The sequence below is a fragment of the Deinococcus koreensis genome (genome assembly GCF_002901445.1).
GTDB lineage: Bacteria > Deinococcota > Deinococci > Deinococcales > Deinococcaceae > Deinococcus > Deinococcus koreensis.
In genome coordinates this window covers 1-114,708 of sequence record NZ_PPPD01000003.1, presented here as the reverse complement: position 1 = coordinate 114,708, position 114,708 = coordinate 1, and the positions used below count along the sequence as shown (strand labels likewise).

Annotated in this window: 96 protein-coding genes and 1 pseudogene; 57 read left to right on the top strand and 40 right to left on the bottom strand. The window is 70.7% G+C overall.

Translation table 11 applies throughout. The features are described from left to right. Positions 1-112: 112 nt before the first annotated feature. The 14 genes from CVO96_RS18915 to CVO96_RS18850 all read left to right on the top strand — a co-directional run bounded on the left by CVO96_RS18915 (position 113) and on the right by CVO96_RS18850 (position 17,203). A complete protein-coding gene (locus CVO96_RS18915) occupies positions 113-769 on the top strand; it encodes a methyltransferase domain-containing protein (protein ID WP_103314018.1) in 657 nt (218 codons plus the stop codon). 506 nt (positions 770-1,275) lie between these two features. Then, complete coding sequence (locus tag CVO96_RS18910) at positions 1,276-3,087, top strand: endo-1,4-beta-xylanase (RefSeq protein ID WP_103314017.1); 1,812 nt, start codon at positions 1,276-1,278, stop codon at positions 3,085-3,087. A 132-nt stretch (positions 3,088-3,219) separates the two neighbouring features. Continuing rightward, positions 3,220-3,423 (top strand): hypothetical protein, encoded by a 204-nt coding sequence (locus tag CVO96_RS18905; protein WP_103314016.1) that lies wholly within the window; start codon positions 3,220-3,222, stop codon positions 3,421-3,423. A 387-nt stretch (positions 3,424-3,810) separates the two neighbouring features. After that, complete coding sequence (locus tag CVO96_RS18900) at positions 3,811-4,809, top strand: LacI family DNA-binding transcriptional regulator (protein ID WP_165795442.1); 999 nt, start codon at positions 3,811-3,813, stop codon at positions 4,807-4,809. A 128-nt stretch (positions 4,810-4,937) separates the two neighbouring features. After that, positions 4,938-6,572 (top strand): ABC transporter substrate-binding protein, encoded by a 1,635-nt coding sequence (locus tag CVO96_RS18895; RefSeq protein WP_103314014.1) that lies wholly within the window; start codon positions 4,938-4,940, stop codon positions 6,570-6,572. A 92-nt stretch (positions 6,573-6,664) separates the two neighbouring features. Next, entirely contained in the window at positions 6,665-7,651 is a 987-nt protein-coding gene (locus CVO96_RS18890; RefSeq protein ID WP_103314013.1) for an ABC transporter permease, read from the top strand. After that, positions 7,648-9,615 carry a dipeptide/oligopeptide/nickel ABC transporter permease/ATP-binding protein gene (locus CVO96_RS18885; protein ID WP_243398513.1) on the top strand — a complete coding sequence of 656 codons (1,968 nt, stop codon included), beginning with the start codon at positions 7,648-7,650 and terminating at the stop codon, positions 9,613-9,615. The genes CVO96_RS18890 and CVO96_RS18885 overlap by 4 nt, the downstream gene beginning before the upstream one ends. After that, complete coding sequence (locus tag CVO96_RS18880; RefSeq protein WP_103314011.1) at positions 9,593-10,624, top strand: ABC transporter ATP-binding protein; 1,032 nt, start codon at positions 9,593-9,595, stop codon at positions 10,622-10,624. The genes CVO96_RS18885 and CVO96_RS18880 overlap by 23 nt, the downstream gene beginning before the upstream one ends. A gap of 53 nt (positions 10,625-10,677) precedes the next feature. Continuing rightward, positions 10,678-11,961, top strand: coding sequence for a family 4 glycosyl hydrolase (locus CVO96_RS18875; RefSeq protein ID WP_103314010.1), 1,284 nt, complete (start codon positions 10,678-10,680; stop codon positions 11,959-11,961). Then, positions 11,955-12,653 carry a glucosamine-6-phosphate deaminase gene (locus tag CVO96_RS18870; RefSeq protein WP_103314009.1) on the top strand — a complete coding sequence of 233 codons (699 nt, stop codon included), beginning with the start codon at positions 11,955-11,957 and terminating at the stop codon, positions 12,651-12,653. The genes CVO96_RS18875 and CVO96_RS18870 overlap by 7 nt, the downstream gene beginning before the upstream one ends. Further along, positions 12,650-13,672 carry an N-acetylglucosamine kinase gene (locus CVO96_RS18865; protein ID WP_103314008.1) on the top strand — a complete coding sequence of 341 codons (1,023 nt, stop codon included), beginning with the start codon at positions 12,650-12,652 and terminating at the stop codon, positions 13,670-13,672. The genes CVO96_RS18870 and CVO96_RS18865 overlap by 4 nt, the downstream gene beginning before the upstream one ends. A 25-nt stretch (positions 13,673-13,697) precedes the next feature. Beyond that, complete coding sequence (locus tag CVO96_RS18860) at positions 13,698-14,534, top strand: MOSC domain-containing protein (protein ID WP_103314007.1); 837 nt, start codon at positions 13,698-13,700, stop codon at positions 14,532-14,534. Between the two features lie 28 nt (positions 14,535-14,562). Next, positions 14,563-16,050, top strand: coding sequence for a beta-N-acetylhexosaminidase (locus CVO96_RS18855; RefSeq protein WP_165795441.1), 1,488 nt, complete (start codon positions 14,563-14,565; stop codon positions 16,048-16,050). Between the two features lie 139 nt (positions 16,051-16,189). Beyond that, the gene (locus CVO96_RS18850) at positions 16,190-17,203 is read left to right on the top strand and encodes a PDDEXK nuclease domain-containing protein (protein WP_103314005.1); all 1,014 of its coding nucleotides are present in this window, start codon (positions 16,190-16,192) and stop codon (positions 17,201-17,203) included. Between the two features lie 106 nt (positions 17,204-17,309). On the opposite strand, the gene CVO96_RS18845 is transcribed toward CVO96_RS18850, so the two are convergent. The 5 genes from CVO96_RS18845 to dhaK all read right to left on the bottom strand — a co-directional run bounded on the left by CVO96_RS18845 (position 17,310) and on the right by dhaK (position 21,271). Next, positions 17,310-17,723 (bottom strand): DUF5367 family protein, encoded by a 414-nt coding sequence (locus tag CVO96_RS18845; protein WP_103314004.1) that lies wholly within the window; start codon positions 17,721-17,723, stop codon positions 17,310-17,312. Further along, a complete protein-coding gene (locus tag CVO96_RS18840; protein ID WP_103314003.1) occupies positions 17,720-18,277 on the bottom strand; it encodes a TetR/AcrR family transcriptional regulator in 558 nt (185 codons plus the stop codon). Before CVO96_RS18840 ends, CVO96_RS18845 begins: the two co-directional genes overlap by 4 nt. 176 nt (positions 18,278-18,453) lie before the next feature. After that, positions 18,454-19,536 carry an aldo/keto reductase gene (locus tag CVO96_RS18835; RefSeq protein WP_103314002.1) on the bottom strand — a complete coding sequence of 361 codons (1,083 nt, stop codon included), beginning with the start codon at positions 19,534-19,536 and terminating at the stop codon, positions 18,454-18,456. Positions 19,537-19,592: 56 nt separating this feature from the next. After that, positions 19,593-20,267, bottom strand: a complete 675-nt coding sequence (locus CVO96_RS18830) for a DAK2 domain-containing protein (RefSeq protein WP_165795440.1) — start codon at positions 20,265-20,267, stop codon at positions 19,593-19,595. Next, a complete protein-coding gene (gene dhaK, locus CVO96_RS18825) occupies positions 20,264-21,271 on the bottom strand; it encodes a dihydroxyacetone kinase subunit DhaK (protein WP_103314000.1) in 1,008 nt (335 codons plus the stop codon). Before dhaK ends, CVO96_RS18830 begins: the two co-directional genes overlap by 4 nt. A gap of 267 nt (positions 21,272-21,538) precedes the next feature. Here dhaK and CVO96_RS18820 point away from each other — a divergent pair, with 267 nt between their 5' ends. The 6 genes from CVO96_RS18820 to CVO96_RS18795 all read left to right on the top strand — a co-directional run bounded on the left by CVO96_RS18820 (position 21,539) and on the right by CVO96_RS18795 (position 29,093). Further along, complete coding sequence (locus CVO96_RS18820; RefSeq protein WP_103313999.1) at positions 21,539-22,564, top strand: ABC transporter permease; 1,026 nt, start codon at positions 21,539-21,541, stop codon at positions 22,562-22,564. Beyond that, positions 22,561-23,559, top strand: coding sequence for an autoinducer 2 ABC transporter substrate-binding protein (locus CVO96_RS18815; protein WP_103313998.1), 999 nt, complete (start codon positions 22,561-22,563; stop codon positions 23,557-23,559). The genes CVO96_RS18820 and CVO96_RS18815 overlap by 4 nt, the downstream gene beginning before the upstream one ends. A gap of 79 nt (positions 23,560-23,638) precedes the next feature. Then, positions 23,639-25,207: a sugar ABC transporter ATP-binding protein gene (locus CVO96_RS18810; protein WP_103313997.1), complete on the top strand. Its 1,569-nt coding sequence runs from the start codon at positions 23,639-23,641 to the stop codon at positions 25,205-25,207. After that, positions 25,204-26,217, top strand: coding sequence for an ABC transporter permease (locus tag CVO96_RS18805; RefSeq protein WP_103313996.1), 1,014 nt, complete (start codon positions 25,204-25,206; stop codon positions 26,215-26,217). Before CVO96_RS18810 ends, CVO96_RS18805 begins: the two co-directional genes overlap by 4 nt. Positions 26,218-26,241: 24 nt before the next feature. Further along, entirely contained in the window at positions 26,242-27,090 is an 849-nt protein-coding gene (locus CVO96_RS18800; RefSeq protein WP_103313995.1) for a sugar phosphate isomerase/epimerase family protein, read from the top strand. A gap of 173 nt (positions 27,091-27,263) precedes the next feature. Continuing rightward, positions 27,264-29,093 (top strand): flavin-containing monooxygenase, encoded by a 1,830-nt coding sequence (locus tag CVO96_RS18795; protein WP_103313994.1) that lies wholly within the window; start codon positions 27,264-27,266, stop codon positions 29,091-29,093. Positions 29,094-29,363: 270 nt separating this feature from the next. On the opposite strand, the gene CVO96_RS18790 is transcribed toward CVO96_RS18795, so the two are convergent. Together CVO96_RS18790 and CVO96_RS18785 are read right to left on the bottom strand one after the other, a co-directional pair. After that, the gene (locus tag CVO96_RS18790) at positions 29,364-30,377 is read right to left on the bottom strand and encodes an SDR family oxidoreductase (protein ID WP_243398512.1); all 1,014 of its coding nucleotides are present in this window, start codon (positions 30,375-30,377) and stop codon (positions 29,364-29,366) included. Further along, complete coding sequence (locus CVO96_RS18785) at positions 30,374-30,733, bottom strand: SPW repeat domain-containing protein (RefSeq protein ID WP_103313993.1); 360 nt, start codon at positions 30,731-30,733, stop codon at positions 30,374-30,376. The genes CVO96_RS18790 and CVO96_RS18785 overlap by 4 nt, the downstream gene beginning before the upstream one ends. A gap of 613 nt (positions 30,734-31,346) precedes the next feature. Here CVO96_RS18785 and CVO96_RS18780 point away from each other — a divergent pair. The 6 genes from CVO96_RS18780 to CVO96_RS18755 all read left to right on the top strand — a co-directional run bounded on the left by CVO96_RS18780 (position 31,347) and on the right by CVO96_RS18755 (position 39,845). Beyond that, positions 31,347-31,958: a biliverdin-producing heme oxygenase gene (locus CVO96_RS18780; protein WP_103313992.1), complete on the top strand. Its 612-nt coding sequence runs from the start codon at positions 31,347-31,349 to the stop codon at positions 31,956-31,958. Next, a complete protein-coding gene (locus CVO96_RS18775; RefSeq protein WP_207795385.1) occupies positions 31,955-34,327 on the top strand; it encodes an ATP-binding protein in 2,373 nt (790 codons plus the stop codon). The genes CVO96_RS18780 and CVO96_RS18775 overlap by 4 nt, the downstream gene beginning before the upstream one ends. After that, the gene (locus CVO96_RS18770) at positions 34,328-34,840 is read left to right on the top strand and encodes a response regulator (protein ID WP_103313991.1); all 513 of its coding nucleotides are present in this window, start codon (positions 34,328-34,330) and stop codon (positions 34,838-34,840) included. Further along, positions 34,837-36,945, top strand: a complete 2,109-nt coding sequence (locus CVO96_RS18765; protein ID WP_165795439.1) for an ATP-binding protein — start codon at positions 34,837-34,839, stop codon at positions 36,943-36,945. The genes CVO96_RS18770 and CVO96_RS18765 overlap by 4 nt, the downstream gene beginning before the upstream one ends. Next, complete coding sequence (locus CVO96_RS18760; RefSeq protein WP_103313989.1) at positions 36,938-37,357, top strand: response regulator; 420 nt, start codon at positions 36,938-36,940, stop codon at positions 37,355-37,357. Before CVO96_RS18765 ends, CVO96_RS18760 begins: the two co-directional genes overlap by 8 nt. A gap of 61 nt (positions 37,358-37,418) precedes the next feature. Further along, positions 37,419-39,845, top strand: a complete 2,427-nt coding sequence (locus CVO96_RS18755; protein ID WP_207795384.1) for an ATP-binding protein — start codon at positions 37,419-37,421, stop codon at positions 39,843-39,845. 176 nt (positions 39,846-40,021) lie between these two features. Here CVO96_RS18755 and CVO96_RS18750 read toward each other — a convergent pair whose 3' ends face one another. From CVO96_RS18750 to CVO96_RS18735, 4 genes are all read right to left on the bottom strand, one after another. Beyond that, positions 40,022-40,885, bottom strand: a complete 864-nt coding sequence (locus CVO96_RS18750) for a hypothetical protein (protein ID WP_103313988.1) — start codon at positions 40,883-40,885, stop codon at positions 40,022-40,024. A 140-nt stretch (positions 40,886-41,025) separates the two neighbouring features. Beyond that, positions 41,026-41,478 carry a hypothetical protein gene (locus tag CVO96_RS18745; protein ID WP_133161858.1) on the bottom strand — a complete coding sequence of 151 codons (453 nt, stop codon included), beginning with the start codon at positions 41,476-41,478 and terminating at the stop codon, positions 41,026-41,028. Next, positions 41,475-42,710 (bottom strand): hypothetical protein, encoded by a 1,236-nt coding sequence (locus CVO96_RS18740; RefSeq protein WP_103313986.1) that lies wholly within the window; start codon positions 42,708-42,710, stop codon positions 41,475-41,477. Before CVO96_RS18740 ends, CVO96_RS18745 begins: the two co-directional genes overlap by 4 nt. Before the next feature lie 39 nt (positions 42,711-42,749). Beyond that, positions 42,750-43,211, bottom strand: a complete 462-nt coding sequence (locus CVO96_RS18735) for a YbjN domain-containing protein (RefSeq protein ID WP_103313985.1) — start codon at positions 43,209-43,211, stop codon at positions 42,750-42,752. Positions 43,212-43,659: 448 nt separating this feature from the next. On the opposite strand from CVO96_RS18735, the pseudogene CVO96_RS18730 reads away from it, so the two are divergent. Next, positions 43,660-43,827: pseudogene (locus tag CVO96_RS18730) on the top strand (LuxR C-terminal-related transcriptional regulator); the annotation flags it as partial. Positions 43,828-44,305: 478 nt separating this feature from the next. After that, positions 44,306-45,142: a carboxypeptidase-like regulatory domain-containing protein gene (locus CVO96_RS18725; protein WP_103313984.1), complete on the top strand. Its 837-nt coding sequence runs from the start codon at positions 44,306-44,308 to the stop codon at positions 45,140-45,142. 123 nt (positions 45,143-45,265) lie between these two features. Here CVO96_RS18725 and CVO96_RS18720 read toward each other — a convergent pair whose 3' ends face one another. Beyond that, a complete protein-coding gene (locus CVO96_RS18720) occupies positions 45,266-45,760 on the bottom strand; it encodes a hypothetical protein (RefSeq protein ID WP_103313983.1) in 495 nt (164 codons plus the stop codon). 283 nt (positions 45,761-46,043) lie between these two features. Between CVO96_RS18720 and CVO96_RS18715 the strand changes: the two genes are divergently transcribed. Next, entirely contained in the window at positions 46,044-46,682 is a 639-nt protein-coding gene (locus tag CVO96_RS18715; RefSeq protein WP_103313982.1) for a hypothetical protein, read from the top strand. Positions 46,683-46,766: 84 nt separating this feature from the next. On the opposite strand, the gene CVO96_RS18710 is transcribed toward CVO96_RS18715, so the two are convergent. Then, positions 46,767-47,315: a GNAT family N-acetyltransferase gene (locus CVO96_RS18710; protein ID WP_103313981.1), complete on the bottom strand. Its 549-nt coding sequence runs from the start codon at positions 47,313-47,315 to the stop codon at positions 46,767-46,769. Positions 47,316-47,567: 252 nt separating this feature from the next. On the opposite strand from CVO96_RS18710, the gene CVO96_RS18705 reads away from it, so the two are divergent. The 5 genes from CVO96_RS18705 to CVO96_RS18685 all read left to right on the top strand — a co-directional run bounded on the left by CVO96_RS18705 (position 47,568) and on the right by CVO96_RS18685 (position 54,067). Next, positions 47,568-48,962 (top strand): multicopper oxidase family protein, encoded by a 1,395-nt coding sequence (locus CVO96_RS18705; RefSeq protein ID WP_103313980.1) that lies wholly within the window; start codon positions 47,568-47,570, stop codon positions 48,960-48,962. Positions 48,963-49,030: 68 nt separating this feature from the next. Further along, a complete protein-coding gene (locus CVO96_RS18700; protein ID WP_103313979.1) occupies positions 49,031-50,455 on the top strand; it encodes an FAD-binding oxidoreductase in 1,425 nt (474 codons plus the stop codon). A gap of 275 nt (positions 50,456-50,730) precedes the next feature. Next, positions 50,731-51,705 (top strand): alpha/beta fold hydrolase, encoded by a 975-nt coding sequence (locus CVO96_RS18695; protein WP_207795382.1) that lies wholly within the window; start codon positions 50,731-50,733, stop codon positions 51,703-51,705. After that, positions 51,702-53,231: a flavin-containing monooxygenase gene (locus tag CVO96_RS18690; protein WP_243398511.1), complete on the top strand. Its 1,530-nt coding sequence runs from the start codon at positions 51,702-51,704 to the stop codon at positions 53,229-53,231. Before CVO96_RS18695 ends, CVO96_RS18690 begins: the two co-directional genes overlap by 4 nt. Continuing rightward, positions 53,228-54,067 carry an SDR family NAD(P)-dependent oxidoreductase gene (locus tag CVO96_RS18685; RefSeq protein ID WP_103313978.1) on the top strand — a complete coding sequence of 280 codons (840 nt, stop codon included), beginning with the start codon at positions 53,228-53,230 and terminating at the stop codon, positions 54,065-54,067. The genes CVO96_RS18690 and CVO96_RS18685 overlap by 4 nt, the downstream gene beginning before the upstream one ends. A 40-nt stretch (positions 54,068-54,107) precedes the next feature. Here CVO96_RS18685 and CVO96_RS18680 read toward each other — a convergent pair whose 3' ends face one another. Both CVO96_RS18680 and CVO96_RS18675 read right to left on the bottom strand, forming a co-directional pair. Beyond that, complete coding sequence (locus CVO96_RS18680) at positions 54,108-54,335, bottom strand: hypothetical protein (RefSeq protein ID WP_103313977.1); 228 nt, start codon at positions 54,333-54,335, stop codon at positions 54,108-54,110. Positions 54,336-54,542: 207 nt separating this feature from the next. Next, positions 54,543-55,004 carry a peroxiredoxin gene (locus tag CVO96_RS18675; protein ID WP_103313976.1) on the bottom strand — a complete coding sequence of 154 codons (462 nt, stop codon included), beginning with the start codon at positions 55,002-55,004 and terminating at the stop codon, positions 54,543-54,545. Between the two features lie 229 nt (positions 55,005-55,233). On the opposite strand from CVO96_RS18675, the gene CVO96_RS18670 reads away from it, so the two are divergent. Next, complete coding sequence (locus CVO96_RS18670) at positions 55,234-55,446, top strand: hypothetical protein (protein ID WP_103314095.1); 213 nt, start codon at positions 55,234-55,236, stop codon at positions 55,444-55,446. 492 nt (positions 55,447-55,938) lie between these two features. Further along, positions 55,939-56,358 carry a helix-turn-helix transcriptional regulator gene (locus CVO96_RS21625; protein ID WP_103313975.1) on the top strand — a complete coding sequence of 140 codons (420 nt, stop codon included), beginning with the start codon at positions 55,939-55,941 and terminating at the stop codon, positions 56,356-56,358. A 57-nt stretch (positions 56,359-56,415) separates the two neighbouring features. Here CVO96_RS21625 and CVO96_RS21170 read toward each other — a convergent pair whose 3' ends face one another. Further along, positions 56,416-58,248: an N-acetylmuramoyl-L-alanine amidase family protein gene (locus CVO96_RS21170; protein ID WP_165795438.1), complete on the bottom strand. Its 1,833-nt coding sequence runs from the start codon at positions 58,246-58,248 to the stop codon at positions 56,416-56,418. A gap of 146 nt (positions 58,249-58,394) precedes the next feature. On the opposite strand from CVO96_RS21170, the gene CVO96_RS18655 reads away from it, so the two are divergent. Both CVO96_RS18655 and CVO96_RS21620 read left to right on the top strand, forming a co-directional pair. After that, the gene (locus CVO96_RS18655; RefSeq protein ID WP_103313974.1) at positions 58,395-58,649 is read left to right on the top strand and encodes a hypothetical protein; all 255 of its coding nucleotides are present in this window, start codon (positions 58,395-58,397) and stop codon (positions 58,647-58,649) included. A 93-nt stretch (positions 58,650-58,742) separates the two neighbouring features. Continuing rightward, complete coding sequence (locus CVO96_RS21620) at positions 58,743-58,871, top strand: hypothetical protein (protein ID WP_279327024.1); 129 nt, start codon at positions 58,743-58,745, stop codon at positions 58,869-58,871. Positions 58,872-59,033: 162 nt separating this feature from the next. Here the strand turns inward: CVO96_RS21620 and CVO96_RS18650 are convergent, their stop codons facing one another. Then, complete coding sequence (locus CVO96_RS18650; protein ID WP_133161857.1) at positions 59,034-59,438, bottom strand: hypothetical protein; 405 nt, start codon at positions 59,436-59,438, stop codon at positions 59,034-59,036. A 1,247-nt stretch (positions 59,439-60,685) separates the two neighbouring features. After that, positions 60,686-63,613: a sensor domain-containing protein gene (locus CVO96_RS18640; RefSeq protein ID WP_103313971.1), complete on the bottom strand. Its 2,928-nt coding sequence runs from the start codon at positions 63,611-63,613 to the stop codon at positions 60,686-60,688. 416 nt (positions 63,614-64,029) lie between these two features. On the opposite strand from CVO96_RS18640, the gene CVO96_RS18635 reads away from it, so the two are divergent. From CVO96_RS18635 to CVO96_RS18625, 3 genes are all read left to right on the top strand, one after another. After that, positions 64,030-67,179, top strand: a complete 3,150-nt coding sequence (locus tag CVO96_RS18635; protein ID WP_103313970.1) for a GAF domain-containing protein — start codon at positions 64,030-64,032, stop codon at positions 67,177-67,179. Positions 67,180-67,321: 142 nt separating this feature from the next. After that, positions 67,322-67,717, top strand: coding sequence for a hypothetical protein (locus tag CVO96_RS18630; protein WP_103313969.1), 396 nt, complete (start codon positions 67,322-67,324; stop codon positions 67,715-67,717). After that, complete coding sequence (locus CVO96_RS18625) at positions 67,714-68,508, top strand: SDR family oxidoreductase (RefSeq protein ID WP_103313968.1); 795 nt, start codon at positions 67,714-67,716, stop codon at positions 68,506-68,508. The genes CVO96_RS18630 and CVO96_RS18625 overlap by 4 nt, the downstream gene beginning before the upstream one ends. A 200-nt stretch (positions 68,509-68,708) precedes the next feature. Here CVO96_RS18625 and CVO96_RS18620 read toward each other — a convergent pair whose 3' ends face one another. Then, entirely contained in the window at positions 68,709-69,674 is a 966-nt protein-coding gene (locus CVO96_RS18620) for an ArsR/SmtB family transcription factor (protein ID WP_103313967.1), read from the bottom strand. A 516-nt stretch (positions 69,675-70,190) separates the two neighbouring features. Between CVO96_RS18620 and CVO96_RS18615 the strand changes: the two genes are divergently transcribed. The 5 genes from CVO96_RS18615 (at position 70,191) to CVO96_RS18595 (ending at position 75,462) form a co-directional block, all read left to right on the top strand. Beyond that, the gene (locus CVO96_RS18615; RefSeq protein ID WP_103313966.1) at positions 70,191-71,486 is read left to right on the top strand and encodes an ABC transporter substrate-binding protein; all 1,296 of its coding nucleotides are present in this window, start codon (positions 70,191-70,193) and stop codon (positions 71,484-71,486) included. Positions 71,487-71,645: 159 nt separating this feature from the next. Next, entirely contained in the window at positions 71,646-72,605 is a 960-nt protein-coding gene (locus CVO96_RS18610; RefSeq protein WP_103313965.1) for a carbohydrate ABC transporter permease, read from the top strand. Beyond that, a complete protein-coding gene (locus CVO96_RS18605; protein ID WP_103313964.1) occupies positions 72,602-73,474 on the top strand; it encodes a carbohydrate ABC transporter permease in 873 nt (290 codons plus the stop codon). Before CVO96_RS18610 ends, CVO96_RS18605 begins: the two co-directional genes overlap by 4 nt. A 63-nt stretch (positions 73,475-73,537) precedes the next feature. Further along, a complete protein-coding gene (locus CVO96_RS18600) occupies positions 73,538-74,545 on the top strand; it encodes a glycoside hydrolase family 43 protein (RefSeq protein WP_243398510.1) in 1,008 nt (335 codons plus the stop codon). Continuing rightward, on the top strand, positions 74,545-75,462 hold the full coding sequence (locus tag CVO96_RS18595; protein ID WP_103313962.1) for a glycoside hydrolase family 43 protein: 918 nt from the start codon (positions 74,545-74,547) through the stop codon (positions 75,460-75,462). The genes CVO96_RS18600 and CVO96_RS18595 overlap by 1 nt, the downstream gene beginning before the upstream one ends. Before the next feature lie 81 nt (positions 75,463-75,543). Here the strand turns inward: CVO96_RS18595 and CVO96_RS18590 are convergent, their stop codons facing one another. The 4 genes from CVO96_RS18590 to CVO96_RS18575 all read right to left on the bottom strand — a co-directional run bounded on the left by CVO96_RS18590 (position 75,544) and on the right by CVO96_RS18575 (position 79,353). Further along, positions 75,544-75,963, bottom strand: coding sequence for a DUF1801 domain-containing protein (locus CVO96_RS18590; protein WP_103313961.1), 420 nt, complete (start codon positions 75,961-75,963; stop codon positions 75,544-75,546). A gap of 174 nt (positions 75,964-76,137) precedes the next feature. Continuing rightward, positions 76,138-77,070 carry a hypothetical protein gene (locus CVO96_RS18585; protein WP_103313960.1) on the bottom strand — a complete coding sequence of 311 codons (933 nt, stop codon included), beginning with the start codon at positions 77,068-77,070 and terminating at the stop codon, positions 76,138-76,140. A 130-nt stretch (positions 77,071-77,200) separates the two neighbouring features. Next, a complete protein-coding gene (locus tag CVO96_RS18580) occupies positions 77,201-77,833 on the bottom strand; it encodes a response regulator (RefSeq protein ID WP_103313959.1) in 633 nt (210 codons plus the stop codon). After that, entirely contained in the window at positions 77,830-79,353 is a 1,524-nt protein-coding gene (locus CVO96_RS18575) for a sensor histidine kinase (RefSeq protein WP_165795437.1), read from the bottom strand. Before CVO96_RS18575 ends, CVO96_RS18580 begins: the two co-directional genes overlap by 4 nt. A 149-nt stretch (positions 79,354-79,502) precedes the next feature. Here CVO96_RS18575 and kdpF point away from each other — a divergent pair, with 149 nt between their 5' ends. From kdpF to CVO96_RS18550, 5 genes are all read left to right on the top strand, one after another. Beyond that, on the top strand, positions 79,503-79,592 hold the full coding sequence (gene kdpF / locus CVO96_RS18570) for a K(+)-transporting ATPase subunit F (RefSeq protein ID WP_103313958.1): 90 nt from the start codon (positions 79,503-79,505) through the stop codon (positions 79,590-79,592). A gap of 90 nt (positions 79,593-79,682) precedes the next feature. After that, positions 79,683-81,449, top strand: a complete 1,767-nt coding sequence (gene kdpA, locus CVO96_RS18565; protein WP_103313957.1) for a potassium-transporting ATPase subunit KdpA — start codon at positions 79,683-79,685, stop codon at positions 81,447-81,449. Beyond that, positions 81,446-83,497, top strand: coding sequence for a potassium-transporting ATPase subunit KdpB (gene kdpB / locus CVO96_RS18560; protein WP_279327023.1), 2,052 nt, complete (start codon positions 81,446-81,448; stop codon positions 83,495-83,497). Before kdpA ends, kdpB begins: the two co-directional genes overlap by 4 nt. Positions 83,498-83,510: 13 nt before the next feature. Next, the gene (gene kdpC / locus CVO96_RS18555) at positions 83,511-84,137 is read left to right on the top strand and encodes a potassium-transporting ATPase subunit KdpC (protein ID WP_103313956.1); all 627 of its coding nucleotides are present in this window, start codon (positions 83,511-83,513) and stop codon (positions 84,135-84,137) included. 4 nt (positions 84,138-84,141) lie between these two features. Next, the gene (locus tag CVO96_RS18550; RefSeq protein ID WP_103313955.1) at positions 84,142-85,245 is read left to right on the top strand and encodes a universal stress protein; all 1,104 of its coding nucleotides are present in this window, start codon (positions 84,142-84,144) and stop codon (positions 85,243-85,245) included. 251 nt (positions 85,246-85,496) lie between these two features. Here CVO96_RS18550 and CVO96_RS18545 read toward each other — a convergent pair whose 3' ends face one another. The 9 genes from CVO96_RS18545 to CVO96_RS18505 form a co-directional block, all read right to left on the bottom strand. Further along, a complete protein-coding gene (locus tag CVO96_RS18545; RefSeq protein ID WP_103313954.1) occupies positions 85,497-86,180 on the bottom strand; it encodes an amino acid ABC transporter permease in 684 nt (227 codons plus the stop codon). Between the two features lie 210 nt (positions 86,181-86,390). Beyond that, on the bottom strand, positions 86,391-87,173 hold the full coding sequence (locus CVO96_RS18540; RefSeq protein WP_103313953.1) for a transporter substrate-binding domain-containing protein: 783 nt from the start codon (positions 87,171-87,173) through the stop codon (positions 86,391-86,393). A gap of 138 nt (positions 87,174-87,311) precedes the next feature. After that, complete coding sequence (locus tag CVO96_RS18535) at positions 87,312-89,114, bottom strand: M20/M25/M40 family metallo-hydrolase (RefSeq protein ID WP_165795436.1); 1,803 nt, start codon at positions 89,112-89,114, stop codon at positions 87,312-87,314. A 93-nt stretch (positions 89,115-89,207) separates the two neighbouring features. Next, positions 89,208-90,158: a VWA domain-containing protein gene (locus tag CVO96_RS18530; RefSeq protein WP_103314091.1), complete on the bottom strand. Its 951-nt coding sequence runs from the start codon at positions 90,156-90,158 to the stop codon at positions 89,208-89,210. Positions 90,159-90,180: 22 nt separating this feature from the next. Continuing rightward, complete coding sequence (locus CVO96_RS18525) at positions 90,181-91,185, bottom strand: VWA domain-containing protein (protein ID WP_103313951.1); 1,005 nt, start codon at positions 91,183-91,185, stop codon at positions 90,181-90,183. Next, a complete protein-coding gene (locus tag CVO96_RS18520) occupies positions 91,182-92,108 on the bottom strand; it encodes a DUF58 domain-containing protein (RefSeq protein ID WP_243398509.1) in 927 nt (308 codons plus the stop codon). Before CVO96_RS18520 ends, CVO96_RS18525 begins: the two co-directional genes overlap by 4 nt. A gap of 79 nt (positions 92,109-92,187) precedes the next feature. Next, complete coding sequence (locus CVO96_RS18515) at positions 92,188-93,246, bottom strand: AAA family ATPase (RefSeq protein ID WP_103313949.1); 1,059 nt, start codon at positions 93,244-93,246, stop codon at positions 92,188-92,190. Then, entirely contained in the window at positions 93,246-93,716 is a 471-nt protein-coding gene (locus tag CVO96_RS18510; RefSeq protein WP_103313948.1) for a hypothetical protein, read from the bottom strand. Before CVO96_RS18510 ends, CVO96_RS18515 begins: the two co-directional genes overlap by 1 nt. 716 nt (positions 93,717-94,432) lie before the next feature. Beyond that, entirely contained in the window at positions 94,433-96,178 is a 1,746-nt protein-coding gene (locus CVO96_RS18505; RefSeq protein WP_103313947.1) for a sensor histidine kinase, read from the bottom strand. A 408-nt stretch (positions 96,179-96,586) separates the two neighbouring features. Here CVO96_RS18505 and CVO96_RS18500 point away from each other — a divergent pair, with 408 nt between their 5' ends. Further along, positions 96,587-98,068: a sensor histidine kinase gene (locus CVO96_RS18500; protein WP_103313946.1), complete on the top strand. Its 1,482-nt coding sequence runs from the start codon at positions 96,587-96,589 to the stop codon at positions 98,066-98,068. A gap of 99 nt (positions 98,069-98,167) precedes the next feature. On the opposite strand, the gene CVO96_RS18495 is transcribed toward CVO96_RS18500, so the two are convergent. Together CVO96_RS18495 and CVO96_RS18490 are read right to left on the bottom strand one after the other, a co-directional pair. Then, on the bottom strand, positions 98,168-98,929 hold the full coding sequence (locus CVO96_RS18495) for an alpha/beta fold hydrolase (protein WP_103313945.1): 762 nt from the start codon (positions 98,927-98,929) through the stop codon (positions 98,168-98,170). A gap of 163 nt (positions 98,930-99,092) precedes the next feature. After that, positions 99,093-99,758, bottom strand: a complete 666-nt coding sequence (locus tag CVO96_RS18490) for a hypothetical protein (protein WP_103313944.1) — start codon at positions 99,756-99,758, stop codon at positions 99,093-99,095. A 302-nt stretch (positions 99,759-100,060) separates the two neighbouring features. On the opposite strand from CVO96_RS18490, the gene CVO96_RS18485 reads away from it, so the two are divergent. Next, entirely contained in the window at positions 100,061-101,050 is a 990-nt protein-coding gene (locus CVO96_RS18485; RefSeq protein WP_165795435.1) for a DUF4388 domain-containing protein, read from the top strand. 317 nt (positions 101,051-101,367) lie between these two features. On the opposite strand, the gene CVO96_RS18480 is transcribed toward CVO96_RS18485, so the two are convergent. After that, positions 101,368-103,275: an acyltransferase family protein gene (locus tag CVO96_RS18480; RefSeq protein ID WP_165795434.1), complete on the bottom strand. Its 1,908-nt coding sequence runs from the start codon at positions 103,273-103,275 to the stop codon at positions 101,368-101,370. 373 nt (positions 103,276-103,648) lie between these two features. On the opposite strand from CVO96_RS18480, the gene CVO96_RS18475 reads away from it, so the two are divergent. Beyond that, positions 103,649-104,875, top strand: coding sequence for a sensor domain-containing diguanylate cyclase (locus CVO96_RS18475; protein WP_103313941.1), 1,227 nt, complete (start codon positions 103,649-103,651; stop codon positions 104,873-104,875). A 137-nt stretch (positions 104,876-105,012) separates the two neighbouring features. Here the strand turns inward: CVO96_RS18475 and CVO96_RS18470 are convergent, their stop codons facing one another. Continuing rightward, positions 105,013-105,726, bottom strand: a complete 714-nt coding sequence (locus CVO96_RS18470) for a TetR/AcrR family transcriptional regulator (RefSeq protein WP_103313940.1) — start codon at positions 105,724-105,726, stop codon at positions 105,013-105,015. A 118-nt stretch (positions 105,727-105,844) separates the two neighbouring features. Here CVO96_RS18470 and CVO96_RS18465 point away from each other — a divergent pair, with 118 nt between their 5' ends. After that, positions 105,845-106,888, top strand: coding sequence for an NAD(P)-dependent alcohol dehydrogenase (locus tag CVO96_RS18465; protein WP_243398508.1), 1,044 nt, complete (start codon positions 105,845-105,847; stop codon positions 106,886-106,888). An 85-nt stretch (positions 106,889-106,973) separates the two neighbouring features. Here the strand turns inward: CVO96_RS18465 and CVO96_RS18460 are convergent, their stop codons facing one another. Next, complete coding sequence (locus CVO96_RS18460; protein WP_165795433.1) at positions 106,974-108,914, bottom strand: Kelch repeat-containing protein; 1,941 nt, start codon at positions 108,912-108,914, stop codon at positions 106,974-106,976. A gap of 463 nt (positions 108,915-109,377) precedes the next feature. Between CVO96_RS18460 and CVO96_RS18455 the strand changes: the two genes are divergently transcribed. Both CVO96_RS18455 and CVO96_RS18450 read left to right on the top strand, forming a co-directional pair. Continuing rightward, on the top strand, positions 109,378-110,499 hold the full coding sequence (locus CVO96_RS18455) for a glycosyltransferase family 61 protein (RefSeq protein WP_103313938.1): 1,122 nt from the start codon (positions 109,378-109,380) through the stop codon (positions 110,497-110,499). 505 nt (positions 110,500-111,004) lie between these two features. After that, entirely contained in the window at positions 111,005-111,202 is a 198-nt protein-coding gene (locus tag CVO96_RS18450; RefSeq protein WP_133161855.1) for a hypothetical protein, read from the top strand. A 164-nt stretch (positions 111,203-111,366) separates the two neighbouring features. On the opposite strand, the gene CVO96_RS18445 is transcribed toward CVO96_RS18450, so the two are convergent. From CVO96_RS18445 to CVO96_RS21165, 3 genes are all read right to left on the bottom strand, one after another. Beyond that, positions 111,367-112,122, bottom strand: a complete 756-nt coding sequence (locus CVO96_RS18445; protein WP_103313936.1) for an endo alpha-1,4 polygalactosaminidase — start codon at positions 112,120-112,122, stop codon at positions 111,367-111,369. Between the two features lie 132 nt (positions 112,123-112,254). Then, positions 112,255-114,384, bottom strand: coding sequence for an Agd3-related carbohydrate-binding protein (locus tag CVO96_RS18440; RefSeq protein ID WP_103313935.1), 2,130 nt, complete (start codon positions 114,382-114,384; stop codon positions 112,255-112,257). A 134-nt stretch (positions 114,385-114,518) separates the two neighbouring features. Beyond that, positions 114,519-114,708, bottom strand: a 190-nt coding sequence (locus CVO96_RS21165) for a hypothetical protein (RefSeq protein WP_207795381.1), incomplete at its 5' end; no start/stop codon positions are given.

Below are 114,708 nucleotides of genomic sequence, written 5' to 3'. Positions count from 1 at the left end.
GAGAAGGGTATGAATGGGGGAACGGAGGGGGAGGGCGGCTCCCGCTGCCCCGGAGCCCGTCCGACCGTGGAATTCCCACCGTGCCGCGCCCGAGCCTCCGCCAGACTGCGGTATGGACGACCTGCCGCCCGCCGCCTTCCGCCGCCAGGACGAGAGCCCCGATGAACTCTTCTACCGCCAGCCCCGCTTCGTGACCCATATCGACGAGGGCGCGATCGGGGCGGTGACGGCCCTGTACCGCGAGTATTTTCCGGCGAGGGGCCGCGTCCTCGACCTGATGAGCAGCTGGATCAGCCACCTGCCCCCGGAGGTCGCGTACCGCGAGGTGGTCGGTCTGGGCCTCAACCGGGACGAACTCGCCGGCAACCCCCGCCTGAGCCGCTTCGTGGTGCAGAACCTGAATGCCGCGCCGCACCTCCCCTTCGCCGACGCCTCCTTCGACGCGGCCGGGCTGGCGGTGTCCATCGACTACCTCACGGATCCGGTCTCCGTGCTGCGCGACCTGGGCCGGGTGCTGGTGCCGGGCGGGCCGCTGGTGATCACCTTCTCCAACCGCTGCTTCCCGAGCAAGGCGGTGATGGTCTGGCACGCGCTGGAAGACGCCGGGCGGGTGCAGCTGGTTCGGCGCTATCTGGAGGCGGCCGGAAACTGGACGGCCATCGAGACCCTCGACCGGAGTCCGCAGCCCCGCGGCCGCTTCGGCGGCGATCCCCTCTACGCGGTGGTCGGCCGCTCGCTCGGGCCGGGGCCGGACACCACGTCCAGCTAACGTGTCGGCCGGACCGGGCAGGATCGTCTGGTCGGATCCGCCTGTCCGAAACCGTCCACAGTGCCGCAGCCTCCGGTGTCCCGCCCTGTATCTTCCCTTACAACCTGAATCAGATGAGCCGGGCGCAGGTGGATGAAACCTGGGATGGAGTTCGAACTCTGCACTGAAATCGTCGCCGTGTCCACCGATGGAATGGCTGCTGCGTGAGACTGAGCGGCGTCTCCCATCTCGAACCTCGACCCGGCGAGGCGCAGACTCCCTCTCAATCAACTCTCGGACAACTCAAATGTGACGCTGGGATGATTGTGCGTACGTCCACCGCGGGTGGACTTCAGAGCCGTCCAGCCGTGCGGCGACGGGCACGGGCCACCGCACGCACACCGCGCCCGGGGCGGGAGGGGGCGGCCTGCCGCTCTTGCCGGCCGCCTCCGGCCCGCCCGCCACAGAGGAGCGCCATGTCACGCACCGTTCTCCACCGCTGGCCGCACCGTTGGCCCCATCGTTGGATGGTCACCCTCAGCCTGCTCGCTCCAGGGTCGCTGGCCGCCTGTTCCGGCCCGGCCGCCGACGCCCCGACCGCCCAGTCCGGCGCCATCGGGGCGGAGGCCGCCGCGTCCATCCCCGCCGGAGGCACCGACGTGCTGGGTGCCGACCCTGCGGCGGCCTTCGCGCGGGACTCGGGCCCGTCGCTGAAGATCGAGACGGTGACCGTACAGGGGCCCGGGTTCACCCAGGCGCGGCGCATCACGGGCACCGGGCCCTTCGCGACGCCCTACGACGAGCAGCTCTCGGCCACCAGCCGCACGCCGATCGCCCAGGACGACGTGCTGCTGGTGCAGTTCTGGGCCCGCAGCACCTCCAGCGCCCCGGCCCGCACGGAGTTCGTGTTCGAGCAGGCGGGCGAGGGCTACCAGAAGTCCGTGAGCGTGGCGCTCAGCCTGACGTCCCAGTGGACGCTGTACAGCGTGCCCTTCAAGGCCGCGCTGGCCTATCCGGCGGGGGGCGGGGCCGCCCGCTTCCGCCTGGGCTACCCGAACCAGAGCTTCGAGGTGGGCGGCATCGTCCTGAAGAACTACGCGAAGGGCCAGACCGTGGGCGCCCTGCCCTTCGCGGGCTTCAGCTACGCCGGGCGCGAGCCGGACGCCCCCTGGCGCGCCGCCGCCGCCGCCCGGATCGAGAAGCTCCGCAAGGCCGACCTGCAGGTCAGGGTGCAGGACGCCACTGGAGCGCCCATCGCGGGCGCCACGGTGAAGCTGGAGATGCGGCGGCACGCCTTCCCCTTCGGCAGCGAGGTGGCCGTCGAACGCCTCTTCGAGAACAGCCCCGACGGGCAGAAGTACCAGCAGCTCATTCCCACGCTGTTCAACCGCGTGGTGCTGGGCAACGCGCTGAAATGGCCCGTGTGGGAGGGCGGCTGGCCCGGCAGCCAGCGCCCGGACGCCCTGAAGGCCCTGCAGTTCTTCAAGGCCAAAGGCATTCCGGTTCGCGGGCACAACCTGCTGTGGCCCTGCGCGGAGGACTACTGCCTGCCCACCGACGTGCCCCCGCTGTTCAGCAATCCGGCCGCCCTGAGGGCGCGGATCGACCAGCACTTCATCGACATCCTGGGGGCCACGAAGGGCCAGATCGTCGAGTGGGACGTGATCAACGAGCCCAGCGCCAACAAGCGGCTCTCGCAGGTGCTGGGCGAGGACGAGATGGCGGCGCAGCTCCGGCGCGCCAAACAGCTCGACCCTGCCGCCCGGATGTTCATCAACGACTACGGCAACCTGGGCGAGGGCGATCTGGACGTGGAATTCACCCGTATCCTGAAACGGATGCAGGCGCTGGGCGCGCCGCTGGAGGGGATCGGGCTGCAGGGCCACTTCGGCTACCAGCTCACCCCGCCCGACGAGCTGTACCGCCGGCTGGGAGAGTTCGGGGCCCTGGGCCTGCCGCTCGCCATCACCGAATTCGATGTGAACGTGCCGGGCGAGGCCCTGCAGGCCGACTACCTGCGCGATTTCCTGACCGTGGCCTTCTCCACCCCACAGGTCAGCAGCTTCATGATGTGGGGCTTCTGGGAAGGCCAGCACTGGTTGCCCCAGGCCGCCCTGTACCGTCAGGACTGGAGCATCAAACCCAGCGGACAGGCCTTCAAGGATCTGGTCTTCAAGCGGTGGTGGACGAACGCCAGCGGCACCAGCGACGCGGCCGGGCAGTACCGCACGCGCGGCTTCCTGGGCGACTACCGGCTCACGGTCACGGCCAGGGGCAGGACGACGACCCAGGCCATCTCCCTGAAAAAGGGCATGGCTCCGGTGATCGTCCGCCGCTGAGAACGCACTGGGGATACTCTGACTTCCCGCTGGCTCGGCCTCCCGGGCCCGGCGGCCCTGGAAAACGCGACACAGGGGGAAACGCAACACAGGTCAGCGGGGCCGGCGCGTGGAGGCGTATACTGACGGGCTATGTTGAGATTCCCTAAAATTGACCCCATCGGCGCCTCGCTCAACGGCGACCTGATCCAGCACATTCATATCCGCAAGAGCGACGCCCGGCCGGCGGAGTTCTGCGAGGTCGAGCTGACCGGATACCCCGGTACCTACCGGATCGGCAAGACCTACTTCGATCACCAGGGCCACCGCTGCGTGGGCGTGACCCGGCTGAGGTAACGCCCCGCCCCCGCCTGAGGAGTTCTGACCGAGCCGACCAGTCGGGGAGACTGCATCCGGCGGACTCACCAATCCCGCTCCGTGGCCGCTCATCTGAGCGGTTGGCCTAAGCCGGAGCCCAACGCCCCTGGAGAATTCCTCTTCGGGGGCGTTGGTCATGTGTCCCTGTCCACAGCACATCGATAGGCAACGCATAGCCGCCTTCCCAGGGAGCGGGCCAGTTCGGCGGGGCTCCTGGGCCGGTCGTGACCCGGCCGCTTGACAGCGCTACGGCTGCTCGGCTACCCTCGACTCACACACAGATGTAACGTTTTCATCCCTCCCGACCCTCGGGAGGCGCCGTGCAGCGTCCACCGGCCCGCTCTGCCCACTCTCCCGAGGTGCTCCGTGCTGCCCGCGACCGCTCCCGCCGAACCCCAGGCACGCTCCGCCGGAATCCGCGAGGTCGCGCGGCAGAGCGGCGTGTCGATCGCCACGGTGTCGCGGGTGTTCAACAACGAGGCCTCGGTGAGTCCGGAGACCCGTCAGCGGGTGCTGGAGTGCGCCGCCGCGCTGGGTTACGAACCCAGCCCGCTGGGACGCAATCTGGTCACCGGGCGCAGCTACCTGATGGGCCTGATCATGCCGAACATCAGCTTTCCGCTCTACGGCCTGATGCTGAACGGCGCAGAGGACTTCCTGGCCGGCCACGGGATGCGCGTGCTGCTGGCCTCCAGCCACGACGACCTGCAGACCGAACTGGGTGCCGCCGGGCACCTGCTGCGCTACGCCGTGGACGGCGGCATCGTGATCAACTCGCTGGCGGGCGAGGCGCTTCCCAGGCAGCGGCAGGCGCCCTGGGTGCATATCGCGCCGGAACAGGCCGGCCTGCCCTGGCGGGTCGAACTGGACAACGAGGCGGGCGGGCGGCTGGCAGCCGAGGAACTGCTGCGCGGCGGGGGGCGTGAACTGTCGTTCGTGGCCGGGTATGGCCGCGAATCGGCTGACCGGGAACGCGGCTTCGCGGGGGCGCTGCGCGCGCGTGGCCTGGAGTACCGCCGCGTGGCGGGCGACTATTCGGTCGAGTCTGGCGAGGCGGCGGCCCATACCCTGCTGGCCGGCCCGCTGGACGGTGTGTTCGCGGCCGGCGACCTGATGGCCGCTGGCGTGCTGCGGGCGCTGCGCGCGGCGGGGCGCCGGGTGCCGGACGACGTGGCCGTGATCGGTTTCGACGACACCCCGCTGGCCGCGCTGCTGTATCCGCCCCTGTCGAGCATCCGGCAGCCGGCCTACGAGATGGGCGCGGCGGCGGCCGCTCTGGCCGTGCACCTGCTGTCGGGCGCCACCGGCGAACCCGTGGCCCTGCAGCCGCAGCTGATCCGACGCGATTCGACCGCTCCACCCTGACCCCTGCCCCCTGCTCCGGGGTGAGGCCGACCAGCGCCCGCCCCGTGCCCCCGACCCGGCGACCCCCCACCTTCCCCCTGCGCCCAAGGCGCGCCCCCGGCCTCGCCGCCGGGCACAAGGAGCACCGCATGAAGAGGAACCTGCTCAGCCCGCTGGCCCTGCTGACCCTCGCCCTCGCCGCCATCAGCCCCGCCGCGCAGGCGCAGGGCAGTACGTTCACCGTCGTGCGCCCGACCCAGTGGGGCTCGCACAACCTCAACCCCTTCCTGCCGGGCGACCAGCACCTGCTGCCCACCAACTCGGCCATCTACGAAACGCTGTTCTACGTCAATTCCATCGACGGCAAGGTCACGCCCGTGCTGGGCACTGCCTCCAAGTGGAGCGCCGACAACAAGACCCTGACCGTGACCACCCGCGGGGGCGTGAAGTGGAACGACGGACAGGCCTTCAGCGCCGCCGACGCGGCCTTCACCTTCAACTACCTCAAGCAGTTCCCGGCGCTGGACACCACGGGCATCTGGAAGAGCGGCCTGACGAGCGTCAAGGCCAGCGGGAACACCCTGACCTTCAGCTTCAGCGCGCCCAACACGCCGGTCTTCGCCTACCTGGCGAATACGCCCATCGTGCCGCAGCACATCTGGAAGGACGTGAAAGACCCGCTGACCTTCACCAACCAGAAGCCGGTGGCGACCGGGCCCTTCGTGTTCGACTCCTACAGCCAGCAGGCGCTGCGGGTACTCAAGAACAAGTCCTACTGGATGCCCGACAAGCCCGCCGTGGACGCGGTGGTCTGGCTGGCGACGAGTTCCAACGACGCCGCGCTGCTCAAGCTGCTCAGCGGCGAGGTGGATTTCGGCTACGTGGGCATCTCCGATCCCAAGGGTTTCGCGGCCAAGGGCAAGGACAACGTGTACTGGTGGCCCACCAACAACATCAACTTCCTGTACTTCAACACGGTCAAGGCGCCCATGAACGACCCGGCCTTCCGCCGCGCGGTCGCCGGGGCCATCAACACCCAGAACGTGGCCCAGAAGGCCTATGCGGGGGCCGTGCCCGCCGCCAGCGCCTCGGCCATCATGCCCGGCCAGCAGGCCCAGTGGCTGCCCGACAGCGCCAGGGCCCTGCTGCCCAAATACGACACGGCCGCCGCCGACGCCGCATTAACCGCTGCCGGGTACAAGAAAGACGCCCAGGGCCGCCGGCTCGGCAAGGACGGCAAGCCCCTGCCCGCCTTCAAGATCCTGGTGGGCGCGGGCTGGACGGATTTCATCACCATGGCGCAGGTCGTGGGCGACGACCTGAAGAAGGTGGGCATCGCCACGACCATCGACCAGCAGGCCTGGGGCAGCTACTCGGGCGGCCTGCAGACCGGCACCTACGACATGGGGGTCAGCTGGGGCTGGGGCAACGGCGCGACGCCGTACTACACCTTCAACGCCGCCTTCAACCCCGATTTCAGCGCGCCGGTGGGCAAGACGGCGCCCAGCAACCTCTCGCGCTACACCAACCCGGCGATCACCAAGGCGCTGGCTTCCTTCCGCTCGACCAGCGACACGGCCGCCCAGAAAAAGGCCATGAGCACCATCATCACCACCGTCCTCAAGGACATGCCCTGGGTGCCGCTGACCGACCGCACGCAGTTCGGGCTGTACCACACCAGCCGCTTCACCGGCTTTCCCAGCCCCCAGAACCCGTATAACGACGCCTCGCCCGACGACGCGCCCGGCGCCCGGCTGCTGTACCTGAACGTCAAACCCAAGTAGTCCAGGTGGTGGGAGGCGGCCCGCGCTGGACGGCACCGCGTCGTCCGGGCCGCCTCCCCCGTCGTTTCGCGCCCCCGCGCTGGAGGTGAACCGTGGCGTACCTGACGCGCAAACTCGTGATCCTGCTGCTGACCCTCTGGGTGGCGGCCACCTTGAACTTCGTGCTGCCCCGGCTGGTGCCGGGCGACCCCGTGAGCGTGATGCTCGCCAAATACCAGGGCCGGCTGGACGTGGCCGCCGTGGACGCCCTGAAGATCGCCTACGGCCTGAACGACCAGGGCAGTGCGCTGTCGCAGTACCTGGCGTACCTGGGCCAGCTGTTTTCGGGGAACTTCGGCCGCTCGATCAGCCTCTTTCCCAGCACCGTGACCGAGGTGGTGGCCCGCGCCCTGCCCTGGACGCTGGGCCTCATCGGGATCACCACCGTCCTGTCCTTCGTCATCGGCTCCGCGCTGGGCCTGTACAGCGGCTGGAAACGCGGCTCGCGGCTGGCCGACGCCCTGACCCCGGTGGCCCTGTTCCTGAACTCCATGCCGTACTTCTGGTTCGCCCTGCTGATCCTGTACGTGTTCGCCTTCCTGCTGAGGTGGTTTCCCCTGAGCGGCGCGGTCGATCCCTTTCCCGGCCCCACCTTCAGCCCGCCGTGGTGGGCCTCGGTGCTGCGGCACGCGGTCTTGCCGGGAGCGACCATCCTGGTCACGTCGGTGGGGGGCTGGCTGCTCACCATGCGGAACAACGTCATCACCATCACGGGTGAGGACTACATCGCCCTGGCGCGCGCCAAGGGCCTGAGCGAGCGGCGCATCCTGACCCACTACGTGATGAGGAATGCCCTGCTGCCCAGCCTGACCTCGTTCGGCATGGCGCTGGGCTTCGTGGTGGGCGGCGCGATCCTGACCGAGCTGGTGTTCTCCTATCCCGGCCTGGGCTACGCGCTGTACCAGTCGGTGGTCAATCTGGACTACCCGCTCATGCAGGGCCTCTTTTTCATCATCGCCTTCGCCGTGCTCGTGGCCAACTTCCTGGTGGACATCCTGGTCACGGTGCTCGATCCGCGCACCCGTTCGGGGCGGGCGTGACCGTCATCCAGACCGCTCCCTCCGTGCGTCCGGGAATGTCCAGTCTGGTCGGCCCGGCGCTCAGAACCCTCAGGAGCCAGCCACGCACCCTGATCGGTGTCGGCCTGCTGCTGGTCTTTCTGGTCATGGGGCTGTTCGCGCCGCTGCTGACCCGCTACGACCCGACCGCGCTGGCCTTCGACTCCTGGCTGCGACCCTCGGCAGCGCATCCGCTGGGCACCTCGGCGGTCGGGCAGGATCTGTTCGCGCAGCTCCTGTACGGCGCCCGCCTGACCCTGCTGGTGGGCTCGGTGGCGGGTGTGATCGCCACGGTGCTCAGCGTGGCCCTGGGGCTGGCGGCGGCGCTGCTGGGCGGCTGGGTCGATGAGATCATCAACGCCGTCATCAACGTGTTTCTGGTGCTGCCAGGGCTGCCGCTGGTGATCGTGGCGAGCGCCTTCCTGCGCGGCGGCGGCGTGTGGCCGGTCATCCTGGTGATCTCGCTCACCGGCTGGGCCTGGGGCGCGCGGGTGCTGCGGTCACAGGCCATGGCGCTCGCGCAGCGCGACTTCATCCTGGCGGCGCGGGCGTCGGGCGAGGGCACCGGGCACATCATCTTCCGCGAGCTGCTGCCCAACATGGCGGGCCTGATCGCCGCGAACTTCTTCGGCGCGGCGCTGTATGCGGTGCTCTCCGAGGCCGGGCTCTCCTTTATCGGCGTGGGCGACGTGTCGCTGGTCACCTGGGGCACCATGCTGTACTGGGCGCAGGCCAAGAGCGCGCTGCTGCAGGGCGCGTGGTGGTGGGTCGCCGCGCCGGGCCTGGGAATCGCGCTGCTGGGCACGGCCTTCGCGCTGCTCAACTTCGCGGTCGACGAGATCAGCAACCCCCGGCTGCGGGCCGGCCTGCCAGGGAGGGCGCGTGGGCTGACTCCGGCCCAGGCGACCCAGGGCGCTCCTCCAGCCCCCGGTACCGTGCTCTCGATCCGCGACTTCGAGGTCGGCTACGTCACGCCTCGCGGCACCGTGAAGGCCGTGCGGGACGTCTCGCTGGACGTGCAGCCCGGCGAGTTCGTGGGCATCGCGGGCGAGTCGGGCTGCGGCAAGAGCACGCTGGCGCTGGCGGCCGCCCGGCTGCTCGACCCGCCCGGCCGGGTGCTGGGCGGCACGGTTCAGCTCGCCGGCCACGACCTGCTGAGCCTCAGCCCGGAGGCGCTGCGGCAGGTGCGCTGGCGCGACTATTCGGTGGTCTTTCAGGCGTCCATGAACGTGCTCAACCCGGTCTTGCGGGTGCGGAACCAGATTTATGACGCCATCCAGGCTCACGGCCGCCCGGACAGGGCCGCGCTGGACTCCCGCGCACGCGAACTCTTCGCCCTGGTGGGCATCCGCGAGTCGGCGCTGGACGCCTATCCGCACGAGCTGTCGGGCGGGATGCGCCAGCGGGTGGCGATCGCCATGGCCCTGGCGCTGGAGCCCAGGCTGATGATCATGGACGAACCGACCACCGCGCTGGACGTGGTCGTGCAGCGCCAGATCCTGCAGGAGCTGAGCGAGGTCAGGCAGCGGCTGGGCATTGCCATCGTGTTCATCACCCACGACCTGTCGCTGCTGGTCGAGATGAGCGACCGCGTGGCGATCATGTACGCCGGCGAACTGGTGGAGCTGGCCCCCGCGCACGAGCTGTACGCCCAGCCGGCCCACCCCTACACCCGGCGCCTGATGACCGCCTTCCCGCCCATGACCGGCCCCCGCGAGCGCCGCAGCGGCATCGCCGGCCGCCCGCCCGCGCTCAGCGAGGAGACCGTGGGCTGCCCCTTCTTCGAGCGCTGCGACCGGCGGATGCCCGGCGTGTGCGACGTGCGGCCGCTGCAGACCTACACGGTCGGCGAGGCCCATACCGTCCGCTGCTTCCTGCACGACCCCGGGCTCGACCCGGCCCTGAAGGCGAAGGAGGTGGCCGGTGTCCCGTCTGTCCCCAACTGAGCCGGCGCTGGAACTGCGGAACCTGCGGAAGGTCTTCCGGGGCCGCACCCGCGCGGGCGACGTGGTGGCCGTGAACGACGTGAGTTTCAGCATCGCGCGGGGCGAGGTGCTGGGGCTGGTGGGCGAGTCGGGCAGCGGCAAGAGCACCATCGCCCGGCTGGTGGCGCGCTTCCACGAGCCCAGCGGCGGCGAGATCCGGCTCGCGGGCGAGGCCACCCCCAGGCGCCTGCGTGGCCGGGCGCTGCGGCAGTTCCGCCAGCGCGTGCAGATGATCTTTCAAGACCCGTATGCCAGCCTCAATCCCCTGAGCCGCGTGGGCTACATCCTGGCGCGGCCGCTGAAGATCCACGGTCTGGGCGCTGGGGACATTCCGGGGCAGGTGAGTGCCCTGCTGGAGAGGGTCGGTCTCTCGCCGCCGGGGGTCTACGCGGGCAAACGGCCCTTCGAGCTGTCGGGCGGGCAGCGCCAGCGGGTCGGCATCGCCCGGGCGCTGGCCACCCGGCCCGAGCTGATCCTGGCCGACGAGCCGACCAGCGCGCTGGACGTGAGCATCCGCCTGGACATCATGAACCTGCTGCTCGACCTGAAGGATCAGGAGGGGCTGTCCATGCTGTTCATCACGCACGACCTGGCCGGCGCGCGCTACATGAGCGACCGGGTGGCCGTGCTGTACGCCGGGCATCTCGTCGAGATCGGCCCGGCGACCGGGGTGATCGACGACCCGCAGCATCCCTACACCCGCCTGCTGCGCTCGGCCGCGCCCAAGCCGGACGCGGGGCTCGCGCCGAACCGTGTGGAGGGCCGGGGAGAGGTGCCCGACCTCTCTGCGCTGCCGCCCGGCTGCCCCTTCGAGCCGCGCTGCCCCCACGCCATGCCGGCGTGCCGGGCGGGTCTGCCGAAGATGTACGACCTCGGGGGCGGCCATCAGGCGCGCTGCCTGCTGCACGACCCGGCCGTCATGGCCGCCCAGCCCGCCGCTCCGGCCCTGGTGGCCCAGCCCCTGCGCTGACTCCGCTGATTCGCCCGGGCTGATTCACCAGTCCTGCATCCCCACGAGGTTCCATGGCCCGAGTCAAGATCGCTTACATCGGTGGAGGCAGCACCCGCGCGCCCGGCACCGTCGCCTCCTTCATCCGGCAGGCCGCCAGTTTCGAGGGCTCGGAGATCGTCCTGCACGACCTCGACCCGGAGCGCCTGACCCTCGTGCGCGACCTGTCCCGGCGCATGGCCGCCGCCCAGGACGCCGACCTGACCATCACCGCCACGCTGGATCGCCGGGCGGCGCTGACGGACTGCGACGGCGTGCTCTCCAGCTACCGTCCCGGCGGCTTCGAGGCCCGCGTGCTCGACGAACGCCTGCCGCTGAACCGGGGCCTGATCGGTCAGGAGACCCAGGGGGCCGGCGGCTTTTTCATGGCCCTGCGCGCCATCCACGTGGCCCGCGGTCTGGTGGAGGACATGGCGGCCGTGTGCCCGCGCGCCACGCTGTTCAACTACACCAATCCCGTGAACATCGTCGCCCAGGCGGTGGCCGACCACAGCGACGTGCCGGTCGTGTCGCTGTGTGAGGGGCCGATCCAGTTCCCGCGCGAGATCGCGGAGCTGGCGGGCCTCGACCCGGGGCTCGTGCAGGCCCCCATGCTGGGCCTGAACCACGCCTGCTGGAGCGATGGCGCCCTGTACGGCGGCCAGCCCATGCTGCCGCTGCTGCGGAAGCGGCTGGAGGCCGGCATCGACGACGAGTGGGCGCGGCGCTGGATCGCGCTGGCCGTGCAGATGGACTCGCTGCCGGCCTCGTACATGAAGTACTACTACTTCGAAGCCGAGATGCTGGCCGAGCTGCGCGCCAAGGGCACCACACGCGCCGAGGACATCCTGGCAGACGTGCCGAGCTACTGGGCGCACTACCGCGAGCAGCTGGACTCCCAGGCGCCCACCCTGGAGCCGGGGCTCTCGCGCGGCGGCATCTTCGAGCTGGAGGTCGCGGTGGACGTGATGGACTCCTTCTTCAACGATCTGGGCGAGGTCTGGCCGACCAACGTGGTCAACCGGGGCGCGCTGGCCGATCTGCCCGACTCCCTGGTGGTCGAGGGGCCCTGTCTGGTGAGCCTCTCCGGCGTGCGCCCGATCGCCGGCCACCGCCTGCCGCCCCCGGTGCGCGGCCTGGTCGGCGCCCTGGGCGAGTACCAGCAGCTCGCCGCGAACGCCGCCTGGGAGGGCACCCGGCAGGAGGCCGTGCAGGCGCTGCTGAGCAATCCCCTGGTGCGCTCGCTGGAGCAGGCCCAGGGACTCTACGCCGAACTCGCCCACGCCCACCGCGACTGGCTGCCGGAGCGGCTGTGGTAGCGGGGAGTGTCTCGCTGGAGGTGCTGCCGGACGCGGGCGCCCTGGCCGTTCGGGCCGCCGACTGGATCGCCCGGCGCATCCGGGCCAGGCCCGACCTGAGCGTGCTGGTCGCCACCGGCAACACGCCGATGCCCACCTACGCGCGGCTGGCGGAACTGGTGGCCGGGGGAGAGCTGGACGCCTCCCGCGTGACCGCCGTGCAACTCGACGAGTATCTCGGGCTGGAGCCAGACGACCCGCGCTCGCTGCGCGCCTGGATGAACCGGACGTTCGTGCGGCCGCTGGGGATCACGAGGGTCGTGCCCCTGGACGATCCGGCGACCTTTGGGGCCGCGCTGGCGCGGCTGGGCGGCCTCGACCTGGCCATCCTGGGGCTGGGGCCGAACGGGCACCTGGGCTTCAATGAGCCGCCCAGCCCGCCGGACGCGCCCACCCGCACCCTGGCCCTCACGCCCGAGAGCCTGCAGAGCAACCGGGCCTACTGGCAGGGTCTGGCGGTGCCCACGCACGCCATCACCGCCGGCATGGACGTGATCCTCGCGGCGCGCGAGACCCTGCTGCTGGTGGGCGGGGCACACAAGCGGGACATCCTCAGGCGCGCCCTGCACGGCCCCGAGACGCCGGACGTGCCCGCCTCCTTCCTGCGCCGCACCGCCCTGACCGTGCTGGCCGACCGGGAGGCGGCGCCGTGACGGTGCTGGAGGCCCCTCCGGCCCAGCCTGCGGGGCGCGTGCTGGACGCCGTGCTGGGCATCGACGCCGGCAACACCAAGACCATCGCCCTGATCGTGGGGCGGGGGGGCGAGGTGCTGGGCTGGGGCCGCGCCGGGCCGAGCAACATCTACGTCTCGCGCCCCCTGGCGCTGGCGGCGGTCGAGCGGGCGGTGGCGCAGGCCCGGGAGATCGCCGGCCTGTCCGCCCACCGCCTCCAGGCCGTGACCCTGAGCGCCACCGGCGCCGACTGGCCCGAGGACTTCGAGCTGCTGCGCGCCGCCCTGCGCCAGTGGGACTGGGCGCCCCGCCAGGGGGTCGTGAACGACGCCGTGGGCGCGCTGCGGGCCGGGACGCTCGACGGGCTGGGCGTGGCCGTGGTCTGCGGCACGAGTTCCGGCACGGCGGCCCGCGCCGCCGGCCAGGACGCCTGGCACAGCTCCTACTGGCAGGAGCCGGAGGGGGCCGAGGAACTGGCGCGGCTGGCCGTGCGGGCGGTCTACCGCGCCCACCTGGGCATCGACCCGCCCACGACCCTGACCGCGCGGGTGCTCGCGGATCTGGGCTGCCCGGACGTGGACGCCCTGCTGCACCGCCTGAACGCCCGCACGGTTCGCAAGCCGCGCAAACTGGGGCGGCTGGCGAAGGGACTGCTCGACGAGGCCCACGCGGGCGACCCCACCAGCCGCCGGATCGTGCAGAAACACGGCGCTGCGCTGGGCGACTACGCCCTGGTCGCCGCGCGGCGGGCGGGGCTCTCGGGCGGCTACCACCTCGTCACCTCCGGCGGCGTGATGCGCCACCCTTCGCCGCTGCTGCGTCAGGCGCTGGTGGAGCAGGTGCAGGGCGCTCATCCCGGCGTGACCTGGCAGCCCTCTCGCCTGGAGCCGGTGTACGGCGCCGCGCTGCTGAGCCTGGAACTGGCCGGCGCGTCCGTGACCGAGGAGCACTTCGGCCGGCTGGCGCAGGGCGGGCCGTCCGCTACGCTCTTCCTGAGTTGACGCCCTCTCACTTCCCCGAGGTTCTATGACCTGTGTGCCCACCCTCAGCGCCCTGTACGCGTATCCCCTCAAATCGGCCCGCGGGACGGCCCTGACCCACGCCCCGGCGCAGGCGCGCGGCCTGGCGCACGACCGCCACTGGGCCGCCGTGGATGCCACGGGCCGCCTGATCACCCAGCGCGAATGCCTGCGCCTGGCCCTGATCCAGCCCCGGATCGAGGAGGGGCGGCTGTTCCTGAGCCTCCAAGGCGGCCCGGAGCAGGCGGTGCCGGACGGACAGGGCCGCAGCCTGCGCCCCCTCAGGCTCTGGACGGAGGAGTTCACCGGGCACGACCTGGGAGACGAGGTGGCCGCGTGGCTCAGTGCCGCCCTGGGCGTCGAGTGCCGCCTCGCGGAGCTGCCGGCCGCGTTCGGCCGCTGGCAGGAAGGGAAACCCTACCGCGCGCCGCTCTCCTTCGCCGACGGCAACCCGTTCCATCTGGTGGGGGAGGGCTCCGTGGGGGCGGTCGCCGAGGCCGCCCCGGTGCCGGTGGAGGCGCCAACCTTCCGGCCCAATCTGGTGATCGCCGGCCTGGACGCCTACGCCGAGGATTTCTGGCGCCTGATCCAGATCGGGGACGTGCGCCTGCAGGTGGTGGAGAGCTGCGACCGCTGTGGCGTCGTGAACACCACGGCCCACGGCACCGTGCGTGCCGAGCCGCTACGGACATTAACCCGCCTGCGCCGCACCGGGAAGCATGTGCCCCTGGGCCAGCACCTGATCCTGGCCCCCGGTCAGGCCGAGGGCGCCACGTTGCGCGTCGGAGACCCGGTGCAGGTTCTGGAGGTGGGCGAGTCGCCCAATGGGTTCTATGGCGAGTGAGCCGATGATCAGGAAGGAGCGTCTGCCCGTGATTCCCCAGCCGGCCCGGGTCGAGTGGCTGGGCGGCGAACTTCCGTCCAGGCTGCTGGAGGAGGTCATCTGCGACGTGCCCGATGCTGACGTTCAGGCCCTCGCGGCGGTCATCCGGGAGGCCCTGGCGGATCAGGCCGGCGGGCCCGGGCGGCTCCCCGTGAGGGTGGAACGGGCATCCACCCCGGCCCCCGAGGGCTACTCCCTGCGGATCGACGGCGGCGGCGCTCGGATGCGCGGCTCCATCGAGGGGCTGCGCCATGCCTGGGCGTCCCTCGGGCAGCTGCTGGACGCCGGCGACACCCTGCCCCACGTCCTGATCAGCGACGCGCCGGCCTTTCCCCACCGGGGCGTGATGCTCGACGTGTCGCGCCACTTCATGCCCACGCCAGACGTGCTGGCCTTTATCGCCGAGCTGGCGCGGCTCAAGTTCAACGTGTTCCACTGGCACCTCACCGACGACCAGGGCTGGCGCATCGAGCTGCCCCGCTTCCCGGCGCTCACCGGGGTCGGCGCCTGGCGCCCAGGCACCCTGATCGGCCACGCCGACGCGCCCGGGCCGCCGGCTTACGAGGCTCGGCCCCACGGCGGCTTTTACACCCAGTCCGAGATCCGCGAGGTGGTGGCGTTCGCCGCTGGCCTAGGCATCACGGTGATCCCCGAGATCGACCTGCCGGGCCACTCCAGCGCCGCGCTGGCGGCCTACCCGCAGTACAGCTGCCACTGCCGGCCCGGCGACGTCTGGCAGGGCTGGGGCGTGCGCGACCACGTGTTCTGTACCCGGGACGAGTCGCTGGACTTTCTGGAACAGGTACTGGACGAGGTGCTGCCCCTGTTCCCCTCGCCGCTGATCCATCTGGGCGGCGACGAGGTGCCCACGACCCACTGGGAGGACTGCCCGGACTGTCAGGCCGTGATGGCCCGTGAGGGCCTGCAGGACGTGGAGGAACTGCACCGTTACGTCATGGCCCGGCTGGCCCGGTTCCTGCAGTCGCGCGGCCGCCGCCTGGCCGCCTGGGACGAGATCACCGACACGCCCCCGGTGCCGGCGGGCACGCTGGTGCTCTCGTGGCGCGGTACGGAGGGCGGTGTGCTGGCCGCCCGCGCCGGTTTCGAGACCGTGATGTGCCCGGCCAGCCACGTCTACCTCGACCACTATCAGGCCGACCCGGCGGGCGAGCCGCTGGCGATCGGAGGCCTGAGCACGCTGGAGACGGTGTATTCGTTCCGGCCCGTGCCGCCGGAGCTGGAGCCCCGGCACCGGGGGCGGGTGCTGGGCGGGCAGGCGAACCTCTGGCGCGAGTACATGCCCGACACCGCCCACGTGCAGTACATGGCCTTTCCCCGCCTGCACGCGCTGGCGGAGGTGCTGTGGTCGCCTCAGGAGGGGCTGGACTTCGCAGATTTCCACGCCCGCTTGGGCAGGCAGCTGCCAGCCCTGACCCGGCGGGGCGTGCGCTTCCGGCCCCTGGATCGACCGGGGTGACGGGGCGGCCCCCGCAGACGAGCAGGGCGCAACAGGTCACAATTGAACCACCCATGACCCTGACCCCGGAATTTCGCCCGAGGCGCTGGAAGGCCGGCACCGCCCTGTACGTCCTCCGGTTCTCACGGCGCGTGCCCGCATGACGCCCGGCGAACTGGTACCCGACTTCAGCGCGGTGCTGACCCTGATCCGGCAGGCCCAGGGTCAGGCGCTGCGGCAGGTCAACCGTGACCTGATCGAACTGTACTGGCGGGTGGGCGAATACCTGCACCACAAGACCGGCGCCGAGGGCTGGGGGCGCGGCACCGTGCAGCAGCTCGCAACATGGCTCAGCGCCGAGCACCCGGATCTGCGGGGCTTTTCAGCCTCCAACCTGTGGCGGATGGAGCAGTTCTACCGCACCTACCAAGGCAGTCCAAAACTCGCACCACTGGTGCGAGAACTCAGCTGGACGCATAACCTGCTGATCATGGGCCGAACGCAGGGTGGGCAGGAGCGGGAATTTTACCTCCAGGCCGCCATCCAGGGGCGCTGGAGCAAACGCGAGCTGGAACGCCAGATGGACGGCAGCCTGTACGAACGCGCCCTGACCGAGCCAGCCCGGCTCAGCCCGGCCCTGGTGGCCCAGCAGCCGGAGGCCGCCACCGTGTTCCGCGACAGCTACCTCCTGGACTTCCTGAACCTGCCCGCAGGGCACAGCGAGCACGACCTGCAGCACGGTCTGGTCAGCCACCTGAAGGACTTCCTGCTGGAACTGGGGCCGGACTTCGCCTATATGGGCGAGCAGTACCGCCTTCAGGTCGGCACGCAGGACTTCTTCATCGACCTGCTGATGTACCACCGCCGCCTGCAGGCCCTGGTCGCCTTCGAGCTGAAGGTCACGGCCTTCTCGCCCGCCATGATGGGGCAGCTCGACTTCTACCTGGAAGCGCTGGACAGAGACCACCGCCAGCCGCACGAAAATCCCAGCATCGGCGTGCTGCTGTGCCGGGGCGCCGACTCCCAGGTGGTCGAGTACGCCCTGGCCCGCAGCGCCTCGCCCGCTCTGGTGGCCCGCTACCTCACCGAGCTGCCCGACAAGGCCCTGCTGCAGGCCAAACTGGACGAGTTCTACGCGCTGGAGGAGGAGAGAGTGCAGGGAGAGACACCATAGTCCTCACAGCTCCACAGGCCGCACCGACCATCTCTTTGCTGTGGAGAGCAGACAGCAGACATTGCGGAGACTCGTCCCTGATCATCTGCTGCCGGCAAACCCGGAACTATTGCGTCCGGCGGGTCTGAACGTAGGCGAAGAAGAGAATCCACGCGACGCCCCACAGCAGCAGCGCGGCGACGAGCAACAACTGCGCCGTCGGCAGGCCGTACAGCGCGGGGAAGAACGTCAACGCGAGCGCATCCAGGAACATCGCCACAGCGGACATCACAGCGGCCGCCAGCAGGGTGCCTGCCCCTGAAACGCGTCCCAGGGTCACCCCGATCTTCAAGAAGACCCAGGCGAGCGGAATGCAGCCGGCAAACACGAGGGGCAACGTGGCACTGCCCGGGATCAGCAGCGCCGGCCCGAGCAGGCGGAACATCATGGCCGCCACGAACCACAGGAGAACGCCGAGGCCCACAAACAGGGGGAGCCGGTCGGCCGCGAGAGACGGGGAAGGAGCAGCAACGGTCGTCATAGGAGACCTCCTGCGTGCAACGCACTCTTCAGCGCGTGAAACGCCTCGTTGGTGCGCTCCTCTTCATGGGTCGAGAAGCGGTCGATCAGCAGCCCCGTCAGGGCGGCCAGGACGATGTTGGCGGTGGGTGCAGATACGCCTTCTCTCAGATGCGCGGCGACCACCTCCAGCCACGCCCGGATGGCGCCGCGCGCGAACTGCCGGTAGTGCTCCTCGCCGTCGATGGCGCGGAGTTCGACCTCGAAGAGCGAGCGCAGGAAGGGAATCAGTTCAGGGGAGGTCAGCCGCGCCCACAGCACGTCGAGGCGCTCGGCGGGGTCGGCCAGCGGGTCGACCTGCGAGAGCGCGGCCTGCTGCTGCTGGGCGATGACTCCCAGTACCTCGACGACCAGTTGCTCCTTGGAACCGAAGTGGTACAGCAGCAGCCGGGCACTGACGCCCAGGTGAGCCGCGAGCGGCCGGAGACTGAGATCGGTGAGGCCCTGGCGCAGCACGTAGTCGGCCGCGCGGCGCAGCAACTCCGCTTTGGCCTGTGGATTCGGTGGTCGTCCCATATCCTCCTCGGTCGTTACGTGAAACGACTGTAGAGGAAATAGAGCCGCAGATCAAGCGGCGAATGGTCACTTCGACGACGACGGGAATCAGACCATCGTATGAAGCGGGGAGCACTCGCAGGAAACGTCGTCAGGACAGTGGTACGTCCCATTCACACATGACGTTTTTCTTCCGGCTACCCTTTCGGCCCCTGTCGCAGATCCTCCCAGGGGCCGCCATCCTCGAAGCGCCCTGGCTCCAGCGTGCGGGTGCGCGGGTCTTCGGCCTGGTCGAGTTGCAGCACCATCCACTTCGGATAGGGCGTGCCGGGATGGCTGGCCCGGTCGAGTTCACGGCGATCCTCGTCGCTCAGCACGATGTCCAATGAGCGGATGTTCTCGCCCAGTCTCTCAGTGGAGCGCGCCGCGATGATCACGCTGCTCACCCCCGGCTGCGAGACCGTCCAGGCCAGCGCGACCTGGGCCGGGGTGACGCTGTGGCGGGCCGCGACCGCGCGCAGGGCCTCCAGCACCGGGCGCCCCTTCTCCCAGCTGAAGGGCACGAACTGGCCGGCCTCGCCGAAGCGCGTGCCGGCAGGCGCCTGCTCCGGGCGGTCGTACTTGGCCGAGAGGTAGCCGCCGGCCAACGGGCTCCAGACCAGCACGCCCAGGCCCGAATAGGCCGCCAGATCCATCCACTCGTGCTCCAGCTCGCGGCCGACCAGCGAGTAGTACAGCTGCGCGGTGACAAACGGCTCCCAGCCCCGGCGCTCCTGAATCCCCAGCGCGGTGGCCGCCTGCCACGCCAGGTAGTTGCTCAGCCCGATATGCCGCACCAGACCGCGCCGCACCAGATCATTGAGCGTGCTCAGGGTCTCTTCCAGCGGCGTGTGGCTGTCCCAGCCGTGCACCTGATAGAGGTCGAGATAGTCGGTCTGCAGGCGCCTGAGGCTCGATTCCACCCCGCGCAGGATGTTCACACGGGTGGCCCCCGAACGGTTGACGTTGGTGTCCGACATCGGCAGGCGGAATTTGCTGGCCAGCACGACCTCCTCGCGGAGGCCGCGCAGCGCCACGCCCAGCTGCGACTCGGATTCGCCGCGCGAATAGACGTCGGCGGTGTCGATGAAATTGATGCCCTGATCGAGTGCGAACTTCACCATGTCGGTGGTCGCCGCCTGGTCGAGCGAGCCCATGTTCATGGCCTGCCCGAACTGCATGGTGCCCAGCGCGAAGGCGCTGACGATCAGGCCCGAGCGGCCCAGCGTGCGGTACTGCATGAGGCTCCCTTGTGCGGTGGTGGAGGGGTTCGGGACGGTGACCCAGTCCGGGCGGCTCAGCCCAGCCTGCTGCCGGCTTCGCTGAAATCGGCCTGTAACGCGGCTTCGAGCGCGGCCACCAAGAGCACCGTGCCGGGATCGGGCTTGCCCTCGGTGCGCTCGCCCACCCAGTTGGCCCGGCCGACCTGACTGCGGAGCGCTATGGCGGCGTCCCGGCCGGCGCGGGCGGCGTCCAGCATGGTCTGGGCAGCGTGTTCCAGCGGCTCACCGGCCTTCAGCGCCTCACTCAACGCCACGGCCGCCGGATGCAGGGCGTCAACGATGGTCTTGTCGCCCGGCTTCGTCTTGCCCCGCTCCTGCAGGCCCTGGTCGGCGGCGTTCAGCATGGCGGCGAGATCCTCCGGGCCTAGGGTGGCCCGGCCCATCACCTCCTTGCCGGCGCGCATGAAGGCGGTGGCCATCAGGGCGCCCATAGTGCTGGGCGCGGCGCGGTTGTAGGCCATGCCGGCGCCGGCCAGCCACCTGCCCAGGTCGTCCGTCGGGGGCGTGGCGTCCAGGTAGGCGAGGATGGCCTGGGCACCGCGCTCGGCGGTCAGCCCGCTGTCGCCGTCGCCGATGTCGGCGTCGAGGCGGTTGAGATGGTCGCGCAGCAAGATCAGCTGCGCGGCCGCGCGGCGCAGGGCGTCCGAGATCTCCTGGCCAGTGATGACCTCGGCCCCGCCTTCGCTCACCGTCCGACCTGTGTGAAGAAGGGCGTGTGGGCCGGATGATCCAGCAATCCCTGCAGCTCGTCGTCGAGCTTCATCACCGTCAGGCTGGCGCCGGCCATCTCCAGGCTGGTGGCGTATTCGCCCACAAAGGCCTGATGCACGGCCACGCCGCGTTCCTCCAGCGTGCGGTGGACGCGGCGGAAGAGGATGTACAGCTCCTCCGGGGGCGTGGCCCCCAGGCCGTTCACCATGACCGCTAGGCGGTCGCCCCCGTGCACGTCCAGCTCAGCCAGCACGGCGTCCAGCAGTTCCACCGCGATCTGGTCGGCGCTCTCCAGCGGGCCGCGCCGCACACCCTTCTCGCCGTGGATGCCCATGCCGATCTCCATCTCGTCGTCGCCGATGGAGAACGTCGGCTGTCTGACCGCCGGCAGCGTGCAGGACGACAGCGCCACGCCCATGCTGCGGGTGTGCGCCAGCGCCTTGGTCGCGGCCGCTTCCACCTCGTCCAGGCTGCCGCCCTGATCGGCCTTCGCCCCGGCGACCTTGAAGGCGAAGATCATGCCCGCCACGCCCCGCCGGGTGTCCTGCCGCTCGGGGCTGGCGCTGGCCACGTCGTCCCTGACCAGCACGGTTCGCACCTCGATGCCCTCCATGTCGGCCATCTCGGTCGCCATGTCGAAGTTCATGACGTCGCCGCCATAGTTGCCGTAGATGTACAGGACGCCCTTCCCGCCATGGATCCGGCGCGTGACCTCCAGCATCTGGTCGGCGCTGGGGCTCTGGAACACGTCGCCCACCGCGCAGCCGCTGAGCATCCCCGGCCCCACGTAGCCCAGGAACACCGGGAGATGCCCGGAGCCGCCGCCAGTCGCCAATGCGACTTTGCCCATGACAGGCGAGTCCGCGCGTACCAGACAGTGCGGATCGTCCCCGGTAAACGTCAGCTGCTCCGGGTGCGCCCGGTACAGGCCGTCGAGCATCTCGGCCACGAAGTGGTTGGGGTCGTTCAGAATCTTCTTCACGCTGAACCTCCACGGAGGGCGGAGCCGGGAATCAGGCCGGCAGCGACAGGCGGGCGAACGCTGATACGGGTTAGGGGTTTCATCCTATGGCCCGGCCCGGCTGCAGGCAAGGCGAGACGGGACGCCAGCCCAAGAGCGACCCCGGCTACAAACTCGGCCTGACGGCAGCCCCAGAATTACGGTGTAAAGCACAATCTGCGCCCGCACTGTTCTCACAGCGTGTCCTCCGGGGGTTCCTTGCGTCGACTGGCCTCAGACCGTCACACGATGTTCCTGCTCATCGCCAACGTGGCGGTCGCGCTGCTCGCCACCGCGCTGAGTGGGGGCAGTTTCATGTCGTTCGACAACTGGCAGTCGATGGCCACGCAGCTGCCGGAACTGGGCCTGCTGGGGCTGTGCATCCTGATCACCATGATCTCCGGGGGCGGCGGCATCGACCTATCGGTGGTCGCCACGGCGAACCTCTCGGCCATCACCGCCGGCCTTATCAGCCGCCGCCTCTACCCCGACCCGGACGCGGCCAACATGTCCTTCACCCTGACCTTCCTGGCCCTGGCGCTGCTGGTCGGCCTGACCTGCGGGCTCGTGAACGGCCTGCTGGTCTCCCGCTTCCGCTTCGCCCCGATCCTGGCCACCCTGGGTACCTCGCTGGCCTTCCAGGGCGTCGGCTACGCGCTGACCGGCGGCTCGGCGGTGATCGGCTTTTCCACGGGCATCCAGAACCTCGGGCTGGGCACGCTGGGGCCGGTGCCCGTGCCGCTGCTGATCTATCTCGCGGTGGCCGGGGGGCTCGCCTGGGTGCTGGGCAACACGAGTTACGGCCTGCGCCTGTACCTGCTGGGCACCAATGCCCGCGCCGCACACTTCGCCGGCATCGACACCGGGCGGGTGTTGCTGGTCACCTACGCCGTATCGGGGGTGCTGGCCGCCGTCTCGGGCATCATCTTCGGCGCGCGGGCCAACTCCATCAAGGTCGACTACGGCAGCTCGTACCTCTTGATCGCCATCCTGATCGCGGTCATGGGCGGGGTCAATCCGGCGGGCGGGGCGGGGAAGGTCGTGGGGCTGGTGCTGGCGACCACGGCGCTGCAGTTCCTGTCCAGCTCGCTCAATCTGCTGGGCCTGTCGAACTTCCTGAAGGACTTCACCTGGGGCCTGCTGCTCCTGCTCTCCATCGCCCTCACCTCTGGCCGGCTCAGGTTGCGCCCGGCTCCGCCGCCACCCCGTCACCCACCACCCAGTCACCCGCCCCCCGCCGCTCAGATGGGCGGCACCCCAGGAGGAAGCCCATGAAAAGAACGTGGATGTTCGGCACGCTCGGTCTGTTGCTGGTCGGTGCAGCGGTGACCGGCGCCCAGGCGCAGAACAAGAAGTACACCATCGTCACGGTGGTCAAGATCACCGGGATCAACTGGTTCAACCGCATGGAGACCGGGGTCAAGAAGTACGCCAAGGACACCGGCAACGCGGCGACCCAGACCGGCCCCTCGACCGCCGACGCCGCTCAGCAGGCGGCCATCATCGAGGACCTGATCGCCAAGAAGCCCGACGCCATCGCGGTGGTGCCCTTCAGCCCCGAGACGCTGGAGCCGGTGCTGAAAAAGGCCATGGCGCGCGGTATCAAGGTCATCACGCACGAGGCCGACAACCAGACCAACACGCTCTACGACATCGAGGCCTTCGACAACGTGGCCTTCGGGGCGAACCTGAACGCCCGGCTCGCCAAGTGCATGGGCGGCAGCGGCAAGTGGGCCGTGTTCGTGGGCAGCCTGACCAGCAAGACGCACAACCAGTGGGCCGACGGCGGCATCGCCAATGCCAAGAAGAATGCCGGTATGACGCTGGTGGAAAGCAAGCAGGAGACCGCCGACGACGCCGATCAGGCCTACCAGAAGGCCAAGGAGCTGATCCGCAAGTACCCCGACCTCAAGGGCTTCCAGGGCAGCGCCTCGACCGACGTGGCGGGCATCGGGCGGGCCATCGAGGAGGCCGGGCTGGAGGGCAAGACCTGCGTGTACGGCACCAGCCTGCCCTCCATTGCCGGCAAGTACCTCGACTCCGGCGCCGTGGACGGCATCGGCTTCTGGGATCCGGCCGACGCCGGCTACATCATGAACAAGGTCGCCCAGCTGGTGCTGGAGGGCAAGAAGATCACCACCGGCATGGATCTTGGGGTCAAGGGCTACAACAAGGTCACGGTCAGCAAGGGCAGGGGCAACGCCCAGATCATCCGGGGCAACGCCTTTGTGGACGTGGACAAGGGCAACTACAAGAACTACCCCTTCTAGGCGCAGGGCCACGTCCTCCCCTGCGCCGCGTGGGGGAGGATTGACGTCCACCCCCTGCCGTGTCTGCCGAGGTTCATCCATGACCGAGCCAGCTCCCAGCCCCTCTCCCGGCCCGCTGCTGCGCGTGCAGGACATCACCAAGACCTTCGGGGGCGTGCGCGCCCTGCGCGGCGTGAGCTTCGACCTGCTGGCCGGGCAGACCTACCACCTGCTGGGCGAGAACGGCTCGGGCAAGAGCACCCTGATCAAGATCATTTCGGGCGCCCAGCCGCCGGATTCGGGCACCATCGAGGTGCGCGGCCGCCGCTACCAGGCGCTCGACCCCCTGCGCGCGCTGGAAGCGGGCATCGAGACGGTCTACCAGGATCTGTCGCTGTTCCCGAACCTGAGCGTGGCCGAGAACGTGGCGCTCACGGCGCAGCTCGTCGCCCAGCAGGGCCGGCTGGCGCGCCCGCTGTCGTGGCGGGCGCTGCGCGAGGTCGCCGGGGTGGCGCTCGCCCGGGTGCGGCTGCCCACCACCCGCGCCTTTCTCGATACCCCGGTGGAGACCCTGCCTATCGCCGTGCGGCAGCTGATCGCCATCGCGCGGGGGATTGTCAGCCAGGCCAGCCTGGTGATCATGGACGAACCCACCGCCGCGCTCACCCAGCGCGAGGTCGAGAATCTGCTGGGCATCATCGGCACGCTGCAGCAGGAGGGGGTCAGCGTGCTGTTTGTGAGCCACAAGCTCGACGAGGTGTTCCGCATCGGCGGGCAGGTGATCGTGCTACGTGACGGGCAGAAGGTCGCCCAGGGGCCGCTGAGCGAATTCACGCCCCAGTCCGTGGCCTTTCAGATGACCGGCAAGACCCTGGACGATACCCGCTACCGCACGGCCGCGCCCGGTCAGGAGGCGCTGCTGGAGGTGCGCGGGCTGGGCCGCCGGGGCGCCTTCGAGGACGTGTCCTTCACGCTGCACCGGGGCGAGGTGCTGGGCATCACGGGCCTGCTCGATTCCGGGCGCAACGAGCTGGCGCACGCGCTCTCCGGCGTGCATCCGGCCGACCAGGGCGAGATCGTGCTGGACGGGCAGCCCGCCCGCCTGCGAACCCCCCGTGACGGTATCCGCCTGGGCCTGGGCTACGTGCCCGAAGACCGGCTGGCCGAGGGGCTCTTTCTCGACAAACCCATCCGCGAGAACATCATGGTCTCGGTCTTGCGGCGCCTGACGCGCGGGCCCCGCCTGGACTACCCGCAGGCGACGGCCGACACGACGAAGCTGGCTAAGGATCTCCAGGTCGCTACCCCGGACGTCATGCTGCCGGTGGCCTCGCTGTCGGGCGGCAACCAGCAGAAGGTGATGGTCGCCCGCTGGCTGGCCATCGGCCCGAAGGTGCTGATTCTGCACGGCCCCACCGCCGGGGTCGATGTGGGCAGCAAGGACGCCCTGTACCGCATCGTGCAGCGGCTCGCGGCCGACGGTCTGGGCGTGCTGCTCATCAGCGACGACCTGCCCGAACTGCTCATGAACGCCGATCGGATCGGGGTCATGCGGCGTGGGAGGCTGAGCCGCATCTCTCCGGTGGAGTCGCTGACGGAAGCTGGACTGAGTGCCGAGCTGCTGGACGTCGGCCCATCCACTCCACGGCCAGTTGGGGGCCACGCATGAGTCTGACGCAGGTGGAAGCGCCCGCCCGCCCCCTGCCCCCCTGGCGCTCCTGGCTGGGGCGGCCCGAGGTCGTCACGCTGGGCCTGATCCTGCTGTTCTGCGCCCTGCTCACCGCCCTCTCGCCCCAGTTCCTGACGGTCAAGACGCTCTTCGACACCCTGCGCGCCTGCGTAACGCTGGGCATCTTCGCGCTGGGCGTGCTGCTGGTGCTCGCGGCGGGCGGCATCGACGTGAGCTTCACGGCGGTCGCGGTCTTCGCCCTCTACAGCGCCACAAAACTGACCCTGGGCGTCTGGCCCGAGGCGCCCTACCCGGTGCTGATGGCCCTGTGTCTGGGTACCGGGCTGCTGCTGGGGCTCGCCAACGGCTTCATGGTCGACCGCTTCCGGGTGCCGAGCCTGATCGTGACCATCGGCACCCAGTACCTCTACCGGGGCTTCCTGCTGGCCTTTATCGGCACGGCGCATATCATGAACATTCCGGCGGCCATGGACTCGTTTGCGCGGGTCAACCTCACGCGCTTCCAGACCGCCGACGGCACCAACGTCTCGCTGCCGGCCACCTTCCTCTTTCTGGTCGCCGCCGCGCTGCTCACGCACTTCATCCTGACCCGCACGCTGCTGGGGCGCGCGACCTACGCCGTGGGCGGCTCCATCCCCATCGCCGAGCGGCTGGGCATTCCGGTGCGCCGCGTGATGCTGTTCGTCTTCGGCTACGCCGGGCTGCTCGCGGGCCTGGGCGGGCTGATCCACGGCACCCAGAACCGTCTCGCCAACCCCTTCGATCTGGTCGGGCAGGAGCTGGACGTGATCGCGGCGGTCGTGCTGGGCGGCGCGCGGGTCACGGGCGGGCGCGGCTCGGTCGTGGGCACCCTGCTGGGCGTGGTGCTGATCGTGCTGATCAAGAACAACCTCGTGCTGATGGGCGTGCCCAGCACCTACCAGAAGCTGGTCATCGGCGCCATCATCCTCGTCGCCAGCGGCGTGTTCGCGCGGCGCGAAGCGCGCTGAAAGGGGAGACCCCATGTTGACGTTATGTTGAAATTCGGCGCACACGCCTTCTGCTGGGAGGGCGACTGGACAGACGAGATCGGCGACCGCGTGATCGAGCAGGCCGCCCGCGCGGGGCTCGACTTCATCGAGATTCCCCTGCTGCATCCGGAGACCTTCGACGCCAGGCGCCACCGCCGTCATCTGGAGGCTGTAGGGCTGGCCTGCGTCAGTTCGCTGGGTCTGCCAAGGGATGCCCACATGCCCCACGAACCCGAGAAGGCCGTCACCTTCCTGACCGGCGTGCTCGACCGCATGGAGGAACTCGGCGCACGCGACCTGACCGGCTGCACGGGCTATTCCATCGGCGTGCTCACCGGGCAGGGGCCGACGTCACAGGAACTCGACCGCATGGTGGACGGCCTAGCCCGCGTCACCGAGGACGCCCGCTCGCGCGGCATCGGGGTCGGGCTGGAGGCGATCAACCGCTACGAGACCTACATGGTGAACACGCTGGATGACGCGCTGGCGGTCGTGAACCGGGTCGGCTCGGACAACCTGCGCGTGCACGCCGACACCTACCACATGAACATCGAGGAGACGAACCTGCGCGAAGCCCTGGGCCGCGTGAAGGGCAAGCTGAATTTCATCCACATGAGCGAGAGCCACCGGGGTCTGGTGGGAACGGGCACCGTGCCCTGGGAGGACGTCTGGCAGGGGCTGGCCGATATCGAATTCAGCGGCTATCTGACGCTGGAATCCTTCGCCGCCCCGAACGCCGAGCTGGCGGCGGCCACCTGCATCTGGAAGCCGCCTCGGCACAGCGGGCAGGAACTCGCGCAGGGGGGGCTGGCGTTCCTGCGCGAGGGGGCCACCCGCCACGGGCTGATGTAGGCGGCGCCCCGGCCCGAAGTCACCCGCCACCCGGACGACTTGACCTACACTGGAGGGAACACCCTTGTTCGTGGTTCGGCGGCGCGGCCCTCCCTGGCCCTGGCCGCCCCCAGAGTCCTCCCTTCCTCGCGGAAGCGGAGTCGCCTTCCCGATCAGGACGATAAGGAGCCGCCATGACCACCCAGGTGCCCACGCCCGCCACGGATATTCCCCCCCAGACGCCCTCCCACGAGGTACGCAACTGGCTCATGGCTTTCGGCGGGGCGCTGGAACGCCAGGACATCGCCGCCGTGACCGGGCTGTTCGAGCCCGGCGGCTTCTGGCGCGATCTGCTGAGCTTTACCTGGAACATCAAGACCCTGGAGGGCCGTGAGCCCATCGCGGACATGCTGCGGGCCCAGCTCGCGGGCGCCTTGCCGTCGAACTGGGAGCTGGAGGGCGAGGCGACCGAGGCCGGCGGCGTCACCGAGGCGTGGTTGACCTTCGACACGGCCGTCTCGCGCGGGCGCGGGCACCTGCGCCTGCGGGACGGTCAGGCCTGGACGCTGCTGACCACCATGCTGGAGCTGAAAGGGCATGAGGAGCGCACGGGTTCCAGACGAGAGCGGGGCGCCGAGCACGGCGCGGTGGCGGATCGAAAAAACTGGCTGGATCGCAAGATGCAGGAGGAGGCCGAACTGGGCCACAGCCGCCAGCCCTACACCGTGATCATCGGCGGCGGGCAGGGTGGGATCGCGCTGGGGGCACGGCTGCGGCGCCTCGGTGTGCCGACCCTCATCATCGAGAAGCATGAGCGGCCCGGCGACTCGTGGCGCAAGAGATACCACTCGCTGTGCCTGCACGATCCCGTGTGGTACGACCACCTGCCGTACCTGCCCTTTCCCGAGGACTGGCCGGTCTTCTCGCCCAAGGACAAGATCGCCGACTGGCTGGAGATGTACACCCGCATCATGGAACTCAACTACTGGGGGGGCACCGAGGCGAAGAGTGCCCGCTGGGACGACCAGAAGCAGGAGTGGGAGGTCAGGGTCGTGCGCGGCGGGCAGGAGGTCGTGCTGCGCCCGAAACAGCTGGTCATGGCGACCGGCATGTCGGGCATCCCCAATACCCCCAGTTTCCCCGGCATGGACTCCTTCCAGGGCACCCAGGTGCATTCCAGCGCCTTCCGGGGCGGCGAGGAGTGGCGCGGCAGGAAGGCCGTGGTGGTCGGCAGCAACAACTCCGCGCACGACATCTGCGCCGACCTCTGGGAGCACGGCGCCGACGTGACCATGCTGCAGCGCTCCAGCACCCACATCGCCCGCTCGGAGTCGCTGATGGAGCTCGCGCTGGGCGGCCTGTATTCGGAAGAAGCCCTCAAGAGCGGCATCGGCACCGACATGGCCGACCTGATCTTCGCCTCGATCCCCTACCGGGTGCTGCCCTCCATGCACGTGCCCGTGTACGAGGAGATGGCCCGCCGCGACGCCGACCTCTACGACCGGCTGAAGAAAGCTGGCTTCCTGCTCGACTTCGGCGACGACGGCTCGGGCCTGTTTATGAAATATTTGCGCCGGGGCTCGGGCTATTACATCGACGTGGGCGCCTCCGAACTCGTCGCGGACGGCAAGGTGAAACTCCGGAGCGGCGTGAGCGTCCAGCAGGTTAACGCCCGTTCCTTGACCCTCAGCGACGGCTCCGAGCTGCCCGCCGACCTGATCGTGTACGCCACCGGCTACGGCTCGATGAACGGCTGGGCCGCGAAATTGATCTCGCAGGAGACGGCCGACCGGGTGGGCAAGGTCTGGGGCCTGGGCTCGGGCACGACCAAAGACCCTGGCCCCTGGGAGGGCGAACTGCGGAATATGTGGAAGCCCACGCAGGTGCCGAATCTGTGGTTCCACGGCGGCAACCTGCACCAGTCGCGGCATTACTCGCTCTACCTGAGCCTGCAGCTCAAGGCCCGCATGGAGGGGATTCCCACCCCGGTCTACGGTCTACAGGAAGTCCACCACCTGAGCTGAGGAGGACAGGCAAAACGGCTGGTATGGGCGACATCTGTGCCCGTACCAGCCATCTTGCAGAGATTCAGAGGTGCGTCGTCCCAGTTCCGTATGCCCCCCGCTCCGTGTTCGGAGTCCATCCGGGGCGAAGGAACCTGCTGAGCGGCGAAGCAGAGAAGGTAAGGGGACGGACTGACGCGGCATGGACCCGCAGAGCGCCGCAGGTAAGAAACATCTGGCGCTGTCCTGGATGTCCCGGGATGGAGCGGCAGTCCGTATGACGGGGCGGATTCAGGAGCGCTGGCGGCTTCGCCAGAGCAGGGCGGCGGTGAGGCCGGCCCCGACCACGGCCACGCGCACCAGCCCCGGGTGCAGCGCGGCGGCCGTGTAGGAGCTGGTCTTCTGGACATGGCCGGGATAGTCCCCATGCTCGGAGAGGCGTTCGGAGGGGTGCTCCAGGGCGTTGCGCTCCTGCGGCCGCGGCGGCTCGGCCGATTCGGTGCGCGGGATGATGAAGCCCTCCATCGCCCGGTCGGTCGCCCTCGGGGCCAGACCACCGAACACGGAGATGCCCCGGCCCCCGCTGCCCACCGAGACGTCCCGCACCGGATGGGCGGCGGCGTGCAGGATGGCGCGGGCCACCGTTTCCGGCGCGTATACAGGCGGCACATGCTGCGGCTTGTGCGGCAGGTAGTTCCTGGCATTCAGCGGAAAGGGCGTGTCGATGGGGCCGGGCTTGATCAGCGTGACCGAGACCGGCGCGCCCGAGTCCTCCAGTTCCATCCGCAGCGCGTCGGTGAAGCCCTTGATGGCGTGCTTGGAGGCCGCATAGGTGCCCTGCAGCGGAATGGCCCGCTCGGAGACCGTGCTGCCCACGTTGATCAGCGCGCCGCCCCGTTCCCGGAGTACCCGAACCGCCTCCAGCGAGCCGTACACCAGCCCCCAGTAGTTGATGTCGAACACCCGACGCATGTCCGCCACACTGACCTCGTCCAGCCGGCCGTACATGCCGACCCCGGCGTTGTTCACCCAGGTGTCGAAGCCGCCGAAGGTGTCCTGGGCGGTCTGCGCGATCTGGCGCACGTCCTCCTCACGGCTCACGTCGGCCACCACGGCCACGGCCTGTGCGCCTGCGCCCTTCAGTTCAGCCACGAGGTCGTTCAGCGCCCCCTCGCTGCGGGCCGCCAGTATCAGCTTCGCGCCCGCCCCGGCCGCCCGCCGCGCCGTGCTCAGCCCGATGCCCGAGGACGCCCCGGTGATGACCATGACCTGCCTGGTCAGGGGCTTCAGGGTGAGCCGGCTCACGGCATCTCCTCCGGCTGCGTGAGCCGGCTCGCCAGCACGCTGGTCGCCCCGAAGGCCAGGAACGCGGTGCGGGCGCGGGCGTTGCCGGAGAAGCCGAACAGCCAGGGCGCGCCCATCGCCAGCAGGCCGGCCCCAAAATCTGCCGCCAGGTGCGTGCGGAAGGGAATGACGCGCACGGCGCCCCACTCGGCGCGGGTCAGCAGGGTCGCCAGCAGGACGCCCGCGCCCATCACCTGGCAGGTGCGGACGGCCGTGGAGTCGTCCTGAAAGCCGAAGAGCCGGGGAGCGGCCACGATCGCGGCCGCGTAGGAGTAGTCGGCGGCGCCGTGCAGGCGGCGGGAAATGGGTTTCGCCATGAGCAGTCTCCTTGAAGGGTGAAAGGGCAGCGTGGAGTGCGGGTGGCGGCACACGCCCCGGATGGGATTCGCCCCCCTTAGCCAGAGCCGTCGGCTGGCGCTGATCCGGGCGAGCCCACCAGCCCGTGTTCGCGAACGATGGGGATTGAGACGACGGAGGCGACCGTGAGCCTGTCAACCCGCCTCTCCCGTTGAGCCTGCCGCAGTTCAAGTAAAGCGGCTCTGCTTGCAAGCGGCATGTGATCAACTGGGTGGTCACCCTTCATCGTTCGACATCAGGTGCCCTTTCTTATGAATGTCTGGCCCAGATGATGACTGGGTGAGCCCCTCTTTGCAGTCAATGTGCCAGTTGTTTCCGGATGTCTGTGAAGAGAACCGCGTCACTTCGCGTTGTCGGCGGGGCCGCCCATGTCCGTTCGGGCCGACCTGGCGGACGGAAATCCGCCGATCCGACTCCGTGCCTGCCGTTCCGACTGCAGGACGGACAGGCCCTCCTGAGGCCCTGGGGCCAGGTGCGCCGTCCGCCTTCTTCGCCGCACCACCCGGCGACGAGGTGCAGGCCTGGGAGCCTCAAATTAAGCTAGGATGAGGCCCGACCACTCAAAGGAGTTCCATGCTTCTCGATGCACTTCGTACGAATACCCGCCCGGCGCACGAACGTCTGGAGGCGCGGCTCAGCATCCTGCGGCCCGATCTGACGCTGGCACAGTACACCGACCTGCTCCGGCGTCAGTACCTGCTCTACCTGCCCCTGGAGGCCCAGGTTGGGCGGGCCATTCCTGCCCACTGGTTGGCCCTATTGGACTGGCCGGAGCGGCGCAAGACCCACCTGCTGGGAGCAGACCTGCAGGCGCTCGGCGAGCGCTGGCCGGACGCCGGGGCCAGCGCTGAGACCGTGCGCCCAGCCCTCCCGGACGAGGCGGCGGCCTGGGGGGCGCTGTACGTGCTGGAGGGCGCCACGCTGGGTGGGCAGGTGATCTGCCGGCACCTGGGGCCCCACCTGGGCCTGCAACCGGGAGCGGGCCTGAGCTTCTATGCCAGCTACGGCGCGCTGGTGGGGCCACGCTGGAAGGCCTTCCTGGCGCTGCTCGAACGACGGCACGAGGCGGCGGGGCCGCAGGCCGCGACCTTCCGGGCCGGTGCCGTGCAGGGCGCGTGCGACACCTTCGCCGCCTTCGAACGCTGGGTCGTGCCGGCCCTGGGGCCGCAGCGGGTGGTGGCGTGAGCACCGGAAACGAGAGCATCGGCGCCCAGGTGCGCCTGGGCTCCCAGACGGTCGACCTGACCTCCTGCGACCGCGAGCCCATCCATATTCCGGGCTATGTCCAGCCGCACGGCTTCCTGCTGGTGGTCGACGAGGCGAGCGGCCGGATCGTGCAGGCCAGCGCCAACGCGGCCGACTTCGTGCGTCCGGGGAACGGGGGGCCGGATCAGGCCACGCCGGATCAGACCACGCTGAACCAGGCCGTGCTGGGTCAGCCGCTGGGCGCGCTGCTGGAGCCGGCCAGTCTGGAACAGCTCGCCAGCGCCCGCGAGAACCTGGAGGGCAACCCGCTGCACGTCTTCACGGCCCCCCTCAGGGGCACCGGGGCCCGCTTCGACGTGATCGCGCACCGCCAGGGGGGCCTGCTGCTGCTGGAGCTGGAGCCCGCGCCGCCGCAGGCCCCGAACCCGGTGGATTTCTACCGGCTGATCAAGACCAGTCTGGCCGCGCTGGGAGCAGCCCAGTCGCTCACGGAGTTCGCCCAGGTCGGTGCGCGCGAGGTGCGTGCCCTGAGCGGCTACGACCGGGTCATGATCTACCGCTTCGCCGACGACGGCACCGGCCAGATCATCGCCGAGGACAAGCAGGATGCGCTGACCCCCTTCCTGGGCCTGCACTACCCGGCCTCCGACATCCCCAGGCAGGCGCGGGCGCTGTACGTGCTGAACATGCTGCGGATCGTGGGGGACGTGAACTATGAGCCGGTGCCACTGATTCCCACGCTGCTGCCGACCACCGGGGCGCCCACCGACATGAGCCACTGCGTCCTGCGGAGCGTGTCGCCGGTTCACGTCCAGTACCTGCAGAACATGGGGGTGGGCGCCACCCTGACCATCTCGATCCTGCGCGGCGGCGAGCTGTGGGGCTTGATCGCCTGTCATCACCAGACGCCCCGCCGGGTGGGCTACGACGTGCGCGCCGCCTGTGAGTTCCTGGGACAGGTGATGTCGCTGCAGCTCAGCGCCAAGGAGGAGCACGAGGAGCAGGCCTACCGGCTGCGGCTGGGCCACGCCCGCGCCCGGCTGGTCGAACTGATGGCCCGCCACGACGACCTGATCGAGGGCCTGCTGCAGTCCGATCTCGATCTGCTGGCCTTTCTGGACGCGCCCGGGGCGGCTGTGTGCATCGGCGAGGAGGTGGTGCTGCTGGGCACCACGCCCGCCCGCGCCGAGGTGCTGGAACTGGCCGGCTGGCTGGCCGAGCAGCACGAACTGGCCGACAACGGCCTGATCCACACCGACGCCCTGAGCGATGACTTCGGCCCGGCCCAGGCCTACCAGCGCGAGGCCAGCGGCCTGCTGGCGGTGCAGGTCTCGGCCCGGCGCCAGGATCTGGTGATGTGGTTCCGGCCCGAGCAGGTGCAGACCGTGAGCTGGGGCGGCGATCCCAGCAAGCCGGTCGAGGTGGGCTCGGCGGGCACGGGCGTGCTGGCCGGAAACGAGCCCCGCCTGACCCCGCGCAAGTCCTTCGAGGCCTGGCAGCAGACCGTCCGTGGCCGCAGCGTGCCCTGGCGGCTCTCCGAGCTGGGGGCGGCCCAGGATCTGCGCGCGGCCATCCTGTCGGTGGTGCTGCGCCAGGCCGAGCAGGTGGGGCAGCTCAACGCCGATCTGTCGCGCTCCAACGCCGAGCTGGACGCCTTCGCGTATATCGCCTCGCACGACCTCAAGGAGCCGCTGCGCGGGCTGCACAACTACGCCACCTTCCTGCAGGAGAGTTACAGCGAGCGCATGGACGCCGAGGGCCAGCACAAGCTGGGCACGCTGGTGCGCCTGACCCAGCGCATGGAAGACCTGATCGACTCGCTGCTGCTCTTCTCGCGGGTCGGGCGCGAGGATCTGAGGGTGCAGGAGGCCGATCTGGGCGAGGTGCTCGCGGGCGTGCTGGAGATGCTGCAGGCCCGGCTGGAGCAGGATCGGGTGCAGGTGCGAGTGCCCCGGCCCCTGCCCCGGCTGCGGGTCGACCGGGTGCGGGCCGGTGAGGTCTTCAACAACCTGATCTCCAACGCCATCAAATACACCGACAAGCCCCAGCGCTGGATCGAGATCGGCTCTCTGAGCCCGGCCGAGCGTGGCCCGCTGCGGGTGCCCGAGGGCCTGGGCGAGTCGGCCGACATCTTCTACGTGCGCGATAACGGCATCGGCATCCGCGAGCGGCATCTGGAGGGCATCTTCCGGATCTTCAAGCGGCTGCACGCGCGTGACCAGTTTGGCGGCGGCACGGGCGCGGGCCTGACCATCGCGCGCAAACTGGTCGAGCGGCATGGCGGGCAGCTCTGGGCGCACTCGGAGCTGGGCCAGGGCAGCACCTTCTATTTCACCCTGGAGGCCTGAATGGCGTTGCCCGGCGACCCGGCCCCCCACCCCCTGCCCGCCCCGATCCTGCTGATCGAGGACAGCGACGAAGATTTCGAGGCCGTGCGCTGGGCCATGCGGCGCCTGGGCCGTGAGCTGCCGCTGCTGCGCTGCGCCGACGGCGATTCCGCCCTGGAGCTGCTGCGCGGCGAGGCCGGCGGTGCCGGACAGGGCCCGCTGTGGCCGGCGCTGATCCTGCTCGATCTGAACCTGCCCGGCACCGACGGCCGGGAGGCGCTCGCGGAGCTCAAGCACGACCCCCGCCTGGCCGCCATCCCGGTAGTCGTCCTGACCACCTCCTCGAACCCCCGGGATGTGGCGGACTGCTTCGCCCAGGGCGCCAACAGCTACTTCCTGAAGCCGGTCGACTTCGAGCGCTTCACCGCCCAGCTGCGGCTGCTCCTCGACTTCTGGCTGGGCACGGCGCTGTTGCCGCAGCCCCCGGCGGCGCCGCTTCCAGGCGGCGTGGCCGCAGCGGCGGAGCGCCCGTGAACGGCCCGGAATGGCTCAGTGGCGGGTCGGCCAGCGGTTCGGAACAGCTGACCCGGCCCCTGCGGGTGCTGATCGTGGACGACAGCCCCGAGGACGCCGAGACCTTCAGCACCTACCTGCGCGGCGATCCCCGGCGCCCGCGCCAGTGCGAGACCCTGCCCCTGGGGGAGCTGGCGCTGGAGCGGATGCTCGGCGACCTCCCCGACTGCGTGCTGCTGGACTACAGCCTGCCGGACATGACCGGTCTGGAGTGGCTCGAGCAGGCCCGCCCCGGATGCGCGGTGGTGATGCTGACCGGCCTGGGCGACGAGGCGGTGGCGGTGGCCGCCATGAAGGCCGGGGCGCAGGACTATCTGGTCAAGGGCCGGCTGAGCGCCGAAACGCTGCGGCGCGCCCTCGACGGCGCGGTGGAGCGCTACGAGCTGCAGCGCCGGCTGGCCCAGGCCAACGCCCGGACGGCGAGCGTGCTGGCCAGTGTCACGGACGCCTTCATGGCGCTCGACGCCACGTTCCACGTGCAGTACCTCAATGCCGCCGCCGAGACCCTGACCCGGCGCCGGGCTGGTTCGCCGCCGAATCCGCCGCTGGCCCCCCTGCTGGGAGCGTCGCTGTGGGAGGTCTTTCCCTGGCTGGAGAGCCATGAGCTGGGCGAGCAGCTGCGCGGCGCCCAGCGCGAGCGCTTCGTGGTGCGGCTGGAAACCCAGCTCTCACCCCTCGACGGCTGGTACGAGGTGCGGATCTACCCGGCCGACGACGGCCTGACCGTCTACTTCAGCGATGTCAGCGAGCGGCGGCAGGCCCAGGCGCTGAGCCTGCGCGCCTCGGAGCGGCTGGAGCGGCTGCACCGGGCGGGGGTAGCCCTGAACGCCGCGCGCTCGCTGGCGGAGGTCACCGCCTGCATCGTCCGGCAGGCGGCGGCCGTGTTCGGCGCGGTGGGCGGCACCCTGGCCCTGCAGCACCTCAGCGAGCCGGTGCTGCAGATCAGCGACACCTTCGGGGTCAGCGACGAGGAGGTGCGGGCCTGGCCGCTGCTGCCGCTGGCCGCGCCCTTTCCGCTGTGCGACGCCGTGCGCTCGCGCGAACCGGTGCTGCTGGGCACGCGGGAGGAAGCCACCTTGTGGTATCCCCGGCTCTTCGACTCCGGGGAGCCGCACGGCCACCAGGCCTGGGCCGCCGTGCCGCTGCTGCGCGGCGATCAGGTGCTGGGCAGCCTGGGCCTGATGTTCGGCACCCCCCAGCCCTTCGAGTCCGACGAGCGCACCCTGATGCTGGCCTACGCCGAGCTGGGCGCCCAGGCGCTGGCCCGCGCCCAGATCTTCGAGGCCGAGCGGGAACTGCGCGCCAGCCTGGAACGGCGGGTGGAGGCCCGCACCGCCGAGCTGCGGCAGTCCAACCGCGAGCTGGAGCAGTTCGCGTCGGTGGCCAGCCACGACCTGCGCGAGCCCCTGCGAACCATTTCCAGCTACGCCCAGCTGCTGGCCGGCCGCTACGGCCCCGAACTCGACGATCGCGGCGTCCGCTACCTGAACTTCATCCTCGACGGCACCGGGCGCCTCCACCGGCTGATCGAGGATCTGCTGGCCCTGTCGCGGGTCGGCACCCACGGCTCGACCTTCAGCCTGACCGACACCGGCGCCCTGCTGGACAACACCCTGAAGCTGCTGGGCACCGCCATCGAGGAGTCGGGCGCCAGGGTCAGCACCCAGGCGCTGCCGCAGGTGACGGCGGACGCCACCCAGCTGGGCCAGCTCTTTCAGAACCTGATCGCCAACGCCCTCAAGTTCCGCCGCGCCGGAGTGGCGCCCCAGGTGCAGGTCGGCGCCGCGCGTGAGGGGGCCTACTGGCGCTTCACGGTCGCCGACAACGGTCTGGGTATCGCGCCGGAGCACGCCGAGCAGGTCTTCCACCTGTTCCAGCGCCTGCATCACCGCGAGGAGTATCCGGGCAACGGGATCGGCCTGTCGGTGTGCCAGAAGATCGTCGTCCGGCACGGGGGCCGCATCGGCGTGGACTCGCTGCCCGGCCAGGGCTCCACCTTCTGGTTCACCCTGCCCGCCACGCCCGCTTCCCTCACGGTGACCGGGGAGGCCGAGCCGCGTGGCTGAGCCGCCGTTCCAGGTGTTGCTGGTCGAGGATGACGTGGCCGATCAGCTGCTGCTCAAGGAGGCCGCGGATCTCAGTGGGCTGCCGTGTACCCTGCACTTCACCCGCGACGGCCACGAGGCGCTGGCGTTCCTGCGCCGGCCCGGCGGCGTGCGGCCCCATCTGGTGCTGCTCGACCTGAACATGCCGGGCAAGGGCGGGCTGGAGGTCTTGCGCGAGGCCCGCGCCGATCCGGCCCTGCGCTCGCTGCCCATCGTGGTGCTCACCAACTCCAACGCGGCGGGCGACGTGACGCGCTGCTACGCCGCCGGGGCCAGCGCCTACGTGTGCAAGTCGATGCAGCTGGAGACCTTCCTGAACACGGTGCAGACCACCCTCACGTACTGGTGCCAGGGCACCCTGCTGCCCGGCTGAGGGCCTGTATCCTGGGGCCCTGTACCCGAGGTTCCGGCCCCTGGGGGACGTATCCTGAGCTATGTCCACGCCGCTCTCCCATGACACGCTCCACCCACAGGAGTCCCGGCGCCACCTGCGCTGGGTCACCGACCGACAGGGGCGCGCGCTGGATTCCACGCGGGCCGGTTCGGCGGACGACCTGCTCGCCCGGGTGCCGCCGGACGACCGGCCGGCCCTGGGCACCCTGCTGGCATCGACCGGGCCGGCCTTCGAAACCGACCTCCACCTCAGCGGTCTTAACGGTCCGGGCACCCAGGCCGAGCCGCGCTGGTTCCGCCTGAGTGGCGAGTGGCAGGAGGCCGCTGGCAGCCTCGCGGCCCATTGGCGGATCAGCGCCGTGGACATCCACGACCTCAAGGAGGCGCAGACGCAGCGCGACGTGCTACAGGCCCTGACGGACGCCAGCCCGAACTGCATCAAGGTGCTGGATCTCGGCGCCCACCTGCTCTCGATGAACGAGGGCGGGCAGGCCACCATGGAGATCGACGACTTCGAGGTCTGCCGGGGCCTGCTCTGGCCCACGTTCTGGCAGGGCGAGGCCCGGGCGCAGGTCGAGGCGGCCCTCGAACGGGCACGTCAGGGAGAGCGCACCACCTTCGAGGCCCAGACTGCGACCTGGAAGGGCACCCCCCGCTGGTGGGAGGTGACCGTGGGGCCGCTCTACGACACGCGGGGCCAGCTCCGGCACCTCAGCGCGGTCTCGCGCGACATCACCTCGCGCCGCGAGGCCCAGGACGCCGTGACCGCCCTGGACGCCTTCGTGGCCTTCACCGAGGCGGCCGGCGCGATCACCGACGTGCAGGTGCTGGCCGGGGCCGCCCTGCAGGTGCTGCGCGCCACGCTGGGCGAGGTCAGCGCCGCCTACCACACCCTGGAGGGAGACCTCTGGAAGGCCCAGGTCTGGACGGACGACTTCTCCCCGGAGGTGGTCGCGCGCCTGACCGCCGGCATTCCCGTGAGTTCGCCGAGCTTCGCCGAGGTGCGGCGCAGCGGCGAGGTGGTCTTCGTGGACGGCTGGGAGGCCGAGCAGGAGGGACTGGCCGAGACCCGTTCCTACGGCGCCGCCGCCTTCTCGCCCAGCTTCGTGGGGCAGAGCGTGGGCAGCCTGCTCACCATGGGCACCCGGCGCCGGGCCTGGACTGCGCGCGAACAGGCGGTGTTCCGGGCCGTGGGCCGCAGCCTGACGCTGGCCCTGGAACGCGCCGAGGCGACCCGGCTGCTGGGCGAGCACCGCCTGGAGCTGCAGGCCCGCACCCGCGCCCTGGAGGGCTTCGCGGCCCTGACCCACGACCTGACCCTGCAGAGCGATCCCCTTGCCCTGGTGCGGCAGGCGATGGAGATGGTGCTCTCGCTGCTCCCCCCGGGCTACGCCAATTTCTGGCAGCTGCGGGGCGACACCTGGCAGGCGACCACCCAGGTCGGCACGGTCGGGTCGGCGGAGCTGCAGACCGCGATCGACGCGGGCTTCCCGGCCGGTCAGGTGCTGTCGCTGGACCGGCCCCTGCAGACCCGGGAGCCCTGGTTCCAGGACGTCTACAACCCGCAGCAGGACATCGACCCGGCCCTGGTGGCGCATCTGGGCACGGTCGCCACCCTGCCGGTGCTGGTAAACGGCGTGGTGCTGGGCATCTTCTGTGTCCCGCTGTTCGATCAGCGCTCCTGGGGCACAGCCGACCGGGTGGTGCTGACCACCACGGTTCGCAGCCTGGGGCTGGCGCTGGAGGGCGCGCAGGGGGTGGCGGCGCTGGCCGAGGAGAGGCGCAAGCTGGAGGCCGCCAACGAGGAACTCGAAGCCTTCGCCTACTCGGTCTCGCACGACCTGCGCACGCCGGTGCGGCACATCCTGGGCTTCCATGCCCTGCTGCGCCGGGGCCTGGCCGAGCATCTGGACGAAAAGTCCGGACGCTACCTCGACGTGATCGAGGAGGCCGCCCAGCGCATGAACACCCTGATCGACGCCATGCTGGAGCTCTCACGCACCTCGCGCCTGCCGCTCAGGTCACGTCTGGTCGATCTGGGGGCGGTCGTGGACGGCGTGATCCAGACCCTGCGCCCGGATCTGAACGGGCGCGAGGTGCAGTGGAAGATCGGGCCGCTGCCGATGGTGCAGGGTGATCCGGACACCCTGCAGCAGGTGATCGAGAACCTGCTGTCCAACGCCCTGAAGTACAGCCGCGAGCGCGAGGTCTCGGTGATCGAGGTCGGGGCCGAGGAGCACGAGGCCGAGTGGGCGGTGTGGGTGCGCGACAACGGCGCGGGCTTCGACCCCCGCTATCAGGACAAGCTGTTCGGGGTCTTCCAGCGCCTGCACCGCCACGACGAATTCGAGGGCGTGGGGGTGGGGCTGGCCAACGTCCGCCGGATCGTGCATCGCCACGGCGGTCAGGTGCAGGCCAGCGGTCAGGTCGATCACGGCGCGACCTTCCGGTTTACCCTGCCGAAGTAGGGCGGCGGGAGGCAGACGCGCGGAAGAGAGGCGGCCACTCCACGCGGGCGCCGGCGCTGGACAAGCGGCATGGAGGGCACCTACGAGCGTGACCACAGCCACGACCTCCTGAATCCCGCGTCAGAAGGTCGTGGCTGCGAGTCAGAAGGTCGTGGTGCGGTGGCGACCCGCCAGGATCAGCGCACGGCGAAGGGGCGGGCCATGCCCAGAGCGAAGTGCGGCTTGCCCCCCTGCGCGGCGCTGGGGATCAGGCACAGCAGCAGGTAATCGCCCGCTTCCAGGTTCAGGTCGGCGTAGCTGCTGCGGCCCTTGTTCACGGCCTGCAGCCCGCCCACCGGCATGGCCGCCTGAGGCCCGGCCGGGTTGGCGAGGCCCGCCAGCGCGTCGGCCACGGTCTTGCCGGGCAGCAGCCTGAAGATCATGGCCTCGTGGGGTTCCGGGCCCTTGTTCACGATCTGCCAGACCTGCTTGCCGGCTTTGATGGAGCCGGGCATCTGGAAACCGAAGTCCTCCAGCGAGATCTGGACGTCGGCCCTGGGGGCGGCGTTCGCGGTGCCGGCAGTGGCGTCGCCGGCGGCCGCCTGCACCTGGAAGGCGTTCAACATGCCCAGGGCCAGGTGGGGCACCCCTTTGGCGTCGGGCACGAAGCACAGCTGCACGTAGGTGCCGGGCCGGTTGAGGTTCACGGTCGCCGTCTGCGAGGCGCCGGGCAGCAGCAGGCCCACGCCGCCCACGAACTCGACTCCGGCGGCGGCGGCCTCGCCGCGCGCCTTGAGGTCGGCCACGAAGGCGTCGAAGGTCTGACCGTCGGGCAGGCGGGCGATCTGGAAGTGGTGCAGCTCCTTGCCGGTGTTCTTGAACGCGAAGGTCGTCCAGCCGGTGGTCATCGGGGCCAGGGTGGTGAAGGCGTAGTCCTTGCCCTCGACCTGGGCGGCGCCGTGGCCCGCGTGGGCCAGCGAGGTGCTGCCGAGGGCGAGGGCGGCGCTCAGGGTGCCGAGCAGCAGGGGGCGCAGGATGCTCTGGATGGCAGTGCTGTTCATGGGAGTCTCCTTCGGCCGGGCGTACCCGGACTGCGCCCACCGTAAGAGAAGGCCCGTGATTGGAGAGTGATTGAACGTGACAGGGCCGCGAGCCGGTTCCACGGATGCCGGGTGGATCGGGTTCCTCTCGCCTGGGACGCTCAGTCGCCGGGAGCCAGTGGGGCGGCCCGGCGCCGGCGTGCGCGGGCCGCCAGGGCGCCGTATACCACGGCCCCGAGGGCGCCCAGCGCGGCGAAGCGCGGTGTGGACATCAGGGCGCACAGGCCGGCGCCGCCCAGGATCAGCGCCAGCCACCACAGGGCGGAGTGAAGGCGGCGCAGTGCCCCGGCCAGGGGCACGACCAGCAGCGTGAAGGCCAGGGCGACCGGCACCGCGAACATCAGCGAGAAGGCCAGCAGGCCCAGCCACGCGTAACCGGCCTCCGCGAGCGCCGCCTGGGGATCGCTGACGATCCAGGCCAGCACCAGCAGGGTGGTCAGGGCGAGCACCGTGAGCAGCGCGGCCAGCAGCGCCCACCCGAGGTGCAGCAGCCCCCGGCCCATGACCTGCCGGGGGCGCGCGGCCGCTCCTGCCCCGGGCTGAGTGGCGCTCATGCGGGCCCACAGGCCGGCTGCGTGGCGCCGGGAATCCGCCGGACGACCGCGCCGGAGCGGGCATCGAGCACCAGCAGCTCGAAGGCGCCGGGCGCCGGCTGAAGGTTGCGCTGCGCCCCGAGTTCCTGCGCCCCGAGTTCCTGGGGACGCGGCCGCGCCACGCTCAGGGCCAGGTGGCGGCTGTCGGCCAGCCAGCACGCGCCGGCCAGCACCACCGTGCGACCGGGCAGGGGACGGGTGGCCTCCACCACCCGCACGGTGCGGGCCCGCAGGTCGGCCACGAACGCCAGGGTGGGGCTCTCGGCAGCGCTGACATGCCGGGTCTGGAGCAGCAGCAGCCGCTGTCCGTCGGGCGAGGGCCGAAGTTCGAGGGCGCTTCCGGCCAGGGCGCCGATCCAGCCCAGCGCCGAGAGGCGCACCTCCTGAACGTCGAGCCGAAGGACGGCGAAGGTCGTCGTGCCGCCGCTGCCCACCCCCCAGCCGGCATTCGTGGCGACGAACACCTGCCGCCCGTCACGGGTCACTTCCGGGCGGGTGATCACCCAGTTCGCGGCGTCCCGCTGCGCTGCGGGGTCGAGACCGCTGGTGAAGGCCCTGAGCCCCGGCTGGGCCTTCAGGGCGCTCATCAGCGTCTGCGGCAGCGCCCGGCTGAAGACCTCGGTGCCGGGCCGCGCGCCGGGGCCGTACAGCACCACCCCTGGCTCGTCGGGCGAGGCCACGCTGCCCAGTTCGGCCGTGACCTCGCCGTCACTGGAGGTGCTGCGGCTCAGGAACGTGCGTTCGGGGCTCAGCCGCGCCGGGCCGGGCCATTTCCAGCCGCGCAGGCCCGCGTCGGTGCCCACCTGCAGCTCGCGGCCGTCGCCCGACCAGTCGAGCCAGCGCGCCCGCAGGCCCTCAGGCGCGGCGGGCAGCCGGACAGCGGCCGTGTAGGGGGCGGCGCTCAGCCAGGGGGTCAGTGGGGGCACGGTCTCGCCCGAGACGCTGGCCCCGGCCGGGCCGGTGAAGTAGGCCAGCGCCCCACCGACCGGCGCGGCCGCCAGCAGCGCGGCCCCGCGCGAGTTCGGCAGGCGCTGCGGCCGTGCATCGGGGTGCCCCAGCACCCAGGCGGCGCCGCCCTGCAGGTAGGCCAGCCGGCCGCTGGGCGCGGTCGCGGCCAGAGCGGTCATGCTCAGGGCGCCGCACAGCAGCCCGCAGGCGAGGGTTCGGAGGTGAGGTCGGCGGGTCGGCAACATGGCGCACTCCTGTGATCCTGATTCAGCTGGATTCCCGTCTCAGGGCAGCGTGTTCTCGAATTCGGCCAGTTCGTTCAGGTAGGTCTTGAACCAGGCCACGAAATTGGCGCGGGTGTAGCCCCCCTGCAGGAGGTAGGTGCCGTCCAGATAGGCGCCGTCCTTGTCGAGGTAGGCCTGTGTGTACCAGTCGGCATTCCACTTGGCGAGCATGGGGCCCAGCTCGGCGCTGTCCTGGCCGACCTCGAAGCCGTTGCTGGCGGTGACCCGCGTGCACACCCCGGCCTTGCAGCCGGAAAAATACAGCCAGACGGTGTCCTCGCCCGACCCCACCTGGATGGACGGCGAGGTCTTGGCGTCGCCTGGCTTCAGCGTCGGCTGGTACCCGGCGCTCCTGAGCACCTGCACCAGCGTGGCCGGCGTGGCGTCGAGGACTTCGCCGGTCGCGGCCAGCGCCGGGGAGAGGGTGAGCAGGGTCAGGGCGGGCCAGAGGGTCTTGTTCATGGCCCGACCGTACCGGTGGGGGCGTGATCCGGGGATGACTGGGATCCGAATGGGAGCCCCTGGGCGGGCGTCTGGACACCCTCCAGTGCTGTCTGCCTCCCGAGCTGGCCGGTGGCGATTCGGGCAAAGAGCCTTCAGCCAGAGGTCGGGCACAGAGGGGGGCCGCGCCGCGTCTCGACCGTGAGCTAGGAGGGGGGCAGCCTAGGCGCTCACCAGCGTGCCAGCGCCGGGGGAGAGGGTCGGCCGCCGACACCCTGGCCCAGGCCTGCAACTACGGCAGCGGGCTGATGCAGGCCCTGGACGCCCCTGGCTGGCCCCCTTGCTGGCCCGCGGCACGAGCCCGCACTGACCCGGGCGGTGCAGGCCGGGCAGATGGTGGAGGTGAGCGAGCTGATCCAGCAGCTGACCGAACTGGGCCTGCCCGCCGAGGAGAGCGCCGCGCGAGCGCGAGGTGCTGGGGCTGCTGGCGCAGGGGCTGTCGAACAAGCAGATCGCCGCGCGCCTGGGCAGTGGGGTCTACACGGTAGGCGATCAGGTCAAGGCGGTGTTCGGCAAGCTGGGCGTGAACAACCGCGCCGCCGCCACCCGCGCCGCCCTCGAACTCGGGCTGGACTGAGCGGGCCACTGCGCCGCCCCGGATCGCCCCGCTGCCTTCGGGCCGTGGCGCCCCGGCGTGGCGCGGCAAGTCCCATCTGCTGACAGCGGGCGGCGACCCGCTGAGCCCGGTGGCATCCATGAGTCAAGGTACGGCCAGGGATCGAACGGTGACACTGCGAGGCAGAGCGGGCGTGGCAGCCATGGGCGGCCAGCCGCTGGATATCGGACAGCCGGGGGGCGTTGTCGGGAACGCCTCCGCATCCGGGATCGCTCCGGCATCTCTGACCCGTGACCATGCGCCGACCATTTCCCGATCATCGTCTGCTCCGTATGGTGGCCTCGCCCTTAAGGCAAGGAGGCTCCACCCCTGAGACGCCCTCTGATCTGACTGTTCATCTCCTGCCCAGCGCGTGCTGTGAACCGGCCCGGTCAGTTCGGACGTCACCCTGCTCCGCCCCCGTTTCACCCACCGGCTCCGTCCGGACTGAGAGGTCTTCATGTCCACCCGCACCCCCCGTCTTGCCCTCGGCCTGACCGCCCTGCTCGCCCTGTCGCTGATGTCCTGCAGCGGCACCACCTCGGCCGCGAACACGCCGCCCACCAGCACTCCTCCGACCCCTTCACCGCCCAGCATGAAGTTGCCCAAGACCGTCAGCGGGCAGGTGCTCGACCAGCACGGCCAGCCCATCGCCGGCGCGCTGATCTGGGTACTGCCCGCGCTGACCACCGGCCTCGTGACCCTGCACTCCGACGCCCAGGGCCGCTACGTCTCGCCGCCGCTCATCAACGTCCCCTACCGCACCTACGCCGCCATCCAGACCGAGTACCGCGGTCAGACCTTCTGCCAGCGACTCGCCGCCGGCAGCGTCAGCGAGTACGACGCCTTCAGCCCGGATCCCACCGGCACGATCACGCGGAACTTCAGGTGGCGCATCACGGGCGCGATGCCCGACGGCACCAACACTTTCTTCGGGGGTGACGTGCGCATCTACCACAAGACCTGGAGCGACGCTCAGCAGCTCGTCGCCGGTGACTCCAGCGTGGAACTCCGGCTGGTGCCGGACGGCCCGCTGATCGACGGCAGCGCCGGGCAGACGGTGGTGAAGTCGGCCCGCGTGGGCGAGAACCTGCTCTACGACATTCCCGTAGGGCACTACACGGTGACGGCGACCGAGGTGCACAAGGACGGCACGCGCACGCCGCTGGTGGTGGGCGACTACCTGGGGCCGCCGGCCGCGCGGACGACCCTGGATTTCAAGCCGCTCAGCGGCAGCTGCATCGGCGGCACCAGCAACGGCGTCGACCGCGCCGGGGTGTACGTGGCCCGGCCCTGAGCGACCGTCCTGACGGTGGCTGGATCAGGCGTGTCCGGCCACTGTCCTTCATAGCCAGTGACCTCCGCAGAACCCTGGAGAGTGGTCGGGACAGGGCAGGGCTCGCGGTCTGCTCCGTGCGGCCTAGGGCTGGTAGGGCCGGTACTGGTAGGTCGCCTTGTCGGAGTGGAGGGTGAGCTGGGGCCGGCCGGCTGAGTCCTTGCCCAGCGCGAGGGTGTAGCTCTCGGGACTGAGTGTGGTGGTGCGCCAGCCGTTCGAGGGCGAGCAGGTGTAGCCCTGGTTGACGCCCTCCTGCGGCTGGTAGCGCAGCTGGGTGCCGGACACGCTGACCGTGCCCTTCTCGTAGATGTGCAGCCTGGAGGTGCAGCTGTAGGTCGTCATGACCAGCATCCGCGTACGCTCGTAGCGGCCGTCGGCGCGGATGGTGACGAGTTCGCCGGTGCTGGAGGCGTTCTGCCACTCGCCGGTTCGGGTGTTCGTGTAGCCGATGGTGCCCAGCGAACCGAACAGCCAGCTCCCCACGAGCCCGCTGGGCAGGGATGGACTGGCCGGCGCGGCCTGGGCCGGGGCCAGGGAGGTCAGGGCGAGCAGGGCGAGGGTGCGGACTGGGTGCTTCATCAGGGGTTCCTCCGGGAACTTCCGGTGCTGGAAGTGGCCGGAGTGTAGGAGGGCAGCGGTGATTGCCCGATGATCCGCCGGGTCTGTAGCGTCGCCGATTTCCACTTCCTGAACCGTGCCGGCCACCGTTTCCCGCCCGGTTCCGAATTGACGGCCGGTCATCTGGGGGCGCACACTTCGATCATCGGGCAATCACGGTCGCCGCTGTACGGTCGAACCACAGGCCAGGACGCCCGGCAGCGCGGCGGTCACGCAGGGGCCTGAATCACAGGAGGCATCGCCCATGCACGTCCAGTACGCGCCCCACCCACCGCAGTACAGTCTGGAGCTGACCCTGGAGCAGCTCGCCCGGCGCGACTCGCGCTTCGGCCACCTGTCGGCCCTCTGGGCACGGGGTATCCTGGGCGATGTCGTGCAGGACAGCGCCGACCTGCAGGGCGCGCACCTCAGCCTGCGGCAGGGCCACGGCCTCTGGATCGGCACGCCGGGCAGACTCGACGAACATGGCGGCCCGGATCCCGGAGACCCGGAGCCGGCCCACCCTGGGCGCCGGCCCTTCGAGGGCTGGACGGAACTGGCGCTGGACTACGCCCTGGCCCTGGATCTGGCCGGAGGCTGGACGCCGGCCGAGCCCGACTGGGCGGCCCAGGTGGCGGAGTGGGGGCAGGGTGTGGTCTACACCTTTGCCCTTTCCCCCGGCCGCACCCAGCCCACGCTGACCCGGCGACTGAACCTCAGCAACTTCTTCGACCGGGCCGAGTTCGATGTCCTGGTTGCCAGCGCCTTCTCTGGAGTGGCCGTCGTGCGCTGCCATCAGCTCTCGGCCAGCGGCACCCCGGTCGTCTGGCGGGTCTCGCTGGCCTCCACCCTGGAGCCCCGGTCGAAACAGCCGACGCCGGCGGGAGACCGCACTCTCGGCTGAGGCGCAGACATGTGCCGGCGGGCGCGTGCTTCCCCTGGCTGGACGTCCTGAAGCCTGGAGAGGGGCCGGCCCCTGGGCGGCCCCTCACGCCTCCCGATCTGCTCCGGATTGAGCCCATTCGCTCGCCAGCAGGGCGTACAGCGCCTCGTCGGCCCACTCGCCCCGGTGCTCGTAGGCCTCCCGTAAGGTGCCCTCGTGCCGGAAGCTCAGGCGGGCCAGCAGGCGCGTCACGGTGAGGTTGCGCGGATCGATGCCGGCGTGCAGGCGGCGCAGTTTCAGCGTGCCGAAGGCGTGCGCCAGCAGGGCCAGGCCGGCCTCGGTGGCGAAGCCCTGGCCGTGCGAGGCGGGCGCCAGCGTGAGGCCGATCTCGGCCTGAGGCCCGTGCCGGCGCAGGGCCACGTCCCCGAGAAGGGGGCCACCGGGCCGCGCGACCCCCCACTGCACCCAGCCGGGTTCGACACCCAGGGTGCGGCCGGCCATCTCGTCGATCAGCGCGGCGGCGTCGCTCAGTCCGTAGGGCAGCGGCCAGCCCTGGAACGCGGCGATGGCCGGGTCGTTGCGATAGGCCGCCAGGGCAGGGGCGTCGTCCGGGCGCAGGGGCCGGAGTTCCAGGCGGGACGTCAGGATGGACATGGGAACACTCCTCTGGGACGTGGCCGAGGAACAGGCTCAGCCCTGTCCCGGCGGGTCGCCGGTCGCCTCGGCCCATCCTCCGGCCATTCTCCCAGTGTTCGAGGAGCCTCGTCTGGGAAGCCGCGACAAGGTGGCGGCCCGCCGGCCAGCCTGCTGGTTCACAGGGGCTGCCCCGCCCATAGGCCAGATGGCGTGCCGCTCCACCAGGACGCAATCACGCCTCAATCACGCACCCCTGAATAGGGTGGCGCCATGTTCAGTCGCCCCCACTTCCTGAGTCTGGTGCTGGCCCTGTGTCTGCCGGTGCTGGGCGCCCCCGCCCTGGCCCAGGGCACGCCCAGCCGGGGCGCCCTGATCCAGTCGTTCGTCCAGCAGCGCGTGGGCACGGTGCCGCTGGCCGAGGCGACCGGCGAGCGGCGCGAGTTCACCCTCGAGATTCACCGTGTGCAGACCGAGATCTCGCCCGGTGTGAGCGTGGAGCAGTGGGCCTTTGGCCTGCCCGGCCAGCCCGCCACGGTGCCCGGCCCCGAACTGCGCGTGCAGGTCGGTGACCTCGTGCGGATCCGGGTGGTCAATACCCACGACCAGCCGCACGCCCTGCACGCCCACGGCATCACCTCGCTGGCGCAGGAGATGGACGGCGTGCCGCACACCAGCACCCAGATCCTGCCGGGAGGGTCGTACACCTACGAGTTCGTGGCGACGCAGGCCGGCACGCACGCCTACCACTGCCACTTCCAGACCAACGTCCACCTCGACATGGGCATGTACGGCGCGCTGATCGTCGAGCCGCGGGCCGGCGAGGGGCGCCCCTGGACGGCCGAACACACCCTGATCCTCGACGAGTGGGACAGCCGCCAGAACCCGGCCGACCTGAAGCACGACGTCCAGCCTGACCTGTTCCTGGTGAACGGCAGAACCTACCCGCTCATCCCCGACGTGCCGGTGCCGGAGGGCGAGCTTCACCTGCTGCGCGTGATCCACATGGGGGCCCAGCCGCACAGCCTGCACCTGCACGGCCACAGCTTTCTGGTGCTCGCCAAGGACGGCCACGACCTGCCGGCGCCCTTCGAGGCCGACACCCTGCCCGTGCTGCCCGGCGAGCGCTACGACCTGCTGGTGAAGGGCCGCGACGGCGCCTTTCCCTTCCACGACCACACCACCCCGCAGAACGTCAACGGGGGCGTGTATCCGGGCGGCATGCACTTCATGGTCACGGGCGGCCCCGCCCGGCGCGCCGACGGCACCCTGGCCCCGCCCGCTGCGGCCCACGACCACCACGCGCCGACCATCCCGCCCCCCGGCGCACAGACCCCTGCGCCGCCCGCCAGCCCCCAGCCCCTCCCCACGGGCCGCCCGGCCCACGACCACGCCGCCCCCGCGCCGGCCCCCACAGGCGCCAGCGTGATCCGCATCGCCAACTTCGAGTACGGGCCGGCCGAGCTGCAGATCCGCGCAGGCACCGCCGTGACGTGGACGAACGCCGATCCGGTGATCCACCATCTGGTGCTCACGAGCGGTGGTCAAGACCGGATCCACGAACTGCCCCCTGGCGCCTCCTTCACCTTCACCTTCGACCAGCCCGGCGAGTTCCGCTACCGCTGCCAGCCGCACCCGTTCATGCAAGGGGTGGTGCGCGTGAGCTGAACGCTGCGGTGCCCGGTCACCACGTCCACCTTCCCAACTCCGCCCCTTCCACCGTTCAGGAGCCCACCATGACCCAGTCCGTCTCCAGCCCCACCCACCCCGCCTTCGAGACCTTCTCCTCCACCTTTCGCGGCACCCTGATCCGGCGCGGCGAGGCCGGCTACGACGGGGCCCGCGCCGTGTGGAACGCCGCCGCCGACGACCTGCGGCCCGCGCTGATCGCCCGCCCCCAGGACGCGGCCGGCGTGGCCCAGGCCGTGCGCCACGCGGTGGCCCAGGGCCTGCCCCTGGCCGTGCGCGGCGGCGGCCACAGCCCGGCGGGCTTCGGCACCGTGCAGGACGGGCTGGTGATCGACCTGCGCGGCATGAAGGGCCTGCAGATCGATCCCGCTTCCCGCCACGTCCGCCTGGAACCCGGCCTGACCTGGGGCGAGGTGGCCGGGGCGCTGCAGGTTCACGGGCTGGCCATCACCGCGGGCGACGTCGCGGCGGTCGGCGTCGGCGGGCTCACGCAGGGCGGCGGGATCGGCTGGTTCGTGCGCCAGTACGGCCTGGCGGTCGACCGGCTGCGCGCGGCGGAACTGGTCACGGCGCGGGGCGACCTCCTGCGGGTGAGCGAGACCGAGCACCCCGAGGTCTTCTGGGCGCTGCGCGGCGCCGGCGCGAACCTGGGGGTCATCACGGCCCTGGAGTTCGAGTCCCACCCCGCCGGGCTGATCTACGGCGGCCTGCTGGCCTTCGCGGCCGACGAGCCCGCCGAGGCCGCCCGCCTGATGGGCGACTTCGCCCGGCTGGCCCTGCAGGCCCCCGACGCCCTGACCATGCAGGGCGTGTTCATGGCCGCCCCCCCCGCGCCCTTCGTGCCGCCCCATCTGGTGGGCACGACCATCTTCGCGGTGTTCAGCTGCTACTCGGGAGAGCTGGGCGGCGCCCCGGCCGCCTTCGCGCCCCTGCGCGCCCTGGGCCACGCGGCCATCGACCTGACCGGCCCCATGCCCTACCCGGCCCTGTTCGAGATGACCGCCGAGGCGGCCATGGGCGGCTTCCGGCACGCCATCCGCTCCGGCTTCCTGCCCGAACTCACGCCCGGCGCCCTGCTGGCCCTGGGCCACGAGATCCAGGTCATGCAGCCCGGCATGATCGTGCAGCTGCGCCCGCTGGGAGGGCAGCTGGCCCGCGTGCCGGACAGCGCTACGGCCTTCAGCCACCGTCGGGCCCCCTTCCTGCTGATGGTCTCCCAGGCGGTGCCGGACGCCTCACTGGACGACCTGGCCTGGGCCACCACCGAGCGGCTGTGGGCCCCCTTCGCCGCGCAGAGCAGCGGCCTGTACGGCAACTTCGTGGGCGAGCGCGACCGCGAGCCGGCCCGCGCCGCCTTCACGGCCCGCACGCTGGAGAGGGTCGCCCGGATCAAGGCGGGGCTCGACCCGGACAACGTCTTTTCCCGCACCGTGAACGTCCGTCCGGCGGTGCCGGAACTCGTCGGCCGCTGATCTGCGGGTCAGCCGCAACGCGCATCAGGACGGGGCAGGGGCGGATTCGTCCCCTGCCCCGTGGCCTGTCGGCATGAGCAGGGTCGGGCGTCCCTGGGGAGGCGTCCAGCCGGCGGCCGCGTCGGGGCTCACCCGGGGTCACGGCGGGTCACCTCACGATCCTCCGGACTCCGGCGCCGCGACGCCCTGTACCATCGGGAGACCACACGCGTCCGTGGGCCTGCCGAGCCGGGCCTGTGCCATACCGACTCCCGCCCTGGAGGGCCGCTGCACCCATGACCCCGACCCCCGTCACGCCCGACCCCGCCGGCCCGATCCCCGAGCCCCGGTTCCCGTCGCCCCCGCCGGAGCCCACCTTCGTCCCCAGCTATGTCACCGTGTCGGGCGTGCGGGTGCGGCACCTGCTCACGGGTGGGCCGACCGCCGTGCAGCCCGCTGGGCCGACCGCCGAGCAGCCCGCTGGGCAGACCGGCAGCGGGCCGCCGGTGGTGCTGCTGCACGGCATCGGCCGCAGCCTGGAGGACTGGGAGGAGACGGTACGGCGGCTCGCGCCCGATCACCGCCTGCTCGTGCCGGATCTGATCGGTTTCGGCCTGAGCGACAAGCCGGACGTGCCCTACACCCTGGCCGGGCTGGCCCGCTTCGTGGAGCGCTATCTGGACGCCGTGGGCGTCCGGGAGCCGGTGGTGCTGGTCGGCCACTCGCTGGGGGGCGCGGTGGCGCAGCAATTCGCCGCGCAGTATCCGGGCCGCGTCCGGGGGCTGGTGCTGGTGGGCAGCGCGGGCTTCGGCCAGAGCGTGACCCTGGCCCTGCGCCTGCTGAGCGTGCCGGGGCTGGGGGAGGGGCTGCTCCGGCCCAGTCCCGGCGCCGACCGGCGGGTGGTGCAGAGCCTCTTCCACGACGCCCGGCACGCCACCCAGGCGCGCTTTGAGCACACCGGGGTGCTCGCCCGGCAGCCGGGGCTGGCCCGCGCCTACCTGCGGGTGGTGCGCCACCTGGGCACCTGGCGCGGCATCCGGCCCGCGTGGCGCCGGGAACTGCAGGGCCGGCTCGCCACGCTGAACGTGCCCACCCTGATCGTGTGGGGCGAACGCGACCTGATCCTGCCCGCCGACCATCTGGAGGAGGCCCGGCGCGCCTACCCCCACGCCCTCACCCACCTGTACCCGGACACCGGGCACCTTCCGCAGGTCGAGCAGGCCGATGATTTCGCCGCGCGGCTGCGCGCTTTCCTGAAGGAGGAGGCATGATCACCGACGGCAACAGCATGGGGGTCGGCCGCACGGAGGTCGGCGTGGCGATCCTGGGCGCGGGGTTCGCCGGGCTGGGCATGGGACTGGCCCTGAAGCGGCGGGGCATCACGGACTTCGTGATCTTCGAGCGCGCCGGCGAGGTCGGCGGCACCTGGCGCGACAACACCTATCCGGGCTGCGCCTGCGACATCCGCAGCGACCTGTATTCGTTCTCGTTCGCCCCCAACCCGGACTGGTCTCACCGCTACGCCCGGCAGCCCGAAATCCTCGCCTACCTGCGCGACACCGCCACCCGCAGCGGCCTGCGCCCCCACCTGCGCCTGCACCATGAGGTGGTGCGCGCCGAGTGGGACGCCGCCGAAGCCCGCTGGCGCATCCAGACCAGCCAGGGCGAGTACACCGCCCGCGTGCTGATCTCCGGCCACGGGCCGCTGATCGAGCCCCGCTGGCCGGCCCTTCCCGGCCTGGAGAGCTTTTCGGGGACGCGCTTCCACTCCGCGCAGTGGGATCACGGCGCCGACCTGCGCGGCAAGCGGGTGGCTGTGATCGGCACCGGGGCTTCAGCCGTGCAGTTCGTGCCGGAGATCCAGCCCCTGGCCGGGCGCGTCACTGTGTTCCAGCGCACTCCGCCCTGGGTGCTGCCCCGCCTGGATCAGCCCACCAGCCCCCGCCGGCGGGCCCTGTTCCGGCGTTTTCCCCTGCTGCAGCGGGCCTCCAGGCAACTGATCTTCGGCGAGGCCGAGCTGCGTCACCTCACCTTCTCGAACGCGCGGGTCGGGGCGCTGGCCGAGGGCGCGGCGCGGGCCCATCTGGAGGCCCAGGTGGCCGATCCGGCGCTGCGGGCGAAGCTGACCCCGGACTACCGCCTGGGTTGCAAGCGCATCCTGGTCAGCGACACCTACTACCCGGCGCTGACCCGGCCCAACGTGGAACTCGTGACCTCGCCCATCCGTGAGGTGCGCGGCGACACGCTGCACACCGCCGACGGCCAGAGCTACCCGGCCGACGTGCTGATCGGCGGCACCGGCTTCAACGCCACCCGGCCCCCGGTGGCCCGGCTGATCTTCGGGCAGGGCGGCCGGCGCCTCTCGGACGCCTGGTCGCCGCACATGCAGGCCCTGCGCGGCACCACGGTCGCGGGCTTTCCCAACCTCTTCCTGCTGGTCGGCCCGAACACGGCGCTGGGCCACAACTCCATCGTGTACATCATCGAGGCCCAGATCCACTATGTCCTGCAGGCGCTGGAGTATCTGGACAGCGCCCAGCTGGCCGCCCTGGAGGCGCGTCCGGAGGCCCAGGAGGCATATAGCGACGCCTTGCAGGACAGGCTGCGCGGCTCGGTGTGGGTGCAGGGCGGGTGCACCAGCTTCTATCTGGACGACGGCGGCCGCAACACCACCCTCTGGCCGGAGCGGGCGGCCCGCTTCCGTCAGGCGCTGCGGCACTTCGACCCCGCCGAGTACACGGGCCGGCTCAGTGCCCGGCGCCTCTCGCCCCTCGCCTCGCCGGGGCAGCCGACGTGAGCGCGCCCTACGTCTTCGCCGGCGGCGTGGCCGTGGTGACCGGGGCGGCCGGCGGCATCGGGGAAGCGCTGGCGGTGGCCCTCGCCGCGCGGGGCAGCCACCTCGCCCTGATCGACCGCGACGGGCCGGGGCTGGAGGGGGTCGCGCAGGGGCTGCGGACACGCCATCCGGGCCTGCGCCTGTCCACCCACACCTTCGACCTCGTGCGCACCGCCGAGATTCCGGGGCTGGCCGACGAGGTGCTGCGGCACCACGGCCGGGTCAACCTGCTCATCAACAACGCCGGCATCGCGCTGGGGGGCACCTTCGAGCAGATCACCCTGGAGCAGTTCGAGCGCGTCCAGGCGATCAACCTGCGGGCGGTGGTCGCGCTGTGCAAGGCGCTGCTGCCGGCGCTGAAGTCCTCGCTGGGCTCGCAGATCGTGAACGTGTCGAGCCTGTACGGCCTGATCGCCCCGGCCGGCCAGACCGCCTACAGCGCCAGCAAGTTCGCCGTGCGCGGCTTCTCCGAGGCCCTGCGCCACGAACTCGCGCCCCTGGGGCTGGGCGTGACGGTCGTGCATCCCGGCGGCGTGCGTACCCGCATCGCCAGCAGCGCCGAACTGGCTCCCGGCCTGGACGCCGCCGAGGTCGCGGCCCAGCAGCGCCAGATGGAACGCCTGCTGACCCTGCCGCCCGCCCAGGCCGCCACCATCATCCTGGACGCGGTTCATCGGCGGGCGCCGCGCGTGCTGGTGGGGGGCGACGCCCGCATGGTGGATCTGCTCGCACGCCTGTTCCCCGGCCACTACTGGCGGGTGGTGAGCTGGCTCACGGCGCGTCTGGCCCGGGGCTGAGGCGCCCTGGGAGGGTCGAGAAGGGGCGACATTCCCCCGGTCACGATCCGCCGGACTTCCCGACCTCCGGCCCGTCCGGCTCCGGGTTCCCCCGCCGCGAGCGCTGCTCCCTGGCCCGCTGGTACTCCTCCAGAAACTTCAGCTGGGCCGCGTCTTCCGCGTCCTGTTCCTGGCGGCTTCGCAGGCCGCCATGATGACGCTGGGCGCCCAGAAAAAAGAGCGCCGAGGCCACCGAGAGGGCAGCGAGAAGGATCAGCACAAGCGTCATGGGGTCGGGGGCAGCCCTGAACCGGGTCGCTCCAGCCTCAGCCTAGCCAGGCCGCTTGAGGCCACGCTGAGGAACCGGGCCGCAGCGCACGAACAGCGTTCATGCAGCGTGCGGTGCCGTGGCGAAGAGAGGCGTCGGAGCAATACCGACGCTGGCCCGGCGCTCCGGGCTCTGGCTCGGTCGGATAGGGCCGGGTTCCGTCCGGTTTCAGGCCACCAGGGTTCGCAGGGCCTCCAGAACCGTCTCGGCGTCCCGGCCCGGATCGACCTCCCTCCAGTGCTGCACGATCACCCCGTCGGGGCTGACCAGAAAGGTGTCGCGGCGCGGGCGGCGCACAGTCTCGCCGGGCCAGGGTTCCTCCAGCACGCCGAACTGCCGGCTGAGGTCGTGGCGGCTGTCGTCCAGCAGGGGATAGTTCAGCTCGCACAGGCCGCGGAACTGCACCTGATCGCGCCGGGGATCGCCATTGATCCCCACCACATCGGCGCCCAGCGCTTCAAGCTGGGGCTGCAGCGCCGCGTACCGACGCGCCTGCAGCTGGCAGTGGGTCGTCGCGGTCTTGGGGAAGAAGAACAGCACCCGCCAGCGTCCGGGCTGCGGCACGTAGGGTCGACCATTGTCCTGAGGGACAGAGAAGGAGGGAACGAGGTCACCGGTCTCGAGCGCCATGGCGGCAGTGTAGGGAAGCGCGGAGGGGCGGGCTGTCCGATTTGTCATGCCCGGGAGACTCTGGGCGAAGTGTGAAGACCGGGGAGGCGGGGCCGGCTCCGGCCGCCTCGGGCGCGGGATCAGGCACACTGTGGGCAGCGATGTCTCCTCCACCGTCTTTTCTGCCACGGCTTCCCAGATCACAGCCTTCCGGGCCACTGCCCTCCTGGCTCCCGTCGGGCGGCCAGCCATGACCCCCCGCATCAAGCCCACCCCGCGCCCCCACTACCACCAGACCTACCCCGATCACCTCGCCACGGCTGACGAACTGCGCGCCCTGCAGCTCAAGCCCGGCACCACCGAACCCGACGCCCTGCTGCGCTACCAGCGCGGGGAGTCCAGCGGGCTGTGCGCCCTCTACGACCGAACCAAGGCCGTCCCGGACGTTTCGCCCACACCGTAGATCCAGTGGATCAGGGAGCCCCGTCACGACCTGGGCGCCGGGTTCCACTGGAGCCAGGAGGGACTCGGGTTGTTTAGGCTCACGTCCCGGACGCCGTGCCAGAGGACTTCCAGCCTGGAGCCTCCACCTCCTGTCAATCCAGCCGAGAGAGCGCTCCATCCGGCCCGCTCGTGTCCCGGCGCGTTCCAGCCGTCAGTCGACGGACGGGGCGACCGGAACCCTTCTCCGGTCGCCCCGTTCTCGATACTGATATAGAACCCGCCCCAGGGCACTGGACGCCCAGGGCGGGGAGCCGTGAAGTTCAGGCGCACCAGGGCCGGCTGGCTGACGTTGCCGTAGACGTCGGTGACCGTGTATTCGAAGTCCACCTCGCCGGCACCGCTGGCCTTGAAGGCACAGCCGGTGGGGTCGCAGTTCAGGCTGCCCCGCTGCTGCCATTCGACCGCGTGATGCTCAGGCCCCCTCCAGGGTCGTTCCCTAGGAAGAGAGCCGGTGCTGATCCTGGCCCTGGTGGACGAACGGACGTCGGTCGAGCCCCTGGTGAGCCTGCTGGGCGCCGGCTGGCGCGGCTACCTGCGGCCCAGCGCCGATCCACACAGCCTGCATCTGGCCCTGGAGGCGGTGGCCCGCGGCGAGCTGTGGGCCGAGCGCGCCGTGCTCACGCAGACCATCGAGCAGTCCCGCCTGCCCCGGCTGACCACGCGGGAGCAGGAAGTCCTCCATTGCCTGCGCCGGGGCTGGAGCAACACCGAGGTCGCCCGGCAGCTGGGCATCACGGTCAAGACGGTCAAGATGCACGTCTCGGCCGTGTTCGCCAAACTGGGCGCGCGCGACCGGCTGGAGCTGGTGATCAACCATGTGGAGCCCGCCGCGCCGGGGGCCGGCACCGGCGGGCTCCCCGACACGTCCTGACGGGCGGCTCAACCGGGCGGAGGTCAGTTCAGGTGCAGGGGTGCCTGACCATCCGCCTCAGCGGGGCGGGCGGGGGCGCGGCTGCGCCGCGGCGCTGCGGTAGAAGCGTTCGAGGCCCAGGGCGATGGCCTGCGCCATGCGCTCGCGTCCCGCCGCGCTCATCAGCAGCCGCAGGTTGGACTTGTCGGTCAGGAACGCCGTCTCGATCAGCACGCTGAGCTGGGTGCTGGGCCGCGCCAGCGCCAGGTTCTGGTAGTGCACGCCGTCGTTGCCCACATCCGGAAGCTGCCCGACCAGGCTGGCCAGCAGCGCTTCGGCCAGGGGGCGGGCCTGCGGCTGGAAGTAGTACACCCCGCTGCCGCGTTTGGTGCGCGGATCGACTCCGTCCGGCAGGGCGTTGGCGTGGATGCTCACCAGCAGGTCGGCGTTCCGGGTCTCGGCCAGCAGGGGGCGGTCGTAGATCGGAATCTCCACGTCGGTCTCGCGGGTGAGCGCCACGGTGGCGCCCTTTTCCCGCAGCAGCTCGGCCACGCGCAGGGCGATGGGCAGGTTCAGGTTCTTCTCGGGCACGCGCAGGGCGCCGGCCCCGCCGAAGTCCTCGCCGCCGTGCCCGGGGTCGATCACGATCGTCCGGCCCCGCAGCGGCGCGCGGGCGTCGATCGCCGGGGCGTTCCGCAGCCGCAGCACCAGGGTCGTGCCCTCGTAGGTGGTGTCGTAGCCCCAGGGCGCCCCGCTGAGCTCGACCTGAACGCGGGTCACGCCGTCACTCTCCTGTACCCAGCGGACATCGCGCACGGCGCCGCCCGGACTGTCGGAGACGATGTAGTCCACGTCGCTGAAGGTGTGGAAGAGCCGCAGAGCCAGGCTGGAGGCGCCCGGCGTGGCGCTCTGCTCGACCGAGAAGGGCACGCGCAGGGGCAGGTCGAGGCGCACCTCGCTGTGGGTCTCGCCCGCCTTCACGTCGATCCGCGTGAAGATGGCCCGCGGAAGCGGTGTGCCCTCGGGGCGCAGGGTCAGGGTGGTCTTGGGCGCGTTCAGGGTCAGCGTGGCCGAGGCCTGCACCGTGTACGAGGTGCCCTCCTCGCCCACCACCAGCGCCTGCACGCCGGGGCGCGGAAAGACCGCGTAGTTGCGGCCCCGCCCGTTGCGCCACACGAAAGTGCCCGCCTGCAGCCCACGCCCGGGAATGGTCGCGGTGACCTCGGCCACGCGCACGCCCGTGCCCGTCACGCTGAGCTGGCCCGGACTGCTGGCGGTGGCGGTGGTGCCGTCCCTGGCACTCAGGGTGAACTGAACCGGGGCCGCGGCCAGGGTGGCCGGCAGCAGGAACGTGCCCTCGTAGCGCCCGGGCGAGGTCTCCGCCATCGGGAACGGCCCCAGGTCGCCCACCTTGAAGGTCGCCGTGCCCCCCGCGCTGCCGCTGAAGGCCACCGGAACCTCGCGCATCTCCAGGCTGGGTGGCTGCACGTAGGCCACGCGGTCGAAGGCGGGCAGCACGCTTCCCTCCACGATCTGGGCGGCCCCGGCGGGCACCTGCGGCGGGGCGCTGGTCACCTTCAGGGTCTGCCGCGCCACCACGCCGCCCTGGGTGGATTCCAGGGTCAGCAGGTTCTCGCCCGGGGTCAGCGGCACCCACTCGATGAACAGCCCGTCCGCGCCAACCTCGACCGGCTGGCCGCGCAGGGTCAGCGACGCGCCGGGTTTCACGCTGCCCTCCAGCAGCACGTGGTCGAACTCCACGCTGGAGCCGTCCGGCGGATAGGCCACGTAGATGGGCGCGTCGCTGATGGGGGGCAGCAGCGCCGAGCTGACGGGCGCCGGGGGGGTCGTCTGGGCCAGAGCGAGCGTGCTGCCGAACAGGAGAGCGGTGAGCAGGAAGCGGCGCAGCATAGAACCTCCAGAGAATTGATGTGTGCGCCGAGTGTACCAGCCGGGGACAGGACGCCGGAGGGCCGGGCTGCCATGCGCCGGCCTCAATGTGTGCCACCGCGCGCCCGGTCAGATCCGCGCAAGGGCGCGTGTGTCAGGGTGCGGGCATGACGTGGCGGCCCATCACCCTGACCGAGCTTCAGCCCATGCAGACCATCCGCGTGAACGGGCGGCTGGCCATGCGGATTCATGAGCTGCGGCCCCTGGGCGCGGGTGTGGTGCAGGTGACCACGGATCTGGGCGAGACCATCTCCCTCACAGCCGCCGACCAGTTGCTGCGGCTCGACAAGGGGCTGACAGCGCCGGAGGATCAGGGCGAGGCCCGGGAAGCCGACCCGGCCGCCGCGCTGCCCCGGAGCTGACCCTTCGCGCGCCACAGGCGGCCTGAGGGGGAGCCGGTGGGCCCATCCAGACGCTGTTCCGGCACATCACCGACGGAAGATATGGAGGCGTTGATGAGCCTCGTTGAATCGCTGGCCGGGCCGAGCAATCCGATCCGCTTTGTTGTCCAGCGCGATCATCCGGGCCAGGGTGCCAACGATCACGCCCTGGCAACGAAGAAGGCGACCCGCAGGCCGCCTTGATTTCTCCAAGATAGAGCGATATCCGCTCCCTGTCAAATCGATTCATCGCTTCCCGGATGTCGCGTCCCAGCCGATGTTTCTCTGGATCGTTCCTGCTGCGTGCCTGTATACCGGAGCGTCAAGTGTGTGCCAGTGCTTCGGGGCGAGCACCCACCGGGCCGCCTACTGGGCAGGCGCGAACTCGACGTCCTGCACGGTGCCCTGGCTGTCCAGGCGAATGGTGACGGCCCAGGACTGACCGCCCTGCCCGGCCGCATCCTGGGCCTCCAGCACGCGGCTGTAGACCGCGCCGCCCTCGTCCTCGACCAGGGCCTCGCTGAGCACACGGGGCTGGGCACCGAGGGCGTCCTGACCGGCGGCCTGGAACGCAGCTACGGTGCCCCAGCGCGCCTGGGCCGTGGGCGACAGGCTGGCCCACGCCTGGGCCCACTGGCCCTGTTCCAGCAGGGTCGTCACCTCGCGGCCACGTGTCCGGGCGTCCACGGGGGCCGGAGCAGGTGGGTCGGCGGCCACAGGCTCCAGCGGGGCTGATGCGTCGGCCGACGGGTCGGCAGCCTGCTCGTTCACGGCCTCGACGGGAACGGGCTCGGGTTCCTGAGGAGCATCCTGCGTCGTCTGGCCGCTTCGGGCATCCCCGGCGGCCGGCAGGAGATCAGGGGTGGTCTGCGGACTGGACGTGCCTGCACGGGGAGCGGAGGGGGCCGGGCGTGGGGTCGGCGCACTGGCCGTGGCTGGCCGCTCGGTACGGGGCACCACCGTTACCGTCGTCTCACGCCGAACGGCCTCGGCTCCCGCGACGCGCCGGGCTGGTGTGGCGGCGGGCGGTTGAACTGGGGCTGGCCGACTCGCCGTGGTGCTGGAGTTCTCGTCTGCCGATGGAGAGGGACGGGGCACCGATGGGCGCTGGACGCTGGGTTGAGCACTGGGCTGGATTATTCTCTGAGCCGCTCCAGAATCTTGTGCACTAGGAGGCGCACCTCGTCCAGCCGCTGGCTCGTTCCGGCCCGTCGGTGTGGTCGGCGCCGCCTCCGGCCGGGGGGGCTGGGAGACCCCGAAAGCCGTGCTCCTGGCCGCGTCTGCCGACGCTTGCGCCTCTCTGGGCGACTTCACGGATGGGGTGGGTGCCGACCCGGGCGTGGCCCCGACTGACGCGGGTGGCCGACCAGCTACAACGCCTGGCGCCCGTGTGGGCTGGTCTGCAGCACCTCCTGCCGTCTGGGCTGGGGCGTCAGTGCGGGCTGCTGGCGAGACTGGCTCGGTCGCACTGCCGGGGGCGGTCGGCTGGGCCGGGGGGCGCCAGGCGCTGAGCGGAGGCAGGGGCACCGCCGTGTCTCCGCCCTTGATCTGCGGCGTGGGTGCTGCGGGTGCCGGGATGGGCGCCACCTGGGTCGTCGCGGGGGCCTGCAGCGCCGTCACGGGTGCGCGGCCACTCCACCAGGCCTGCAGCGGTTCGGCCAAGACGATGCCCAGCGCGATCGCCACAGCGCTCAGGCAAATCACCAGCATCTCTCTCCAGCGCATCCTCACCTCCGAGGTCGGCCCGTTATAGGGCAGGCCGACCCGGTGGAATGAGACGAAGCTCAGCAACGGCAGCGGCCTCAGGCGGGGGTGGGCCGGAGCAGAACACGGCTGGCACGGCGCAGTTTGGTTCTCGTGCTCATTCGGAGGGGGCCTTCACCGCTCCTGAACGTCCGGGCCAGTCCGACACCGGATGGCGCCGCGACAGGCGCCGCTCACCGGGGGGCGACGCCGGGAACACGTGCCTGGATTGCTGGCGGCGAGGCGGAATCGGGAACGAAACCCCTCCCCGCTGCTCAACGGTCGGGGACGGGTGAAGAGCCCTCGCGCCCCGGCCGCCCGGCCGGGGCGGGGCTGGCCCAGGGAGACTCCGGAGTCCCGTCCAGCCACGCGCCGAGCTGCGCCGCCGGCTGGGGCCGGGCCAGCAGGAAACCCTGGGCGTACTCGCAGCGCTGCTCGCGCAGGAACTGCAGCTGGCTGGCCTGCTCGACGCCCTCGACCGTGACCCTCAGGCCCAGCGCGTGGGCCAGGGCGATGATGGCCCGCACCAGCGCCTGATCCTTGGCCTCGCCCGCCCCGCCCGGAGAGAGCCCCCGGATAAAGGACTGGTCGATCTTGAGCACGTCGATCGGGAACTGCTTGAGCGAGGCCAGATTGGAAAAGCCGGTGCCGAAGTCGTCCAGGGCCAGCCGGACGCCCAGGTCGCTGAGGTGCCGCAGGGCCGGCCCGGCCACTCCCGCCTGCATCAACATGCTCTCGGTCAGTTCCAGCTCCAGCTGGGCGGCGGGCAGGCCGCTGCGGTTCAGGGCGCCCTGGACGAGCTGCGGCAGGTCGTCGCGCTCGAACTGTCGGGCGGACAGGTTGACTGCCATCCGCAGGCCGGGCCGCTGCACGGACCACATGGCCGCCTGCAAGCAGGCCTGTTCCAGCACCCACTGGCCGATCGGCACGATCAGGCCCGAGGCCTCGGCCAGCGGAATGAAGTCGCTGGGGGGAATCAGTCCGAGTTCCGGGTGCTGCCAGCGCAGCAGGGCTTCGAGCCCCACCACGGCCCCGCTCTGCACGTCGAACTGCGGCTGGTAGTGCAGGATGAATTCCTGACGCTCCAGCGCGCGGTTCAGCCCACTCTCCAGGGTCATGGCGGCCCGCCCGGCGGCGGTGTCGGGGGAATACAGCGAATAGCCGCCGCCCCGGCGCTTGGCGCGGTACATGGCCGCGTCGGCCTGCTGCAGCAGATGCTCGGCAGACAGGGTGCCGATGGGATACAGGCTGAAGCCGATGCTGGGCCGCACGAACACCTCCTGCTCGGCCAGCAGGAAGGGCTGTTCGAGTGCGGCGATCAGCCGCTCGGCCAGTCGGTCGACCTGTTCCGGGGCGCTGAGCTGCGGAAAGGCCATCAGGAATTCGTCGCCCCCCATGCGGGCCAGCAGGTCGATGGGCCGCAGGTGGGTTCGCAGGCGTGCGGCGACCTGCTGCAGCAACTGGTCGCCCGCGCTGTGCCCCAGCGTGTCGTTCACCTGCTTGAAGCGGTCGAGATCCATCAGGCCCACGGCGACCAGCGCGTCCGGGGCGGAGCTGGCGAGGGTGTGCTGTACGTCCCGGCCGAACAGGGCGCGGTTGGGCAGCCCGGTCAGGGGGTCGTGCAGCGCCTGGTGTTCCAGGTCGCGCTGGGCGTCGTAGCGGTCGATCACCAGCCCGGCCAGCTGTGCGCTCGCCTCCAGCTGGGCGCGTTCGTCGGGGCTCAGCGGCGTCGGCCGGGCCCCAGGAGCCGGAGCCCGGAGCGCCTGGGCACAGAGCAGGGTCAGGACGCCCCGGCGCTGTCCCTGGGCGCTGCGGATAGGGTGCAGCTCAGCGCTCCAGGCCGCGCCGTCCGGGCCTTCCAGGGAAGTGGCGTGCGGCCCGCTCAGGGTGAGCAGCCGGCGCAGCGTGTCGCCGGGCAGCGCCGGGCGGGGCTCGGGATCGTAGACCGCTGCGTCCTGGGCCTCAGGTGGCCCAGATCCGGAAGGCGGGCCCAGCACCACCGCCGCCCGCAGGCCGGGAAAGCCGCGTTCCAGCGAGGTCAGCAACTGCCCCAGCACGGTGGAGAGCGGCACGTTGCGGGCCGCCAGTTCCAGGATCTGGTTGCGATCCCGCTCCTGCTGCAGCGCGCTGGTCTTGCGGTCGGTCACGTCGCGCTGGATGGAGATCCAGTGGGTGTACCAGCCCCGCTCGTCGGCCACCGGGGCAATGGACAGCTCGACCCAGAACTCGCTGCCGTCCTTGCGGTAGTTGATCAGCTCGACCTCGATGGGCTGCCAGGCCCTGAGCGCCGCCTTGATGCGGTCGAGCACCCGGCGATCCGAGCGCGGCCCCTGGAGGATGCGGGGGGTCTGGCCCCGCACCTCGTCGAGCGTGTAGCCGGTGGTGCGGGTAAAGGCCTCGTTGGCGTACAGGATGCGCGGGCCGGGGGCACTGACCGGCTCCGCCTCGGTGATCAGCACGGAGTCGTTGGCGTGGGCCAACACCGATTCGAGCAGGCTGCGCTGCTGCTCGGCCGCCGCCAGCCGCTGTTCGGCCGGGGTCAGTTCGTGGGCCACGCCGACCAGGCCGGCCACCGCCTGGGTCTCGGTGGAAAACGGCGCCGCGCTCAGCGCGTAGGTCTGCACGGCGCCGCCCGGAAGCTGCCGCTCGAAGTGCTGGGTGCCGACCGGCTGGCCCGACCGGACACTGTGCCGGAGCGAGGCGAAGGCCTGCTCCAGCGCGGGATCGGGCACGACGTGACCCACCACCTCGGCCTGGGGCACGCCCAGCGCGTGTTCCGCCGCCGCGTTCCACGACCGGACCAGCCCCTCCAGGCTCAGGGAATACAGGGCCAGCGGCGTCGCCTGCATCATGGCCTGCAGCTGATCGTGGGCGGCCTGCAGGGCGGTTACTCTCGTGCGCTGCTCCAGGGCCAGCGCCAGCAGACGGCTGAGCAGCGTGCCCAGCTCCGGAACCTCGGCCGCCGGAGCGCACCAGACGTCCAGCCGACCGGCCTCTCCCGCCGCCTCCAGACGCACCTGCCCGTGGCTCAGGCCAGCGTGGTCGCCCCGGGCCCAGATCCAGGTCTCCTCAGCGCCTTCCCGGCCCCAGCGCACCTCGACCCGGTAGGCCGGATACCTCTCGCAGCAGCTCTCGACCAGGGCACCGAGCATGGGCTCAGGGCTGTGGCCGCCTGCCGACCGGTCACCGGGGAGCTGGGGCATCCGAGCGATCCTGGGTCGAGGTGGAGTCGTGGGGCGGAATGGCGGTTCGGGCCGGCGTCGGGGCGTGCGCTTCGGTGGGGGGTTCCAGTGCCGGTGGCCAGGCGCTGGGAGACCGGGTCACGCGGCGCGGCGAACGGCCCGGCCGGGAGGACGATGGAGCGGACATTCCGGCGATCGTGCCGCCTGGGATCGCACGAAATTCTGACAGCGCGGGTCGGCCTCCAGCGCTCTGGAGCTGGAGTCGTCCCCTCCATGTCCGTTCCCCGGGCGGCCAGCGCCGTTTCTATTCGCCCAGAGGTCATCTCCCTGCCCCCGGGCCCGCGCGTCCCCGCGGTCGCGCCGACGGACTCCAGAGCATTTCTTCAGAGCATCCGAATTGCACGGTTTAGGGCCGGACGGCTCGCTAATATTCCCGGATGTTGTCTCAGTCCGGCACGGACATCCCCCTCAGCGAGCATCTGCACACGGTCACCGAGGCCCTGGCCGCTGCCCGTACCCTCCAGGCCATGCTGGGTGTGGTGCTGAACACGGCGCTGGACGTGCTGCACGTGGAGGCCGGCGCCGTGCTGCTGGTCGACAGTTCGGGCGAGCATCTGGAGGTCGCGGCCAGCCGGGGCCACGCGGGGGGCCCACCGGCACCCTGGCTGGCCGGTTCCCCGGCGGAGCCCGGCCCGGTCGCTGAGGCCCTGCGGCGGCGGGAGCCCGTGTGGCCCCGGCCCGGGCACCCGGGCCCGGCGGTGGCCGCCGTGCCGCTGTTGCTGGAGGGCCAGCCGCTGGGGGTGCTGGCCCTGGACTTCGGCCGGCCGCGGCCCCTCACCCCGCCCGAGACCCGCTTCCTGCGAAGCCTGGCCGGGCACTGCGCGCTGGCGCTGGGCCGCACGCCGCGGGCGCTGTCGCTGCTGGGCCGCGACGAATCCCGCGCCGGTACGGAACACCGTGCCCAAATCGAACACCGGGCGGAGGTGCTGGCCGCCCTGGGCGACGCCCTGCAGCGGGGCACGACCCCGCAGGAACTCGCGGATCTGGCGCTGGGCCGGATCGGCCCGGGCGTGCAGGCCCAGAGCATGCTGTTCCTGAGCCTGGACGGCGACGCGCTGCGGCTCACCAGCGAGTGGGGCGAGGTGCACGAGGCCGTCACGGCGGTGCTCACCCGGCCGGACGTCTCACTGCGCGACACGCCGATCCTGCGTGGCGTGGTGCAGGGCGCCCAGGCGCTGTATCTCGACAACTACCGCCTTCACCAGCACGCCAGCACGGCCTTCCCGGCACAGGCGGTCGGCGTGGAACCGATCGTCCTGCCGAGCGGTCAGGTCGCCGGAGCGCTCGTGGCGATGAGGCCCGCCCTGGCCGGCACCTGGCACGGCGGCGAGCGCGACCTGCTGGCGCGGGCGGCGGGCACCCTGGGGCTGGCGCTGGAACGGGCCCAGGCGGCGGCCCACCTCGCGGCCCGCGCCCAGGAGGCCTTCGTGGCCTTTACCGAGGCGGTGGGCACCGAGACGGACGTGCTCGCCCTGACCCGGCAGGCGGTCGCGGCCCTGCAGGCCCGCTTTCCGGGCAGCAGCGCGGCCTTCTACGAACCCGAGGACGGGCTCTGGAAGGCGCGGGCCTGGAGTGACGACCTGGGCGGCGAGCTGCTGGCCCTCATCACGGACGGGCTGCCCGAGACGCCCCTGATCCGTGAGGTGCTGGCCGTGCGCCAGGGGGTGTTCCTCGACGCCTGGGACGCCGAGCGCGAGGGAGTGGCGCACTCGGAACCGTACACCACGGTCGCCAACGTGCCGCTGATCCTGGCGGGCGAGGTGCGCGGCATCCTGGGGCTGGCGCTGCAGGACGCCCACCGCTGGAACGAGCGCGACCGGGCGATGGTGCGGGCCATCGGCCGGGGCCTGACCCTGGCGCTCGAACGGGCCGAGCACGCCGCCCGGCTGTCTGCCCAGAACGCCGAACTCGATGCGCGCACCCGGGCGCTGGAGGGCTTCGCGTCCCTGACCCGCGACCTGAGCCTGGAAGCCGATGCCTGGACGCTGATCCGGCGTGCCCAGGAGGTGGCGCTCTCGCTGCTGCCCGAGGGATACGCGGTGTATTTCGAGCCCGAGGACGGGCGCTGGGTCAAGCGGGCGCAGACCGGCGACCTGCGGAGCGCCGCGCTGCAGGCGGTGGCCGATGCGGGCCTGCCCTACGAGGACGCCGGCAACCTGCTCACGCCCTACACCACCCGGATGCCGTTCTACCAGGACTTCTACGCGCGGGACACCGACCGGATCGACGATCTGGTGGCCCACCTGGGGGCGTCGGCGACCCTGCCCGTGCTGGTGGAGGGCCAGTCGCGCGGGGTGTTCGCCGTCGTGCTGTTCGGTGAGGCGCGGCACTGGCGGCGCCCGGATCAGGCCGCGCTGGAGTCGGTGGTGCGGAGCCTGGGGCTGGCGCTGGAGCGGGCCGAGGGGCTGGCCCGGCTCGAAGCCCGGACGAGCGAGGTCGCCCAGTGGCGCGAGCGCTACGAGGTGGCCGTGCGGGGCTCCGGGCACCTGCTCTACGACTGGAACCCGGCGACCGGCGAGGTGGTGTATGGCGGCGCCCTGGAGGAAATCACCGGCTACGCGGCCCACGAGCTGGAGGGCACCCTGGAGGACTGGGCCGGGCGGCTGATCCACCCGGACGACCGGGAGGCGTTCAGCGCCGAGATTGCCCGGGTCGTCCACTCGGGAGAAGAGTTCCACCTGGGCTTCCGCATCGTGCGCAAGGACGGCGCGGTGGCGGACGTCGAGGACGACGGCTATGTCAAGCGCGGCGAGGACGGTCGGCTCACCCGTATGGTGGGCTTCGTCAAGGACGTGACCGCCCGCCGCCAGGCGCAGGCCGCCCTGCTGCGTGCCAACGAGGAACTGCGCCGCAGCAACGCGGACCTCGAACAGTTCGCCTACATCGCCTCGCACGACCTGCAGGCGCCGATCCGGGCGGTCACCAGCTTCGGCGACATTCTGGCCCTGAAGTACAGTGGTCAGCTCGATGAGCGCGGCCAGCGCTACCTGCGCTACATCTCGGAGAGCGGGCGGCACATGAAGAAGTTGGTGGACGACCTGCTGACCTTCTCGCGGATCGCCACCGATCAGCGGCCCCCCGCCCTCACGGCGGCAGCCACCGTACTCGACCGCGTGGTGCAACGCTTCGCGCCGGAGATCGAGGCGCTGGACGCCGAGGTGTTTGCAGGCGAGCTGCCGACCGTGCTGGTCGACGGCCAGCAGCTCGATCAGCTGTTCCAGAATCTGCTCGGCAACGCCCTGAAGTACCAGCGGGCGGGAGTGCCGCCCCGGATCGGGGTCTCGGCCCGGCGCGCGGGCGACTTCTGGAGCATTTCGGTCGCCGACAACGGCATCGGCATCGATCCGAGCTACTTCGACCGCATCTTCGTGATCTTCCAGCGGCTGCATGGCCGCGATACCTACGAGGGCACCGGCATCGGCCTGGCGGTGTGCAAGAAGATCGTCGAGCGTCACGGCGGCCAGCTCTGGGTCGAGAGCGCGGCCGGCGAGGGCAGCACCTTCCACTTCACCCTGCCGGCGGGCTGAGGCCGAGCTGCGCCGGGGCGCGCGTTCGGCTCCCGGCACCATGTCTTGCACGGGTCGGCTCGCCTCCGCATCTCCTCTGGCCCTCATGAAATGTAGTCTGAGGACGATTCGGCCGGATGGTCTCCGCCCGGAGAGGAGGCCCATGCGACGACTGATCCAGTCCGCCCTCGCCCTGCTGGGGTTCAGCCATCTCGTGGTCGCGGCGCTGTTCATGGCCGCGCCGGCCTGGAGCTTCGCCAACGTCGCTCCGTTCCCGCCGTTCAACGGGCACTTTCTCGCCGATATCGGGGCCTTCAACCTGCCGCTGGGGGCGGCGCTGCTGCTCGCGGCCCGCGCGCCGGAGCGCCAGCGCACGCTGGTCGGGCTGGCGCTGCTGGGCAACGTGGCCCACGCGGCCAGCCACCTGCGAGACGCCGGGCTGCATTTCCGGGAAGGGGGGCCGGGCCTGCCGGGTCTGCTCCTGACGCTCGTGCCCGCGGCCCTGCTGCTGGCGATCCTGGGCCTGACGGCGTCCCTGCGCCCGGAGGCCCTGAGGTGAGGGTGCTCGTCACCGGCGGCACCGGCACCCTCGGCCGGGAGACCGTGAAGGCCCTCGCGGCGCAGGGGGCGCAGGTGCGGGTGCTCAGCCGGCGCCCGGCACCCCCGGACGCGCCGACATGGGCGGAGCAGTCCTGGGCAGAGCCCTTCTGGGCTCAGGGCGACCTCGTGACCGGCGAGGGCCTGCCGGCCGCCCTGCGGGGGGTCGATACCGTGCTGCACGCCGCCCATGACCCGCAGCGCCCGGCCCGTGACCTGCAGGGGCTGCGGATGCTGCTGGCCACCGCTGAGGCGGCCGGCGTGCCCCGGCTGGTGTCGGTCTCGATCGTGGGGGCCGCCGACATCCCCGGGGTGCCGTACTACCGCGCCAAAGCGCAGGGGGAAACGCTGGTGCGGGGGAGCCCGCTGGACACCTCGGTGTTCCGGGCCACCCAGTTCTTTCCGCTCATCGCCGGCATCCTGGCGACCCTGGGTCGCCTGCCCTGGCTGCTCCTGCCCAGAGGCGCGCAGTTCCAGCCGATCGACGTGGGCGAGGTGGGCGTGGCCCTGGCCCGCCATACGCTGAGCGGCTCGTCCCAGGACGGAGCCCTGGTCGGGCCGGAGGTGCTGACCCTGCGGGCCCTGGCCGACACCTGGCAGAGGGTGCGCGGGGAGCACAGGAGGGTGGTGGACGTGCCCCTGCCGCTGCCGGCCGTCCGCGCCCTGGCCGCCGGACGGCTCACCTCCCCTGGTGCTCCGCGTGGGGAGCGGCGCTGGGCCGAGTGGCTGGAGGCGCACGAGCGGCGCCCCTGACCCTGCCTGTCCCGATCGGCCGCTCCGAAGCGTCCAGGCCCACCCGTTCGACGGCAGCGCACGTCACTCGCCCATCAACTCATGGGCCCGTCGAGTCAGCGGTACGCCCAACCCTGGGCTCCCACGTTTCCCGTCCAGCCGAGCCCAGCGCGGTAGAGGTGGGCTCGCTGGAACGAACGGTCAGGCAGCCCCGGTGAGGTCTACCGCACCCGCACCTTCGCGGTGTCCTGCGGGAACACGTAGTTTGTCCGCATCACGATGTCCTGCTCGTAGTTGCCGAACTTGCGGCCGAACAGGTTCAGCCCCGCGCAGTGGCGGGCATCCGGTTTCACGCCCAGCCGCACCTTGATCTGGTTGGCCCCCTGCAGGTCGAGATCGTGGATGCTCAGGCCAGAGAGCCGTTCGCCGTCGATGTAGGCGCCGTCCGGGGTCACGAACCAGTGTTTCAGGACGCCGTGGGTCGTCTGGTCGATGTTCCACCAGCGCGGGGTGAGGTGGGTGCGCTGGCCGCCAAAGTCGCCGGGGCTGGTGAAGGTGCCGACCTCGTGGCCGTTGATCCACAGCGTGATGTCCGAGGGCCACTCGGGGTCGTACTGCGGGGCCTCCGAGCAGATCTCCATGCTCAGGTCGAGCCGTTCGGGCACGGCGCCGTAGGGCAGGTTGTTCGGAAAGGTGTATTCCACGAAGCCTGAGCGGCCGAACCAGAGGATCTGCGCGTAGACGTGATCCGGCTCGTACATCGAGCGCGGATTGTCGAGCATCCCGATGATGCGGCTCTCGGACGCCAGGCCGCAGGTGGGCTGCGCCTCGATCTGCGAGTAGTTGCCGATGGGCATGGAGACGCTGACCTGATCGGAGTCCGATTCCACCGCCACGCCGGGCACCCGGTAGACGATCTCGTCGTAGCGCTTCGAGCACAGCTTCTGCGAACCGCGCGTGCCGGGCTCGTACTCCACCGAGATCAGCCCGGCCGCCTGTAGCTGGTTCAGGTTGAAATTGACCGTCGAATGCGGCAGCTTCAGCGCGTCCGCAAGTTCGGATACGTTCATCACGTTGTGCGAGAGCATGCTCAGCAGCAGCAGGCGCGTCTCGTTCGCCAGGGCCTTGAGCACCACCAGCGCTTCCTGCCCCTCGACCATCAGGATGCGGTTTCCGGACGCTGGCACAGGTTCCCTCCAGACTTCAACCCGCTGCCACGCTGGGCAGACGAGCGCGAGAGCATCCGGCCGATCCACAGAGGAACCCGTCCGGGCACGGCTGACTGTCGGCGCTCATTCTAACAAGTTTTACTTCGATATTGAAGCGATGGAAGGCATCACCAGGCTTCAGGTCGAGCCCGGCAGTCGCCTTTCCAGAGAAAGAGAGGGCTGAGAAATGCCGTTCATGACGGTCGGGAGCTGAAGGAGCGGGCTTCACCTGACGTTGATCTTGGTCCCGGTTTCATTGACTTGTAACAAGAATACCTGTTAGTATCCGCCCACCAACATGTCTGCACGGAGTTCAGGTCAGCCTGCGTCTGAGCGCAGTTGCCTGTCCACGGAGGTTCAGCCACTGATCCCAGTTCCAGGGTTCCCAGTCGTCGGCCTGCTTCGTTCATCGGGCGCCTGCCTGTGCGGCGCAGGTGAGCCGGCCGCCCAGGCCTCACCGACCCCCTTCCCGCCCCTCACTGATCTGGAGGCCCCATGAAACACACCGCCCTTGCCCTGAGCCTCAGCCTGCTGGCCCTCGGCGCCGCCTCGGCCCAGAAAGTCAGCCTGACCTACCTGCACGGCTTCACCGGCCCGGATCGCCCGGTCATGGAGGGGCTGGTCAAGAAGTTCAACGAGACCCACCCGAACATCGAGGTGAGGGCCCAGGCCCAGCCCTGGGGCACGACCTGGCAGCAGCTGCCGTCGCTGGTGGCCTCAGGCCGCGCGCCCGACGTGGTGGTCATCAACGAGGATCAGATTACCGGCTTCATTGCCCGCGGCGCCGTCTCGCCGCTGGCCCCCGCCGAGATGAAGGCCGCCGGGATCGACCAGACCCGCTTCTTCGGCCCGCTCTTCAAGACGGCTGACTACCGGGGCCAGTCGTACGGCCTGCCGGTGTCCAGCGTGGCCTACGCGATGTTCTACAACAAAGACCTCATGAAGAAGGTCGGGCTCGATCCCAACAAGCCGCCGCGCACCCGCGCCGAGTTCCTGGCCGCCGCCCAGAAATGCACAGTGGACAAGAGCGGCAAGAATGCCACGCAGGCGGGCTTCGATCCCAAGAACCTCGACACGTGGGGGGTCAGCCTGTACAACAACTGGGTCGGCTCCCGCGCGGCCTACGCGGCCATCCTGCAGAACGGCGGCGAGCTGACCGACAAGAACGGCAACGCCGCCTTCAACTCGCCGCAGGCCGTCAGCGCCGTGCAGTTCCTGGTCGATCTGGTGCAGAAGCAGAAGGTGGCCCGCCCCAACTCGACCGAGGAAGCCGAACTCGCCGCCTTCTCGCAGGGCAAGGTCTGCATGTTCCCCAGCGGCCAGTGGTACCTCGACCGCTTCGAGCAGCAGAAGATGAACTTCGGCGTGACCTTCATGCCGCGCGTCGGCGGCTCGGTGCGCGACGCCGCCTGGGGAGGTTCGAGCCACCTGACCCTGCCCCGGCAGAAGCCCGGCTACGACGCCGCCAAGCGCAAGGCCGCCCTGGAATTCATGGCCTGGATGACCCAGCCCGAGCAGAACCTCGCCTGGACGGCCACCGGCAGCCTGCCCAGTCAGGCGGCGGTCGCCAAGAACGCGCAGTTCGAGAAAGCGCCCATCAACGGCATCTTCGACCGGCTGGACAGCGTGTACGCCACCAGCGGGGTGCCCTGGATGGGTCAGGTGCTGGGGCCCTTCGACGCCGCCTGGGAGGCCGCGTACTCCGGCAAGAAGACGGTCGCCAAGGCGCTCGGCGACGGCGTCACCGAGTCGAACAAACAGATCGAGCAGGCCCGCAAGAACTTCCAGTAAGACGGATTCCAGGCAGTTCGAGGATGACCTGATACAGGGTGTTTGAAGTGGAAGCACCCTGTATGGGGCGCGTCGGGGGCGGGGTGGCCTTCTTCCGTGTGGAGGGAGCCCCCGCCCCCGACTTTTCCGGGGCCACACCCGCCCCCCGCGAGGTAAGCCATGACCGCGACGCCGGTGTCCACCCCCCAAGAGACCGTCAGACGCGGCAGCGGGCCGCGCCCACGCCGCCGGGTCTCGCTGGAGCCCTACCTGTACCTGCTGCCGCACGCGGCGCTGTTTTTCGTCTTCACGGTGTATCCCATCGGCTACGGGCTGTACATCGCCATGCACCGCTGGGATCTGCTCAGCGGCCGCCAGCCCTTCGTGGGCCTCGAATTCTTCCGCAACCTGTTCATCGCCGGCACGCCGCAGGCCGACTTCTTCTGGCGCACCCTGTGGAACACCACCTTCTTCACCCTGATCAGCGTGCCCCTGCTGGTCGCGGCGGCGCTGGGCCTGGCCCTGCTGCTGCACCGCCCGATCTTCGGCCGGGCGTTTTTTCGGGCGGTCTTCTTCATGCCGGGCATCCTGACCGTGTCCGTCATGGGCATCCTGTGGCGCTGGATGTTCGACAACCAGATCGGGCTGGTCAATGCCGCGCGGGAGCTGACCGGCGCCCCGCCCATCCCCTGGCTCTCGACCGAGGGGCTGGCCTGGATTCCGATCATCGTGGGCACGATCTGGTGGACGCTGGGCTTCAACATGACGCTGTACCTGGCCGCGCTGGGCAACATCTCGCAGAGCTTCTACGAGGCGGCCGAACTCGACGGCGCCACCGCCGGGCAGCAGTTCCGCTTCATCACCTGGCCGCTGCTCACGCCCATCACGCTGTTCGTGGTCATCACCACCGCCCTGGCCTCGTTCCAGCTCTTCGGGCAGTCGCTGGTTATCACCAACGGCGGCCCCAACCGCTCGACCCAGAGCGTCATCCAGTACATCACCGAGGAGGGTTTCTCCAACTCGCAGATCTCCAGCGCCGCCGCCATGGGCTTCGTCTTCGGACTCCTGATGCTCGTGCTCACGGCGGCCCAGTTCCGCCTGATGGCCCGCGACGTCCAGAGTTCCGGGGAGGAGAAATGAGCACGCCGACGAATCAGGCGGCCCGCCCGAGTGCCGCGCGCCGACGCCGGATGCCCCGCGAGGTGCCGCGCTTCGTGCTCCTGTGCATTCTCGCCCTGCTGTTCCTGGCGCCTATGTACTGGATGATCAGCACGTCGTTCAAGAATGAGGCCGACGCGATTTCCTCGCCTGTGCAGTGGTGGCCTGCGCGCCCCACGCTGGAGAACTACCGCGAGGTGTTGACCTCGCCCGACGGCAACATCCTGCGCTGGACGTGGAATTCGGCCTACGTGGCCCTGACCTTCACCGCGCTGCACGTGCTGCTGTGTGCGCTGACCGCCTACCCGCTGGCGCGCATGAGGTTCCCGGGGAGAAACGCCTGGTTCTGGTTCATCCTGTCGAGCCTGATGATCCCGGGCATCGTGACCCTGGTGCCCACCTACATTATGATGCTCAACTTCGGCTGGATGAACTCGTACCACGCGCTGATCTGGCCGGGCATCAGCGGCGTGTTCGGGGTCTTCCTGCTGCGGCAGTTCTTCATGAGCATCCCGCGGGAGCTGGAGGAAGCCGCGCACCTCGACGGGGCCAGCTCCCTGCAGATCCTCTGGCGCATCATCCTGCCGCTGAGCGTGCCTGCCCTGGTCACGCTGGGGGTGTTCGCCTTCATGGGCTCGTGGAACAACTTCCTGTGGCCGCTGTTCACCGTCACCGACGTGGACAAGATGACCCTGCCGGTGGGCATCACCACCTTCTCGCAGCGCTACGTCACCGACTACGGCAAATTGATGGCCTCGACGACCCTGGCCGCCATTCCGGCGCTGATCGCCTACCTCGTGGCCCAGCGCTTCCTCGAAGGCGGCCTCTCGGCGAGCGGACTCAAGGAATAGGGCGCCGTGAGCACACAAGGGAGCAGCAAGATGCTTGTTAGAATGGTGTGGTTATTATTAAGCATGTTAACAGGCGTCGGGGCCCTGGCGGGCGGCGGCATCCCAATTTCCCAGAGCGGCGCGGCCACGCTGGCACCGCCCAGCGCGCAGGTTCGTACCTTCAGCAACCCGGTGCTGGACGCCAATTTTCCCGATCCCTTCATCCTGCGCGCGGGTGGGCTGTACCACGCTTACGCGACCAACGGCGTGGGCGGCAACGTGCCCCACGCGGTCAGCCGTGACCTCGTGACCTGGGAGCGCTCTGCCGACGCCCTGCCCACCCTGGCGGCCTGGGCCGAGCCCGGCCTGACCTGGGCCCCGGAGGTGATCGGGCTGCGGGGCCAGTTCGTGCTGTACTACACCGCCCGCGACCAGCGCAGCGACCGCCAGTGCATCGGCGTGGCGGTGGCCGCGCAGCCGGCCGGCCCCTTTCAGCCGGTGGGGAAGGGCCCGCTGGTCTGTCAGGCCGAGCTGGGCGGAAGCATCGACGCCAGCCCCTTCCTCGACAGCGACGGCAGGGCCTACCTGCTCTGGAAGAACGACGGCAACGCCCTGGGCCTGAGCACCCAGCTCTTCATCCAGCCCCTGGCCCCCGACGGCCTGAGCCTGAGCGGCGCCCCCACCGCCCTGATCCAGAATTTCCAGCTCTGGGAGGGCAGCGTGATCGAGGCGCCGACCCTCTACAAGCAGGGCGGCGTGTACTACCTGCTGTACTCGGGTGGCCCCTTCGACTCCGACCTGTATGCGGTGGGCTACGCCACGGCCTCCCGGATCACCGGCCCGTACCGCAAGGCCGCCGAAAACCCGGTGCTGGTCAGCAGGGGCGAGGTGGCTGGGCCAGGGCACCAGTCGGTGTTCAGCGACGGCAGCGGCCAGCCCTGGCTGGTGTACCACGCCTGGACGACCGGCCTGGTGGGTGATCAGGTCGGCTACCGCTCGATGCGCCTGGAACGCGTCAGCTTCGGCGGCGGCCGGATGCGGGTGGGAGGCCCCACCACCAGCCCACAGCCTGCGCCCAGGGGGAATCCCTGATGGGCCCGCGCCACGACGGCTATTTCGCCGATCCCTTCGTGCTGCGGTGGCAGGGCCGATTCTACGCCTACGGCACCGGGCTGCACGGGCACGAGGCCGGGGGCAACGGCCGGGCCTTCGAGGTGCTGTCGTCGGCCGATCTGCGGCACTGGGAATCGCACGGCGGAGCGCTCACGCCGCTGAGCGATCAGCCCCAGGACTACTGGGCCCCCGAGGTCACCGAGGCGGGAGGTACCATCTACCTGTACTACTCGGTGGGCACGGGCGACCAGGGCCACCACCTGCGGGTCGCCACGGCGACGCACCCGCTCGGGCCGTTCACGGATCAGGGCCTGAACCTGACCCCCGCGGAGGACTTCGCCATCGATCCGCACCCCTTCGTGGATGAGGGCGGCCAGTGGTACCTGTACTACGCCCGCGATCTGCTGGAGGGCGAGCGCGTGGGCACCTCGCTGGCGGTCATGCCGCTGCGCGATCCCCTGACCCCCGGCGGCCCGCCGGCGACCGTGCTGCAGGCCAGCGCCGACTGGCAGCTCTACCTGCGCGGGCGGGAGATGTACGGCCAGGTCTACGACTGGCACACCCTGGAGGGCCCCTTCGTGGTGCGCCGGGGCGGGCGGTATGTCTGTTTCTATTCGGGCGGTGCCTGGACGAACGAGACCTATGGGGTCGGGTATGCGGTCGCGGATCACCCGCTGGGGCCCTGGCGGGAGCCCGAGCCCGGCCCCGTGGTACTGAGAAGCGGCATGGGGGGCCTGATCGGGCCGGGTCACAACTCTCTGCTGACCGGCGCGGGTGGTCAGGACATGATCGTCTTCCACGCCTGGAACGCCGACCACAGCCGCCGCCAGCTGCACGTGGAACCGCTGGACTGGGCCGGGGTGAGCCCCCGCATCCGGCTGGAACTGCCGGTCTGAGGGCTGGAGAGCAGGGAAGAAGCCGCCCTCGCCGCTCTGTGAGTTCATCGGTGAAGAGCGAACGGAGCGGTGCGCTCTAGCTCAGATCTTGGCTGTTCTGGATGGTTTCGGATCCCGCCTGCCGTTGAGCGCCACCGCCTCGTGGATGAGCGCGGTGAAGGCGGCCACGTCCACCTCCTCCCCCTCGTGGATGTCGATCGCGCGGCGGGTGTTGCCGTCGAGGCTGGAGTTGAAGAGTCCGGACGGATCCGGCAGCGAGGCGCCGTGGGCGAAGGTCAGCTTGACGACCTTCCGGTAGGTTTCGCCCGTGCACAGGATGCCGCCGTGCGACCAGACGGGCGTGCCCCTCCACTTCCATTCCTCCACGACCTCCGGCTCGGCCGCCTGGATGAGCGCACGCATCCGGCCGAGGGTCTCGCCCCGCCAGTCCCCGAGTTCGGCGATCCTGTCCGAGATGCGTTCCGATGCCGACTGGCCCTGAGCCTCGCTGGGAATGGTCATTCCTCATCCTAGCGGGGGGCAGGGGGGGACATCCTCCCCGTTGTTGAGCACCGTGCCTTTCCACCCGACCGGCCGTATGAGGAGACTGGGATGCACTTTGATCGCTATCCAAACCGAAGGAGTGAGGGGGCCACGCCGCCGGCTCAACCTCCGCTCCTGGGTTCCTTACCGGGCTTACTTCAGGGCCGCCCTGATCTGCGTCAGCAGGGCCATGGCGTCTGTGTGGGCGGCCGAGAACGCGGCGGTGTCGTTGGCGTCCAGGGCCGTCCGCAGCTTCGCCAGTGCCGCGCTGAAGCTCGCGGCCAGGGGGGCGTTGCGGCCCTCCACCGCGGCCCGCAGCGCCGCCCACTGCTGGTCGGCGTCGGTCAGGGAGCCCAGGCCCTCATCGACCTCTCCCTCGCCCACGTACTCGTCCCGGGCGGCCTGCAGGCTCAGGTCCAGCAGCCTCAGCGCCTCCGCGCCGCCACGGGGCGCCTGCGGGCTGCCCGGCACCTGCAGAGTGCCCAGCACCTGCGCCGCCCGCTGGTTGAACGCCTGGGCCGGGGCGCCCTGACGCGCGAGCCCCTGGAGGGCGCTCACCCCCTGGGCAGCCTGTGGGCTCACCTGCGTGGCGTGCGGCAGGGCGCGGCCGAGCAGCGCCACAGCGTCCTGTGTATCGACCGCACGGCCCTCCCGACCCACGGTCGGCGCCGTGCCATACGCCTTCTGGGCGCTGCTCAGGAGCGCGCCGGTCAGGGCGCCTTCGAAGTCCGAACCGGCTCCCTGGCGTGCCGCCGTCCAGGCCGCCTCCCAGGGGCCACCCACGAAGCGGTTGACGACCTGCTCATACGCTGTGGGCGTCAGGCTCCCCGGCCCACGGCGGAGGGTCTGCAGGCCCGCCGCGAACGCCTGGCGCTGGCTCGCGGCGATCCGCGGCGAGAGCTGGGGCCACACCCTGTCGAGCGCGTGATCCACATGAACCCGGCTGTCTTTCAGGTTGCCGCCCGCGAGGGTGGTCACGCTGGCGGACAGCTCGCTCCGCAGGACTTCCAGCCCAACGGCCGCCGGCAGATCGAGGGCTCCGGCAGAGGACAGGACGGCAAAGGGCACCAGGGCAAGGAGTTTCATGCCCTCTATCGTAGGGAGATAAATTCCAATGTCAAGCAAACTGGTCGGATTAGTCGGATATGTGGATGGATGGAAGCGAGGAGGTGCCGTCAGCCCGGGTCTGCCGGAGGCCACACGCCATTCCGGGGCGCTACAGCAGCCCCCTTCGGAGCGCCTGCACCGCCGCCTGGGTGCGGTCGGCCGCCTGCAGCTTCACGAGCAGCTCCTGGACATGCAGCTTGACCGTGCTGACACTGATGCCCAGCTCCTGCGCGATTTCCCGGTTGCCCTGGCCGTCGGCGATCAGGCGCAGCACCTCCGTCTCGCGGGGCGTGAGGGGGGAGATCGCGTGGGGCGCGCGGATGCTGCCCAGCACGTGATGCGCCACCTGGGGATCGAGATAGGCGCTGCCCGCCGCCGCCGCCCGGATGGCGAGCAGCAGCAGCTCCGGATCGCCACTTTTCAGGCAGTAGGCGTCCGCGCCCGAGGCGAGGGCGGCCAGCACCTCGTCGCGCAGGTCGTGGGCGGTGAGCATCACGACCCGCACCGCCGGCCAGCCGCGCTTGATCTCGGCCGCCGTCTGGATGCCGTCCATGCCGGGCAGCCCGATGTCGAGCACGGCCACGTTCACCGGCACCTGGGCCAGCCGCTCCAGCCCCTCCTCGCCGGAGCGGGCCTCGGCCACCACCTGCAGGTCGCTCTCCAGGTTGATGGCCGCCCGCAGGCCGTCGCGCGTGAAGGCGTGATCCTCGACCAGCAGCACCCGGATGGGCCGGGCACTCATGGGGTCTCCAGCGGCAGGGACAGGCTGAACACACTCTGGGCGCGGGCGGTGCGGGTGTAGGTCACGCGCCCCCGGTGGGCCTCGGCGATGCGGCGGGTCAGGTACAGGCCCAGGCCGGTGCCGCCGCCGGCCCCACCGGCCCGGAAGCGCTGGAACAGGGTCGCCTCGCGCCCCGGGGCCACGCCCGGCCCCTCGTCGAGCACCCGCAGCACCGCCTCGTCTCCCTCGGCGTCCAGCGTGACCCGGATGCGGCCCCCGGGCGGGCTGAAGCGCACGGCGTTCTCCAGCAGGTTCTGCACCGCGCGGCGCAGGTCGTGCTTGAGGCCCGGCACCCGCACGCCCTCCAGCTCGGTCTCGAAGCTGACGTCCCGCTCGCCCGCCCGCGCCTGCAGCTGGGTCAGGACGCCGACCGTAACATCACGCAGGTGGACGCTCTCCAACTCGCCCTCGCGCTCGCCGCTCTCGTAGCGGGCGACCAGCAGCAGCTGATCGGCCAGCGCCAGCAGCGTGGCGTTCGCGTCCAGGCCATGCCGCAGCGTGGCGCGGTAGTCCGCCGGCAATTCGCCGTAGGCGCCCCTGAGGGCCGCGCGCATGTTCATGGCGTTGGCCATCAGCGGGGTTCGCAGGTCGTGGCTGAAGGCGTACACGAGATCCTGCAGCAGCTCCCCGCGCTCCTGGAGCTGCGCCTGCCGGAGCTGCAGGTCGTCGAGCAGCGCCGTGCGGTCGAGCAGCGGTTGCAGGGTCAGGACGGCCTCCTCCAGCACGTCGGGCGCCGCCGTGGGGCGGGTCAGCAGCAGCAGCAGGTCGTCGCCCAGGGGCCGGGACAGGCGGGCGAGCAGCAGGTCGCCGCCCTGGGCGGCCCAGACGCGGCCCGTGCCGGCGGGGCGGGCCAGCACCTCCAGCGGGAGCCGGGTGTCGAGGTGCGCCGGGGCGCCCGCGGGGCTGACCGCGTGCGGGGCACGCAGCACGGCCCGCTCCACGCTGCCGATCTCGACGCTCTGCGCGCCCGAGAGGGTTCGCAGCGCCTGGGCCGCGCGGCTCACGAACTCGGCCTGGCCGAACGGCCCGCTGACCGCCTCGACCAGCCCCCGCAGCGCCCGCTCCCGCGCCAGTCTCCGCTCCTCCTCGGCCAGCCGGGCGGCCCGCGCCGTGGCCTCGCGGGCTCGCAGCGACAGCCCCCCCACCAGCAGCGCGGCGAGCACGCTCACGAGCCGGTTGCCCAGATCGGTGGGACTCGCGCCGTCACGCAGGCCGTTCAGCACGGCGGCCAGCACGTTGCCTGCCACCACCAGGGCGGTCAGGCGCAGGGTCCAGACCTTGGACACCCCCAGGGCCGCCAGGGCAATGGGCGCGCTGAGCAGGGTGCCCACCACCAGCGAGGCGGGGGTGAGCACGTCCGCCAGGGTGATCAGAACGATCAGGGTCAGGCTCAGCCCCAGCAGGCCGGGCCCGCTCAGGGGCAGGGCGCGGGCCTCGGGCTCGGGGGGGGTGGACGGCAGGGAGGCTCGGACAGAACGCATGGGTCTCCGGCGGGGGGAGGGTGGGCGGTGGGAGATCCGACCGATCTCGCTGGTGGCCAGCTTAGCGACTGGCCCCGCTTCCGGCATTGGCCATTCGGCCATCCCTCTGGCCGGAAGCAGGATAGCGGCCGCGCCGCACCCGGCCCAGGATGCCGGCTATGAATGTGATCCTGCTGCTGCTCGTGCTGGCCCTGACCGCCTACCTGCTCTACGCGCTCGTGCGGGCGGAGAAGTTCTGATCGTGGGTATCCTGACCGGCCTGCTGATCCTGGCCGCGCTGTTCGGCGCGGTTGCCGCCTGCCTGAACGTTCCCGAGAGGCTCTGACCCCATGGACATCTTCCTGACCTACCTGCTCGCCTTCGCCCTGGCCGTGCCGCTGGGAACCCTGATCGCGCGGGTCTTCTCCGGCCCGGCCTCGCGCCTGACGGCTGGGTTGCTGCGGCTGAGCGGCGTGGACGCCCGGCAGGGTATGACCTGGCGCCAGTACGGCGTGGCGCTGCTGGGTACGAACCTGCTGGTGGGCCTGGCCGCCTACCTGATCTACGTCTTCCAGGGCGCCCTGCCCGGCAACCCGGACGGCATCGGGAACATGCGCTGGGACACCGCGCTGCACACCGCCGCCTCGTTCATCACGAACACCAACCAGCAGCACTACAGCGGCCAGAGCGGGCTCTCGTACCTCTCGCAGATGGTCGGGATCACTGCCCTGCAGCTCTTCACGCCCGCCGTGGGCATGGCGGCGCTGTTCGCCGTCCTGCGCGGGCTGCGGGGTGAGACGAACGTCGGGAACTACTACCTGGACGTGACCCGCGCCGTGGGGCTGCTCGTGCCCACCTCGTTCGTGCTGGCGCTGCTGCTGACCTGGCAGGGCGTGCCCAGCACCTTCGGCGGCGCGAAGACGGCCACGCTGCTGCAGCCGCAGACGGTCGAGGGCACCCCCTTGACCACCCAGACCATCCCGGTCGGCCCGGTCGCCGCCATGGTCGCCATCAAGCAGCTCGGCACCAACGGCGGCGGCTGGTACGGCCCCAACTCGGCGGTGCCGCTGGAGAATCCCACGGGGCTGAGCAACCTGCTGGAACTCGTGAGCATCATCCTGTTCCCGGTCGCGCTGGTGGTCGCGGCCGGCCTCTTCCTGCGCCGCCCGCGCTTCGGGGTGGCGATCATGGGCGTCATGAGCGTGCTCTCGGCGGCCCTGACCCTGGGTCTGGTGCTGGCCGAACGCCAGCCCAACGCCGCCCTGGCCGGGCTGGCCGCCGCCGGGCCGAACCTGGAGGGCAAGGAGGTGCGCCTGGGGGCCGACGCCTCGGCGCTATGGGGCGCCCTGACCACCCAGACGAGCAACGGCTCGGTGAACGCCATGCACGACTCGCTGACCCCCCTGGGCGGGCTGGTGCCGCAGCTCGGCATGTTCCTGAACGACGTGTACGGCGGGATCGGGGTCGGGATGATCAACATGCTGGTCTTCGTGCTGCTGACCGTGTTCATCGCGGGGCTGATGGTGGGGCGCACCCCTGAACTCTTCGGGCGCAAGATCGAGGCGCGCGAGGTCAAGGTCGCCTCCCTGATCATCCTGCTCCAGCCGCTGATGGTGCTGGGCTTCACCGCCGCCACGCTCTCGTTGCCGGGGCTGACCGGCACCTCCAACCCCGGGTTTCACGGCCTCTCGCAGGTGCTCTACGAGTACAACTCGGCCTTCGCCAACAACGGTTCGGGCTTCGAGGGCCTGGGCGACAACACGCCCTGGTGGAACGTGACCTGCGCGGTGGTGCTGATCCTGGCGCGCTTCCTGCCGATCCTGGGGCCGCTGGCGATCGCCGGCCTGCTCGCCGCCAAGAAGGCCGCGCCCGAGACCAGCGGCACCCTGCGGGTCGATACCCCCGTGTTCGCCGGGATGCTGCTGAGCGTAATGCTGCTGCTGCAGCTCCTGAACTTCGCCCCCGCGCTGGTGCTGGGCCCGGTCGCCGAGGGCCTGACCCTGGGCCGGGCCGCCCCCTCGACGGTTCAGTCGACCGGCCAGACCACCACACAGGCGACCCTCCAGTCCACCGCTCAGCCCGCCCCCCAGCCCTCCACCCAGGACGTGAAGAAGTGACCACCCTGCCCCAGCCCGCCGCGCCCCAGCCCGCTCCCAGGAAGAACTCCGTCTTCTCCGGCGACCTGCTCACCAATGCCCTCCGGGCCGCCTTCGTCAAGCTCGACCCGCGCGCCATGGCGAGAAGCCCCGTGATGTTCGTGGTGCTCGTCGGCTGCGTGCTCACCGCGTACCTCACGGCCGCCAACCTCGTCACCGGCCGACCCTGGGGGTACGAGCTGGGCATCACGGCGCTACTGTTCGTCACGGTGCTGTTCGCCAACTTCGCCGAGGGGCTGGCCGAGGCGCGCGGCAAGGCGCAGGCGGCCACCCTCCGATCGGCCCGCGAGGACACCCCGGCCCGGCGCCTGGTCGGCGGCCGTGAGGAGACCGTGCCCTCCACCCGCCTCACGCGCGGCGACCTGATCGTGGTGGAGGCGGGCGAGATGATCCCCGGCGACGGCGAGGTCGTGGAGGGGCTGGCCTCGGTGGACGAGAGCGCGATCACCGGCGAGAGCGCGCCCGTGATCCGCGAGGCCGGCACGGATCACTCCGGCGTGACCGGCGGCACCCGCGTGCTCTCGGACCGCATCGTGGTGCGCGTGACCTCACAGCCCGGCGAGAGCTTCCTCGACCGCATGATCGCGCTGGTCGAGGGCGCCAGCCGCCAGAAGACGCCCAACGAGATCGCCCTCTCGATCCTGCTCGCGGCCCTGACCCTGGTGTTTCTGATCGTGGTCGCCACGCTGCTGCCCCTCTCGCGCTTCGCGGGGGCGGAGGTGAACGTGGTGACGCTGGTGGCGCTGCTGGTGTGCCTGATTCCCACGACCATCGGCGGGCTGTTGCCGGCCATCGGCATCGCGGGGATGGACCGCGCCCTGCAGGCCAACGTGATCGCCAAGAGCGGCAAGGCGGTCGAGGTGGCGGGCGACGTGGACACCCTGCTGCTCGACAAGACCGGCACCATCACCATCGGCAACCGGCAGGCGACCCGCTTCGCGCCGCTGCCCGGGATCTCCGAGCAGGAGCTGGCCCGGGTCTCCGCCCTCGCCTCGCTCGCCGACCCCACCCCCGAGGGCAAGAGCATCGTGACCCTGGCCCGCCAGCTGGGCGTCACGGCCGAGATGCCGGCCGGCGCCGAGTTCGTGGAATTCACCGCCCAGACCCGCATGAGCGGCGTCGACTTCGCGGGAGGGAGCGTCCGCAAGGGCGCCTCCGACCGCCTGATGCGCCTGGCCGGCGAGCGCGGCGGCGCCGTGCCCCCGGAGCTGCGCCCGCTGGTCGACGAGGTGGCCCGCGCGGGCGGCACGCCGCTGGTGGTCATCGAGAACGCACGCCTGCTGGGCGTGGTCGCCCTGTCCGACATCGTGAAGCCGGGGATGCGTGAGCGCTTCGAGCAGCTGCGCCGCATGGGTCTGAGAACCGTGATGATCACCGGCGACAACCCCCTGACCGCCGAGGCGATCGCCCGTGAAGCCGGTGTGGACGGCTTCCTGGCCGAGGCCACCCCGGAGGACAAGCTGCGCATGATCCGCGAGGAGCAGGCGGCGGGCAAGCTGGTCGCCATGATGGGCGACGGCACCAACGACGCCCCCGCCCTGGCCCAGGCCGACGTGGGGCTGGCGATGCAGAGCGGCACCCAGGCGGCCAAGGAAGCGGCCAACATGATCGACCTCGACTCCGACCCCACCAAGCTCATCGAGGTGGTCGAGATCGGCAAGGGCCTGCTGATGACCCGTGGGGCGCTCACCACGTTTTCCATCGCCAACGACGTGGCGAAGTACTTCGCCATCCTGCCGGCCCTGTTCGCCGCGCAGCTGCCGGCGCTCGCGCCCCTGAACGTGATGGGCCTGCGCAGCCCGGAGAGCGCGATCCTGTCGGCCGTGATCTTCAACGCGCTGGTGATTCCCGCGCTGATCCCGGTGGCCCTCAGGGGCGTGCGCTACACCCCGGGCAGCGCCGACGCCCTGCTCGCCCGCAACCTGCTGATCTACGGCCTGGGCGGCGTGGTCGTCCCCTTCGTCGGCATCAAGCTCATCGACCTGGCGCTCGGCGCGCTGGGCATTTAAGAGGAACCCTGCCATGACCACCCTGCCTGACCCGTCCACCCACCCTGATCCCTCCACCCCGGCCCCCGGCCTCTCCTCCTGGCTGCGCTTCTCGCTGACCTGGCTCGTGCTGGGCGGGCTGGCCTATCCGGCGATCACCACCCTCACGGCCGGGGCCCTCTTCCCGCGCCAGGCGCAGGGTTCGCTGATCGAGTCGGGCGGGCGCGTGGTCGGCTCGGCGCTGGTCGGGCAGCCCTTCACGGGCGAGCGCTACTTCAGCGGGCGGCCCAGCGCCGCCGGGGCCGGTGACGACCCGGTGAACGCCTCGGGCTCCAACCTCGCCGCCAGCAACCCGGCCCTGCGGGAGCGCGTGCAGGCCAGCGCCCGCGAGATCGCCGCCCGCGAGGGAATCGCCCCCAGCGCCATTCCCGCCGATCTCGTCACGGCGTCCGGCAGCGGCCTCGACCCCCACATCTCCCCGGCGGGGGCCGAGATTCAGGTGGCGCGCGTGGCGCGGGTACGCGGCCTCAGCGAAACGCGGGTGAGGGAACTCGTGGCCGCTGCCACCGAGCGCGCGCCACTGGGGCTGGGTGAGCCGGGCGTGAACGTCCTCCGGCTCAATCTGGCCCTCGACGGGGCGTCCGGCGGGGCGCGAGACTAGGGGCGTGACCGACCCGCGTGGGCCCACGCGCCTCTCCCTGCCCGGCAGGGCGGGGGAGGGGCGCACCCGTGGTCACCACAAGGTCTTCGTTGGCATGGCGGCGGGCGTGGGGAAGACCTACCGGGCCCTCGGCGAGCTGCGCGAGCGCCTGGAGCGCGGCGAGGACGCCCTGATCGGGGTGCTGGAGACCCACGGCCGCCAGGGCACCCTCCGGGCCGCCGAGGGCCTGCCCGTGTTTCCCCGCCGGCAGGTGCAGCACGGCGGCGTGACCCTGGGCGAGCTGGATGTGGGCGGCCTGCTGGAGCGGCGCCCCTTCGTGGTGCTGGTCGATGAGCTGGCCCACACCAACGCCCCCGGCTCCCCGCGCGGGAAGCGCTGGGAGGACGTGGAGGCGCTGCTGGACGCGGGTATCCATGTGCTCTCCACCGTGAACGTGCAGCACCTGGAGTCCCTGAACGACACCGTGGCCCGCCTGACCGGCGTGCGGGTGCGCGAACGGATTCCCGACGCCGCCCTTCACCGGGCCGACGAACTCGTGCTGATCGACCTGACCCCCGCGGATCTGCAGGCCCGGCTACGGGCCGGGCACGTCTACGGCCCCGAGAAGGTCGAGCAGGCCCTGACGAACTTCTTCACGGCCGCCAACCTGACCGCCCTGCGCGAGATCGCCCTGCGGCAGGTGGCGAACGTCGTCGAGATGGACGCCCCGGCAGGGGAGCCGGGGGTGCAGGAGCGGGTGGTGGTGGCGATCGCGGCCGAGGAGACGGGCGGACGCCTGATCCGCCGGGGCGGGCAGCTCGCCGAGCGCCTGCACGGGGAGTTGCATGTGGTCACCGTGCGCCCGCCCCGGTTGAGCAGCGAGCAATCCAGGCTGCTGGGCACCTTCCGGGCGATCACTGAGGCCCTGGGCGGCGAGTTCCACGTCCTCGAACCGCTGGGCGGCGTGGCGGCCGCCCTGATCCGCTACGTGCAGGACTCGCACGCCACCCAGGTCGTGATGGGCGAGACCAGCCGCTCGCGCCTGACCGAATTTCTGTACGGCGACATCATCAAGACGGTGCTGCGCGAGACCCGCAACGTGGACGTCTACGTGATCAGCCGGGACTGAATCTGGAGGGCGATGGGCACCGAAATTCGGAGGCTGTCCGGGGGGCGTGTCGCCCTGACCTCCGTCAGCGTGCCTTCGGCGGTGGACGAGTATCGAGTCAGGCGGCTCCCTCCACGTCCCAGGGGTCGTCCAATCCATGCGGCGGAGGCACCCTCCACCCGACAGCAAAGATCCGAACCACCTGCAGCCCGGAATAGCGGCGTCACACTGCATCGACGCGCCTCTTTTGAACAGTTTCAGCCCTCCAACACTCAGGGGCGCAGGCGGGCGGCAGCCAGGTAGGGCCGGTTCAGGCGGTGTTCGAGAAGGGCGAACAGTCGCGCGGCAATGTACGACAGCAGGTAATAGATCAGGCCCACCGCGAGGTACATCCAGACCGGCTGGAAGTTGATCGAGACGAGGCCGCGCGTGGTCAGCAGCAGCTCGGTGACGGTGATCACGCCGGCCAGACTGGAGTCCTTGAGCAGCCCGATGAACTGGTTGCCGAAGGCGGGCAGCGCGATCCGCAGCGCCTGGGGAATCTGCACGCGGGTCAGGGTCAGCAGGGGACTCAGGCCCAGCGCCCGCGCCGCCTCGGTCTGGCCGCGCGGCACGGAGTTCAGGCTGCCGCGCACGATCTCGGCGGCGTAGGCCCCGGCGAACAGGCTCAGGCCCACCACGGCCGTCCAGTACGCCTCCAGCCGGATCGGCAGGAACTGCGGTACGGCGAAGTACAGGAAAAACAGCTGCACCAGCAGCGGCGTGCCCCGGAAGGTCTCGATATAGGCGCCAGCCAGCAAGCGCACGGCGGCGAAGCGCGACATGCGGGCCAGACCGGCTACCACGCCCAGCAGCAGACCGAACACGGCCGCCAGCAGGCTCAGCGAGACGGTCAGCTGCGCGCCCCGGAGCAGGGCGCGCCACACGTCGGGCGTAAAAATCTCAGCGAAGCTCACAGGGGATCACCGACCTTTCATACGAATTCCGATTGATTCCGTTCTGTTTTCGGAATCAATCCGACCAGAGGGAGAAGGAGAAGATACGGATTTCGCGGAATGCAGGAACACCCGGTGCTCTCCTGGGTGTTCCGGAATGGAGCGGCAGTCCGTATCAATGGGAGCGCCGGGGAACATCCATCCGGACGCTCCCCGGCGCTGGGACTGGGGTCAGCGCGCGCTGGCGGGCACCGTCACGTCGCTGCCGAGGTACTTGACGCTCAGGCGGCGCAGGGTGCCGTCGGCGCGCATCGACGCGAGCGCCTTCTCGACGGCCGCCTTGAACTGCGGCTGGTTCTTCCCGAGCGTGATGTAGGGGTTGTCCTGCTGCAGCACCGGCCCGGCCGCCTTGATGGCCTGACCGTTCTTGGCCGCCACGCTGCCCACCGTGCGGGTGGTGATCATGCCCGCCGCCCGGCCGGCCCCCAGGGCCAGGAAGATCTCCTGCTCGCCGCTGTAGGTCGCCACGCTCGGGTATTTCTGGTCGCGCAGGAACTTCTCGAACACGGTGCCCAGCGCCACGGCCACGGGCTTGCCGTCCAGATCCTTGAGGGCCTTGGCGCCCGAGGCCTTGGGCACGAACAGCTGGAAGCCGTCGTAGTAGTAGGGCCTGGAGAGGAAGTCGATGGCCCGCTCGCGCTCCGGGGTCTTGCTCTGGGAGGCCACGGCCAGATCGAACTGCCGCGACTGCAGCCCGGCGATGATGGACGAGAATTCCGCCTTGATCAGCACCGGCTTGACGCCCAGGCGCTTGGCGATTTCGCGCGCCACGTCGGCGTCGAAGCCGGTCAGGGTGCCGTCGGGGGCGGGCTGCGAGAAGGGCGGGTACTCGCCGGACATCGCCACGCGCAGTTCGCCGCGGGAACGGATGTCGCCCAGTTCGGCGTGGGCCACGCTGGTCACTCCCAGCGTCAGGAGCAGCGTGGTCAACAGGGGTTTGGACAGTCGGGACATAGGGTTACCTCGGGAAAGGGCAGGGGGACGGAACGCGGCGATGGCCCCGGAACCTCCGGCAGCCGCCGCGGAACCAGCGGTCTGGACACCCTAACATCGCCCCCTCCCGGCGGCCTTGAGGCTGGGCTGAGCGTTACTTCACGTGCTGCGCCCGAGCAGTTCCCCGCTCAGCTGCCACACCAGCCCCGGCAAGACCCGCGTGGCGTAGGGCAGGTGGATGCGTTCGGTGCGCTGGTGGTAGTCGCGTCCCCACGGGCCGGCATTGACGGTCGGCAGGCACAGGCCGTCGCCGGGGTCGGCGCGCCGCCCGAAGCGGACGTCCCAGGCCGGGGTGTTGGCGCGCACCGCCGCGAAATCCTGTTCCCCCAGCGTGGCCCCCAGGAAGCTGACGTCCGAAACCCCGGTGAAGAACCGGCGCACGCCCACGCTCTGCCCGCTGCGCCCGGCCGTGGCCTGCGCCGCCGCGAGTGCCGCGCGGTGCAGGCGCTGTCCGCCGGGGGTGCCCGGCAACTGGGCGGGCGGGTAGTACAGCGACCCGAAGGTGACCACGGCGGCGGGCGGGGTCAGGTCGGCCAGCCGCACCGCCGCCTGAACCAGCTGCTGACAGATCCGTGGGGTGTCCAGCGAGGGGTCGTCGGCCAGCGACCGGGCCAGGGCGCCGAGCTCTTCCAGGCCCGCAGTGCCCGAGCGCCCCTCCACGCGCCCGAGCAGTTCGGCATACGACAGGACGGTGGGCGCCTGCGCCAGGCCCAGCGCCGCGCCTGCCAGGGCCGCCCGCCCGGCGGCGCGTTCGAGCGCGCGCTCCAGCGATTCCTGAGTCTGCACGCGGAAGCGCTCCAACACCTGATGGGGCGAGAGGGTGCGGGTCAGCAGGTTGAACGCGCACCAGACCATCTCGGGTGTGGTGATGTCGTAGTGCGGTTTGAGGTCGTAGACCTGGAGCAGCACCGGGGCCGTGCCCGCCTCGCCCTCCAGGCCGGGGTCGGCCAGTCCGGGGTGGCAGTCCACGTCGCGGATCACCTCGGCCGCCAGCGCGGCGGCGCTCAGGCCGCTGAAGGGGTCGCCCGCGTGGGTGGGCCGGCCCACCACCAGCACCGAGGGCAGCAGCTTGCCCACACTGCCCAGGAACACCGTGCGACCCGCCGAGCCGTCGCCCGGATCGACCTCGGCGTCCAGATTCACGGCGCCGCACAGCTCCAGCCCCCACCCGCGCGCCCGCCGCCCCAGTCCGGCCGCCACCGTCCGCATCCCGCTCGATCCCTCCTCCTCGTCCGGAACGGCCAGGAACAGCAGCGAGCCGGGCGGGCTGGGCAGGGCGCTGTACGCCTCGAGCAGGGCGAGACCCACCGCCAGCCCTCCCTTCATGTCCAGCGCGCCGCGGCCCGGCAGGAAGTCCCCGCTCCGCAGATCCTCCAGGGCCAGCGCGTCGGCGGCGCTGGGCGCCGGGTTCGCCGCCAGCGCCGTGATCAGCGCCGAGCGCAGGGCGTCGGGGTCGAAGGCCAGGGCCGCGTGGGGCCCGTAGGCGTCCACGCCCACGGTGTCGTAGTGCCCGGTCAGCACCACGGTCTGCGGCCCCTGCCCCCGCACCAGCGCGCTCAGGGCGTAGCGCTCGTAGGCGTCGTTCTCGGTGCGGATCAGTTCCACCTCGACCCGCGGGCCCAGTCCCGCCGTGAGCTGCTCGGCCAGCCAGGGCGCCAGCGCCGTCTCCCCGGCCGAGTTCGTCACGCTGCTGAAGCCCACCAGCGCGCGCAGCCAGAACTCGACCCGCCCGGCGACCTCCTCCCAGTCCAGACCGGGCCAGTCCCGTTGGGTCAAGTCCAGAGCTGGCCCGTGCCCGCCCTCGCCGTCCTGGTGTTCCAGGTTCAGCACTCCACCGGCCCCCACCGTGGCCCCCGGTGGGAGTTCAATTGTCACGTCCTGCGTCTTGCCCGCTGCGCCCATGCCCGATTGTGGCATTCCACCGATTGCCGGTGTCGTGTGGCCGGTGGCGTGGCGGGCCGGTGGTCGTCCCGGCCTCCCGCAGTCCTGGCCCGCTTACAGCAGTCGACGCGCCCAGCGTTCCGACAGGCCGAGGCTGCCCAGCAGCAGCAGCCCGGCCAGCGCCGCGACCAGGCCGGAGACCTCGCGCTGCTCGACCCTCCAGGCCAGCGAGCGGCCCATCTGCTGGTAGACCGTGTTCAGTTCGCCGGCCGAGCGCGCCTCGTAATAGCGGCCGCCGGTGGTCGTGGCGATCTGCCGCAGGGTGGTCTCGTCGAAGCCGCGCCCGGAGGTGTTCCAGCGGTTGCTCCGCAGCGACCCGCGCTCCGTGCCGAGCCCCACGGTATAGACCTTGATCCCGGCCCTGCGGATCTGGTCGGCGGCCTGCAGCGGATCGGCCCCGTTGTTGCTGCGGCCGTCCGAGAGCAGCACGATGGCGGCGGAGGGCCGCTCGCCGGGGGAGCCGGGCACGCTGGCCGGCAAGGCCTTCAGACCCTCGAGCAGGCCGTCGCCGATGGCCGTGCTGTAGCCCAGCGACAGCCCGTCGATGGCCTCCAGCACGGTGGCGTGGCGGCTGGTCAGCGGGGCGTTGAGCAGGGCCGAACCGGCGAAGGAGGCCAGCCCCACCCGGGTGCCGGCGGGCAGGGACTTCACGAAGGTGCGGGCGGCACGCTGGGCGGCCACGAAGCGGCTGGGCTCGATGTCGCGGGCCTCCATCGACCGCGACACGTCGACCACCAGCATGATCGCCGTGCGGTTGTCCGGCAGCGGCCACGGGGCCTGCGGGCGGCCCAGGGCCAGCAGGGCCAGCCCCACGGCGCCCAGGTACAGCGCGGCGGGCAGGTGCCGCCGCAGCGGGCGCGGCCGGCCCTGGGCGCGGGCCAGCAGCGCCAGATCGGGGTGGATGGCGGCGGCCCGCGCCGGTCGGGGCAGCCCCGCCCGATATCGCCAGACCAGCAGGGGCAGCAGCGCCAGCAACGCCAGGGCCCAGGGCCAGGCGAAGTTCACGGCCTCCTCCGGCGGCAAGGCTTCACGGCACCCTCCGGTACCACAGCAGGCCCAGGCCGCCCCCGACGATCAGCAGCGCCGCGGCCAGTCCGGCGAGCGGCCCCCCCAGGGGCAGATCGGTGGGCGTCCAGCGGATGTCGGTGCCCAGATTGCGAAAGAGCTGTCGCAGCGGCTCCGCCTCCGGGGCGTCGAGGAACTCGCCCCCGGTGAGCTGCGAGAGGCGACGCAGCCCCTGGCCGTCGAAGGGCACGAAGACCAGCTGGCCCTGGATCTGGCTCACCGCGCCGCCCTCGCGGCCCAGCGCCACGGTATGCACCTTCACCTGGTGGGTGCCGGCGAAGCGGGCCGCCACCAGCGGATCGCCCCCCCGGTTGGAGATGCCGTCGGAGAGCAGCAGCACGGCTCCGGGCGGGAAGGGGCCCGGGGGCGCGGCGCTGGCGGCCGGCGGCCCCGGCGGCACGGCGTCCAGCGCGGGTGGAACGACGGCCGACTCGCGGCCGGGCAGCGCCCGCACGGCCCCCACCAGCGCCCCCGCCAGCGACGTGGCCTGCGCCGGCCGGACGCGGGCCAGGGCGTCCAGCACCGCCTGACGATCCGTGGTGGGGGCCACCAGCACCGCCGCCCGGTCGGAGAAGGTCAGGAAGCCGATCCGGGTGGACGCCGGGGCCAGCTTCAGGAACTGCTGGATCACGGCGGTGGCGGCGGCCAGCCGGGTCGGGCGCAGGTCGTCGGCGAGCATGGAGCGCGAGGTGTCCAGCGCGATCATCACGGCGGCCTGATTGAGCGGCAGCCGAACCGGCGTGACCGGCTGGGACGCCGCCAGCAGCAGCAGGGAGAGTGCCCCCAGCTGCAGGGCCAGCGGCCAGCGCCGCCCGGCCGCGCTGCTGGGGAGTGCGGAGCCCAACAAGTGCGGGTCGGCGTACGCGCCGCGCCGGCCCCGGCGCCCGCGGGCCCCAAGCAGCAGCGCTGCGACCGTTAGCGGCAGCAGCAGCAGCAGCCACAGCAGCCCGGGCTGGTCGAAGGTCACGGCACCTGCCTCCGGCGCGCCGCCGCGAAGCGCAGCAGCGGCCCCACCGGGTCACGCCCGGTGTCCAGGTCGAGCAGATCCACCTGCGCCGCCCGCAGGGCGCGGCGCAGCGCCACGTCTCGCTCGCCCACCAGCCGGGCATGCGCGGCCCGCACGTCCGGGCTGGAGGTGTCCAGCCAGAGTTCCTCACCCGTCTCCGGGTCGCGCACCCGCAGGCCGCCCACGTCGGGAAGCGTCCTCTCGGCCGGGTCGGAGACCCGCACGGCCACCACATCATGCCGCTGCGCCAGCCGCCCCAGGGCGCCCGCCCAGCCGTCCGGGCGACCCTCTTCCGCGCGTGGCCCGGCGTCCAGAAAGTCCGAGACCACGAACACCAGCGAGCGGCGGCGCAGCAGCCGGCCGGCGCGGGTCAGGGCGGCCTCCAGCGTGGCGATCCCTGTCTCTGGGGGAGCAGTGTCGGCACGCTCCGGAGCGGCCGGGCGCGACAGCAGGGTCATGACGGCCAGGGCCTGAGCGCGGCCCCGGCGGGGGGGCGCCATGCCGGCGGCCGCGCCGAAGGTGATGGCCCCCAGCCGGTCGCCGTGGCGGGCGATGATCAGCGCCGCGACTCCGGCGAATTCGCGCGCCAGCTCCCGCTTGAGCGTGCGGCGGGTGCCGAAGTTCATGGAGGCCGAGGTGTCCACCAGCAGCCAGGTGGTGAGTTCGCGTTCCTCGCGGTACTGCCGCACGTGCAGCCGGCCGCTGCGCGCCGTGACGTTCCAGTCGATGCGGCGCACCTCGTCGCCAGGCTGATACTCGCGCACCTCGGCCAGATCCAGGCTGGGGCCGTAGAACACCCCCCGGTAGTCGCCGAACAGGAACCCGTCCAGGCGGCGCACCACCTTGAATTCCAGGCGCCGCAGCAGCTCGGCCGGCAGTTCCATACGGTGCCGCTCGGCCGGGGGTCGTTCCGCCAGCGGCCGTACCGCGGGCCGCGGGGGCGCGGGCAGCCGGGGGCGGCGTCTAAGCCAGGTCATCCCGCACCAGGCCGTTCGGGGGCGAGCCGTGCGGGTCGCCCAGGTGGACGCGTGGCAGGGGCACGGCGGCGATGATCCGGCTGACCATCTCCTCGACCTTCAGCTCCTCCGCCAGCCCCTCATAGGACGCGATGATGCGGTGACGCAGCACCTCCGGCGCCAAGTCGCGCACGTCCTCGGGCAGGGCGTACTCGCGCCCCCGCACGATGGCGAGCGCCTTGGCCCCCATGATCAGGTTCACGCTGGCGCGCGGGCTGGCTCCGTAGGCGACCGAGCGCTGAAGGTCGGGCAGCCCGACGTCCCCCGGCGTGCGCGTGGCCCGCGCCAGGGTGACCGCGTACTCCGTGACCGACGGGTGCACGTAGACCTGATCCGCCAGGCCCTGCAGCGCCCGCAACCCGTCGCCCGACAGCTGCTCGGTGACCGCCGGCAGGGCCTGGGAGACCCGCTCGACGATGGTCATCTCCTCGTGGAAGCCCGGATAGCTGACGACCACCTTGAACATGAAGCGGTCGACCTGCGCCTCGGGCAGGAAGTAGGTGCCCTCGGACTCAATGGGGTTCTGCGTGGCGAGCACTAGGAAGGGGTCGGGCAGGGCGAAGGTCTGGGTGCCGATGGTGACCTGACGCTCCTGCATCGCCTCCAGCAGCGCCGACTGGATCTTGGCCGGCGCCCGGTTGATCTCGTCGGCCAGGATCAGGTTCGCGAACACCGGCCCGAGTTCGACCTCGAAGGTGGCGGTCTTCTGGTTGTAGATGCGCGTGCCGATCAGGTCCGCGGGCACCAGATCCGGCGTGAACTGGATGCGCCGGAAGCGCGCCCCGATGGCCTGGGCGGTCGTCTGGATCGCCAGCGTCTTGGCCAGTCCGGGCACGCCCTCGACCAGCACGTGCCCCCGGGCGAGCAGGGCGACCAGCAGCCGCTCCAGCAGCAGATCCTGCCCGACGATGACCTTCTTGACCTCGAACAGCAGCGTCCTGAGCTGTGAGGCCGCCTGGGTGACGGCCCCGGCGGGCAGGGGCGTCAGGGGAGAGGGAGTGGTCATCAGCTCCTCAGTTCCGGCGCGGGGAAGGGGGGCTGGTCCGGCAGGGGCGTCCCCAGGCCGGGCGGCGGCTGCAGGGGCTGGAGCGGAAACACCTCGCCGTCGCCGCTGCGCGGGGTTCCGCCCGGAGGCGGTGGGCCGGGTTGCATTCGGTAGAACTGACCATCCCTGAACATCAGCACGGTGCACTCTCCTTCGCCCGGCCTGGGCTGCGGTGATCCGGGAGCGGGGCGGTCACCCGAACCGGGCACCACCGGAATGAGTTCGCGGGGATCGTCCGGCGCCTGGGGCGAGGCCTGCCCTTGCGCGGAAGAAGGCGGCAGCACGGCGGAGAGCGCCGCGACCGGCCGGGCAGTGCCGGAGCTGGCAGCGTTCGCACTGGACGCGTTCGGGCTCGCCGGGGCGGCCGAGCGGCCCAGGGCAAATCCCACCGCCAGCGCGCCGAGCGTCAGGGCCACCGGCCAGCCGTTCACGGCGCCGCCCGGACGAGACGCGGAGAGGACACCTGAGAAGGGCTGTCTGACACGGTCATGCCAATCCCCCGGAGGAGTGAGAACGTTCCATCACTGTACGCCTCCAGCATGGGAAAGTCCTGACCGGCCAGGGCTGCAAGCCGGGCGACCGCGCAGTCGGGGAGGTGGTGAATGCGACCGCGCAGCAGGCGACGGCTGTGCCCCGCAGCTCTGCGAGTCCGCCCATCTGGGCACTGCATTCAACAATGGTGTGGAAACTGTCCGCACCGCTCACCCCTCAATGCCGATCTGGACAGTGTGTTTCACCCCTCCCCCTTAAGGGGGAGGTTGGGACTCGCAGGGCTGTGCAACAGAGGGGGTGAGCGGGCATGACGTTCCAGATGGAGTGCTTCAAGTCGGCTCCCTGCTGTTCATCGGAAGTGTCCGCACCATTGATTTAAGAGGAAGCAGGGAATAGGGCGGCTGGCACGCCATTCCTGGAACCCTTCAAGCAGAGCTGGCTGCGGAGTCCAGGGGATCATCCACAGGCCAGCCGTCCGCGGCCGACACTTCAGCCGTGCGATGACCCCGGGAGCGCACGGACGAGCAGCACTCTCCGCGAAGCAGGCCACGGGTCGGAGAGGCACCCGGCGGCGGAGGGTCGGATCGATAGCGCCCCCGGCGGCCGTCTCCCCGTGCTTACCCCCAGGCCCGTTCGACGACGACCCGGCGGCGATTCAGTGGACTTTCGGCAGGGTGCAGCAGAAACTCGCGCCCTCGCCCAGGCGGCTCTCGGCAGACACCCGGCCGCCATGCCTGAGGATGATGCGCCGCACGTTCGCCAGACCCACCCCGGTGCCCTCGAACTCATCTTCCCGGTGGAGGCGCTGGAAGACCCCGAACAGCCTGGACTTGTAGCGCTCGTCGAAGCCCACGCCGTTGTCCCGCACGGTGATCACCCAGCTGTCCGGCCGCTCGTCGGCCCACACCTCGATCCGGGTAAGGGCCCGGCTGCGCGTATATTTCAGGGCGTTCGAGAACAGGTTCAGCAGCACCTGCCGCAGCAGATCGGCGTCCCCGCTGACCAGCGGCAGGGGCCCCAAGAACCACTCGACCTGCCGGCCCTGCATCTCCGGCTCCAGCTCGCTCCGGACGGTGTGCGCCAGCGCCTCCAGATCGACTGGCTGCAGATCGAGGGGCTGGCGCGAGGTGCGGGAGAGGTCGAGCATGGCGTCGATGAGCGAGTTCATGCGGCCCGCCGATTCGTCCATCACCTGCAGGTAGCGGCCCGAGGCGTCGTCCAGCCGGCTCCCGAGCGACTTGCGGAGCATCTGGCTGAAGCCCTGGATATGCCGGATCGGAGTTCGCAGGTCGTGTGAGACGCTGTAGGCGAAGGCCTCCAGATCCTCGTTGGCGACCTCCAGCTTGTGCCGCTCGTCGGCGATCCGGGCCACGCTGCTGGCCCGCTCCAGGGCCAGGGTCAGGCTGAACATCGCCGTGTCCAGCACGGCCCGGTCGACCGAAGTCCACGTGCGCTGCTCGAACAGCCCCACGCAGAACACCCCGATGGGCTGTCCACCCACCAGCACGGGTATGGAGGCGGCGGTGCCGACAGGGCGAATCACGTCGGCCGGGGTGTCGCCGCCGGGCAGATGCTGATCCTGGTACCACGCCTGCAGGGTGGTGAACGGCCGCAGCACGTCCACGGCCGTGTAGTCCAGCCCCCCGTCCACCACCGCCTGCAGCCGCTCGTCTCCCAGATCCCCGACCTGCGAGCGGCAGCGCCAGCGGCCGTGTTCCATCTCGTAGTAGAGCGCGTGACCCGCCGGCAACAGGCCCAGCACGATCTGTTGCGCCCGCTGGATCAGCGCCAGGCGGTCGGTCTCGAAGCTCAGCTCCCGGGTCAGGTGCGCGAAGGCTTCCAGCGCCTGATTGCGGATTTCCACCTCCTCCCTGCGGCGCTGCAGCTGCTCGGTGCTCTCCGAGAGGCTCCGCTCGGCCAGGACGCGCGCCGTGGTCTCCTGAACGGCCACCAGCACGCCCCCTACACGGGCCTGATCGTAGATGGGGCTGAAGCAGAGGGTGAAGTAGGCCGTCTCCTCGACGCCGTGCCGGGTGATCACCAGGGGCTGATCGGTGAACTCGAAGGACTCCCCGCGTTCCTGCACGCCCTCATACAGCGGCGCGTTGAAATCCCAGACCTCCGGCCAGCACTCCTGGGTGGGCTGGCCGAGTCCGGCCGGGTGCTTGGCGCCCATCAGGTCGCGGTAGGGATCGTTGTAGAGCTGCACGAGTTCCCTGCCCCAGAGGACGATCATGGGCCAGGGGCTGCCGAGCACCACACCGACCATCGTCCGCAGACTGACCGGCCAGCCGGCGGGTGGGCCCAGCGCGGTGGCCGACCAGTCCAGGCCGCGCATGAGCCCGGCCAGTTCACTGGTGCCGGGAAACAGGCGGTCAGACGAGAGGGGGAAGTCCAGCATCAGCGCCGTATGCTACCGAGCACAGCCTGAACGCTCCCTGCAGCGCTCTTTATGTCTCCGATAGAGTCTGTAGCCCAGCCCAGGATTTCGGGCGCTTCGGGCTCCGGCCCAGGTCGGAATTGAGTCGGCTCGCACTCACGTTGCTCTGGTTACCGATAGCTGGCCGTCCACTGGGGAAGAAGTATGGATCGGCCCAGGCAAAGGGGCGGACCGCTTCCAGACGCATGAACCAGGGCAACCGCGAAGTCAAAGAGGTTGATCTAGGTCGGAGAGCTGCACAGCAGCGGGGTCGTCCGCAGCGTGATCGGAATCACCACCTCGCTGACCTTGACTGACCTTGCGGTTGCCCTGACGCACGGACTGACCCGGCCGCCCATCTCGTCCGGCCCCTGCTACCCTGGAGCCCGCATGAGCGCCCAGACCGCCCGCCAGACGCTCCGTGCAGCCCCGCGCTGGCGGCCCGGCGAGCGCCCAGGGATCGGCATCACGCTCCTGACCATCGCCGCGCTGCTGCTGCTGAAGGCCACCGACCTGCGCGTGCCGTATCCGGGCGGCTTCCTCTTCCTCGCCGTGGTGGCCACGACCTTTGTCGGCGGCGTGCGCGCCGGGCTCGCGGGCGCGGCCCTCGCCTGGCTCTATTCGGCCTACAACGTCGCCGATGCGCTCCTGCCCCCGCGGTTCTCCCAGGACGACCTCGACCGGCTGTGGCCCCTGGGCGTGACCTACCCGGCCATCGCCGTGCTGGTAGGCCGGCTGCACAGCCGCGCCCGGGAGCGCGCCGAGCGGCTGGCCGCGCTGAACGTGACCCTGGAACGCCAGGTCGCCGAGCGCACCCAGGCCCTTCAGACGGCCGAGGCGCGGCTGCGTGGGGTGGTCAGCGGCGCCCCGGTGATCCTCTTCGCCCTGGACACCGACGGACGGCACACCTTCGTCGACGGCCAGGGCCTGTCCAGCCTCGGGGTCAGCCCCCAGGCTCTGCTGGGCCAGTCGGCCTTCGAGGTACACGCCGGCAATCCGGTGGCGCTCGCGGCGCTGGACAGGGCCCTGGCGGGCGAGCCCATGCGTGAGGTGCTGCGCTGGGAGGAAAAAGCCTTCGAGGTGCGGCTCAGCCCGCAGCAGGACGCCGGGGGCCGGGTGTCCGGCGTGCTGGGGGTGGCCACTGACATCACCGAGCTGCAGCGCTCGGACGAGGAACTGCGCCGCGCCCTGAGCGACCTGGAGCGCTTCGCCCACGCCGCCAGCCACGACCTGCGCGAGCCGCTGCGGGCCATCAGCAGCTTCACCGAGATCCTGCGAACCCGGCACGCGGGCGGGCTGAACGACCGGGGCGTCATGGCCCTGGGGCAGGTCGAGGTCGCGGCCCGGCGTCTGGGCACGCTGATCGACGGCCTGGACACCTACACCCAGCTCGGGGTGCCCCAGCGGGTGCCGGTCGCGCTCTCCGGGGTGCTGGCGGCGGTGCGGCCTGGCCTGGGGGAGCCGGGGCAGCGCGCGATCCGGGTGCAGGGCCCGCTGCCCGTGGTGCTGGGAGACGCCGCCCAGCTCGCTCAGGTGCTGGGCGAACTGCTGGGGAACGCGCTGACCTTCACGCGCCCCGGGGTGCCCCCCGAGGTACAGCTGCGCGCCACGCGGGACGGAGCGTGCTGGCGGATCGACGTGACGGACAACGGCGTGGTCATGGAGACGCAGTATCTGGAGCGGATCTTTGTGATGTTCCAGCGCCTGCAGGGCCGGGACGTACATGAGGGCAGCGGCCTGGGGCTGGCGCTGTGCCGCCGCGTGATCGAGCGGCATGGCGGCCGGCTGTGGGCGAAGAGCGTGCCCGGTCAGGGCAGCACCTTCTCCTTCACCCTGCCCGCCGCCGAACCCAGCGTCAACCGGCCGGTCTGAGGGTCGACCGCCCCGACATGTCCGGCCCCGATATGTCCGGCCCGGAGGTGACGAACCGGACGGCTCTCTTCACCCCCACCGACCTGTGCTGCGCGGGGCTCAGCCCTGGGGCTCCGGCAGGCGGCGGCTCCACGCCAGGAGTGCGGCGCTCAGCTCCCCCGGGGCCTCCAGCGGGGAGAGGTGGCCCACGCCCGTCAGGGTCGTCCGCTCCAGGGCTGGGAACAGCGGCACCACGTCCTGCTCAATCGTCTCGAAGGAGATGGCCGGATCGTCCCGTGAAGCGATGACCAGGGTGGGCACCCGGACGGCCCGCGCCCGGTGGCTCAGGTCTTCACGGCTGCCCGCGTCCGGCCACGCGAGCCAGGCGGCCAGCCGCGCCCGTTGCCCGTCGAGGAGAAGTGCCTGCAGGTCGTCGCCGCTCAGCGGACGGCGGGTGATGCGGCCGTACAGGGCGCGCAGCCTGTCCGGATCGTTCCAGGCGGCCTTCAGCTCGCGGCGATCCTGGTCGGTCATGGGCTCACCCCCCGGCGGGGACGGAGCCACCAGGGCCAGCCCGGCGAGTCCAACGGGGGCGCGCGCCGCGAGTTCCACGGCGACTTTGGCCCCCATGGAGTGCCCCACGAGCACGAACGCGCCCACGGAAGCGGCCTCGATGACCGTCTGGACGTGATCTGCCATCTGGGCCACGGTGCTGGCGTTCGATGAGGCACCGTCCGGCTCGCCCGCTGCGCCGAAGCCCGGCAGGTCGGGACAGAGCGTGCGCCCCTGTCCCAGCTGCTCCGCGACCCGGTGCCACACCCGTCCGGACGTCCCGAACCCGTGCAGCAGCACGAACGTCAGGTCAGCGTGCGGGCTCGTCATTCTCCCCCCCGGCGTGCAGAACCTTCGGTCGCTGGACGCGGCAGCGGGCGCCTGGGATGGCCGGTCATGGGGTCAGCATAGGCCGCCCGGCATCGCTGCACGCCCGCAAGCCCCACCCGTCCGACCGCTCACCAGGGCATCGTCCAGCCTGAACCCGCCCCGTTCAGAACTTCGAGGGCGGCAGCAGGCCGACCGTGCTGATGGTGTTGGCCGTGATCCTGCCCTCTGCCGACACGGCGTCCACGGTATTCACGGCGGCGTTCCAGCCCTGCTTCAGGTTGAGGTTCAGGCTGATCCTGCTGCCCGGGCAGTCCAGCGTGCCGGTCACGGTGAAGGCCTGATCCGCGTAGTAGCGCACGATGAAATAGTTTCCGGCCTTCAGCGGCGTGCTGTTGTTCGGGCCGTCCTGCGTCAGGAAGCCGATATAACTCCGGTCGGCCCGGCGCAGCGCGAAGCTGCCGATCCCGAAGAGCCGCGCCTCCCTGACGCTCTGGGTAAAGACGCCGGTACAGCCCGCACGGGGCGTCTGCTGAGTCGGAGTCAGATAGGGGGCGACGGCGGCCGCGCCGGGCAGGGTCAGGCTGAACGTGCCGTCGGCGCCCACCGTGCCCGAAGACAGGGTGATGTCCGTGGCCTGGGTGCTGCCCTCGGGCCGGGCCTGGGCCTCGACGGTGGCGGTGCCGGCCGTCCAGCCCACGACCCTGCCGCTCACCTGATCGGTCAGGCCCGCCGGGTCGGGCTGGGGGGTGGGTAGGCTGGAGGTACCGCAGGCCACCAGCCCCAGCGAGAGGGTGAGGGTGGTCAAGCCGACCGGTGTGACGTTGTTCATCACCCCCCACGGGAGGGGCTGGCCGCCTGCCGGGCCGCCGCAGGTGAGGCGTGGCGTCGGGGCGTCAAGAACCCTTAAGTTCGGGGCTGACACTTCTGAACAGTGGTACGGGAAGAAGTTTGCCTGTCGTCGAGCCATTCCATCCAGGGCTCAGGCTGCGGACGCCACACTTCCGTCGGCCCTCTTGAGTGTCCAGGGGGCGCCCACTCGCTCTGTTCCCCCGTTTCTCCATCCCTTCATCCCCCGGCCAGAAGTGGACAGGGGCGGCCTCCGCATACGCCCGCGCGGGTACCCTCATGGGCGTGACCGGCGCCCCGCCCTCCCATCCGACCATTCTCAGCGGCCTGCTGCTGCCGGGCGACAACAGCCTGCCCATGCTGCTCGATTACCTGCACCAGTGCGAGCGCAATGGCGCGCTGCTCATCCACACGGCCCACGGGCCGGCACACCTCTACTTCCAGGCCGGGCAGCTGCTGCACGCCCAGTTCCAGGGACACGCCGGGCTGCCCGCCATCGCCGTGCTCATGCAGGTGCAGGATCAGGCGGCCTTCACGTTTCAGCTGAACCGGGACAGTCCCGAGCGCAGCATCACGACCACGCTCGGGCACCTGTTGATGAACGCCGCTCAGATCCTCGACGAGGGGCACGCCCCCCCGCTCGATCTGACACCGGCCACGACCGCGCCCCCCGGAGCCCCTGCCCCTGCTGCCCCGGCTACGGGCACGTATGCCCCTCCTCCTGCCGGGCCCCCCGACGAGGCTCCGGTCAGCCCCACCCCGGCTGCGCCCGGCGAGCCGGAGATCACCTACGATCTGGTGCCCGCCCTGCTGTTCAGCGCCGAACAGCTGGGTGCCGGCAGCGACGCCCACCGCCGCCTGCTGCGCGCCGTTAATGCGCGGCGCAGCGTCGCCGACCTCGCCCGGCACAGTGGCCTGAGCCTGGACGAGGTGACCCGGCTGCTGCGCCTGCACCTTACGCGCGGGGAAGTCACGCTCGGCCCGCCGCTGCTGCACCAGAAATTCTGGATCGAGCTGCTGCGGCTGACCAACACGGTCGCCGGGAAGGAGGGCGATCAGATCATCCAGGACGCCCTGAAACGGATCGGTGCCGCCCCTGGCGCGATTCCCGTCGGGCGGGGCCGCGCGTTCCTGAAGACCGTCGAGCAGGGGGTCGGGGAGGCGGGTTCCGCACGGCGCGTGGCCTTCAGCCGGGGCTGCTACCAGCTCCGCATGATGATCCTCAATGCCACCAACACCACCGAGGAAGACTGGAACGAGCCCGACGTCAGGTGAGCCCGGTGGCCGGAGCCGGGCAGGGGTCGGCTGGGCTGGCCGCGTCCTCGATTGAGGTTCCACCGCGAAACGTGGCCGCACTCCGCTGACCTGATCGAAGCGGAATGGCCCAGCCCTGGGAGGTCAACAACTTGCGATCAGAACCCGGGCCGTGTGGTGGGCAACGGCGACGTCCGCCCCCACAGACGTATTCCGCTCCATTCCGTAACACCCAGGAGAGCACCCGGTGTTCCTTCATACCTCGAAATACGGCCTTTCTCCTGCTCCTTTCAGTCGGATTGCTTCCGAACACACAACGGAATCAATGGGAATCCCACTCACTGGCCCGGCGTCGCCAGTGGGGGCTGCAGGGCCCGGACGATGGCCTGGGCCACCATGCTGGAACCCTCGTCCGAGAGGTGGTGGCCGTCCCGGAAGAGCAGCGTCTGGCCGAGCGCGACGCGGCACTCTGGCACGCAGAACAGTGGTGTCGGGTCGAGGAAGGTGGGCTCGAGAGCCCCCAGGGCGACGTTGATCGCTGCCGACCGTTGTTGCATGGTCTCGAAGGGTCGGCAGCGCGACCGGGGAGTGAGCCGGGTGTCGGGGGATCGCAGGCAGTTGATGACTTCGGTGCCGGGCTCGATGACATTGCCCACCACGAGCACCTGATGGCCGCGGGCCTGCAGATCCGTGACCAGCTCCTTCAGTGCCGCCACCCCGATCCGTTCCCGGGCCGGAGTATTCAGATAGTTCTTCCAGCGGGCCGCCAGCACGATGGTTGTCGGGGGAAGGCCCTTCAGAAAGGTCAGGGCCTCGACGTTGTGCTGCGCGCACTCGCGCCGGGAAGCCCGGGAACGTGGGTAGGGCAGGTCGGACACGCCCCACAGGGGCACGCAGGCCGACTTGTATAGCACCTTGACGTTCCGGGCGGGCCGCGCCTGCACCAGCCCGAGGTTCAGGTGGAGCGCGTGGGAGTCTCCCCAGACGTACAGCGTGGGTGCCCTGTCGGCCGCGGAGGAGCAGGTCACCAGGGGCTCGGCGCCTTCATGGCAGGCCTCGTCCTGAATGGCCTGAAGGTCTGCCGAGGTCGGTGGCAGCGTCCCCGCGACCCGCGTCCGTTCCGGAAAGCCGTGCGTCCGCATGGCCGTGACTCCCGAGCCCAGCACGGTCATGTACAGCACGCCCACCAGGGCCAGGTGGGCGGGGCGCCTGGAGGCCCGAGAACCCACCCGGAAGGGACGTTCCACCCAGGTATACAGCGCGAGCGACAGCCCCACCGTCAGGGCCAGCAGCGCGAGGCGATCCACCCCGGTCAGCGGCCGCTCCACGATGAACCGGTAGAACACGAAGACCGGCCAGTGGACGAGGTACAGCGAATAGCTGATCAGCCCGGTGAAGACCGCGACCGGGTGCCGGAGCAGCCGGTGAACCGCCCCGCTGCGGCTGCCGTGGATCAGGGCCGCACTCAGCAGCGCCACCCAGACAGCGTTGGTGCCCGGAAAGGTGGACTCGGCGGTGAGGAGACAGGCCATCAGCAGCAGGCCCGCGAGCCCCACCAGACCGCTGATCCGGCCCCAGCGTTCCTCAAGCCGCAGCGGCAGCCAGAGCAGCAGGGCGCCGATCCCGAACTCGAACATCCGCAGGGGCGTCAGGTAGAAGGCGGCCGGTGGGCGGCTCTGGGTGTAGTACACGCAGGCCACGGCCGTGACCACGCTCAGGGCGGCAATCAGCACGGCGCTCGTCCGATGCCCCAGGAAGCGCAGCGCCAGCACCAGCAGGGCCGGCCAGACCAGATAGAACTGCTCCTCCACGCTGAGCGACCACATGTGCAGCAGCGGCTTGGTCACGGCGTCGGCATCGAAATAGCCGGAGGAGAAGTACAGCTCCCGGTTGGCCAGCGACAAGGCGGAGGCCACGCTGAGTTTTCCGTGCTCGGCCAGCATCTCGGACGAGAAGAGCGCCCCCGCCAGCAGGCTCGTGCCCAGGATCACGGTGATGGAAGCTGGAATCAGCCGCCGGAAGCGCCGGACATAGAAGTTCCTGAACGAAAATGAGCCGGTCTCCAGCTGCTGCCGGATCAGCCCCGTGATCAGGTAGCCGGAGATCACGAAGAAGATATCGACCCCGATATACCCGCCCCGGAAGGGTGGAAGGTCGAAGTGGTAGAAGATGACGCTCAGAACGGCCAGGGCGCGGATGCCGTCCAGTTCCGGGCGGTAGCTCAGGGTGCGCGTGACTGAGGTCATCCGCACTTCGGGGCGTGTGTGGCAGTGTGGTTCGTCATGGCTGCGGAGTCCTCCCCAGTCGTCCGGCGGCCCTGTGTGGCGCTGCGGGAGCGGAACCGACTGTCTTGTAATCCTCACGGTACTCATCTGGGGAGCGGCCGCCAAGCAGATGTGACCGGCCAGAGCCGCGGGCCGGAGCGGCCGGTCACCACCAGAAGGCTGTCCTGTGGGGGATCATGGGTGAATTCCTCGACCACCGGCTGAGCCCGGCGCACCTTTAGCCCACCCTTAGCCTCCGGGCCGCCGGTTCACGAAGGTTCCCGGTGAGGCTCCTGACAGCCGCTCACGACTAGCGTGACCTCCTCCGTGTCCACGCCGGTTGCAGGAGTCCGTCATGCGCGCCTTGTCCCTGTCTCCCCGTCTCGTCGCCTGGCTGCCGCTGGCCCTCACCCCGCTGTATCTGCTGCTGGTCTGGTCGCTTGCCCCCGTGCTCGGCCCGGCTGTCGGCATCCCCTCGCTGATCTGGGCGCCGGCCGGTGCCTACGTGTTCGGCCTGCGCGGTGGCCTCATCCTCGCGGCGGGCGCCATCGCCGCGCACGAACTGACCTTCCACGTCCGGGTCGAGAAGATGCCCGACTACACGCTGGTGCGCGACCTGATCGGCAACACCGTCATGCTGCTGCTGGTCGGCGTGAGTGGCGGCCTGCGGGAGCTGCTGCGCCGGCTGCGCCGACTGGAGGCGGCCGTCCACAGCACCCAGGAGGGGATCGCCGTGACCGATCTGGAGCTGGGGGAGGCGGGGCCGCGGCTGCGCTTCGCCAACGCCAGCTTTCTGCGGGAGTCGGGCGTGCGGACAGGCGCGCCCGCCCTGGCCCGTTACGCCGCCCAGATCGACGCGGCCTGGCGCCACGACCTGCAGGCCGCGCTGCACGGCGGCCAGCCCTTCGTGCGGCAACTGAGGATGCCGGCCAGCGGAGACAGGGCCGAGCGGGTGGTGGAACTCAGCATCGATCTTGTCCGTGACCGCGCCGGCCGCCCCACCGAGCTGGTGCTGGTGCAGCGCGACGTCACGGCGTACAAGCGGCTGGAACAGCGCCTGGCGCATCAGGCCCAGCACGACTCGCTGACCGGGCTGCCCAACCGGCTGGCCTTCGAGACCCGCCTTCACTCGCAGATCCGGGATTCCCCCGACGCCCCCTTCGCTGTCCTGCTGCTCGATCTCGACGGCTTCAAGACCGTCAACGACACCCTGGGCCACGATGCCGGCGACGCCCTGCTGGTGGACGTGAGCCAGCGTCTGAAGGCCGCCGTTCGCAGCGGCGATCTGGTGGCCCGGCTGGGAGGTGACGAATTCGTGGTGATCACCTCGCCGCTGTCGCAGGACGCCGATGCCCGGCCCCTGGCCGAGCGCCTGCTCGCCGCCTTCCGCGAGCCCTTCGAGGTGCGTGCCCGGTTCCTGGCCCTCCACGCCTCGGTCGGGGTCAGTCTATGGCCGGCCCACGGCCCGGACAGCTCCAGCCTGTTCAAGCACGCGGACGTCGCCATGTACGCCGCCAAACAGCGGGGCCGCAACGGCGTCTACGTGTTCACGCCGGCCCCGCCTGAAGAGGCGCTGGGATGATGGGCTGGGTCAGGGACTGCGTGGCCGGACGGCTCGTCCCCAGGAGACCAGTCAGGACAAGGCACGACCGGGCCTGACCCTGCCGCGCCCACGCTGGCGCAGAATTCAGAGGTTCGGGCTTCAGATGTCCGGGAGTCTCAGTCCGCGCCGCCGCGCAGCCGCTCGATTCCGTCGAGGATCAGATCGAGGCCGATGGTGTACTCGTCGGCGTAGGCGTATCCAGGCTGGAGCACGTGGTCGGTGGCCATCTCCGTCAGAAAGGGGTAGTCGCCGGGGGCCATTTCGGCCAGCATGACCTCCGCGACCGGCGCGGCCTGAGCGGAGGTGTCGAAGGGCAGGTTGATCTGCTGGAGCGCGAAGCCGTAGATGTAGCTGTCCAGCAGCGAATAGGCATGCGCCGTCGCCGGAAGCGAGAAGCCGCCTGCCCTCAGGCAGCCGAGCACCGCGTCGTGGTGGCGGAGGGTGGCGGGGCCGGGCGCGCTGCGGGACTCCATCAGGCCGATGGCCCAGGGATGGCGGATGAGCGCCGCGTGGGCCGAGATCGACCGGGCCCGCAGGGCGGTTCTCCAGTCCTCGTGTGGAGCCGGCAGCTCGATCTCCGCGAACACCAGATCGATCACGCCGTCGAGCAGCCTTCCCTTGTTCGCGACGTGGTGATAGAGCGACATGGCCTCCACGCCGAGAGCCTGGGCCAGCTTCCGCATGGTGAGGGCGCCGATGCCGTCCCGGTCGGCCAGCTGCAGGGCGGTTCGCAGGACGAGTTCCCGGCTCAGGCGCGGCCTGGGGTCGGGGCGGGGATCGGGCGTGGGGTCGGGTGGCCGGTCGGTCTCGGGGACGGGCAGATGTGTCATGGCAGTTTGATCCTCTTGACAAGCTTACAGCGTAAGTCTAAGGTTGAGCCATGCCTTACGCTGTAAGGCCACGAGCATTCAACTCAGCACTCGGTTCAGAGTCCGGGAGGTACAGCCCATGACGACCACGACGACCCGCCCCATGCCCGTCTCAGCGCCCGTCCTGCCACGCACGATGCGGGCGGTGGTGCGGGAACGGTACGGCCCGGCCGAGGGCCTGCAGCTGCGCGAGCTGGGCGTGCCCACGATCAGCGCTGACCAGGTGCTCATCCGTGTCCAGGCCGCGGGGCTCGATCGGGGCGCCTGGCACGTCATGACCGGGCGGCCCTACCTCATGCGTCTGGTCTTCGGTCTGCGTACCCCCAGGGACATCACCCTGGGCTCGGAGGTGGCCGGCGTTGTCGTGGCCGTCGGCGCCCAGGTGAGCGATCTTCGACCGGGAGACAGGGTGTTCGGCACCTGCCTGGGCAGCGGTCACGGCTCGTTCGCCGACTATGCCGTCGCCCGCGCGGGGAAACTCGCCCCCATGCCCGTGGGTGTCAGCTTCGAACAGGCCGCCGTGATCCCCGTCTCCGCCCAGACCGCGCTGCAGGCGCTGCGGAACCACGGCCGGATGCAGGCCGGACAGCGGGTGCTGGTCATCGGCGCCTCGGGTGGCGTGGGCACCTTCGCGGTGCAGCTCGCCAAAGCGTTCGGAGCAGTGGTCACGGGGGTTTGCAGTCCAGGGAAGGTGGATCTCGTTCGCTCTCTCGGGGCCGATCACGTCATCGACTACCGGGCGACCGACCTCACCCGAGTCGCCGAGCGCTTCGATCTGGTGCTCGACATCGGCGGCACCCGGCCCCTGGGGCAGCTGCGGCGACTGCTGACGCGTACGGGGACGCTGGTGCTGGTGGGGGGCGAGGGGGGCGACCGCTGGACGGGGGGGCTGGGGCGGCAACTGGGCGCCCTGCTGCTGTCGCGCTTCGTGCCTCAGCGGCTGGTGTCGTTCATCACGCGGGAGAACAGCGCCGACCTGGGGACGCTGGCCGGGATGATGGAGGCGGGTACCCTCAGACCCGTGATCGACCGGGAGTGCGGGCTGGCTCAGGTGCCTGAGGCGATGCGCGACCTCGAAGCCGGCCGCGTGCGCGGCAAGGTCGCCGTTTCCGTCTCGTCCTGAACGTTACCCGCTCGCGCCCGTGGCGACCCCCACCACACCGGGCCGGGCCCGGCAGAGAGACGGCGCCGCCCGCACGGCCGTCAGGTCAGTTGCCCTGCCAGGTGGTGTCGGTCGGCCCAGCCGAGGTCGACCCCGTGCTGACCACCAGGGCGTCGCCGATGACGTCGGCCACCGAGGACTGGCGGGGCGCCGGCAGGGGCTGCAGGCGTGACCAGCGGTTGCTCCGGGGATCGTAGGCCAGCACCGTCTCCATCTCGCGGCCCTCGAATGCTCCGCTGCCCGACGCGTTGGTGACCCCCCCCACCACCACGATCTGGCCGCGCCAGACGGTCGTGGAGGCGGCGATGTGGCTCAGCGGCAGCGGCAGCGGGCTCACCGCCGTCCAGGCGTCGGTGGCCGGGTCGTAGGCGTGGACATCGCTCTGGTTGTCTCTGGCCTCGTTGCCCCCATGCTGCCCGCCGATGGCGTAGATCCGGCCTCCCAGCGCCACGCCGGCGAGGTGGTTGCGCGCATTGGGCAGCGGCGCGGCCTCCCGCCAGGAGCCGCCGTCCAGGGGCAGAACCCAGTGCTGGGCGTTGTCGTCCCGATACTCGCCGTCCGGGGTGCGCCGGACACCCCCGAAAAAGTGGAGATCGCGTCCCAGACGCACCAGGGCCCCGGCCCCACGCGGCGAGGGCAGGGGCGGCAGCGCCGTCCACGAGTCGGCAGCCGTGTCGTAGCGCCAGACCTGATCGGTCTCCGGGCCGGGGTGGTCGCCCAGGAACCCCCCGGCCACGTAGATGGACGCGCCGTCCACGGCCGTGCCTGCGTGGGTCAGGGCCTGCGGGGCCGGCTTCAGCGCCGCCCAGCGGTTGTCGCTGGCGTCGAAGCGCCAGGCCGCGCGGGTCGCGGTGGGCACGCCGTCGAGGTTGCGGTCGAAGCCCCCGAACACGTACAGCCGGCCGCCCACGGCGGCGCCCTGGCCCTCGTAGAGCGTGGTGGGAGCCGCGCCGCGGGCGCCCCAGCCTAGGACGGCAGGTACCGGCTGAGCCTGTTCGAGCAGGAACACGGCGTCCTGGTAGTCGCCGTTGGCGGCGGGCTCCAGTCCCAGCAGGTAGGTGTCGGCCACGACCTCGCCCGCCCTGTCCCTCACGGGATACACCCGGACGCCGCGCCGGGTCGGCCCGCCGTTCAGCGAGTCCAGCGTGAAGGTGCCCTGGGGGGCGTAGGCGTTGGGGGCCAGATACACCCCGAAGGGCTGGTCGCCCGGATCGAAGTCCAGGCGGGTGCTCGCCGTGACCGCCGGGTGCAGGGTCTGGTGCTCTCCTGCGGGGATGGTGCCCAGTTCCTTTAGGCGGGCGCCTCCGGATGGGCCGTCCAGAGTGAAGAAGCCGAAGGGGGCCGGCCCGTCGGGGGAGTAGCGGGCCACCGGCCGCAGGCGCACCGGCCCGGTGCCTGCCCGGCGAAAGAGCGGGGCGCGGATCTCCTCGCCCAGCAGGACGGAGCCCGTTCCGAGTTCCAGGGCGGGCGATCCGACGTCGATCCGGTAGTTCAGGGCGTCCACGATCTGGGCCAGGGGCGGCTCGTTGGTGCCCTCCAGGCCGGTGGCCCGCAAACCGCTCAGGGAGAGCTGCCGCGGCTCTCCGGCCCCCGCCGCCTCCAGACTGGCACGCAGCACGCCCGGCTGGGTGCCGGCCAGCAGGCGGGCCTGGAACTCGACCTGACCGCCCGCCCCGATCTCCAGGGGCAGGGCCGGCGGCGCCAGCAGCTCGAAGTCTCCGGCGTTGGGCCCACCGAGGCTGAGCGTGGTCAGGCGCAGGGCCGTCTGTCCGGGATTGCTCAGCGTGAGGCGCTGGGCTGCGCTGGGCCGGGTCTGAACCGAGCTGAACACCAGCGCCGCCGGCTGCAGTTCGATCTGGGCGGGGCGGTCGTCGGGCCCGGCTGGCTGGTCGCACGCGGCAGCAGCGAGACTCAGCAACGCCCCCAGGCCGACCAGCCGGGCCAGGGCCGGAAGCCCAGGGCGGCGCCGCGGGGTCGGCGTGGACACCCGGCCGGACTCCTCACCTGTTTCCGCGCCCGCAGCGCCCCGTTCCAGAGGATGGGTGGCTCCACGGCGAAGGATCAGGCGGCCGAATTGAAAACCCAGACTCATTTCAGAACTCTACAGGACGATGCTGAACCCAGTCTCAGCCCAGGCTCCGGGCAGCGCGGGGCAGCGTTCTGGAGGGCGTCCTGGGTGGGTCTGCCGCCAGAGCCCCACTTGTGCCCAGGCGTCTAGCCGATGGACGTTCCAGCATCAGCCGGCAGCCTATGCACCGCTCCCACCAAGAACAGGGAGCTCGCAAATGCTCATCTGTGGCCCATGCTGGGCGTCAGGTCATTAGAGTGGGCCTACCCATCATGCTCACGTCGCCGATCAGAAGCCGAACGCCAGACGAACTCCGCGGGCCTGCCTGCCCCGGTCGGCGGCGCCCCGGACGGGGGGCTGTGACAGAGCTCCAGGTTCTGCCGTGAGCCGTTCCCTGGCGAGGCTGCGCCTGCGCCTCGCGGCGACCCTGCGCCGGCGCCTGCTCGGCCCGGTGGTGGGACGCCTGCCCCAGGCGGTGATGCGCTCGGTGGCCGAGCACAGCCTGCGCCCCAGCCTGGCGGCCCATCTGGCTGCCGTGGGCCCCGGGGAAGAGGCCTCGCTCGAACACTATGGGTTCCCAGCCGATTACCCGCCGGCCTTCCGGCGAGACAAGGCCTTCGACCCGCTGCCCATGCTCACCCTTCACGATGTCTGCGTGAGTCCGTCTTCGGGTCTGGTCTGGCTGCCCGGTGGCGAGCTGCTGCAGGAGAGCGTGGGCTCGCTCAATTCGCTGCTGATGCACCCCGTCTGGCAGGAGGAGCTGCTGGGCCCGGTCACGGTGCTGGGCGCCGGGCCACCTGTGATCGTGCACCCAACTGCGGCGTACTACCACTGGCTCCTGGAGATCCTGCCCAATACCCTGCACCTGCTGCGGGCCTGGCCGGGTGCCCGCGTCCTGACTCAATCCAGGCCCCCGCGCTTCGTGACTGATGGCCTCGCGCACGTGTTGGGCCAGGCGACCGATCAGGTCGTCAGGGCTGAGGGCCCCGTGCGGGTGTCGCAGCTTCAGTTGCGGCCCCGTGAGGAATTTTCCGGGTTCGTGCGGACGGCCGACCGCCAGATCCTCCGTGCGGCTTTTCAGGACGTCCTCGATTCGGCCGCTCCAGACGCCAGTGGCGCCCTCTACATCTCACGGGCCCACACGCCGCGCCGGGCCGTGTGTAACGAGCCGGCGCTGGAACAGGCGCTCGCGGCGAGAGGCGTCACCGTGATCTACGCCGAGCAACTCGGCCTGACCGAGCAGGTTCGCCTGTTCGCCGGCGCGACGGCGGTGGTGGCCCTGCACGGAGCCGGGCTGGCGAATCTGGTGTGGTGCCGCCCCGGCACGCGGGTTCTGGAAGTTTTTCCCGAGGGCGTCTTCAACGACTGCTACGCCCGCCTGGCCTTCAGCCAGCAGCTGGACTACACCTATTTGCGTCTGGAGAGCCCTGAGGTGCCGGTCAATGCGGTGGTCACCGCCGTTCATGACTGGATCGAGCCTCGGAGCCGTCTACCGGCGGACTGACGGGCTCCCTGCATCCTGACGAGCCGGGCCTTCTGGGGACGCTGCACTCCAGAAAGGTCAGCGTCCGGCCGAGGAGTACGTATATCACCATATATTTGATGAAGCGGTAGGAGGGTGCGAGCTGAGGGAGAGGCATGTGTCTCCCACCGGTGGCAGCTGACATCTCAGGTTGCGATTCTTGAACTTCAGACCAGCAGCTCCAGTGCGGGCAAAGGCTCACCATGCTCCAGCCAGTGCACCTTCCGACACCTTGCTGTACATCCCCCGATTCAGTTCCCCGAAGGAAGATGGGACTGAAACGCTGTGAGAAATGACAGTGCGAGCGGGTATCGAGCCGATCCAGAGCTTAGGAGGAGAGACAAATGAGGCCAGGAGCTATTCTACTACTTTCAAATATCGTAAGATACATTTAGAGTCGAGCTGACAGCCCGCCTTCCGTCTGCCAGGTCTATATGAGAGGTCTACGTCCGCCCCACACGCCGCCCCGGCTGCGGTACTGTGAAGTATGAGTATAACGATTGTCATGATGGAGGGGAAAACCCTCTATGTCCAGGATGCATCGTCGCAGCAGGTCGATCTGATCCGCAAGGTTCTGGGCGCCGGGCACGGGGTCTTCGAGTTCACCCTGAACGGTCAGGCCTACATCGTCAACGGCAGCAACGTGCTGTATGTCGAGGTGTCCCCCGGCGCATCCAGCCTCTGAACGCCTCCACGGCCCCTCCCCCCGGTTGTGGGCTCAAAGCAAACCTGAAGCCCACGGGTAAAAGACATCCCTGTGGGCTTCAGGTAGGCCGCTAGAAGGCGGTCATGCACTGGATTCCCAGAGAGGTCGACGGGCCAGATCAGCGACCTCTCCGGGAACCCCTCTCAGATGGTATTGAGTTCGCGCACGCCGACGAACGTGGAGACCCCCAGCGAGCGGGCCCTGACCAGGGCGGCCCGGCGCTGCTGATCGGTGAGGGCGTAGTCCAGCGCGAACACGTCGAGCTGTTGGGTGCGAATTCGCCGCAGCATCTCCCCGGTGAACGCCAGCTCATGCTGACGCAGCTTGCGGTAGCCGTCCAGCCATGACGTCGTGAAGGACTCGATCAGCACGCCGTCGACGAACTGGCCCAGCTCGGGCAGCAGGTCGAAGCCCCGGTTCGCCAGGAGATAGGCCTGGGGGTGGCGGCGGCGCAGGTTCCGCACGATCCTCAGCAGGGGAGAGCGGTCGGAGGGAAAGAGGGTGGCGCCGTCGAGCGTGTCAAGCAGCAGGCCGCTGAAATGGCCCAGGTATTCGTCGGCCGCGGCGTACAGCCGGGCCGTCCAGGCGGCGTGGCCGACCTTGACATACCAGGTGCCCCACTCGGCATTGCGGGTTCGCCGCGACCAGACGCAGCGCTCGGGGCTGGGATCCTCGCCCACGCTCAGGTAGGCCAGCACCGTCACCCCCTGGGCGCGCAGCCAGAGGATGTCCTCTGGTGAATAGTGCGCCGGCTGCAGGGCAACCATGCGGTAACTCCGCAGCTTCTCCAGGCTCGCCTGTCCGTAGTAGACCGCGAAGCTTCTGGAGGGCACACGGGGCGCCGGGGCGGGCCTGCGGGGGGCGGGCTGGGCCTGTGGCCGGATCGTCGACGCAGTCATGGAGTCTCCAGATTTCGGGAGGTGCACGCCGGGGGCGGCGGGATACACCGGGCGGGGGGGGGTGGTGCCCGGTCTGGTCGCCGGGCGCCGGTCAGCGGGCTCTGATCACTGGGCTCTGGCCGCAGGTGAGGCCTAGCGAAGCACCACCGTCAGGGTCTGGTTCGGCGCAAAGTTCCAGTAGCGGATGCTCTGGTTGCCGTAGAGCACGCTCCCGGTTCCGGTCAGTCCGGTCATGTAGACCGCGCCGCCTGTGGGCGAGGTGATGGTGACGGTCTTGGCCGCGTAGTTCACCTGGGCCCGGGCGTTGCTCTTGACGAAGGCGGTGCGGCGCCCCACGTACTGGCCGAGCGTGTCCCAGCTGAGCGTGTTCAGCGGCAACGTGCTGTAGGCGCTGTACTTGCTCAGCACGGCGTGCTGCCAGTCGCTGGCGATGCTGCGGCCCGGCGCGTACTGGCGCAGGTTGGCGGCGTGCATGTAGTGCGGGAAGGCGGCCCCGGACAGGATATGGCTGAGCGCCAGGTCGCTTTCCTTGTCGAGGATCTCCTGGTAGCTCAGGTTGTGATCCCAGTACGCCCGCGTGCCGCCCGGCCCGTACACGGCGTTGTAGGACACCGTGATCTCCTCGGGGGTGGTGGCGTAGTAGAAGATGTTGGTCGGCCAGCGGGGCACCAGCAGGATGCTGGGGGACAGGGGATGTTTGACGCCGCAGCCGGCACACGCCGGATCCCACTGGCCGTCGACCGAGTGGTTGGAGGCGAGGTACTGCACCCCGCCGTCCACGCCCGCCCGCAGGAAGTTGGGGTTCGAGGCGCCCAGCCCGAAATTGGTCTTGTCGCCGTCGCCGGCCGGGTTGTAGTACCCCAGGCCGGACATGTCCCCGGTGACCAGGCTGCGGCCGCTGCGAACCAGACCCAGCGTATTGGCGATGGTCTTGTTGCGGTTGATCTGCTGCAGGGACTGCGTGTAGTCCAGGAAGTCCATGTAGAGGTGGTCGCGGGTGTGGTTCACCCAGTCGAAGCTGCCGGCCAGGCAGCGGCTCACGCTGGTCAGCGGATCGGGGCTGACCACGGCCGCGTCACAGCTGAGCGGCGCGGCCGTGTTGGCGCCCCCGCCGTTGAAGACGATGGCGAAGCGGAAGGCGCGGGCCACGTCGTAGGTGTTCTGCAGGGCCGTCTGCTGATCGCGCGTGGAGAGCGCGTCGGAGGCCGACATGCGGAAGGCGTCGGGCCGGATGGTGCGGGTCGTGGCGTCGTAGTGGTCGTTGGCCAGGAACCAGTCGTCGACGTCCAGCTGGTTGTAGCGGCGGTATTCCCCCAGCGAGAGCCCGCGCGTGACCCAGCGCACCAGGGACGCGTTCACGAGCTGGCTGAACAGGAAGTTCGGGTTGTGGGCCATGGTCAGCGCCAGGCGTTCGCGCCCGTCGGTGGTCGTGGACTCGGCGGCGAAGACCCGGCCGGGCTGGGCCGCGTCGGTCAGCACCGGGCGCACGGCGCTCAGGCCGGCGGCGCTCCACTGCCCGGGATCGAGCACGCTGGCCGGGTAGTTGTAGGCGTAGCGCACCGGCAGCACGGCGCCGGCCCGCAGGTCGGCCAGCACGGTCTGGCCGGACGCGGCCCGCAGGTCGGCGGTGGCCGAGGCGCTGCCCTCGATGTAGCGCAGGCCGTAGTCCTCGGGCCAGTTGCTGGGGAAGGTGTACATCGAGAGCTGGCGCACCTTGAACGTGCGCTCGTACTGCCACAGGGTCGCCCACTCGTCGGGGGTCAGCGCGTTGGCGTAGCTGCCGTCCGTGTTCTGGAAGACCAGCGCGTTGTTGGTCAGGATCACGCCCTGGTAGCGCCCGGAGCCGTCGGCCGCCACCATCAGCGAGTCCTCGGTCAGCGGGGTGGTCGCAGCGTCGAGCACGTCGTAGGGCACCGCCGCCTGATCCAGCAGGGCGCGCGCCGCCGCCAGGTTGGGATCGGCCACGCCCGCCGTGATGATCAGCATCCGCAGGTTCAGCAGGTTGGGATTGGCGGTGATGGCCTGCGGGCCCAGCCGCCAGATGTTGATCCTGGGGCCGCTCTGCGCGGGCAGGCGCTGGAGGTTGGGCGTGCGCGGCACCTCGGGCGCGGAGAGGCCGATGGAGGGGGCAGCGTGCTGGTGGGCCGCGGCGCCCGCTTCCTCTTCGGCCGCGCCGGGCTGCGCCGGGGGCGGCGCACTGGTGCAGGCCACCAGCAGACTCAGGGTCAGGGCCGTCGAGAGCGTGGCGGGTCTGATGGACATGGGCATCTCCTTAGGGCATTCGTCATAAAGATCCGTCCTCTATGACCGAGCGGAGCGAGCGGATTTCATGCAGCTCTTGGAAGAATGGAAGCGTCTGACGCCTTTTGTCTGATGCTGGAACTCGGACAAAAGCTCTAGGCGACGGCCTGCCGGCCGGGGGAGGGGCGCTGGGCGCCCCTCCACAGCGCGTTCAGGGCGTCGTTCAGCGAGTAGGCGGGCGCCCAGTCCAGACGCCGCAGACGGCGGATATCGGAGTGCTGCGAGGGCACGCTGGCCGAGCGGCTGGATCCGTCGGCGCGTTCGTGGATCGGGCCGGAATAGCCG

What these genes read in the sequence shown, in the direction of transcription:
- CVO96_RS18480 (WP_165795434.1), bottom strand. Translation starts at nt 103,275, where the DNA reads ATGACCTCAGTCACGCGCACCCTGAGCTACCGCCCGGAACTGGACGGC.
- CVO96_RS18670 (WP_103314095.1), top strand. Translation starts at nt 55,234, where the DNA reads ATGACCCCCCGCATCAAGCCCACCCCGCGCCCCCACTACCACCAGACC.
- CVO96_RS18610 (WP_103313965.1), top strand. Translation starts at nt 71,646, where the DNA reads ATGACCGCGACGCCGGTGTCCACCCCCCAAGAGACCGTCAGACGCGGC.
- CVO96_RS18635 (WP_103313970.1), top strand. Translation starts at nt 64,030, where the DNA reads ATGTTGTCTCAGTCCGGCACGGACATCCCCCTCAGCGAGCATCTGCAC.
- CVO96_RS18495 (WP_103313945.1), bottom strand. Translation starts at nt 98,929, where the DNA reads ATGACGAGCCCGCACGCTGACCTGACGTTCGTGCTGCTGCACGGGTTC.
- CVO96_RS18915 (WP_103314018.1), top strand. Translation starts at nt 113, where the DNA reads ATGGACGACCTGCCGCCCGCCGCCTTCCGCCGCCAGGACGAGAGCCCC.
- CVO96_RS18905 (WP_103314016.1), top strand. Translation starts at nt 3,220, where the DNA reads ATGTTGAGATTCCCTAAAATTGACCCCATCGGCGCCTCGCTCAACGGC.
- kdpC (WP_103313956.1), top strand. Translation starts at nt 83,511, where the DNA reads ATGACCACCCTGCCTGACCCGTCCACCCACCCTGATCCCTCCACCCCG.
- CVO96_RS18835 (WP_103314002.1), bottom strand. Translation starts at nt 19,536, where the DNA reads ATGCAGTACCGCACGCTGGGCCGCTCGGGCCTGATCGTCAGCGCCTTC.
- CVO96_RS21620 (WP_279327024.1), top strand. Translation starts at nt 58,743, where the DNA reads ATGAGCCTCGTTGAATCGCTGGCCGGGCCGAGCAATCCGATCCGCTTT.
- CVO96_RS18845 (WP_103314004.1), bottom strand. Translation starts at nt 17,723, where the DNA reads ATGACGACCGTTGCTGCTCCTTCCCCGTCTCTCGCGGCCGACCGGCTC.
- CVO96_RS18585 (WP_103313960.1), bottom strand. Translation starts at nt 77,070, where the DNA reads ATGAAACTCCTTGCCCTGGTGCCCTTTGCCGTCCTGTCCTCTGCCGGA.
- CVO96_RS18810 (WP_103313997.1), top strand. Translation starts at nt 23,639, where the DNA reads ATGACCGAGCCAGCTCCCAGCCCCTCTCCCGGCCCGCTGCTGCGCGTG.
- CVO96_RS18600 (WP_243398510.1), top strand. Translation starts at nt 73,538, where the DNA reads ATGTTAACAGGCGTCGGGGCCCTGGCGGGCGGCGGCATCCCAATTTCC.
- CVO96_RS18490 (WP_103313944.1), bottom strand. Translation starts at nt 99,758, where the DNA reads ATGAACAACGTCACACCGGTCGGCTTGACCACCCTCACCCTCTCGCTG.
- CVO96_RS18815 (WP_103313998.1), top strand. Translation starts at nt 22,561, where the DNA reads ATGAAAAGAACGTGGATGTTCGGCACGCTCGGTCTGTTGCTGGTCGGT.
- CVO96_RS18640 (WP_103313971.1), bottom strand. Translation starts at nt 63,613, where the DNA reads ATGCCCCAGCTCCCCGGTGACCGGTCGGCAGGCGGCCACAGCCCTGAG.
- CVO96_RS18630 (WP_103313969.1), top strand. Translation starts at nt 67,322, where the DNA reads ATGCGACGACTGATCCAGTCCGCCCTCGCCCTGCTGGGGTTCAGCCAT.
- CVO96_RS18740 (WP_103313986.1), bottom strand. Translation starts at nt 42,710, where the DNA reads ATGTTGCCGACCCGCCGACCTCACCTCCGAACCCTCGCCTGCGGGCTG.
- CVO96_RS18735 (WP_103313985.1), bottom strand. Translation starts at nt 43,211, where the DNA reads ATGAACAAGACCCTCTGGCCCGCCCTGACCCTGCTCACCCTCTCCCCG.
- CVO96_RS18850 (WP_103314005.1), top strand. Translation starts at nt 16,190, where the DNA reads ATGACGCCCGGCGAACTGGTACCCGACTTCAGCGCGGTGCTGACCCTG.
- kdpF (WP_103313958.1), top strand. Translation starts at nt 79,503, where the DNA reads ATGCCGGCTATGAATGTGATCCTGCTGCTGCTCGTGCTGGCCCTGACC.
- CVO96_RS18580 (WP_103313959.1), bottom strand. Translation starts at nt 77,833, where the DNA reads ATGAGTGCCCGGCCCATCCGGGTGCTGCTGGTCGAGGATCACGCCTTC.
- CVO96_RS18515 (WP_103313949.1), bottom strand. Translation starts at nt 93,246, where the DNA reads ATGACCACTCCCTCTCCCCTGACGCCCCTGCCCGCCGGGGCCGTCACC.
- CVO96_RS18475 (WP_103313941.1), top strand. Translation starts at nt 103,649, where the DNA reads ATGCGCGCCTTGTCCCTGTCTCCCCGTCTCGTCGCCTGGCTGCCGCTG.
- CVO96_RS18575 (WP_165795437.1), bottom strand. Translation starts at nt 79,353, where the DNA reads ATGCGTTCTGTCCGAGCCTCCCTGCCGTCCACCCCCCCCGAGCCCGAG.
- CVO96_RS18700 (WP_103313979.1), top strand. Translation starts at nt 49,031, where the DNA reads ATGACCCAGTCCGTCTCCAGCCCCACCCACCCCGCCTTCGAGACCTTC.
- CVO96_RS18705 (WP_103313980.1), top strand. Translation starts at nt 47,568, where the DNA reads ATGTTCAGTCGCCCCCACTTCCTGAGTCTGGTGCTGGCCCTGTGTCTG.
- CVO96_RS18675 (WP_103313976.1), bottom strand. Translation starts at nt 55,004, where the DNA reads ATGGCGCTCGAGACCGGTGACCTCGTTCCCTCCTTCTCTGTCCCTCAG.
- CVO96_RS18470 (WP_103313940.1), bottom strand. Translation starts at nt 105,726, where the DNA reads ATGACACATCTGCCCGTCCCCGAGACCGACCGGCCACCCGACCCCACG.
- CVO96_RS18805 (WP_103313996.1), top strand. Translation starts at nt 25,204, where the DNA reads ATGAGTCTGACGCAGGTGGAAGCGCCCGCCCGCCCCCTGCCCCCCTGG.
- CVO96_RS18680 (WP_103313977.1), bottom strand. Translation starts at nt 54,335, where the DNA reads ATGACGCTTGTGCTGATCCTTCTCGCTGCCCTCTCGGTGGCCTCGGCG.
- CVO96_RS18715 (WP_103313982.1), top strand. Translation starts at nt 46,044, where the DNA reads ATGCACGTCCAGTACGCGCCCCACCCACCGCAGTACAGTCTGGAGCTG.
- CVO96_RS18895 (WP_103314014.1), top strand. Translation starts at nt 4,938, where the DNA reads ATGAAGAGGAACCTGCTCAGCCCGCTGGCCCTGCTGACCCTCGCCCTC.
- CVO96_RS18465 (WP_243398508.1), top strand. Translation starts at nt 105,845, where the DNA reads ATGACGACCACGACGACCCGCCCCATGCCCGTCTCAGCGCCCGTCCTG.
- CVO96_RS18440 (WP_103313935.1), bottom strand. Translation starts at nt 114,384, where the DNA reads ATGTCCATCAGACCCGCCACGCTCTCGACGGCCCTGACCCTGAGTCTG.
- CVO96_RS18540 (WP_103313953.1), bottom strand. Translation starts at nt 87,173, where the DNA reads ATGTCCCGACTGTCCAAACCCCTGTTGACCACGCTGCTCCTGACGCTG.
- CVO96_RS18695 (WP_207795382.1), top strand. Translation starts at nt 50,731, where the DNA reads ATGACCCCGACCCCCGTCACGCCCGACCCCGCCGGCCCGATCCCCGAG.
- CVO96_RS18770 (WP_103313991.1), top strand. Translation starts at nt 34,328, where the DNA reads ATGGCGTTGCCCGGCGACCCGGCCCCCCACCCCCTGCCCGCCCCGATC.
- CVO96_RS18590 (WP_103313961.1), bottom strand. Translation starts at nt 75,963, where the DNA reads ATGACCATTCCCAGCGAGGCTCAGGGCCAGTCGGCATCGGAACGCATC.
- CVO96_RS18720 (WP_103313983.1), bottom strand. Translation starts at nt 45,760, where the DNA reads ATGAAGCACCCAGTCCGCACCCTCGCCCTGCTCGCCCTGACCTCCCTG.
- CVO96_RS18755 (WP_207795384.1), top strand. Translation starts at nt 37,419, where the DNA reads ATGTCCACGCCGCTCTCCCATGACACGCTCCACCCACAGGAGTCCCGG.
- CVO96_RS21170 (WP_165795438.1), bottom strand. Translation starts at nt 58,248, where the DNA reads ATGCTGCGCCGCTTCCTGCTCACCGCTCTCCTGTTCGGCAGCACGCTC.
- CVO96_RS18840 (WP_103314003.1), bottom strand. Translation starts at nt 18,277, where the DNA reads ATGGGACGACCACCGAATCCACAGGCCAAAGCGGAGTTGCTGCGCCGC.
- CVO96_RS18745 (WP_133161858.1), bottom strand. Translation starts at nt 41,478, where the DNA reads ATGAGCGCCACTCAGCCCGGGGCAGGAGCGGCCGCGCGCCCCCGGCAG.
- CVO96_RS18875 (WP_103314010.1), top strand. Translation starts at nt 10,678, where the DNA reads ATGGCCCGAGTCAAGATCGCTTACATCGGTGGAGGCAGCACCCGCGCG.
- CVO96_RS18690 (WP_243398511.1), top strand. Translation starts at nt 51,702, where the DNA reads ATGATCACCGACGGCAACAGCATGGGGGTCGGCCGCACGGAGGTCGGC.
- CVO96_RS18535 (WP_165795436.1), bottom strand. Translation starts at nt 89,114, where the DNA reads ATGGGCGCAGCGGGCAAGACGCAGGACGTGACAATTGAACTCCCACCG.
- CVO96_RS18785 (WP_103313993.1), bottom strand. Translation starts at nt 30,733, where the DNA reads ATGGCGAAACCCATTTCCCGCCGCCTGCACGGCGCCGCCGACTACTCC.
- CVO96_RS18820 (WP_103313999.1), top strand. Translation starts at nt 21,539, where the DNA reads ATGTTCCTGCTCATCGCCAACGTGGCGGTCGCGCTGCTCGCCACCGCG.
- CVO96_RS18910 (WP_103314017.1), top strand. Translation starts at nt 1,276, where the DNA reads ATGGTCACCCTCAGCCTGCTCGCTCCAGGGTCGCTGGCCGCCTGTTCC.
- CVO96_RS18725 (WP_103313984.1), top strand. Translation starts at nt 44,306, where the DNA reads ATGTCCACCCGCACCCCCCGTCTTGCCCTCGGCCTGACCGCCCTGCTC.
- kdpA (WP_103313957.1), top strand. Translation starts at nt 79,683, where the DNA reads ATGGACATCTTCCTGACCTACCTGCTCGCCTTCGCCCTGGCCGTGCCG.
- CVO96_RS18450 (WP_133161855.1), top strand. Translation starts at nt 111,005, where the DNA reads ATGAGTATAACGATTGTCATGATGGAGGGGAAAACCCTCTATGTCCAG.
- CVO96_RS18710 (WP_103313981.1), bottom strand. Translation starts at nt 47,315, where the DNA reads ATGTCCATCCTGACGTCCCGCCTGGAACTCCGGCCCCTGCGCCCGGAC.
- CVO96_RS18800 (WP_103313995.1), top strand. Translation starts at nt 26,242, where the DNA reads ATGTTGAAATTCGGCGCACACGCCTTCTGCTGGGAGGGCGACTGGACA.
- CVO96_RS18655 (WP_103313974.1), top strand. Translation starts at nt 58,395, where the DNA reads ATGACGTGGCGGCCCATCACCCTGACCGAGCTTCAGCCCATGCAGACC.
- CVO96_RS18795 (WP_103313994.1), top strand. Translation starts at nt 27,264, where the DNA reads ATGACCACCCAGGTGCCCACGCCCGCCACGGATATTCCCCCCCAGACG.
- CVO96_RS18605 (WP_103313964.1), top strand. Translation starts at nt 72,602, where the DNA reads ATGAGCACGCCGACGAATCAGGCGGCCCGCCCGAGTGCCGCGCGCCGA.
- CVO96_RS18520 (WP_243398509.1), bottom strand. Translation starts at nt 92,108, where the DNA reads ATGGAACTGCCGGCCGAGCTGCTGCGGCGCCTGGAATTCAAGGTGGTG.
- CVO96_RS18750 (WP_103313988.1), bottom strand. Translation starts at nt 40,885, where the DNA reads ATGAACAGCACTGCCATCCAGAGCATCCTGCGCCCCCTGCTGCTCGGC.
- CVO96_RS18615 (WP_103313966.1), top strand. Translation starts at nt 70,191, where the DNA reads ATGAAACACACCGCCCTTGCCCTGAGCCTCAGCCTGCTGGCCCTCGGC.
- CVO96_RS18780 (WP_103313992.1), top strand. Translation starts at nt 31,347, where the DNA reads ATGCTTCTCGATGCACTTCGTACGAATACCCGCCCGGCGCACGAACGT.
- CVO96_RS18500 (WP_103313946.1), top strand. Translation starts at nt 96,587, where the DNA reads ATGAGCGCCCAGACCGCCCGCCAGACGCTCCGTGCAGCCCCGCGCTGG.
- CVO96_RS18595 (WP_103313962.1), top strand. Translation starts at nt 74,545, where the DNA reads ATGGGCCCGCGCCACGACGGCTATTTCGCCGATCCCTTCGTGCTGCGG.
- CVO96_RS18860 (WP_103314007.1), top strand. Translation starts at nt 13,698, where the DNA reads ATGACCTGTGTGCCCACCCTCAGCGCCCTGTACGCGTATCCCCTCAAA.
- CVO96_RS18505 (WP_103313947.1), bottom strand. Translation starts at nt 96,178, where the DNA reads ATGCTGGACTTCCCCCTCTCGTCTGACCGCCTGTTTCCCGGCACCAGT.
- CVO96_RS18445 (WP_103313936.1), bottom strand. Translation starts at nt 112,122, where the DNA reads ATGACTGCGTCGACGATCCGGCCACAGGCCCAGCCCGCCCCCCGCAGG.